Genomic DNA, 109,164 nt, shown 5'->3' on the forward strand with positions numbered 1-109,164 from the left:
TCAATTTTCTTTACCCAAGAACCCCAGTCATTTAATCCGTTGTCTTGGGTATTACCCATGTCTTGGACTGGTTTTAAGTTAGCATCGTTCATCTGTTTCGATAAAGTATTCATTAACTTTTCGAACTTACCAACGTCACCGTCATCTAATGCGGTATTTGCTAACCATTGAGTACGTGCCATATTCTTATAGATGTTCTCTTGGATTGGGGTGTCGCATCCATAGGCGATTGCGAGTCTATCGAACTCTTCTTGCAGGAACATATAATCGTCCTTTTGCAAGTTTCTTCCCCATCTCTTGACAATAGTTTCGGTTACCTCGAAATCTTCATATTCGATTTCGGTCAGTTCGGCTCTATTTGTTCTTCCTGTTAAATCATCACTATCTTTGAATCTCTTCTCTTGATTCTGCTTGAGTGAATTGATATTTTTGAAGTAAGTGCCGACTGTCTCTGTACTAGCGTCATTTGCTACTTTCCATTGCGATTTGAAATACGGAATATCCATTGTCCGTAAAAAATCAACCATTGTGTCCATGTCGTCTAAATCGACATTCTCTTTCACACATTTTTTACAGAATCCAAATCTTTCATTGATTAACGGATTCCTGTGTGAATAAAAAGAAGAAACCGCATATTCTTTACCGCATTTCAAACAAGTCTTTTTTTCCGATGGCTGTCGCGCCATACACATCACCGCCTTGTGAAACACGAATAAAAGGAAAGGAGATTACTCCCCTTCCCTAAATGTTTTCTGCAATTTTTATTACATCTGTTAATGCGTCATAAACAGATTCTAGTTTTAATTCAATTCTAAATTTACTACCACTACCAAAGTGTTCTTTAACCTCTTGCGGTAAGTAATGCGGTAGAATCATAATGTCTGACTCATGGTCAATGTATTTCTTATTAACGCCCTTGATATCATCTGCGTAAAAGGCATTGCCTTCATCCCCAATATCAGAGGTAACAAGAAAGTATTCTTCAGCACCCAAGTCAATAGCCCTTTCATCATACAATGATAGGTCAATTACTTTTAAAAGTTCAAACGTATCATTCTTATCTAGGACAATTGCAATATTGCGCTTTGTTTCTCCATATGGATGTCCGCCAATGAAGTAAGCGATATGTTCCATCGCTATTTTATGTGAGTCTACTGGCATTTCATATTTAACTTGGTTCACCGTTAAGTAACCTCCCTGCTTCTAAATGATAAGAAGATTCTGCAATGTTTTTCTGCATTTCAACATATCGTTGCATATCAGAGATTTGTTTAATATCAATACTTTCATGACTCTTAATGTCATTAATTTTCTCTTGAACGAATTCCCAGTTTGAATTTAGGGACTCTTGTTTTGTTTTAATGTCTTTCATGTCTATGTTCCCTCTCTCTCAATAAGACATTTCTACAGTGCGTTAGGCTGTGAAGCACGAAACTTCACAAGGTAAACACAAAGGAGTGTGCGAGAATAACGAGTGCAACTAAAGATAAATAACTTTAATACACAAAGGATTGGTGTACTACACACCCTAACGCACTGCAGAATGCTTTGGTCTAATACGATTTAAAAGACCCAAATAATAAGACCTCTCTTGGAGGAATTCAACGCACCGCATATAGCAGTGCAACACAATATTTAATTTTAAAAGAACTTACAACAGGGGCTGTAGGAATCGAACCCACACTGGAGGTTTTGGAGACCTCTGTTCTACCGTTAAACTAAGCCCCTAAGATGGCATCCCATACAGGATTCGAACCTGCAAATCCTCGATAGAAAGTCGAGTGTGTTAGCCAATTTCACCAATGGGACATGATTCGGAACGATGGATTTGAACCACCCCTTCTGTTGACAATATGTACACTTATTCAACAGATGTTCTTCTTTAAACTATTCCGCAAAAAAAAATGCCGACTGTAGGAATCGAACCCACGACCTGTTGCTTACAAGGCAACCGCTCTAACCTGCTGAGCTAAGTCGGCAATAACTGAGATATTTGCCGATATCTCAGAACGACCAATTAAATATAAAAATAGGAGGACTACAAATGAATAAAAAGGGACATGAGGGAATCGAACCCTCGTCATCTGGTTGGAAGCCAGAGATAATAGCCTCTATACGAATGCCCCATGGAGGAGAGAGTGAGATTCAAACTCACGAATAATAGGGTTGCAACCTATCGCGTTAAGCCACTTCGCCATCTCTCCATGTGGTGGGAAAGGTAGGATTCGAACCTACGAAACATAAAGTAACTGATTTACAGTCAGCCTGCTTTAACCTCTTGCATACTCGCCCATATAGCGCCTATATTTCAAGGCGCATGTAATTAGTTAATTTCAATAAAGTTATTAATCTTAGCTCTAAATTGAGCATTCATTTCTTTGCCTTCGTTCGCTCTATCTACAGAGCTTTGCAAAGCATCGATTTCATTTCGCTTCTTAGCGATTTCAGATTGGGCTTCTAAGATAACTGCATCAAGCTCAGCATCAGATTTATCAACCGTTGCGATTGCATCTGAAAATACTGTCTGTGCGTTCTTAAAAATACCTTCTGCCTTTGTAATCTTTGAATCATAATTAGTTGTTCTCTTTAGCATAACTCTCTCATTCTCCCTTGTTTGCTAATTTAATGGTACAGGTGGCAGGATTTGAACCTGCGTGACCTCCGCCCCAAACGGAGTGACTGACCTCTAGCCTACACCCATATAATAAAAGCTACCGTTATTTTAAGCCCCTATAGTCCTCTTAATAAGAGTCCAGAAGTATGCTTTCATGAGAACCGTAGCGAAACTCTGTGTGTGAAAATATAAGTAAAGAAAAGGAAAAGACAGGACTCGAACCTGCGCCACTAATAATAGTGCTAACTGTTTAGCAAACAGTCCTCTTAACCAACTTGAGTACCTTTCCGTTAAGCTTCGGTGGAAGGGGTCGAACCTCCAAATTCTAGGGTCAAAGCCTAGTGACTTTACCAATTTGTCTACACCGAAATAATGTGGCGGAGAGTGAGGGACTTGAACCCCCATCGGCTTTTACACCTACGCTAGTTTTCAAGACTAGTCTCTTACCAATTAGAGTAACTCTCCACATTTGGCGAGGATAACGAGATTCGAACTCGTGCTACATGGTAGACAGCCATGTGTGTTAACCGCTACACTATATCCCCAAGGTTGTTCTAGCCACCACAGCTAGAACAGGAGGTAGGAGGTTTTAAAATGAACCAAGATTAAGGTGATTATCAATTGGCTTAAACCAATGTCAAATCATATGGAGTTCTGTAGGTGGGAATCGAACCCACATGACAATCATAGGTACTCGCTTTTAATTAAGCTCTTACTGGATATTGTCGCTGACCTTCACAGAACATAATGGCGTGTCTAGATGGACTCGAACCATCGACCCTCCGCTTAACAGGCGGATGCTCTAACCAACTGAGCTACAGACACGTAATGCGGATAGTACCGTTCCTATCCGCAAGACATATAACATATATAGTAGGAGGAAAATACATGTCGAGAAAAAACAAGCAGGTTGCAACTGGATTTGAACCAGTTATTATCCAACGAGGACAACCATGAAAAGAAGCCACGCCAATCAGCATGACTCCTTGGGTATGTTTTGGAGAACAATGTCTCCAGTTATGTTTGTTTTAAATTAGAATTTACGTAATGATTTTGCTAATTTAGCAGATGCTTTACGGTGTGCAGGAACAACGATTTCTTCACCAGTTTGAGGATTACGAGCAGTTCCTTGTGCAACTTCTTTTGATACAAATGAAGCTAAACCTTTAAGTTCTACATCTTCTCCGCGAGTTACAGCGCCAACAATTACTTCTTTAAAAGCATCGAAATGTGCCTTTGCGTCTTTCTTAGTTCCACCTGTAATTTCTGCCATTGCGTTTACTACTTCTGTTGTTTTCATCATAATTTGATATCTCCCTTTCTCTCTCATTCCATTATGAGATTTAATAAAATATTTGTTTTATTAGTTTTGTAATAATTTTGTTTGAGCCGAAGGTGGGAGTCGAACCCACTCTACCATCTTACGACGATAAGCATATCCCTTACTTCTCTTCGGCATAATAAAAAGCCCAAGCTAGGAGACTTGGGCAAATTTGAGATACAACGATTTAGGAGGCAATCATTAATTGCTAAGTTTTTAAATCAATTTAACCACTTCTGCAAATCTTTTGCTTAGTGGCTTACACTATATATAGCAGTAGCCTCCGAAATAGTTCGTATCATTTCTCATATTTTTTTTATTTATTTTTGATGGCAATTTTATAAAGCTCTTTAACATAGAATTCTGCTGACTTTTTAGCGATTCGTGTAATCGTTTCGGAAACAGTATTCTTCTTGATTCCTAGCAACTCTTCCAGTTCTTCTTGTGCATATCCCTGTCTGAATGAGTCAACAATACTTTGCTCACGAACAGTCAGAACCATTCTATCTAGCATTCTATTGTAGTCGTAGATGATAAGACCTAGTCCATCCTCATCCATCATATCTTCTCTATTAAGCATTCTCAGAAGCTCTTTGTTATTTACAATATCAGAGAAATCAATGGCATCTAACTTGTTTGCCACGCCCTCATCCTTAAGCAGATTCTTAAATTCTATAGGACGCTTGATAGCCTTTTTAATAGCAATCTGGTTATCTTTCGCCTCGCGAATCCAACGAGTTACATAGCCTTTTACGTTTTTGCGAATTTTTAGGAGTCTCGCACGAGCTTCTTCATCCATTATAATAGGAAGAGATGTGTCAATTCGATTTTCAATCATCTTTACAAACGAGTCGTCTCCTGCCTTTTCGACTAGGTCTTGTAATCTACCAATCTCTACTATCTCCCTAATATCCTTAGAAAGAATGCTCATACCCTTAACTATCTTCTGATTCTTATCTTCATTAGAATAGAACATGTCGAATACTTCTACTTCTGAATTGCCCTCTCCAGTTTCGAATGCTGAAGCTACAACGTTCTCAGACTCTTTATATTGTTTGAATTCTCTCTCACTCTTCCAGAATCGGTACTCTACCTTTCTGTTAGTATCAATATCTTTTGCATTAAGAAGATATGTACCTAGCATCTCTAACGTTCGACATACAGCATCCTGCTCAGCCATCCAACCTTGTTGTGTTGGGCTTACATCGTAATATTCACCAAAGTATGTAGAGAAGAATTCATGCACATTTCCTTCCCCATCACCAATTACTTCATTTATTACTTCTAATCTATCACCGAATTTTTCAACAGAATAATCCTGCTGTTGGAAATCCACCAATTTTTTACCTGCAATTGAACTACTGAAGTACTTCACGTTTCATCTCTCCTTGTGCTTTTCTGTATGTTTTCATCTTTGTAATAAATCTTGCTGTTGCTCTCATTTCTCTTTCTCGCTCAACATCGTCATACATCTTATCTAGCTCGCCACTTAGATATAATGCATTCACTTCATCTGTTGATAGTGTCGCTAGATAATTCTCTAACGGACGGTATGAACAGAATCCTCTTATCATTTCCATACTTTTGTTTAGCTCCTTTGTTTAAATTCACCTTTGTTTTATTCGCCTTTGTGTGTATATCATATAACATTTATTCATTTTCTGCAATACTTTTGTTTAATGTAGAACTAGCCAGAAGCTCAAGGCTTCTATAGGCTTATTACATCTTTGGTTCTTTAAGAGTTCCCATTTTTTCAAGCTCACCAATTGCTTTTAGATATGTCTCTCTATCCATTCTAAGCTCTTTATGGAATACTTCTTTCCCATACTCATCTCTTTTAACAGACTTATTTGTATTTCTATCTGTAGAACGGTATGCAAAAATCATTTCGTACATTCTCTCAGTTGGTGTCTGTATATATTCAATCAACTTTTGTACTAGCACTCCGCTTGGTGCGCTTCTATTGCCAATACAGTTCATATAGTAGTTATAATTAACCTCGAAAACATCCGTAAATTCTCTCTTAGATACGTTTTCTGCAGTACGTTTAATTTCTCCTAATCGAAGAATTTCTCTTCCATCCATTGTTTCTAATAAATTCATTTGCAATTCCTCCGTTAACCTTATGTGTTATAGTGTTAGTGTAACACAATCACACTAGATTAACAACCGCTTTTTTGAATTACTTTTCTTAATTCCTCAATTTCCTTCTCGCGGTTCTTTATCTCCTTCTCAGCCTTAACTTTAATTCCTTTTAATATAATGAATCTGAGATTCTCCATTATATATAGAAATTTCTCATCATCAAGGAAACTGGCGTATATCTCATTTGCGATGATATGACTAATCTTATGCATGATGAAATCGTCTTTACTACTATGATAAGGAAGCTCATCATAGTCTTCTCTGGACATTGGATATACAGAATCTACGAATTTATAGAATCCGTCTTCCATATCATATACGCCTGCAAGGTCGATAATTTCAAATACACGTTTAACTCGCGTATCTTTTAAGTCTCGATATTCATCCATGAAAGTTGCCCATAGTTCCAATATCTCATCTTTCTTCTGTTTGTATTGCTCTGTCGTGCCATTTTTAATTACTGCCAACTATTCCACCTCATTAATAGGATTGTTATTTCTATCTAATACTTGGATATAATGAGTTTCATTGCTATAGCCTAGCTTATCCATAGCATCCTTTATATAGACAAAAATCGATTTCGCGCTATCCCCTACTCTCCAGTAGAAGTTATGTGTCTTAGAAATGCTTTTATTCTTAACCTGCTTTTTGGCTGTGAATCTCATTTTTCTAAAATCGATAACATTGAGTTCATCTTTTAATATATAGATGTACTTTGATACGGTCTTGTCGCTAATACCTGTTTCTAACTGAATTGTTCCTTGAGAAATCCAAGACACCTTGCAACTTGATTCGCTCTCAAATATAGGAGATACGATACTAGCGTACACTGAGAATACTCCGAACTTCTTCTTCTTATCCAGTGTCATAAATTTCTTGATAATATCCACATCAAACATTGTGAAGTATCCACCCTTGTTAGGCTCTACCATTCTAATAAAGTATAGTGTAGAAGGCTTCATCTTAGATGCCTCTATCCTGCACATTTCCGCTTGGTCTTCGTATACTTCAATAAATTGATGAACTTCTAGATTGGTAACGAATCCTTTCATCTTAGATTTATTCCTACTATCTGAGTGATTCATTCCCATCTGTTTGAGAAGGTTTACGATACTAACTGTAGCAGAGCCAGTTGGATTATTGGCTCGAATGACAGCGTATGTAAATTTCTCTTCTGATGTAATTTCTTCGTGCTTGATTAGGGAGTCGCTAATTTTAATAAAGTTATTATGTTTCAAATTCTATCGAATTCTCCTTTCCTGCAATATTTTTGCTTAAAGTGTAAAGTCGAAAGCGCTACTGCGCGTGACTATGCACTTATCTCTCTCTTCTTAATATGGTTCTCCTCTGCTTAAATGGTTCTCTTTTATTAGACCCCCAGATTTACACCAATAGGGGGTGTATATTTCCGCCCACCTATCGGAGATTTACACCCCCTATTGGTGTAAAATTCCGTATACCCTCGGAGATATACACTAGTAAGGGGTGTAAATCTCCGTATAGGTTAACTTATGAATAAATTCTAACAGAGAATATGATATTCTGCAATACTTTTGTTTAATAGGATGCGTTTCAGTAGTGGGAAAAGAGCGCCACCGCGCGACCCCACTACTATCTCTATCTGCTTCGTCTGGTTCTCTTATTATTAGACCCCCACATTTACACCCTCTAGTGGTGTAAATCTCCGTATGGTATACGGAAATACGCACCCCTAGAGGGTGTAAATCTCCGTATCAGTGAGATGTATAGAAATTTGGGTGAGTGATTTTTGCAGTATAATAGAAGAAACTCGATTTGAATCGAATGAACCAGAAATTTATTGTCAGATTGAAGGGGATTCTGCTACAATGAATACAACAAACAAATCTTGAAAAAGCAAAAACGCCCTATCCTTTGTAAGTTTGCCGACCTGCAAGGATAAAGCGTCCGAGATGAATCACAAAATAGCAATTCAGATTTCATTAATTTGTTACCTCAATAATATCACATGTGTTAGATTGAGGTAAAGTAATTTTGTGATTTTTCTCTCCTGCTTTTTCTATAAAGTGGAGGAATTAAATATGGCTAGACCAGATGGTTATGATGTCGAGGGCTACATCCATTTTATCGAAAAGAGAGTAGATGAAAACTACCCTATTGATGAGAAAGATGGAGCTAGAAAAATGCCGAATAAGGAGGCATACGAAGTCCCATTCAGCTATCTAGAAAACTTGAATTTGAACAAGGTTGGGAACGAAATCCCTTCTAGAATTCATAGTATGTGGAATGTAGATAGGTACATGGCTTACTATTGGAAGCAAATAATGGATGCTGATTGCATATTCGTATGGCAACACCTTTGGGAATATTGCGATAAAGATAGTGCTATTGATATATGCTATCCGAAGATGACAGAGTTGGCACAAAGATGCGGACTGTCAAAGGGAACTTTGATTTCTAAGATTAAAAAGTTGGAAGAGAACAATTTTCTTATCCAAGTACATAGATTAAATAAGAGAAATGGTAACAGAGAAGATAGTCCTGTATTTAAACTTAGAACTACTATACCTCTTCTTTCGCAGGAACAGTATAAGCAGTTGAAACCATTTATGCAAAAGAAACACGATGAGTTTATGAAGAAGTTTGCTTCTGATTCTCAGATGGATAGATTCAATCATCATAATGGCGAAGATACAATCAATAGCCTTATCGAAACTGTTGGAGACAAGATTATCTCTAAGAAAGATAGAAGAGAGATTGATATATTGCTTGAAAATCAGAAAGAAGAGAATTATATACTTACCAATCTACCTGACAATATGCAGGATACATTGATTTCATCTGATGAATTTAAAGATAGATTAATTGAACATGGATGTACTAAGCCTACAGCAGATGTATTCTTTACTGATGTAATATCCGTATATAACAAAGAAATACATACAGTACATATCATTGCTCGCGATGATTCTAAAAAGGAATTTCTTGAGAATCTAGATGGAAGCATGAAAGATATACTATTTAAAACATTGGACGGGATATACGATTCAATTGGAGACGTTAAGTATTTCACCGCTAAACAATATATAGTTTCAATCTTGAAGAGCAAATAATGCTCTTCTTTTTTTGTCTTTTCGCGTTCACAATTTGGACACATTTAAGATTGTTTTATAGTGTTCAATTTTTGAACTCTATGTTTTTTTTATAGTGTTCAATTTTTAAACTCTAGGAGTTCAATTTTTGAACACTATAGAGTTCAATTTTTAAACTCTATAAAACGTCTCACTTATCCACATTTTCTGTGGATAAAATAGTGTTCAATTTTTAAACTCTATAAAACTATAGTGTTCAATTTTTAAACACACCCAGTTCAATTTTTGAACACCCTAAGTATTTATGATTCTATATATCTTTTACTTATTAATTAATATAAGATTCCATAAGAATCATAAGTATAGAATTTTCAGAAAATAGAAGCCTTCTATAATACGAATCTCGAATCGATAGGTACATAGACCCTCCAGAATACCTCTCTCATCTCCATACTGACTCACTGATGCGTTCTACGAACGAAGTAGTCCAATTACATCTGTAAAAAATGCCCCTCCCCTATGAAGCGCTACGTATCTTAAAATTTATTATTTTTTTATTAAACAAAAGTATTGCAAAATTATAAGGTTATAGTGTAGTATGAAAGCAGTAATAAAACAAAGAAGGTTTTATATTAGTGAGTTACAGAAATCTATTAAACAAAAGTATTGCACGAAATGTTATGATGTGTTAGCATAACATTAACGATAACTAGGAGGAATCATTATGAAATTAACAACAGAACAACAATTAGCAGTAGATACTATTGATGGGAACGTTTGTACAATCGCAAGTGCAGGCTCTGGAAAGACTAGCGCCTTCACCACTCGTATTGCAAACATGGTAAACAATCACTATATTAATCCTACATGCATTCTAGGAATCACGTTTACGAAGAAGGCGTCCGAGGAAATGCAGAAGCGACTTAGCAAACTTATTGGCAAAGACACAGCGAAGAAGGTTGTGCTTGGCACATTTCATAGTATCGCTTACCGATTATTGAAGGTTTTAGATTCTGAGTTTGATAAATTGCAGATTGTCCCAGATTGGTGGAAAATGTCGCGTCTCAACGATTTATGCAAGCCTCGCGATGAGCGAAACCATTTAGGTATGAATCTAGGAATCAAGGCAGGAGAACTTGCTCAGTTTATTTCTTATCAAAAAGCGAATATGGTGAAGCCAACTGACAATCTCATTATTAATGAGCAAGTTGAATTTGTAGACGGAGTGTCAGAACCCCTTCTCAGAGAGGCGTATGCCACGTATGAGCGACTTAAATCAGAATCTAGACAAGTAGACTTCGATGACATGTTACTGCGATTCTACGAGAAACTGAGAGACGACAGCGCATTCCGTTCTCGTATTGCAAAACAATATCAGTACATCATGATTGATGAGTATCAAGATACATCGACTATCGTGCTTGAAATTATTAAGCTTATCAACTCTCGCAATGTATTCGTAGTTGGGGATTTCCGCCAATCCATCTATGCATTCATCAATGCGAATGTTGAGAATATCCTTAACTTCAAAGATGAATTTGAGAATGTAAAACTAATTGAATTAAACAAGAACTTCCGCTCAACTCAGAATATCGTTCACCTATCAAACAAAATTATCGAAAATAGTTCGATTGAAAAATATAAACAATTCAAGCCATCCGAGAGTGTTGGCGAAGTTGGAGATAAAGTTAAGTTTTCTCTATACCAAGACGAAGGAAAGCAGATTGTTGGAATCGCTAATCAGATTCAAGATTTAGTGGATGGTGGTATGCCATATAAGGAAGTTGCTATTCTAGTTCGTGCAAATGCGGATACAGCAATCATTGAGGAAGTACTGGCAGATAAGGATATTCCTTACGATGTTTCCAAATCTCTATCCTTCTTCGACAGAAAGGAAATCCTAGATTTACTGAGCTACGGAAGACTTGTAGTAGATAGCGAAGATGACAGCAGTTTCCGCAGAATCATCAATTCACCGAATCGATATTTAGGGAAGCAGTTTGTCGAGGAACTGGAGCGATTTGCAGGTTCGCACGATATGAATTTAATGCAGGCGTTACGCGTAACTCCTCAAAATGCTGAATGGAAATTCAAGCGAGGAATCGATAACTTCACTAAGATTATTGGTGATTTACACTACCAGTCTAACTCTAGCACGAATGCAGGGCGATTCCTTCGTAATGTAATCAAGGCAACTCGCTACATTGAGTTCGTTAATGAAACGACTCCTAACGCATCTGCTATTGAAGAGAAATTGGAATCTATTGAAAAGCTTTGCTCTATGGCTTCTAAATTCCCTAATATTAAGGCATTCTTGGCACATGTATCTACTATTAAGGATAAGCAAGCGAAGTCTAAAGGTAAAGATGCGGTGCAGGTTATGACTAGCCATGCCTCAAAAGGATTGGAATTTGACGCGGTATTTGTTCCGAATGCTAACGAAGGTCTTATTCCTCACAAGATGAATCCAGACGAGGAAGAAGAGCGAAGACTTTTCTATGTATCATGTTCTCGCCCTCGTAAGAAGCTTTATATCAGTTGGTTCTTCTACGATTCTGAAGCCATGCTTCAAAATGAGAGTGTCTTTGTACAGGAATTGCTTGGAGAAGATACAGTACTAGAAATGAAGAAAGACCTCTTCCGAGGAAAATCGGAGACCCATGTGTGGTATCCTTCAAAAATAAATTAAAACAAAAGTATTGCACAGAAAAGGAGAATTACTATGAAAATTATTCCAGTGTTAGCGCCAAGCTACCAAGAGTTCAGATATTTTGTTAAAGAAAATCAATTACGGTTAAATCAGTTCGCCTACATTAGTAGGTACGAACAGATTAGAGGATATGCAGGGGTTGTTATCACTCTTCCTACTTGGCAAAGAAACCCCAATTTCGACACAGAGTTCAGAAGAACGCTTATAGAAATGGAGTCTATGAAGTATATCTTTTTAGCGAGGCATGTAGAAATCTAGGGGAGTTTCTATCCCCTGCTTCGCAATACTTTCTATCTAAAATCTCTATTTTTTTGAACAAAAGTATCGCGAAGCTCTTTATATAATTAAACTAAACTATTGCGAGGATTGATAGAATGTTAAAAAAATCAAAGTTTGATAATAATGAAAATATGCCTTCATGGCATAACATGATGATGACCGCTACATTAGTAGATGGTAGAAATGTAGTAATACGCCCCTCTCCTACTAGCGATGAAGAAATGCTATGGAGATTCGCGAATGGATTTGATGATGAAAAGAATGCAGGGATTACATTTGTATATCAATGGAACAGAGCTAAAATTATGGGCAAAGCTAAGGTATTTAAGAATACTACGACCTGCTATATTGAAATTGAAGGCAATAATATTGTACTCAATTTGCTAGAGGACTAAATTTTTAGTCCTTTTTCTTATTGTCCAAAACTTTGGTCAAGTATTGGTGCGCAGGGGGTGAAATTGGTGTTTTTTAAGATATTTTATAGAATTATAATGTAATAGTTTACCCATTGGTTGCCCAAAACTTTGAACTTTCTGTTGCAATTACTATTTTGCGAGTATATAATTCGTTGTAGAGATATAAATTGAAGGAGGCGCTTATAAATGGCAGGTAAAAAGAGCAAGAAAAAGTATGATAGAATCATTGGGATTGATTTAGGGAACGGACTAGTAAAAATTAGAAGTATCACAAGAGAGGGTAGACCTTATTTCAAAACACTTCCTAGTGCATTTGCTTTCAAGAAGGACGCAGGAGAAAGTATGAACAATAAATCTCTAGATGTAGATGTTTTTGAAATAGATGATGTTGAATACGTATGGGGATTAGAGATTAGCAAAGTTGATGATATTCAAAACGTGTACGGGCATGAAGGGAGATATAAAACTGAAGCCTTCAAAATCATGGCTAAGATTGTAATGGCAAAAGTGGTTCATGACCTAGAGATTGCTCCTACAGAGAAGATTTTAATCGTAACAGGTGTACCATCTGGTGAAACTGGAACATCATGTGAAGAAGAGATTGCTGATGCTTTCTACGGTGAGGATGAAAGAGGCATCCATGAAGTTGCTGTTAATGAGGATGAACATATTTTTAAGGTTGAGCATGTAGAAGTTCAAGCGCAGGCTCTATCTACTGTAATGGGAAGATATTTAGATGAAGAAGCTTCTGTAGAAGAGGAAGGTTACGAGACTTGGAAGGTTGCTGTTATCGATGTTGGTAGTGGAACGACTGACCTAGATATAGTATCTGAGCTTAGAAGACAGAAGACGTATCATAGTGTTAAAAAGGGGTTTAGAGACGTATACAACTCAATTAGAGAGTGTATTAGAAAGGAATTCCCTTCACATACTGTAACAGACTATGACCTTCTACATATATTAGAGGAAGTTGAGGAAGAGGCGACCAAGAAGGGGATTACATACAAAGATAGAGAATACATATACAAGCCTTCTAAACGTGCGAAAGCAGTTAACTTTAAGAAGGCAATGGAAGATGGAATTAAAGAGGTTGTCATTGGCATTCAAGGAGCTATCATGGACAAGTGGAAAGACCAAACAGACATCGATGAGATACTACTAGTAGGTGGTGGCGCTCACTTATTTGAAGATAAGATAAGTAACATTGTTTATGGAATTACGATTCCTGCAAATAACGGAGATAGCAATGTAGAAGGTTATTATAGATATGGTGTATATCTGAATAATCTGGAGGCTGAATAATAATGGAAGAGAACAATGAGAATACCAAGTTCTACAAATTGCCTTGGGACGAGGTAGCTGACAAAGATATAGGTGAGTGGTTGAAGTCTATCCCAAGAAATAAGAAGGCTGAAGTTGTTAGATATGCTATCAGATTCTATAAGGCTCATTTAAAAAAGGGAGAGTTTTTTGCTATACCTAATATGGCTAACATTAATACTCCTTCAGAACCAGAAGCTAAGCCAGAGTCTAAGAAAAAGGTAGGAATCAAAAAACAGCCTAGCGCTTTAATACAGACTATGAAAACTCCAAAGGAGGACTAGCATGAGAAGAGTTTTTTACGAGATGAATGTTATGACCAAGGGCGAGACGTTCATCAAGAAATTCTCTATAGAATACGATAGAGAAGAGTATGACGGGAATTCTGAGAATTTAGATGCTGAAATTATCTCATATAAATGGAGCGAACTAGTTAAAGAATATGGCATAGATGCATTTCTAGTTAGCTATTCAATAGAAAGAGAGCTTTAAGTCGAGTAGAGATACTCGGCTTTTGTTTATATTTGGATAAATTGTAATGAAGTAATGTGTAAAATATGGAAAACCGAGACGATTTTGTGGTAAAATTGTAGCAAATAATACTGTCAGAAGCCCAAATTCGTCTTATTTTTGATAATATGAGTCGAAACAGGGGTAAAAAGGTATAAAAGCGTGACAAAAGTGCTAAATAACGCTTAAAAAGGCTGATTTATGGCTTGTTATAGGCGTATTGATGAATAAATGATGAAATAGTGTTAAAATGGCTTTCGAATGACCCTTAACGTACAGATACAGGTAATAGAAGGGGTTAGTTGTATTTAAGTACCTATTTTATGTCGTAAATAACCCCCTCTGTATGGTTAAATAGGGTAGGGGAAGTAAGGATGTTGACGAGACGCTTTACGAGAGGGATAAAATAGAAAAATAGTCAATGGTTGGTAAGGTTAAAGAAAGATTCGTATCGCAATCGGTAAAATATTTGTGGTGTGTGGATGAGGGTACATAGGTCGGTTGGCTAGGAAACGCCCCACCAAAATGTGGAAAATAGCCCCCCACGCCTGTCACACTATTTCCTATTAGTGCGACACGTACACGCCACACATGCAGGTAGGCGCACACATACGCGCACACGTACACGCGCGAACGCATGGGAAGAAATGGAAAATACAGAAAGGTTCAACGAATGGCAATCGTTTCCTATACGTTGTTTATGCATTGCGTAACGCGCGCGAGGGAAACCGAAAATTTTCCACCGACCCAATAGGGACAAGGCTTCTCGGTAAGGAATGCATGCGGTGTGGAACATGGAGCTACTATACATAAATATACAAAATCACCACGCATCACCACGCCATACAACCTCAAATATTTCCAGCAATACTACCACCATGAACACAGTAATACCAACGAATCATCCACCATGACACCAACCATACAACTAACAATAACCACCACTGCATAAATACTGTATATACAACGATATTAATTCCAACAATTACCAAACAACATGTATCGCCTATACAACCTACTTGTATACATGACACCATCACATACCACACGAGGGTATCACCAGACCAGTCATGCCAAGGGTTTAAGCATCCAAGTAACATCAACACATCATCATCACTCATCATCACTCATGCTCACTTGTCTGTCACCTTACATCACTACTACTCATCATCACTCATCACTATCACATCAACGTTCATGCATACATACATCATCACTATCACATACACATAACATGTATAGAAGTATGCAACTATACAACCATATACCATAGCTAACACCATATGAGGGTATCCCCAGTATACGCCTCTCATATGCCCATATATGGAGACAACGCCTATATACGCCACCTTCCTAACAGTCCTAGTAATACCATAGCATTACATGACCCCTAACACGCTTAGAGAGGACGCCAGACACCTTAAACGCTATATCGTATATGCTCAATATAGTTGAGGTTTATATGTAAATAAATACCAACGAACTATTTTGAATCACCCTATTGACAAACCCTATACATATATGGTATGTAACGCCATCTCATAGGGATAACCGCATATCGTACCATGTATACCACCACCTGTCAACACCCTTTCTTCAATGTTACAGTAGTGTTACACAAACCCACCTTATTGTTACAATCATGTTACAACAACCACTTATTACTAATCCTTTCCAGTTATCTAACTGTTACCACTTATTACCAGTCAATCCCATCTATGTAAGCGCTATCACCTTACTCTCCCAACGGTTCAGCCCTTGTTTATCCACATATCGCTCATTTACACCTTCTAATATTCAGAATACTTTTTCTTTTTCTTTTTCAAAAAACCTCCAATCCCTTGGCGCTGTAAGTATCCCTCCACTTATCCACAAGTAAAATAGAATCTTTTCTGCAAATCTTTTTTATAAAGTCTTGAATTCCACTTGGCTCTAAGGCTCGTCCCTATTTTAAGCGAATTTAAAAAGTATTTTTTTCAATTTGTGAATCATTTTTTTGAAAAACGCTATAAATGTTGATATAACGCGGATTGTAGCTGTTTTGAGTTTGTGAATTAAAGAAGCGAAATTATTAAGATTTTTTACCATTGTGGATAACTCGATTCGTCCTTACAGCCACAAGGTATTAGCTACCCTTGATTCGTCAAAATCCGAGCGAGTTTCTCCTATTAAATATACGTGCGCGCATACACAAAGGGAATCGTCAAAAATCAATTTGAAATTTATTTAAACAAAAGTATTGCAAAATGTATTTACCCTATGTTACATTATTGATGTGCCAGTGAGACACTAACTCACAAAACACAAACAAGTTATCTAGAATGCCCACTGGGGCGGATAACACACGAGCGACTACAATGCCCAACTGGGGCGGTTGCTCATTGCTACATAAATAAGAAATTGAAGGGAAGTGAAGGCGCAACGCCAACATATCACCGAATACGTAACATGCAAGGTGGCTAAACAAATAGCATGAATCTTTGACAACTAAATGACAGGCTTTAAAGTTTTGGGCTAAATAGACTGGAATGCTCAAGGCGACTAAAGGGAACATGTCGAGAAGCTTTGCTTTAAATTGATGGGCTGAAAATTTCAGAATATGAATTTAAATCAAAATTAAACTATAAAACAATGAATTGGAGAGATTAAAATGAAAGAACTAAAAGTAGCAGAATTAAAACAAGAGGTAAAAGCATTTCGTAACATCATTAACATGAACTTATCAGCAAAGGAAGAACTTGCAACGGAATTAACAGGCGCTGAAATTTCAGCTCTAAAATGTGGTTATAGCGCTATGAAAAAGGCTGAATTAGTAGAATTGTATCAAGCGCTTATCGCTTTACGTGACAGACTTGATAAAGTAGTTGCTGAAATTGCTGATGCTGAATTTAAGGCGGAGGAGCAAAGCGCTCCTTCTTGTCCTGCTGTTGAGAATATGCTTGCAATGGCATTAGGAAAGAAACCAAAAGTGAAAAAAGAGCCAAAATATGGCACTGTTGAAAAACGTACAAAATTAGTAAATGATAAATTAGAGCTTGCAAAGCAAAATACGAAGGATGGGGAAATGAGATTATTCTTCGGAAATGGTAACAAGAAATTAAATGGAATTTTAACTTTCTCATTACCACCAGTTGCAACATGTCCATACGCAACGGAAAATTGCATCATGAAATGTTATGCGCTAAAAGATTACTACAGAAATTGGGATAACGTTTCAAAATCTCAAAATATCAATTTCGAGATGACAAAGCGCGCTGATTTCGTAGACATGGCAACAAAAATGCTAAAAATCGAAGCTTTAAAACATGAAGTAGAAAATACTGTAAACGGCACTGATGAGCCTTTAACGGTTCGAATTCACGTTTCTGGTGACTTCTACTCTCAAGAATATTTCGATGCATGGGTTCAAATTGCCGAGAATCTAAAAGGATTACCAATCCAATTCGGATGCTATACAAAATCAATTCCATTCATCAAAACGCACTTAAAACGCGAGGGAAAAAAATTATCTGACATCAACATCAATTTCATGTTCTCTTTATGGGACGACACAAAAGAAAAATTCGTTGCAATGGCTGAAGAAATGGGAATGAACATCTTCACTGCATACAACAAAAAAACTTCTGATGTACCTGCTGATTATGTAGCGTGTCCAGATGATGTGAAAAAAGGAGCATGCGGAACAACTTGTAACATGTGCTACGAAAAATCACCACGAAGAAAAAAGATTGCAATTGCGATTCATTAAGCATACAATTAAACAAAAGATTTGCAGAGCGCTTGTAAAAGCAGGCGCTCAAAAAAATAATTCAACTATAGAGGAGAAATTAAAAATGAAAAAATTTATCAAAATGTTATTAGTGGTTATGGTTACAGCTATCAGTGTAGGGATGTTTACAAAAGAAACGGAGCAAAAAAATATTTCAGTACAAGCGGAGCAAATGAGCGCTCAAGAAAAAGAATTGCAAGACGTAAAGAAAGAGTTAGCAGACGCGAAGGAAAAAAATTCTCAAGCAGAAAAAATTACTACAATCAATCACTTCATTATTGACAAGGTGGACGAAAAATTTGCTTATGCACTCGCAATTGATGATTATGGAACGTTTGAAGAAAATTATGTAGTAATCGAAAAAGAAGATTATCACGGTGTAACGTACAAACAAGGCGATATAGTAACAATTTCATTCGATGGGTTTGGAGAGTTAGGAGACCACGAGCGAACGACACAAGGACAACTAGAGATGTTAAACGATGGATTTGGTGGAATCATAGAGAGTTATAAGAAAGGTTTTGAGGCTGAAAAGCCTCAAGCCTAGTAACAGGCGAGAAAAAATTTTTAAAGGAGAGAAATAAAATGTTAAATTACTTCAAAAATAGAATGGTCGAAGAAAGTCAAAGGGTTAATTGTTTCTGGAATTTACATCTTAATGTATTTAGCTTAGAAGGTAGAACGATGGAAAACGGAGCGAAAAAAAATCTTGTGTTAGCTCATGGAAACAACATCATCTTATTAAATGTAAAATTTACGGTTCGCGAGTCAGGAAGACAAAAAGTTTTAAGAGAGCAAAAAAAGAATGTACATGCATTTGTAAAAGGGAATTTTATGGGAATTGCAGGATACAATGAGAAATTGATTTTAGGCGCAGGGATGAGAGAGGCGTATTATAACCCATACAAACAAGATAGCTTTACAGATAAAGAGACAGGAAAGAAATTAGAAGGCGCTGAGATTGTAATTTTAGCTGATAAGAAAATCTATTACAAATAAGGGTAGGTGTTTATATATGAAATGGATTAAAAGCCTATTTAAAAAGAAATTGACTATAGATGAACAGGTTAACGCGTGGGAAGAATTCAATAATAAATATGGAGGCGTGGAAAATGAAATTAAATAAATATGTTGGGCTTGTTATAGATAGCATGGTTATTACTGGAGTTGAAAAGTATTTTGACTTATCAACAGGCAGAGAAGAGAAATGTTTTATTGTAAATGATAAATACGGTGTCAATTGCGAATTATTTATAAATCAATACATGTAATTTAAATTAAATTATAAAGGGGAAATTAAATATGAAAATTGTAAAATCTATTTTAAATGCATTAACTAAGAGAGCGGAAAAAGCAGGCGAAAAGAATTTGAAAAAGGTTTCTGCTACGATTCGTTACGATGTTGTTAAACGTGCTATTGAGCGTGGGGAATTTAAGAGCCTAGAGTGCGCGTACAGCTATACAGATGATTATCTATATGATAATGCCACAAACTTCGGGAAACGCCTTGTAAGCGCTGAGGGACTGCTTAGAGAGTTTAGAATTTTAACGCCTTCATGTTGGGTTCGAATCAAAGAGAAAGACGGAAAAGAATATTATGAAATTAGTATCAGCTTTCATAGTAATTTAGCATATGACATGATAGTCCCTATGAATTAAGATAGATATATATACATACCAAACTAAAAAGAAATTTAACTATAGAGGAGAAATTTAAAATGACTGCAACGGAAATTAAAAAACAAATTAAAAAGGCTATGCATGGAGTTTCTAAAATAAATGTAACAATTGCGGAGCATGAAGGGAAATATGATTTAAATGTAAATGTATGGGGCTACGATAGATGGTATAACGAAGAATTTGAATGTTATACAGAAACAATGGAAGATGAAAAGAAAGCTATTACAAAGGCGAAAAGAATGGCAACAACGCTTGTGAATAATGGTTATAAAGCTAAGTATACAGGATTCGAAAATTGCTAATTAAAATATGAATGGAGTGATTTAAATGTTAAATATTCAATGTACTGCATGCGATGGTTTTGGGAATCAAAAATTTATTGATGGCAAATTGGTTCATGAATGTACAGAATGCACTGGAGGAGCTATACAAGCCCCAGAGGACATGAAAGTATATGTAAGTGTATACAAGGTTACTAGAGAGTTTGGAGGACATGAGGAAGGTGGATGGTGGTTTAACTGGTATCAATTACTTGAGACAGTCCCATGTAAAAATAAATTTTCAAATGAAATTAAAAGCGATTTATTGGAAGAATATAAGAATGTTAAACATGGAAATATTTACTCTGTATTAGGTGGCGCGGATGTAGAAGTATTTATTGAGCGGAGAGCAGGAGAAAACAAAACAACTGAAAAGCCTATATATGAATAAGGAGAAAATAAGATGAACTTAATAGAGAAACTTAGAAGGTTTAAGGATGACCAAAATGAATTAGAACTTTCTGGTCAAATAACTGCAAGAAGAAAATCTTGGTTCAAATTTGTCAAATATGAAAACAACGTCCATATACATGCATATGTGGGAGGGAATAACGTGAAGATATTCGATACATGGGAAGAAGCGGAAAAGAAATTGAAAATGTGGATTAATATGTTATTTGGTCATTGAGGCGAAACGCGTGGGAAATCACGCGTATATGGTAGAGTGGTAATCTTCATACTGATGAGCCAAACCATAAATGAAAATAGGGGAGTTGTATACAGATGAAAAATAATTTAAAAGAATATAAAAACAACGCTGATTTTATCGCGGAGATAGTTGAAACAAAAGAATTAAATAATGAAATTAGAATGACTGACGACAAACAATATCTTGTAACGCTCCAGAACGCCCACGAGGACGTAAAGGCAGGTAGAGATATATTATGCGCTGAGGGAGATTTAGAACGTTGTGTACAGGCGTTAAAAGGCAGTAAAAATAATTGGGTCGAAAAGATGGAGTGGAAAAAGTTACACAAGGGCGACTATAAATATTTTTACGCGGAGAAAAAAATTGATGATGTGGATTTAGCCAAGGTTCAAAGGGTTAAAGAAAAATTCTTTAACACTGGCAAAAATGTTGTATTCATAGTTAGAGATAATGGAAGAGTAATAATAGCATTTCAAAATAAGGTGGTTTATGAAGATTTTTTACTTGTATCGATGCGTGGGAAGTATCAAGGTGAAAATTGGACTCAATATGGCGCGGAAAAAATTTTCTCGTGGTCTGATGAAATTGATAATTATAATGTGGCGGTTGCTGAATTCTGGACAGATGAGAAACTTGATGATGAATTGAGCGGAGACGCGGATGCAGTGTATCGAGCGCATTGGGGAATACAAGAACCTACTGATAGACCACGTTCACCGTTTGATGTATATAGTCATAGTGAATTGTTATAGGTTAATAGGCGAAAAAATTTTTTTAAGCACAGGAGAGATTTGAAATGAATGAGAATCAACGTCAACGATTAGAAAAGATTGTAACACTGTACAAGGATAGCTATAAACGTTTTGACTATGTAACTGGTCAATATGAGAATATGGAATGGTTAGCATGCTTTGAGCAGGGTAAAAAATTAATCATGAAAATAATTGGTGAGATGGATAAACAAAAAATGGTAGCTGTAAATATATTCTACATGCTTGTAGAAAAAGAAAGTTGGATTCCTCATCCAGACAAGGAAATTAGAGGAGAGGACTTTGGAGAGTTATTTCATAGCGCTCTAAATAAGTTAGGCTTGGAATATGATGTTGTGGAATATGACTCTGGTGGAAAGAATTACACGTTAAAAGGCTGAAAAAATTTTTTTGGCACTTGACTGTTATGGTGTGACGGTGTAACATTGTATTATAAATTAATTAATGGACTGGAGAGATAAATATGAAACTTAGAAGATGGGTAAAGGTAGCGTTAGTATTAATGGCATTTGGAGCAATTGCAGGAATATTCAAAAGCATGGTATTTGCACAGACAATGGATGATAAGCCAGAATACAAGGTATATCATGGAGTAATTGAAATGAATTTAAATGGGAAATCAAAGCTTGTAATGTTAGATGGTAAAATAGGCGAGGATGTCGAAGTAAAGGTAAAAGAAGAATATAATAAAGGACAGATTATTACAGTAGTGTTTGAAGGTAATAGAGTAGTTGAGGATTATATTACAGAGGGTAAAGAGTTAGATAAGATTCTATATGAGAATCAAGTTTCGATTGAAGAGGTTAAAAGTAACAAAGTATACTTGATGCGATAGCTTTTTTTATTTGAATCTAAAGTGTGAAGGTGTCACACGTTAACATAAAAGGCGAAAAAAATTTTTTAACACATAAATAAATAAATAAATAAATGGAGGAATTTAAAATGGAAAAATTATTAGCATGGTTAGAACAGGGAGTATCATTAGGAAAGATTACAGGTTATGCATTAGCATTCCAAGAAGTTCGCGAACTAGGATTGAGAAGATATATGGTAGGCGTACAACATGCAAGCATGGGAGAAATTGAGCTTAATGTAGCGATTCAAGGAACAACAGTATTAATCAGTCATGAGAATCGTACAATCGAAACTATTACTTGGTAATTAAATAATAAAATACGGGTTTTATTACGAGGAGAAGAAAATATGTTAGGCAAGATTAGATTTCATAAACCAAGTATTTGTATGACTCTGGAAGTCGAGACAGGAAAGCAATTATCTTTCAAGAGCAATTGTATTAAAGAAGCGTCAGAGCGCTGTACCAAGCATTTACAGCGCTTAGGATTAAAACAGGGAGTTTTACGCGAGACAGTTACAAAAGAAATTTTACAAACGTTCGATTAAACAAAAGATTTGCAATGAGATTAATTTAATGATATGATGTATCATAGACACACAAAATATAATACTGGAGGATGATTTTAAATGGCAAAAACAAAAAAGCAGTTAGTAGATGAAATTAAGGTTTTAGATGAGTGTATTACAAGTATGTCATTGCAATTGGCTCATGCGTCTGATATGGAAATTAAAAAAGAGGCTCGTAAAGCAACTGATAGTATTTTAGATTGGAATGGCGTTGTAAAAAGAGTTTGTTCTACCAAGACTGGGGTTAATTCAGTTTACAAAGAAACATTAAAGAGAATCCAAGAGGACTTTAGAAGAGTCTATATGGAGCTTCTGGAGCTTAAAAAGAAAGTTCATACATATATCTCTCATGGCATTGAATTTGTTGAACACGCGGAACATGTGGGGGTATCTATAGTAGATAACAATCCAGACTGGAAAATGTTTCTTGCAAATGTAATTGTTAAATTCAAGAAAGATATTGTGTTTATGGTTCGGAAGGGTAATCTAGTGGAAGAAAAAATTATGCGCGACAACAATCTATTCATTGAGAAAGAGCTTAAAAACTATCATCAATGCTTTATTGAATATAAGGAATCGGAAATGCTAGAGCATTGGCAGGTTCTCATGGGCTGATTCTATGAGAACCAATTTAATCTTAATCATAATTAATCTCATTCTATTATTGTTACTGCTGAAGAAAATTCTATTTGCCTAGAAGGGGATTAATTTGAATATTGCAGAACTAACAGAAAAAATTGTAAAACATATTAAGGAATCAGAATTTAAGCTCCTTAATATCAACGATGTGAGCGGATTATTAAAAGAGGTACTAGGAGATTCATATGACAGTCAGATAGCGTACAGCGTAAAACAAGCGCTCATAGAACACGATGAAATAGATTTCTTTAAAGAAGATACATATATTCATCACCAGAAGTTTTATTATTGCATTGGTACGTGGCTATGCTACAAAGGTATATATGAGAACCCAGTACAGGCAAAGCAAACTGCAAGAATAGTTGACTACGAAATATTTGAAGATTAATAACATCAGAGAAATAAATTATGAAGGAGTTGTTTTAAATGTTAACAAGAGCAGAGTGGAGCGATATTAAATTTAAGTTGGAGATGACTGCTATTAAATTCTTGAAAGAGAATTATGATATGAAGCTAGGAATTCCAATCATTCTAAATGGCAAATTAAAAAGAACTTTTGGGAGATTTAGACATGCCCCTCATAATCAAGAGAGATTTTCTCATAGCATCGAACTTTCAAAGACTTTCATAGAGTATCAGCCTTGGGAGAACGTCTTGTCAACTCTTAAACATGAATTAATACATTATGCACTATATGAGCTAGGTGAGCCATATAGGGACGGAGAAAAGCTATTTGAGAGTGAATTAGCTAAACATGGCTCTCACAGTTCTGGAACAGTCAGATTTAGAGGCGAGGTTAATGTATATAAGTGTATAGGTGGATGTGGAACAGAATACAGAAGGGTTAAAAAGTACCCTAATAATGCTGAAGGCTATGAGTGTGGCGTATGTGGTAGTCCTATTTATTACGATGGTAAAATATCTATTTAAATTTTCATTTGACTTCTTAGTGTGATGGTGTTACACTTATACACAAGATAACGAATGAATAAAGGGGAGATTTTAAAATGTCTAAAATTGCTAACCTAGAAGACAAGATTGAGAAAGCGGAATTAAAAGTTGAAAAGTGCAACGGTACTATTGAAAGACACAAGAAGCAATTAGAAAAGAAAATTCAAGCTGTAATTAAAGCTATAGGCATTGACCTAACTGGTAAGAGCAAGGAAGAAATTGAAGTAATTAGAGAACCATATAGAACTACTGATGACTCTTGGACAATTTACGAAGTTGTAAGTAAGCTTGATGATATTAAAGGCGCTAAAAAGAAATTGAGTGAAGCTGAGATAGTATTATCAAACTGGCGTACAAAACTAGATGCGGAAATTAATAAAGAGAATTTCATTCGCGACAATGCTCCACAGGTAATTAAAGATTTTCTGGAGGAATGGAAGAGACTGGCTTTTGAATGGCATATCAAGCGATATCAAGATTATCAAGATTTTAAAAAGAAGCTGAAACAAAAAGTATTTGAAGCTCAAATGGAATGCATTAAAACTATACCAGTGTATGCCGAATACTTAGATGATAATGGAGAAGTTCAAGAAGAATATAAAGATGAATATAATCTAATGAATATCCGTCCAAGAAATCCTATGAAGGAATACCTTGAAGAGCGCGACCTTGATTACAGTGGCGTTCAAGCTAGAAAGGCTTCATATGCAGGAGCTATAGTGATGAATATGGATACGATGAGAAGCGAGCCTAAACGCATAGAGTATCTAGAGAAAACATTAGAGCATGATAAGCAAATGAAAATGTTCGATTTAATCCAACGTATAACTAAAGCTGTAGGAGAGATTACAGACGCTTCTAGCTTAAAGGTTAACCAAAAAGGGAATTTAGATGGTATTATCATTGGCGACAAAGGGAAAGCGAAACTAGAAACAATTGGAGCAGGTGGATGGAATATTGTTTGCTTCCATTACAGAACATTAATCAAGCCAATTAAAGAATAGGAGCGGATTAGAATGTATAAGAGAGCAGAGCCTGTTTTAATCAACGGAAATACTTGGGTGGAGGTTAACGAGGGTCACCTCGTTCTCTTCCAGAGAAGTAGTGTAGATGGACAAATTAAATATATTTTGATAGATGATGAAGGCAAAGAAAAGTTACGTGAGATTATAAAATAAAACTTTATACAAAAGATTTGCAGAGGGTGTTGACTTCTGGAGAAACATCCTTTATACTTTTAATCAACAAGTGATACGGTAACACAGTGACACATTAAAACATGAAGGAGAGATTTTAAAATGAAATCAGATATCAAATTAATTCAAGAAGATAGCTTAAGAGTCGTGGCAGAATTTAGAGAAGGATATATAAACTTCATTAAAGAAGATAACGGTAAGACGAGCATTGTAACAATGAGTTATGACGATTTAGAACATGCATTAAAAGGAATTAAAGAAGGTAAAGAGGGTACAGATGAAGCTCGCAAAGGTTTGGAGATGGAATTCTTCAAAGATGGAGTAACTATCCATAGACCAACAGAATATGTAACATTATTTAGAAGAGAAGTAGAAATTGTCTATAATGAAATTAGAAAGAGCGAAGGATTGCAAGAGGAAGATAATAAGCAAGATGAACTTGAAATTACTAAGCTCCAAGCTCAGAAGGAAATATTGCAAGAACAAATTCAAATGATGCATGCAAAGGAAAGAGAGCTAGAGGAGAAGATTGTAAAGCATCAACAAAGCATCGAGCGCAGAAAATATAAAGGGAAAACGTTCCACGAGTATTTAGAAAGTGTTGCAGGACATTATGAAGAAGATGGTTTTAACATCCAAGTAGGTTCAGCGTGGGATAGAACAATCTATGTATCAGGTATGAACGGAGATTTTGATGTTAATATAGATTCTTCCTACGATGACAAAAGAGGTTATAGTTTGAAAGTATCTAAAGATACTGGTGTTAGAAGTTACTTCAAAGAATATTTTGAAGGTGAAATACCAAAAAATCACCAAAAGATATATGATGAAATGGTTGCTATTAAGAATAAATATGGAAAAATGATTATAGATGGTGTGCTTGAGCCGAAGGAGGCTTAAAATGAGTAAACCATGGGAAGTATTTCATAATGAAATAAGCCCTCGTATCAAAGAGGTGGAGGGCTTAGAATTTAAAATGACTTGCTATACGCCAAAAGACTGGGATGGCGTAGGGGTAAATACTAATAAAGGTATGATACATATCTTGAGTGACGGAACTGTAATTGACGAAAATAACTTATTAGGGGAGAGATAGGCATGGGAGAAATTACAATTGAAGAGGCTGTTGAGCTTCTAGAGGACGGTATGGAAGTAACGCTCGAATGTGACGGTTATGATTATGAAATCGCACCTGCTGATGGATTTGTAGGTGGAGATGGTATGGAAGGTTTTATCAGCGTAGCATTAGGAAACGTTGTACATGATGAAGCAGAACATGTATTAAATAAGTCAATTAAATTTCTAAAAGAAAGCGGAAAAGAAGTTACAATTAAAGCATAATAGTGGGGGGGAAGTTATGAAGAAGGCAATCACTTGGGTGGTAAATGAGTTTGGAGATGTTGAAGTATTTCTAGGTGAATTAGATTTAAATGAAACTGCAGAGGCAAGCTGTGATTATTATTTTCATAAGGAATCGAATAGAGATAAATTTTTTGAAATAATTGGCGTTCACGAATATGAAATTGGCGACTGGGATAGTGCAGTATTCGATGAAAGAATCCCAGAGCTTTATACAGGAGTATAGGAGGAGACAACATGCTTTTCGTAAAGAAAGAATTTGCATCAGAAATTAAAGAGGCAGAAACGTTTGAAGAATTCTGTAAGCTCTATAAGAAACTAGGGAAAAACAATAATGCAATTCATCTCAATGCTTTTGATATGATGCAACCATACGCACAGAATTATATTGGCAATCCAGATTATGTAGAGATGGATTTTGTAATGGAGTAATTAATAATATCGGACTTTTATTAGGAGGTGATGACTTTGTGGGTGCAAGAACAAGAGGAAAACGAAAAACGAAGAAAAATTGTCGTCTCCTGCAATGAAAATAATTGTGATGGAACATTCACTCATATAAGTTGGCTATGGGACTACTCACCGAGGGTAGATGGGGAATGCTCGAAATGTAAGAGGTTTATTTCGGTAAAGTTAGCGAACATAGATGAGTCAAGAATTATTAGTCGTAAAGTGATTGATTGAAAATTATTAAACAGAAAAGGAGGGTTAAAATGTTTACGAAATTCAAAGTGAAATCAGAGGCAGAAAAAGATTTGCCACACTTATCATTCTTGCCTCATATAAGCGAGGTAATTATAACAGATGGCGAAGGCAGAGATGTTGTGGATGTCGTAGATATTCATGATGGCATTGAATTTAGAATCCATAAGAAGTATTTAGAATTAGTGTAGGAGGAATTGTCATGCAAGTAAAAATAACTAAGCCACAGGTCAAGAAGCTTCTGGAGAAAAATGGAGAGGTGACACTAGACCTATTTGAAAGAGGTAAAGACCCAAATTATTTTATGACCGCTATATATCAAGTTACTATAAAAGATATAAATGAAATAGAGGGTAGAGTATCAGATGGTTTCAAGGACTTCTCTGGTCACAGAAACTTTAGCATGTCTATATGGAAAGATGAGGAGGAAGCAGAAAATGAGTAATATTCATGATTCAAAAAGAAGACCTGAGATTGGCGTTAAAGATATGGACAAGTACGAAAATGGAGGACTAGAGGTCGAAGAGCGTCTAACGAATGGATATTTAATGTACGTTCCCTATGGGATTCATTGTGATATTTTCGAGTCAATTGAAGTTGGCATTCGTTTGATGTCTAAAAGAATTGAAGAGTTAAACAAAACTCTTGATGAGATTGCAGATGATACAGGCGTTAACCCATCTGTAAAGAGATTGCTTAAAGAGCAGGTAGATGACATGAAGAGACATTTACATGTGCTAGAGAAGATAACTCCAATCAAACATGAGATTTAAACAAATTTATTGCAATGCATATTAAAAACTATTAAACTGTATGAATGGATTAATAAATTTAAAAACGCGGAGGAACAGAATGAAGAAGTGGACAATTTGGGGAATCATCTTTTACATCCATTCAGCAGTATTACTTTTCTTAGGGTTTGATAGACTCGGAGGATATCAAAATTCTGAAACATATACCGATACGAATAAATATGCCTATGTTGGTGGAGATGCGTATAACTACATAATCAATACGAATGTACTTACAGGTTATCTTGTGCTTAGTGCATCATTCTTTGTAGCAGGTACGATGTTAATCGCTACAGGTTCAATTCTAAGAGCTATTAAAGGTAATCAAGAGAACATTAAGCAGGTATCAAGTACTGTAAGCATAGAGAAGTAATAAAACATTGCAATGGGGCTAATAGAAGGCTCATTGCGGTTCTTATTCAAACAAAAGATTTGCATAAAAAGAAGTTAAATGCTACAATAATCTCTAATGAGAGGTGTTAGTGGCTATGCACATAAACGAAGATAAGGAAGATTTTCGTAATAGCAGAAGAAATATAGACACAGCAGACTACGTTCAATTTAAAGGGATGTATGATGTTGTGGCAGGGATAAGAGTAATCGTTGCTCTAGCATTAATACTAGGAGTCCCGTTCTTACTATTTGCATTTACAGAATCTATAAAAGGTATGCTTATCTTGGGAGTAATTTTTATTGTACTACATCTTATATGTAAGGTAATGAAGAGAAGCTTCTTCGGATAGTAGATAAGGCTTGAAATAAAATCAGGCTTTTCTATTGACTGTTTAGTGTTATGGTGATACACTAATACACGAAATAACTAAAGGAGATGATTTATATGATAGCACAAGTAATTGAATTGAACGATTCTGAAGCAGTAGATTTACATAATTTTAAAATCTATAATATTTTTCAATCTTTTATAAAAGCGCATGCGATGAACTCAGAGCGAACAGCAGGGGAATATCAGAGCAGAATTACAGAGTTCTTTCAAATTGTATTAAATAAGCCGATTCAACTAGTAAAGGAAGAGGATGTTATAAATATTGAAAGATTAGATATTCAGAACTATGTTAGCAAGTTACTGGAAAACGGAAATTCTAAAAAGACTATAAAGACTAAGCTCAATAGTGTATCTAGTTTTTATAGTGAAATGATGAAGAACAAGATATTGTTAAATCCATCGATTCTAAGAGTCAATATGAAGACGACAACAAAACATCATGATTCATTATCATTCCATGAGTTAGAAGAACTATATGAATTCATGGAAGGCGAAAAGGAATTGTCTTTGGAAAAGCGTCTCGTAACGAAGTTTTTTGCTACAACAGCAAATCGTAGGAGTGTTACATTCAATATGACTTGGGATAACATCACACAAAAGACAGACGTTATGACAGGTAGAAAAGTGTGGGTAGTAACAGTAATAGCAAAAGGTGTGAAAGAATCAGAGAAGCCAATCTCAGATGAATTCTATGAGGAATTGCAACAGTTGAATAATGGACAAGATAAAGTATTTAACCTATCCTCTAGAACGTATGAGAGAGCCTTAGAGAGATTTTCTAAGCAGTTGGGCAGGAAAGTTACTATCCATGGATTAAAGGCTACAGCAGTTACTATAGGATACCAGATGACGAAGGATATTAACCTTTGCAAGCAATTAGCCGACCATGAAGATATTTCAACAACAGGAATCTATCTAAAGGAAGAGAAGTCTTATACCAATCAGCTCAGCTATAATATGAGTAGGAAGCTAGATGACTCTATTTTGAAAGATATGAGCAAAGAAGACTTATTGAGTTTTCTAGAGAGTAATGAGGATATCAAGAATTCAATCTTAATGAGATTGGGTGTATAGCCTAATCTCAGGGTTGACACCATTAAACAAAAGTATTACAATATCCTTCGTTAAGCATTTTGTTAGAGGGGATGAGATGGTGTATCTATTAGAATTTCACTTTCCTTATACGAAAGAGACTGTCCCAAAGGCTCTTATTGATTCGCAGGAATTATTAAATCATCTTACTATGCTGTTACGATTAGAATTAAATAAAAGTGGACTAGACAGGCATATATGTCTTGTCACATCTGATTCTGACAGTTTGTATGATATATTTACAATCAAAAAAGAAGCTGATGTAATTATGTTCATTTTCCAATTCAAGAAACAATATTGTCTTCTCAGATGATATATTAGACAAATCATTTGAAAATGGTTGAATTAAAAGCTGTTTTCGTTTATAATTTAACTTAAGCAAAAGATTTGCAGGAAAGATGTGAAATCAGCATAAATTTTCTGGATTCACATATTCAATTAAACGAACTAACCAATCGTTTTAAAAAACTTAGGAGGTTTTACATTGAATCAATCTATTACTAAGCACATAATAAGGAAGGAAGTAATCAAAAATGAGAGATATTTTAAATTTACAGGCTTTAAAACATAGCAAAAATAGAAAGCACAATAAAATTTATGAAAAGGCGCATCGCATCATGTCAGAAGGCTATGAGACCCCAGAGCTTACAGACGATGAGGTTATGAATATTGCAAAAGGCTTTAAAATGCTTGATGTTACAGTGTTAATTAATGGAGACATAAGAGTGATTAGTAAGAAAGATACTTGGATGATTAGAGATGAAGGCAGGTTCTATACGCTATATCATAAGGGATTCACTTTTACAAAAGAGAGGATGAAGGAATCTTATCACGTTCAAGATGTGTTCTATGACATAAACTATATTTTTGCAAGCATCGTTAGCCACGATGATTACGCTCTTGGAATAAAATGTCGAAAGCCATCTGATTTGCTAAAAATTGTCGAATCATGTCGAAATTAACATGATTTGGACAGATTATCCTGTAAGTTACTTGCAAAACTTGTCGAAATTAACTGGGTAAATAATCCAAAATTCTTAAAAGAAATTATTGAAAACCCCTTGCAATCCTTAAGCTAATGTATTACAATCTACCTATAAGGTTAACTAAAACGTTATATAGGAAAATAATAATATATTTAATAAATAAGATATAATAATAAAGGGGCGTTCAAAATGACTAAAATTATAATCTCAGACAAACTACGACAAGAATTGGATGGTCTACTAGATGCTATTAATCATCCTATGTTAAGGGAATCAAGAAATCATTTCGAAAATAAATTATCTCAAAGTGTTGATTCTAATAAGGTTAAGTCTATTTTAGATAAAGAAGATACTATTGATATTCTAGATAAAGATGAGGCTATCGCTTTCTTTGAAAGTCTAAGAATACATTTTAAGAAAGATGCGTTCAGCTCAGATAATATTAAGTTCGTTGAAGATTCTTCAGATACTAAAAAGGGATTATATAATGAAGACTTTAAAGAGGCATACCTTGATAAATATAAAGATAACACTAGAAGAGTTAAACGTATTATTTTTGAGAAATCTAGAGCTTTAGAATTAACATATGGCAAAGATTTATATGATTTCAACTTTGAACAATTAGAAGAAGTTTTACGTAGTCTTAAAGCAAGCACTGTGAGAAGTTTACAAAATAGCGTTGCTACTATTGCTCAATACACTAAATTTGCTATTAAACATAAGAAGAAAAGTGACAAGATTAATTATATTGATGGTTTCACTAAAGATAGAATTGAACAATATCTAGACAAAGAGAAGGAAGAGAATATGATTTTTCCTAAAGAGGAGATTATGTCAATCGCAAATGATGCAGACAATCCTCAAGATGGAGTTATCCTTGCTTTAATTTTTGATGGAGTGAGTAATAAAAATGAGTTTGAGGAATTAATTAATTTAACTGAAAATGATGTTGATTTTGACGACAAAGTTATCCGACTTGAAGATAGGGAAGTTCCTATTAGTGAAGATACTTATACTTTAGTTAAAGGTGCTATTAATGAGCCTAAATATCAAAGTGTTACTGGAGGAAGAACTCGCGAATATAAATTAGCTGACAGCGAATATATCTTGCGTGGTCTAAGAGATAACAAGCAAATCAAATGGCAAAATATTAGTCAGCGCATTATCAGACTTGCTGAACAATTTGGTTGGGAGAAGACTCTGACAGCAACTAACGTTTCTTATAGTGGTCAATTGTATATGGCTGAGGAATTAATTAATGGACAGGGTATGGATATCGATACAGCAATCTCTGTAATAATAAAAAGATTCGGAATAAACGACAACCCATCAGCACACTTTTACTTAAAAGAAAGAATCGAAAAATATCTAGATTTAAAAAATAAGAGCGAATAAATACATCATATAGAAAATAATTGTATTCACATAAAAATAGTCGTATTAAATAAAAAAGTAGCATAAATAGTAGAAGATAATAATAATTATTAATAAATGTAATATATTTATATACAAAACACGCATGTAATATTTAACCATTTAGTTTTTTAAGAAAAGGTATTGCAAAGAATGTAATATTAATGTTATATTCTTTCTTGCAACCAATTTTATATTTAAACCTTTATAAAGAAAGTTTAGTCATATGAAACTTTTATTCATTTTAGTGATTCTTCAAAATCAGCTTGAGCGCCAAAATATAACACAAGGCGAGCATCAAGCTGATTATATAAGACCTCTAAAGAGAAAGTATTACAAAACTCCATATTAACTTCACATTTTCTTTATAAATTTCATGTTTTTATATTGCGTATCACATTGATGCGAGAAAAATTATAGTTCTAACATAGCCAACATTAGACATTATAGGAGGAATAGAAAGCATGCGACTATGCCATACATCAATAACAATGGAAAGTTTATCTACGATGAAAGGGTTCAATGAATTGACTCAAGGAGAAGAGCGTATTGAAAACATGTTGTTAGATAATTGCCTTAAGCTTCGTGGTCAAAACGTTGGATTCAAGAAGACGCGAACGGATGTTGTAACAAATGAATTTAGCAGAAATACGTTAGAAGACTTTATGAATATGGCAGTAACAGATTGCCACACTAACGAATTTCTGCTCATGGGTATGAGAACGCAGGCTGAAAGAATTATTCGATACGAAGTTCCAATTAACTGGGTCGAAGACTTCGCAGAGACGGTTAAAACTGCTGTTGCCCAGTTCGGATTTGAAGAAACATGCAATGGCATAGAAAGATATTTTACATGCGGAACGTTAGGAACGGTGAAAAGTACATATAAAGTAGCTCGAAAATACTTAGATGAGGGGGTGATTCCCGTTGAATCAAGACCAAATTAATAGTGATGACATGCAGAAGCTTGATGAGATTCAAGATTTAATTGAGGAAAGCGAATTAAAAATCCAAGAAGTAATTTCTTTAAAGATGTTAGAGGTCGGAAGACCTGACGAAATAGACACTCTGATGAAGAATATGGACAAAATGATTAGCATTGCCGAATCAATTGAAAGTCTCGACATCAAGACAATAGCGGAAGAAAATATTAAGTTTTATGACAACACGCTTCATGAAAAGATGAAGCAAATATAAAATACGGAGGGGAAAATATGTTAGAAGTAGTAAGCATTTTAAATGAAATCGGTTCTACCACAAAAAAGAAAGAAAAAGAAGAGATTCTCTCGCGAAACAGGGGGAATCAGCTTCTGCGAGATATACTGTATTTCATCTACAATCCCTATATTAAAACGAATATCGCCCAGAAAAAACTTTCTAAGAAGATAGCGGTGAAAGAAGATGCTATCATCATGTATTCTTCAAATATCAACGTGTATGAGTTTATGAAGCGACTTGAAGAGGGTAGCGGTAGAGATGAGGATATTTTATTTGCTCAACATGTAATAGAGAACAGTGCGGAGGAAGTTAAGTGGCTTTTGACAGCTATGGCGATTAAAAATCTGAAAATTGGAATAACTGGAGTTACCATTAACAAGGCATTTGAAGAAAACTTTATTCCACAATTCGATATCATGCTTGCTGATAAATGGGTAGATGAGAAGCGAACAACTGATAAGCAAACTGGTGAAAAAATTGTGAAGGTTATTGAAAACTGGAGACAGTATATTGGAAAACGGATTATCGCAACGAAGAAACTTGATGGAAATAGATGCACCGTTTTCACCAGAGAAGAGGGAATAAAAATTTATTCTCGTGAAGGTCATCCTATGATTGGATTTATCGAAATAGAACAAGCCTTTGAGCAGTTCCCAGTTGGACAAGTATATGATGGTGAATTATTGGCAACAAATGAAGAGGGACTCAATTCACAAGACTTGTTCAAGAAAACATCTAAGATTGTCAAGAAAAAGGGTAACAAGGTTGGTCTTGAGTTCCATGCATTCGATGTCCTGCCTATCGAAAAGTTTAATGAAGGTGGATTTAGTGTTGAATGTGAAAAGCGTAAAGCTGTTTTAAAAACTCTGGTTGAAAAAGAAAATCATCCTCTAGTTAAATACGTAGAGCCATTATACATTGGAGAGTTTGACAAGGAATTAATCGATAAGCTTGCAGATGAAGCAAAGAATAATGGTGAAGAAGGTATTATGGTTCAGCTTGCAGATGCTCCTTATCAATGTAAACGTACCAAGGACATCTTAAAAGTTAAAGCATTTCATTCAGCAGATATCAAATGTATTGGCATGTATGAAGGCAAGGAAGAAAGTACAAAAAACAAACTTGGTGGACTTGTACTTGAATTCAAGGGGTATCCAGTAAATGTTGGCGGTGGATATTCAGAGTCAGAACGAGAAAAGTATTGGAAAAATCCAGATTTGGTGTTAGACAAAATTATCGAAATTAAGTATTTTGAAGAGTTTGAAGACGAAGATGGAAGCCTAGATTTGCGATTTGCTACATTTAAAACAGTGCGTGAAGATAAGACAGAGCCTAGTTATTATTGAGATTTAAAGATGAAACAATCTAATCTCAATTGTAATAATTCTGTAATACAAAAGTATTGCAGTGTGTGATATACTTCAATGGTAGCAAAAAATCGAAGGGATTTGGTATTATGGTAAAAAATTCATCATCAAAGAGAGGTGTTAGTGGCAGGCGTATTGCGCTTGTGGGTACTTTATCAGCATTAATAGTAACAAATGGTGGACTATGGTATGAAAGTAAAATGGATTACGATAGGTTGGAAAGCACGTACAGTACTACGAAAGCTAATCTGTTAAAGCAAGAAGGTAAAGTGGCTCAACAGGAGAAGGAGATAGAGAATCTTAACTCAAACTTGAAAACAGTAAGCAAAGAAAAAGAAACTATCATTGACGAAAAAGAGTCTGTAACGCAGGAAAAAAATTCTCTAACTCAAGAAAGAGATGCTTTGATTCAAGAAAGACAAAATCTTGAAGCAGAACTTAAGGCAGAGCGAGAAAAAAATTCTGCAAAAAAGACTAAAGAGTATTCAGACGCTAAAGAGCCAGAAGTACAAAGCGCACCACAGACGAAAGCAGAAGGTGGTGGTGGAGGATATCAAGGTTGGAATAAGGTAAATGTAGAAGCGACTGGATACTCGAATGTAGCTGATGAACTTGGCGGTGGAGATTTAACTGCTATTGGGACAGGTGTAAGATGGGGAGTAATTGCGGTAGACCCAAACATTATTCCTTTAGGGTCTAAGGTTTACATACCTGCATTTGGACAGACGTTTATAGCTGAAGATACTGGTGGGATGATTAAGGGTAATAGAATTGATGTATTCTTTAATCATGGAGACCAAGCTAGAACGTGGGGAAGAAAGAACATTGAAGTATATGTACAGCCAAAATAAATTTTTATAACCTTCCATTAAACAAAAGTATTACTGAGAAAGGGGAGATGAGTCCATGGCTCTGTAAAGGGCGAAAAAATTTTTGGAGGAAATGTTATGAAACTTATGATTTGCAATTATATCGCAGGAGCAGGTAAGAGTACGGTTGCCGATTATCTGGAGCAGAAGCATGGATTTAAACAATATGCTCTTTCAGATGGAGTATATAAGGTTGCCGAAGAAGTATTTGGCATGAGTGTGAAGGATAGACCTTTATTACAGGATATCGGAGAACTAATGAAGCAAATTGACCCTGCAGTATGGATTAAAGAAACTCTTCGCAGAATCGAAAAGGATGGTCATAAGAAAGTTCTTATCACAGACGTTAGATTCCTATTAGAGTACTCATATTTGAAGTATAAGGGCTTTGACGAGTTCATGTTGTATTGTGAGCCAGAGGTTGCTATAAAACGTCTTGAGGAGCGAGATGGAGAGGCTCATGCCGATAACGTTGTGAACAACATGATTGAAAATCAACTGCGTCCATTAAAGGATAGTATGAAGCTTATTGATGGCACACAGGACTTTGAAGATGTGAAAAAAGAACTGGATGCATATGTACGTGTATTAGGAAGGAAGTAATCATGAAAAAGATAGCTAAAATTTTTATGGCAGGATGTATAAGCATCCTCATGGTTAACTTAGTATTCTGGGGAGTAATTATCTGGATAATTAGTATTATGGTAGGTGCGCTCTGATGACAGTATTAATTTTCTTGAAAAATATAGCACTGGCATTTGGTTTAAAAGGCATATTCAAATTAGCTATAAAAATGAATAAGAAGCGAGGAGGCTTCTTATGAAAGAATTTATAATGGGAGCAATTGCATGCGCTATAGGGTTTTCCCTTTATGACTTATTCGAATATAGCGTGAAAAAAATTTTTAAAAAATATTAAGCAAAGGTATTGCAAAAGAACAAACGTTCTGGTAAGATGGAAACATCAACCAACGAACAAGCGTTCGCAAAAAGGAGAACATACCAATGCTAATTAAAAAACACTTAAATAGACAAGCAACTTACTTTACTAAATCATTACTATTCTACCGCGAGAAAAAGTTGTCTCTAGCAATCGGATTTTCTTGGTCGGTGAACGGTGCGAAATGGCACGATGAAAATAAAGTGGCTCATACTTTTGGATTATTCAAACAAGTAGCTCCATCAACAATTATGAGAGCATTAGTGCTTGGTAGATTACGATTAAATTTTGTAACAGCAAATAAAAAATAAAAACCTTGGAGGAAACAACTATGACACAAACATTACAAGCACTTTTCGGAAGATTAAAAGCAATGGATGTCGAGGCGATTATTCGAAACTATGAGATTGGAACTGAAAATAAGGTAGAGGTTAAATTACTACTATCTCAAATTGTTCCACTCATGAAAGATATTGAGACATTAAGAGACACTCAAGAAAAATTGATTACAGAGCTTCAGAAAGCAGATGAAAATATTAAGAAATTAGAATGGACTCTTGTGATGAGCAACCTAGCTAAAATTATCGAAGAGGTTAAGAAATCGCGAAGAATTTATCCAGAGGAGAACGTGTTCGTAAGCGAGGACAAAGAACTTATTGCGGATGCTAAAAGGGTAGCTAAATTATCTGAACTTGAAGATTCTCCACGCATGGATTACGTTAGAAAGCAGTTTCATAATGCAATTCGAAGAAGCTTTGGAATCAACAATGTAATAGCTGTAGCGACTAATGAAGAGGGAACTGAAGCGCAAGTTATTTTATTTGATGTAGAAGCTACCGAGAACAATCAATTTACTACTGGATGGGACACAGAAAAGAAACTACCATACATTGAATTAAACTAATAAAAGATGAGTTTTATTATGAAAGGGGAGATGATAAGAATGAGTAAAATAATATGTTTTATAATAGGACATTCAGATTCTATCTATTTTAAAAATACTGGCATGGCGAGAATAATAAAAGGCGAATGTAAATGTATGAGATGCGGTACTAAATATTGGATTTGATAATGTTTATGAGAAAGATTGAAATTTAAACAAACGTTTGATTAACTGGGAGGAAATTAAAATGTTAGCAAAGCAAACTACTGAATATATGGAGCAAATGAATAAGAATATAGATGATAAATTACGCATCATGGACTGGATTACTGGAGACCGAGTCTTGGATGCAGGATGTGGAGGAGGAGAGTTCTTACTTCGCCTACACCAAAGTGGATACGATGCATATGGATTAGATTTCTCATTACTATCGTATAAGGAATTGTACAAGAAAGGCTTGAATAGATGGTTTATTCATGGAGATATCTTGAACATGAAAACATATCTAGAAGGAATGAATATCGATACAATCGTGTTCTCATCAGTATTGCATGAAGTATATTCATACAATGGATTTGATATCCAGAAGGTAATTGAAACTTTAAAGAACGCTTACGATGCATTACCAGTAGGTGGCAGAATCATCATTCGTGACGGAATTAAAACAAAAGATGGACATAAGAAAGTTCTTGTTAGATTCAAAGATGTGAATGATATACTATTCCTTACAGAGTATTGCAAGAGATTTAAAGGTAGAAAGGTAACCTTTGAGCCAGTAGATAAACTTACTTACAAGATGGAATTAAATGATGCAATGGAATTCTTATACACTTACACATGGGGATGGGAATCATTTGATAGAGAAGTTCAAGAGCAATTTGGTATTGCAACGCCTAATGACTACGTAAACTTAGTCAAATTTAACCTACCTAAAGCAAAAGTATTGCATAAAGAAAACTATCTTCAGCATGGGTATGTAGATTACTTAACAAATAAAGCATGGGTTTTACATGAGGATAAAAGTCTTGCAAAATATCCAGATTCAACATTCTTAATGGTCATTGAAAAAGGGGAGTAACACTCTCTTAAATATAAAAAACAAAGCAGAGGAGATTTTCAATCATGACAACAGAAATCGTAATGGCGTTACTTTCAATCATTCTAATCGACATCGTATTAAGTGGTGACAACGCGGTGGTTATCGCACTAGCCTGTCGTAACCTACCAGAGAAATTGCGTAAGAAGGCAGTAATTATCGGATGTGCAGGGGCAATTGGATTACGAATCGCGCTTACATTCCTAGCAGTTTACTTACTAGAAATTCCGTATGTTCAATTTGTTGGCGGTCTAATGTTATTGTGGATTGCGGTTAAGCTTTTAAAAGGCGAAGAGGATAGTCAAATTGAGGGTGGTAATACAATTTGGTCAGCAATTAAAACAATCATCGTAGCAGACTTTGTAATGAGCTTAGATAACGTTGTAGCGGTAGCAGGAGTAGCGAATGGTCACACAGGATTATTAGTAATTGGCTTATTAGTAAGTATTCCATTAATTGTCTGGGGTAGCCAAATCTTAATCAAACTTATGGAACGATTCCCAATCATTGTAGCGTTCGGTTCGGCTTTACTTGGATATACAGCAGGAACAATGATGATGCACGATAAGGTTATTGGTGGATGGATTACAGAAAACTTTGCTAATACTCAATTCTTACCAATCTTAATGGCAGTAGCGGTAGTTGTAATTGGGAAGTTAGAAAACAAGCGCTCTTCTAAATAAGAGCCTTGCGAACACTTAGGAGGGTTAATTATGGCGCAGATAAAAATCGATATCCAAAACTGTGAGCAATGCCCACATTCACAAACGTCTAGAGTATGGACTCCAGATTCATGGGAAACAGTGAGGAAGGTTCATTGCAAACTATTAAACAAGGATGTTCATTCTTATCTAGATTGGTATGACAAGTCACCAGTCCCAGATGAATGTCCTGCGAAAGCATAGGAGGAGTTAACAATGTCGTTAGTTGCAGGGTTCTTTCAAGCGCATAGCGTGACGAAAAGAGAGATGAATAAACAGTTTAAAAGCAAAGGATATAACAGCCTTAAGGTAAAGAGATTTATATTTGGAAGAGTCTTAGGATACGCTCCAAACATCAAGGACATGACTATTAGCGAGATGGAGCAGGTTATTTATTATCTAAAAAATACACAATTAGGAGATTCTTAATATGATGAAATGCACAGATGGAACTAGATTCAACGGAGTACTAAAAGAAGGTCAAGTTTGGGTGAAAGGAAGAACTGTCCGAGTTATAGTTCGATTCGATGAAGATGTTATGGTTTATAAGTCAAATAAGGATTTTAAAGATGGTACGGTCACCACAGTTCGTAGAAGTGTATTTCGAAGATGGTTAAAGAGTGGAGAAAGAGCGATGTTACAAGTGGGAGGCAATATATATGGACTTTGTTGATTTAAGGAAGCTAGATTACGTTGCGAAGAGATTAGAGAATGAAAAGGAAAATCTTATATCTCTCCTGCCTTCAAGGTTCTCTAGTCGATTAAGAGAAGAATTGTTTGTCAGTGGAGGATGTATATATAGCCTGTACAACAATCAAGAGCCAAAAGATATTGACACATTTATTAAAAGCAGAAAGCTAGTCAATGAAATTGTAGACTTCTTTTCTAAGCAGAGATTATTTATGGGGAGAAGTATTGGAGTCAAAAAAGGCTTCTATCATGGTTTAAATCTTATAATGACTGATAATGCAGTGTCACTTGGTAAATATCAAATTATTACTAGATTCACAGGGACACCAGAAGAAGTTATTTCTCAGTTTGATTTTAAGCACAATATGTTTTATGTCAAAGATGGTTCAATTAGCACATTAAGCAATTTCTCTTATCTATGCGACAACAAGCTTGTCTACAACGATGAAAGAGCAAGGGACATTTGTGGGACTATAATTCGTGTTGCGAAATTTGTAAAACGTGGAATGGATATTACCAATGAAGAAATGTCTAAGATGCTATTGAAACTTAATGAAGTAGGATTTAATGAGAGAGAGTTAGAGATATTAAGCAATCATCAATCCAATAAAAGCTTTGGTTCATAACATTTCATAATATGGAGGTAAACAAATTGATTAAATCAATAGTAGTAGGCGACAAAATCAAGCCAAAATACAGCTTAAGTTACATGGAGATTTACAACATCTTTAAGTACAAAGGAATTAAGTATGTTGCTTATATATGGCACAACGAAGATGGCAGTCGTTCAGTATCTATTCCAGGCTCTATGCATTTCTCAAGTCATGTTTCTGAACTTGAGAACTACTTAGAAATCGTTGGTAGTGGAAGTCATTACAAAATTTAGAATGAAAATTAATAGAGTCCTTTTACTAAACAGAAAAGAGGGGAAATAGCATGCCAGAATCAGATACGGTAAAAATTTTAACTGGAATCGTATGCTTTATAGCAGGGGTTATTGTTAGCAAAATTACGAAAAAATAGGAGGAGTTTCATGAAAGCATATCAAGTAAGCGATGGCGAATATTCACGCATAGCATTTGCAGAAACAGCAGGTCAAGCTAGACAATATGGAGCGAGTGAATTTGGCATTGACTTCATTGCAGTAGAAGTTAGAAGAGCAAAGTGGGCAGATGAGTATGGAAGTGAACATCTAGTCCCAAAATGGGCTTATCTTGCAAATGGTTGGTGGTGGGAGTGCCAATGTGGATTTCCACAGTATGAAGAAACAGCAGTTGTAATTAGAGATATAGTTTATTGCGAAGCATGTAAACCAGATTAGGAGGAATAACCATGGCGAGAAAGATTAAGAAAGAAGTATTTTTGACAACGGATGGTGTACCAGTATATGTAGATGAGTTTAGCGTCAAGAGATTGATGCAGATGGTTACAAGAGCGGATATTGTCAATATGTCCACCAATGTAACTAAAGAGGGAGTATGGTTTACGTATTCAACTAGCTACAGCCATGGCTCTATGTTTTTAAATAATTTAGTAAAGTAGGAGGAAATGTAGATGTACTACGATGGCTACGAACCCAACAGGGCGACATTAGAACGATGTAAATTGGTAGAAGGTGTGAGAAGAGCGTTTGTTCTTGAGAATGGAACAGTGGTTCAGATTGGTAATTTATTATTAGAATTTGAAGACAATGTCTTTCACGAAGTTGAACCAGAGTCACCAGATAATATCTTTAATCCAGTCTACAATCGCACAGGAAGACGCTTTACACCAGAACAAATTAATGAAATGACATTTGAATAGGAGGAGCAATAGCATGAATAAAAAAGAAAAGGTTGAAGCATTTCTTGAAGAGTTAAATACTCTATCTGAAAAGTATGGATTTGAAATTACATCAGAAGGTAATTCTCCTTTGTTATACGATGTTAATAAGCAGGAATATGTAGGTGAATTCTGGATGTCGATATTTACAGGTAAATATAAAATAGGTGGAAATGAAATATCTTGTGATTAAATCATTTGAATAGGAGGAAGATACAATGTTAAATTTTATCGGTTGTGGAAGTGCGTTTAATACTAAATTAGGAAATAATGGGGCGTTTATAAAGAGTGACGACATGTTGTTTTTAATAGATTGTGGAAGCAGTACTTTTGAGAGAATTCAAAGAGCAGGGCTATTAGAAGGAGTTAATCATATAGAGGTTCTATTAACACACACTCATCCAGACCACGTAGGTTCATTAGGAGATTTAATTTTCTATGGGTTCTATTCGATGGGAGAATTGATGAAGCCAAGCGTCACTGTATTTGCTCCTTATAACTTAAAGATTCGTCACTTGCTAAAAATGATGGGGGTAGATGAGGGAACTTATAAGCTGTGTCAATTTGATAAGACAGCAGGCATTCATTACGGAGATTTTCATATGAATTTTGAAGCAATCCCTGTAACGCACGTTGCAGAATTAGACTGTTTTGGTTATCTAATTAGCTACCAAAATAAGTTAGCCTACTATAGCGGAGATTCTAATGATATACCACAGAACATCCTACATGATTTTGATAAAGGTAAAATCGATTTGTTTTATCAAGATACTTGTAAAGCTGATTACGAAGGCAACGTACATTTATCGCTAAGAAAACTAAATGATTTAATTTGGGTTAATCGAGATAGAGTTTATTGCATGCACCTAGATAATGGATTTGATGAAAAAGAGGCAGAAGAGTTAGGGTTCAATATTGTAAGACCGATTATCTAAAAGGGGAGGAATCGTAGTGATTTATTGTAATCTTTATAATACTAAGTGTGATGTTGAGAAATCAAATGCAGATGAATATATGACACCATGTTACTGGTGCAATAGTGGGAAAGGAGAATCTCATAAAGAGTATTTCGTAAAAGTGAATAAACAGGAGTTTTACAAATCAGAGCATCAAGATTTAATCAATGAATAAAAACTACATTTTATGAAGGGTGATAATATGTCAATGTTAATGGAAAAGAGATTTTCTTGTAAATGTGATGGAGATGAAAAAGATTTCTTTATGGCTGAACAACAAGAGTTTCCAAATCATGGTTTAATTTGGCTCACTGGGAGACAGAGAGATGAAGATACAGGCAATGTTAGCTTCACTTGCGTAGCAATAACAAGAAAAGAGTTTAAGGAAATATATGAATCTATTAATTGGGATGGCATTGAACACGATTGATACAAATTACTTTAATAGGAGGCAAGTAAGGATATGGGCGTACAAACTACTTACGATGAAATGAGAGATAGATTAAGAGATGAACTTAATGATTGTTTAAGACTAGCAAAAGAGTTGATGGTAGGCGAAGACATTTGGGGTTACGAGGATATGAGAGAAGATTATGCAGTTGATGTCTATCAAGCAATTAAAAAAGCGAGGGATACAGTTTGAAATCTTTAAATATGGAATGTAAAAAAGAATGTTGGAATTGCAATGGGAAGGGTAAGATTTCACAGGTAAGAGTTATTGGAGCGCTAGTAACAACTATCAATGTAAGTTGTCATTATTGTAATGGAACAGGATATAAAAATAGATAAGACTACATTTACAAAGGAGATATATTAATGAGCAAATTAATCGACTTAAATAAGAAGGCACAGATTGTATTAGAAAAGAAAGCTATTTTTGGTGAGAAGGCACAGGTTGTATTTATTACCGACATTTCAGTTTCTATGGGAAGCCTTTATAGAAATGGAACAATGCAAGAACTAACCGATAGAACACTTGGAATTGGTATGAATTTAGATATTGATAAAAGTATTGATATGTTCGCATTCGGAAGACATGCGCACGAGATTGGCTCTGTAACAGAAGGTAATCACCAAGGATTCGTAGACAATGTATTGTTACAAAAAACATCATTAGAAAGCTCAACTTATTACGCAGAAGTAATGGATATGGTTGTAAGGAGATATGGACAACCTGTTAAAAAGGGATTACTATCACGAATAATGGGGAGTAAAAATACTGAAAAGCCTACTATACCTACGTTAGTTTTCTTCATCACAGATGGTGATAACTTCGATAAAAAAGAGGCAGAAGATATCATTCGTAAATCATCTATCCAACCAATCTTCTGGCAATTTGTCGGTATCGGTGGGGCGAATTTTGAGTTTTTAAGAAAGCTTGATGATATGTCTGGTAGATTCCTAGACAATGCCGACTTCTTTAATATTAATGACCTGCGAAGAATCAGTGATGAAGAGTTTATGGACAGGGTTTTAAATGAGTTCCCACAGTGGATTAAGAAAGCAAGAGCGAAAGGGGTATTAGCATGAGCGAACAACAAAGAGAGTTAAAACCAGTTAGAGTTAACTATAATTGCGATGAATGCAAGGATACAGAGCTGAAATTTACAGGGATGATAAAGCCAATAAGCCCTCCTCTATACGTCCATAAATGCACTAAATGTAAGAAGATATTTAATTTAAACAAGCAATATCCATCAGTAGAATATAAGGAGATTAATACTGTTGGAAAAGCACTATTTAAAGTTCCTATAGGAGATTGGTCAAACGATGGACATAATCAGTCAGAAGATTATTATGTATACTGCAATTACCCTGTAGAAGCGATGAGGCAAGCATACAAGGATACGTGTAAAAAGATTGGGTTGCAAATGAATCACAATGAAAATTATACAGGGATTGAAGGCTTAGGATATCGTACATGGAGATACTTATTAACGGAATATGAAGAATCAAACATTAGTGTAGATGCGGTCGAAATCTTACTAAACCATGGGTTCAAGTTTAGCGAAGATGAATTGCCTAGTGATGAATTTGAACATCATGATGGAAGATTTATAGCTGTTAGTTCAGTTAGCGCATCGACAGAAACGGTATTTAAACTATTTATGTGGTTCATTTCTTACAGTATGCCGAAGGATTTTGAGTGGGAAGAACTAAACCTTGAAGCAGAACCAATTGTTGGGTATTGGAACAAGGGGTTAAATCAACAAATTGGATATGGAGTATTTTCTTAATACAAAATAAACAATTAATTTGGAGGGCTTTTATGGTCAAAGTTATTGTAGCAGGTAGCAGGAAGTTCAATGATTACAAGAAATTAGCTACGAATCTTGTAGCCTACTTTATGAGAAAAGGATATTATCCTAAAGATGTTGAGATTGTTAGCGGTACAGCAGGTGGTGCAGATAAACTTGGCGAGAAATTTGCGAAAAAGGCAGGTTGTAAGCTTACTAGAATGCCAGCAGATTGGGATGGGCTAGGCAAGAAGGCAGGGTTTATTAGAAACTGGGATATGGCAAAATACGCAGGCTCAGATGGTGTTTGCTTCTGCTTCTGGGATGGGAACAGTAAAGGGACTAAACATATGATTGACCTTGCACGTAAAGAAGGATTAGAGACACATGTTATAGTTTTTTCTTAAAAACATTAAGCAAAAGTATTGCGGAGAAATAAAAAGAGATATATAATTAGGAGGAATCTTAAAGCAAACTAAGGGGTGTTGCTAATGCAATATGCACTGGAAGTATTGCAAGAAAGAAGAGATATCATTGAAAAAATGGTTAAATTATCTAAGGCAGAAGATAACTGGTACGAATTCGATGGTATTGAAGAAAAGCTTCGAGACCTCGATGAAGCAGTCTACTGCATTAAAATGGGAGGATGTAAGTATGGGAAGCATGATTAGTATTGGTGGAGTAACTTATACTGGAAGAAATATTATTGTCAACAACGGTCAAGTCATTGTCGATGGGGTTATCCAAGGGCATAAATTAGAAGAGAAAAATATTATTATTAATGCCGATAATTTTCAAGGAACTTTGAAATGTGGTTATAGCACAGTTGTTAATGGTAACATCAATGGTGATGTTGAGTCTAATGGCTCAGTAACATGTGATGGGGTTGGTGGTTCGGTGAGCGCAGGAGGCTCTGTTAGATGTGATGATGTTAAAGGAAGTGTATCAGCAGGAGGAAGCGTTAATTGTGGTAATATTGGTGGTTCTGTAATGGCAGGCGGTTCAATTAAACATCGATAAAATATTAAACAAAAGTATTGCACAAAAACAAAAAGTAATGTAAACTAAGGGGTAAGTGAGGTAATGAAAGTGTTTAGCGAATATCAGGAAAAATTAAAGCAATTACAATTACAAAAGCAAAGTATGCAAAATATCGTTGATGTTGTATGTGATGGTGATAGAGACCATGTTAGCTCTCAACTATCCATCGATATCAGAGGAGTATATACAATCGAAGACATGCAGAATATGCATGAGAAAGGCGGTTTTTAATGAAAGGTGTAGTAAGATTAACAGTAGTAATTGATTACGAAAAAATGTTAAGAGCAGAAAATCTTAAAGCAATTCAAGACTTTACTGGCGCAGAAACAGAAGAGGAAATGATGAAGCTACATATGAGTCAGCTAAGCGAAAGCATTGTAAGCATAGTTCAGAAGCCTCTTATGGAATATGAATTAGATGGCAAGTTTATAGACGACAATCATGCTCAACAACAAGCCCCTACAGAATGGACTCCTTCAGAGGAGGATTATAAATCTGTAGAACATGAGGTTGAAAATGTTCAAGAGATAGCTGAGCCAGATGTGGAATTTCTTGAAAAGAATTTATCTCTTGTGAAAGAATTTGAGGATGATATCGAGCGTGTATCTACCGAGCTAGGCATCCCTAAATCGATTCGTATCAATGGGGATATGCTACAGGCGATTCAATCTGGTATAGACTATCTAACAAAGTCTCAAACAGAGAATGGTGTGCTGACAAGATATAATGGCTTCCCTGTTGAGGTTCAAGGCATGGAGGAAAAGTACCAAATATTATATCAAGAGTATAATAGCCAAACAAATGGAGTCTACACTCATAATAAATAACATTTTAAATCGGCTATCTTAAACAAAAGTATTACAGATAGCCGATAATAAAGAAGGGAAGTTAAGATGGGAATTGGAATGATTTTGCAAGTAGCAGGAACAGCATTGCTACTAGGTGGTTATATGCCACAAATTATTAAACTTCGTAAGACAAAGAATCCAACTGGAATTAGTACTTTATTCTGGGTGTTAATCGCAGTAGGAGCAACAAGTATTTTAGTTAATATGCAACTTGGAGGGACTCCTATAGAAGTTCGCATAACTCAAGTATTCAATGCAGGATTCGCTTGGTATACTCTGTTTCTAGTAATAGCATGTAAGAAAAACTGGAAAGGGGATAGCAAGTGATGACAGCACAAGAAATTGGTTATATCTTTCAAACTATCGGAACGATTTGCTTGTTAGGAGCTTACGTACCGCAAATTATTCATCTATTAAAGGTGAAAGAGGCTGAAGGCGTAAGTCGTGGGCTATGGGTCGTATTAGGAAGCGGACTATTCTTAATCTTAGTTAATATGATTATCGGTGAAACTCCAATTGATGTAGTAGTTACCGAAGCAATTAACGTACTATTAATCTTTTATCTATACTGCTTAACGGTTTATTATCAAAATAAAAAACTTAAAAATAAGCGTTGACATTATTAAACAAAAGTATTACAATTGAATATGTGACGAGAGATTTCATTCTCTCTCACATATAAAAGTGGCAAAGTAATTAAGCTAATATCTTAAACAAAAGATTTGCAGATGTTAGTTTAACGAGGGTGACCACTTCTGGGAAGAAGATAAAATAAATTAACGAAAGAGGTAATCAAGTATGACAGAATTAAAAAAGCGCATTTCAAGTATCACAGTGGTAGGGAAAGCTAAAATTAATGATAAAACATTTAGCGGTGAAACAGCTAGTCCGACTACTGGGTTCAAATACTGCAACATTAACCTAGGTATCGAAACTTCAGAAGGCAACATAGTTTACGGTAAAATGATGGGCGGATATTCTCCTAAAAAGCCAGTTATCTACGGAATGGACAAGGATAATAATCAAATGCTAATCAACTGGAATGACCGATTTAATGAAAAGATTATCGATTCAAGCGCAGATTTCAAAATACATAAGATTGGCGTAGAAAAAGATGATGACGATAATACGATTGTAAAACGATTCTTATCTCCATTAGACGTACACAATTATCTGAAAGAACATTTAAAAGATGGAATGATGATTTGTGTAAAAGGCGGATATGAATTCAGCGAATATAACGGGAATGATAAGCGCGAGTTCAACATCAAGGACATTTACTTGAGCAATCAAGAAGAAGGTTTTGCTAACTTCCGTCAAACAATCTTATTAGACGAGTATGCTGTCAGCAAGGAAGCATTGCAGGCTTCAAAGGAAAGCGGAGAAGTCGTTGTCCAAGCTAAAGTTGCTCAATATGTAAGCAAGCGTGATGGGAAAGAGTTCAAAAAGACAATTCCATTCTCACTGCCAGTAGTTGTTAAGGTAAATCAAGAAAAGCCAGAGATGACTAAGAAAATTCTTGATGCATTATTCAAGGTTAAGAAAGGCAAGATTCGCGAATTAACAATTGAAGGTCAAATCATTGAAGGATTCGAGAAACAAGAAATCTCTACTAAGGACATTAAGATTTCTCCAGAGGTTCAAGAGTTAATCGACATGGGATTGTATGATGAGGAAGAAGCTCTTAAAAAGATGACTGTTCAGGGGAATAAGACACGCAAACTAGTATTCGCTAAGCCATTCTTAAAGAAAGATGCTAATGATGAAACTAAGCTTGTAATTGACCTAGACGATACGAAGTATACTCCTGCAGACTTAGTCGTTCCAGAGCCAGAGGAGATAGAAGAGAAGAAGGATGAAATCGATTTAAACAAAATCGCTGAAGATGCAGGTAACGAAAAGCCTAACGATATCCAAAATGACGACATGTCATGGATGAGTGCTATGGGTCTAGGGAGCTAAGATAATTAAATATTGGGGGTAGTTTAATCTACTCCCTTAAACAAAAGATTTGCGCAAAAAATGAAAAACTATAAAACTATAAAATAAACGAAAGAGGTAACTATATTATGTCATTATTCCGTAAACCATCTACTAAGAAAATTGGATTAAAAGCTCTTGTCATGGGAGAGACAGGCTCTGGTAAATCTGTATTCGCGTTATCATTCCCAAAAGTATACGCATTAGATGCTGAAACTGGTATGTCTTGGTATGAAAACGATAAGAAGTGGGGTTCTAACTTACTAGGTGTAGCTAATACTCAAAGTCATGGAGAAATGTCAGAGGCTATTGATGAGATTTCAGAAATGGTATCGTTTGACGAAGGTTCGGTTGGTACATTAGCAATTGACTCTGAAACTAAATTCTATCAAAACTTAACTGACTCTGCTCTTACAGTAGAAGAGAAGAAGGCAATCGCCAAAGGTAAGGATGTTATGGATTCAGCAGTTTCTATGCGAGGCTATGGACGCATTAAGGCTGTAGCAACTAGATTACAAAACTTAAAGATTGACGTATCTGCTAAAGGTGTAAACGTAGTATCTATTGCACAGATTGATGATATTAAAACTAAAGTTGGCGAGCAGTTCGTTAAAATTGGTGAGAAGCCTGTAATGCAGAAGAATTCAGAATATGACTATGATTTAGTTGTTAAGCTATTTACTGAAGTAGATTCAAAAGGGAAGACAATTTACAAAGGTGAAATCAAGAAAGACCGTACTGGAGTTACTCAAGTTGGTCAAATCATTGAGAACCCAAGCTACAAAATTTGGCAGGCATATGTTGAAAGTCGTGACGGTGCGGATAAGATTGAATCTAAATTAGCTCAAGATGCAGGCAAATCTATGAAAGTTCTTGAAAAAGAAGATGCTGAAAAAGAGAAGAGTTTATCAGATATCTTTAAAGAGCTTATGAGTAAATCAGAAGCTCATCAAAAACGAGGAATTGAGCTAGTCAGAGAAAAGGGTATCAAGAACCCAATGAAACCAGAAGCTAACGAACATGATGCTTTAGAAGCAATTGTAAAAGAATTACAAGCTATCTAAATACAGAAAGTTTAAAGGGGAATCTTAATTGATTTCCCTTTAAACAAAAGTATTGCAGAAGGAGATGTTTTCATATATGATGAGAAGGCAGAGACAAAGGAAGCGAATTAAGAAGCGGTTCTTATTCTTGATTGGGAGCATATCTCTGGCAGTTATATTGCCATTATTGCTATGGCTAATTTTAAAATTACTTGAATTTGCATTTATGGCGGTAATCGTCTTAGTCGATATATTAATGTTTATCTACAGATTGTTTTAGGAGGAGATTTACAGTGGCAAAACCAAAAGCGAAGAAGCAGGAGAAGCCAATTAAATGCTATTACTGTGGGAAGATTATTGAACGAAGTAGTGAGCATGTTATTAAAAAAGTCCCATTGGCTACGAAAGCAGGTATCAGAAACTATAAGAGACAGCTTCATCTAAGCTGTGTCTCAAAATACAATGAGAAGCTTGAAGATACGGATTTAAGGGTGCAGGAGAACTCTGACTGGGATGCTGTATACCAATATTTTAGAGGCAATGTCTTAGGACTGGATTCAACAATCCCATTAGACGACCATACGATTCGTAGATTACAAGGTCTTCGCCTTGGTCAATTCTATCCCTCTGGGAACAATACCAGACTATTACCACGAGGGTATGATTTTAAAACGATTCTAGTTGCTATGAAAGTGGCTAACATAAAGATTCAACCCTATCTAAAGACAGCTAGTTTTAAGGACGGAAAACATCGCGTCAACACTATCATGAGATTTGTAACGGATGAAATCAATGATGTGGCAATGCGATTAGAATCACAACGTAAGGCTGTTGAGAAGCTTGAAAAAGATGAGGTTACAGAAACATTTGATTACATATCTAAGCTGAAAGAGAAAAAGGAAACAGAAGCAAAACAAGTTGAAGAGAAAACGGAAACGCAAAGTAATATTGAAGCATTATTTGGAGGTTTACTATGAGTACAACAGAACAGCGCAATGAATTTAGAGAGATGTTAAAGAAAACAAAGAATACAGCAGAGAGCTATATCGTACTTAGTATCTACAAGAAGCCAGATTTATATTTTGATAGCAATCTATCAGCAGATGATTTTCATGAGAATGAGTGGAAGATGTACTTTGCTGTTGCAGAGAAGCTTATCAAGCAAGAGAAGAAGGTTCTAGATGATATTGTAGTAGGATTATACGTATCAGAGAATGAGCTGTTACAGAAGATGTATGATGAATGTGGTGGATATCAGACAATCGCAAATGGGATTACATTCGTAAAAGAAGAAAACTTCCCAAGTTATCTAACCGATATTAAGAAGACAAATGCATTAATTAAGCTACATGATTTAGGATTCCCTATCATGGAGAAATTCGAACACTATAAGGTAATGAGTGTCGATAAGATTCAAGAGGCATTAGAAGGAGTATTGGCAACTATTTTCGCTGATGTTGACGTTGAGGAGAAATTAGAAGATTTAAGCGACAATCTATTACAGGTTGTTGAAGATGCTCATGCAGGTAAAATGCGTGGATTCCCATATGCATCACCGTTACTTACTGACGCTGTAAATGGACAAGTATTAGGGAATATTACAATGTTATCAGCAAACTCTGGTATTGGTAAAACATTCTTAACTCTAGCACAAATTCTACCAAATATGATTGAGTTCCAAGAGAAACTATTAATCTTAGCCAATGAGGAAGATTCAGTAAAATGGAAGCGCGAAATTATCGTATGGGCAGTCAATAATATGACGGATGGAGATTTCCAAAAATCCAGATTTAACCGAGGAGAATTCTCTAATGAAGAGATGGCTACTCTTAAGGCAGGAGTAGATTGGTTAGATGACAAGATGAAGAAGGGGCTTATTAACTTCGTCAACTTTAATTCATTCAATATGAACAAGGCTATTAAGACGATTAAGAAGCATTCTGCTATTCATGATGTTAAATACTATGTATTAGATACATTAAAGCTAGATAGCGATGCTACTAATGAAAATATGCAGGCATGGCTTCAATTACAACAGAACATGGTTAAACTACATGATGTTGTAAAGCCATCTGCTCTGAACAGACACGTATGGGTGACATATCAGTTGGGTAAATCTGCCATGCTAACACGTCATCTAAATCAGAATAGTTTAGGTGTTTCCAAGAACGTAGTAGACGTAGTAGCTACACTAATGCTTGTCCGTAAAGCTCTAGATTCTGAGAAAAAGGGCGGTAGTAACGAGGTAAAGGTAAAAACAATGAATGGTGCAATCGTTGAAATGAATCCAGATAAGGAGTATTTCATTATCTTCCTTGGGAAAAACCGTAATGGCGAGACTCATAGACAGCTTGTATTAGAGGTTGATATTGGTCGTAATATGTTCAAAGACTTAGGAACATGTAATATTCCACTAGATATTTAAAAATTATTAAACAAAAGTATTGCAGAGATGCTGTTAGTGTGATAGTATTACATTAACAGCAAAGCAGTACAAAAGGAGAGAATAATATGAACGTTAAGGTCTCAGCAAGCGTATTGGTTCAAGCTGAAGAGATTGGCTTAATCGGCAGAAAAGAATTAAGGATTAATGTAAGATATAAGGTATTAAACAAACGTATTGCAAAATTGTTGGGGAAGAGACATAAAATTATGGAAACACTATTAAGTTTTGATTCGATAAGCAATTTATCATTCTATAAAGAGTGTATAAAAACCCTAAATTCTATGAATAAGCAGGAGACTATTACTTATATGGTACAAAAAGATATCGATAGCAAAATCTCTAATCATAAAGACTCCATTCTTGCAGACGAGATGTTTAAGGAATTGTGTGAGGTTTCCAGTGATTTTTCTAATAATGGTAAGCCGATGAGTATCGACATCGAAATCAAAATGTAAGAGGAGAGATTCTAATGGACAGTTGGGAACTAGCAGTCAAGATTCTCGCAAAGATTGAGGATAAGCTCAAATGCGATGCGGATGAATTAACTGAAGAAGTTTATGAAACAATCAATAAGTACCGAGAAGAATACTAGGAGGGAAATAAAATGATTAAAGTTGTTGAAGGGGATATCCTACAGGCTTCAGAAGATGTTGTTGGTCATCAAGTTAATTGTCAAGGAGTTATGGGTGCAGGGTTAGCAAAGCAAATTCGAGATAAATATCCAGATATTTATAATATCTATGCAAAAAACTGCTACAAGACGCATCCAATGAATTTAATGGGAGATATCCTAGTAATTCAAATTGAAGGAAAGCATGTAGCTAATATCTTTTCTCAATTGAATTATGGTAGAAAGAAGGGTGTAAGATATACAGATTATGTCGCGTTACATACTGGGTTAATGCATCTAAGGGAATATGCCGAAAGTCGAGGATTGACAGTCGCTCTACCATATAACATTGGTTGCGGTTTAGCAGGTGGAGATTGGGATAAGGTATACGCGATTATAGATAGAGCCTTTAAAGATTATGATGTGACTCTTTACAGATTTGGAGGGTAAACATATGTTCAACGATAAGAAAGAGCGAGAAGAATGGATATCAACTCTTAAGGTTGGCGATGAGGTAGCTATTGAAAATAGCAGGTTTGCTTATTGCAAGTGGCTTATTTATAAAATTGTCAAGGTGACACCTACAGGTCGTTTGAATCTTGAAAATGGGATAGTAATTAATAAAGATGGCAGTATACGCGGAAATGATTATTATAAAATTTATAAAGTAACAGATGTGATTAGAAAGCATGTCTGGAGATGTAAGGCTGAAATAATGATATCTAAGATAGATGTTAAAAAGCTATCCGATAAAGAGATTATGACGATGTTAGGTATATATAAAGAACAGAAGGGGCGAAAGAGTGATGATTAAGAGATTAAAAGCATTTAAGGTGAGCGATTTTAAACTAGCATTTGCAATTGGAATGGTTGGATATGTGTTTAACAACTTATTAATAAAGAGAAGCGTTGAAGCTGAATGGTATATGTGGCTAACTGCTAATACTATGAGCGCAGTTACTCATATCCTACTTATCTTTGTATTGGTTAAAGTAGCTAGAAAGATAGATAGCATCATCTAATAAAATCATCATTTTATGAAGTGTTGAAGTGTTTTCAAATTTGATTTTTATATTGCAAAAGAGGTGAAATAAATTGCCTAAAAAGAAAAGTGACCATAAACATGATTATGAATTAATTAAAATAAATAATGACGGTTGGTTTACGCATGAAAAGAAATGCAAGATATGTGAGCATGTCAATAATAAAATCAGAAAAATCGATTGAATAATATTGTTTTCGAACAAAGCGTTATTTTAATAGAAAAGGAGAATTAGAGATGACACTTGTTAAATTAATAGATTTAGATGGTTTAAAATCTCTACGAACTAGGCGTGGGGAAGAGTATTTCGAAATGTCTGTACCACAAATCGGTAGCTTTATAGAGTATCACAAGTACGATGATGGCGACATCTTTAAAGGAGAACCAGTCTTGTATGAGGTTGATACCGTAACACAAGAACTACAAGAACATTTTAATGGTAGTTACAAAGAAAGGTTTAAAGTAGAGTTGGTCAAGATATCTGAATAAAAGAAAGGTGAGAAAGTTATGAGAGCGAAACATGGCTTAAGTCAATATCGAATTAATCATGCAAGAGACTATGCTAGATATATGGCAGAAGGCGTTGCCAAAATAGAGATGCTATTTCAGTTATCTCAAGAAGGACATATTGATGAAGAGAAGGCTGAAAATGGCATTCAATATTGGATAAGAGAAGTTGAGAGTAGTACAAAAGAACTGTTGGGATACATAGAACAGCGAGACGATAAGAATGCGAAAAATTAGTTGGTACTGTATAATTTTTGGTCATTATTGGTCAGAAACATTTGCTAGACCAGAAACTCATTGTTTCGCATGCAAAAAGAGAAAACGTAAATAGGAGTAGTTAATATGAAAATTATCTGTGTGGATAATCTTAACAGAGAAACCTACGATGATAAATTGGTGTGCGAGAACATCGATAAGTTCTATGGGGAGATTGTTGTAAAGTCCCTTAATGATAAGCTGTCTGGTGAGTATAGCGGTTCTTACTTTAGGCTAGTTGAAGATGATTATAAGTTATATAAATATGAATGGTAACGAGGAGAGAAAGGCAATGACAATTTACTTCACAAGCGATACACATCTATTCCATAAGAACATATTAAAGTTTGAAGATAGACCGTATGATTCTTATGAAGAAATGACAGAGGACATGATTAACAAGTGGAACAAACAAGTGAATGATGACGACATAGTCTATCACATTGGAGACTTATCATTTGGTAATTGCGACCAAACGATTGAAGTGTTGAAGCGACTAAAGGGCAAGATTATTTTAATAAAAGGCAACCATGACCTTTCTAAACATTATCAAAAAATCAACGAACTTGGATTGCTTCATGAGTATCATGAAGTTGGAATCACATTGAAATATAAGAAGCAACAAATGTGGCTGACACACTATCCTCTTGAGATTGGTTTAAGACCTAGAAAGTGGTCGATTCATGGTCACATTCATAGCGAGGAATCAGCATGGGAAAATCAGATTAATGTGGGAGTAGATAGTCCTCATTTCAAACATAAACCATTCGGAGAATTAATCACAATCGATGAGTTGTTTGAAGTAATGGAGCAGAGACTTCCTTTAATAATAGAGAAGTACGAGGCTCAGAGACATGGCTAATTTATTTTTAGTAGATAGCCTATATAAGTCATATCTATTAGTTGCAGAAAGCATGGATGATGCTATAAGAAGAGCTAATGACAAAGGGAAGTATCATAGAATTACAATGGTTGAAGAAGTGGATAGCCATAAGATTCAGCTAAATGAAATAAAGCGCAAGGGTTGGGTATTTGCAGGAGATGAAGTTATAGAGTTAGGCAATATCCATATCAGACACGATTAGGAGGAATTGATTGTGTGGAATTTTGCAAAGGAATATCCGTTCTTTTTCACAATAATAGTGCTACTAGTTCTATTCACAGTTGACAATATGGTCACTAATATCTGTAAAGCTTTATCAAACTAATCGAGGAGGAATCGTAATGAAGAAACGTAATATTGAATTTTTAGCAAAGAAGAAGGCATTGGTTGGAGTAAAGAAGGGTTATGGCGTTATTGTTAATAATGTAAAACATATCCATGCTTTTGAAAAAGGTGACATAGTAAGAATTGTGCATGATGGCGTTGACTTCGGGAAGAATTGGGTGAACTGCGAACGCTTAAAAGGTGGTTTACATCAGACTGTTCCAGTTGAAGATGTCTTAATTAAGGAGTAAGCATATGAAAGAGTGGCTTTATAACTCATACTTTGGACACGAACTCAGTCAAATGAAGTGGTTTAGAAAATGGTACGGTGGAACATGGTGCAAAATTATACCAAGACCATTCCCATATCTACACTTTTGGTCAAGAGAGTACTATGTTGACAGAGATATAGAAATCATTACAGAAACAGAAAAATACTAAATCGGAGGAATTAATTATGAAAACTATTAAAAATGACATGATTCAAGCTATGAAAGACAAGGACAAGGTAAAGGTTGTAGCATTACGTATGTTGTTAGCTACATTTGAGAAGGAGCGTATTGCATTAAAAGTGCCAGAGTTAAATGAAGACCAAATTATCACTTGCATCAATCGTGAAATCAAAGCAATTGACCAAGAGATTGAAGGATTAGTGACTGCAGGTCGCTCAACAACAGACCAAGAATATCAAAAGACTGTATTACAAGCTTATTTACCAGAGCAATTAACTCAAGAAGAAGTTGTAACATTAGTTACAATAGTTGTTGGTCGTACAGCTAATATGGGTATGGCAATGAAGGAATTAACGCCTCAATTAAAAGGCAAGGCTGATATGAAGCAAGTGTCACAATTAGTTAAAGAGGCATTTTCAAAATAAACCATTAAACAAAAGATTTGCAGAATTGCTGATATTGTGTTAAGATTACAGTATCAGCAATTTTATTGTATAGGTGATGAAATTATGAATGCATATGAAGTGAAAGAGTATTTAAAAGAAGACCTACAGAGAGTAGAGAGGCTTCTTGAAGAGGTTGGATGCCATGGTATGTGGCGTACTGGTGATGAGATTCGTTGCGCTCCACCAGATTCTGCAAGTCATACAGCCATCGCAGTCAATATAGGCACTATGTATTGCTGTTGGTATAAGCAGGACGATACGTTTAGAGGTGATATTCTATCTCTTATTCAATTGTTACGAAAAGAACCATTTTCAGAAAGTTTTAGATTTGTAAGAAGTCTATTTGGATTAGGTGGTTCGTTTAAAAAGGAAGATAAGAAAGACTTATTGGCAATGTATAAAGAGATTAGAAAGCAACATAGGGTGATTGAAAATATTGATGAGATTGAGACTCCTAAGTTCGGCATGGAAACTTTAAGAGATTTCATTATGTTGCCTCACATGAGTTTATTCTATGAGGGGATTATGCCACAAACAGCAGAGCTGTTTAATGTTTGCTATGACCCAATGTTAGATAGAGTTCTATTCCCACATTCTAATTACGATGATAAGAACGCGATTGTAGGAATAACAGGGAGGACAACACTTGATACGAAGGTTCTAAAAGAGATGAAGATACCAAAATACTGGAACTATATAAAGGGGTACAAGAAGATGTATAACTTGTATGGATTCAGTCACTCGGTAGAATTCCTGTCAGAGCATAAGAAGCTTATTATATTTGAAGCAGAGAAGTCAGTGCTAAAGAACTTCACTCAAACCAGAAATAAAGGATATAGTTGCGCTGTTGGCGGTCATGAGATTAGTGACGTACAGGTTCAAATTATCCTACAGAACGTTCCTATGGATGTTGAAATCATTATAGCGTTCGATAAAGATGTTATGACAATGGTTAACAAGGAAACAGGAGAGCATATTGGGGAGAAGTACCTTATTGATACAGCCAAACGCTTCTCTAAATTTAGAAAGACTAGTTACATTTATGACGATAACGATGTATTAGGCGAGAAGGATTCGCCAATTGATTTAGGATACAAGATATTTCACGAACTATTGGAGAGTAGGAGAGTTGTATGATGGAGAAATTGTACATTATTAAGTATACGCATATTATGACAGGTACAGGCAAGGATGAGACCAGAACGCATTATTTTGAAGAGTCTCAAAAGGCTCAGTTCCTAGCAAAATATGTGGCATTAAAAGAAGCTTGGTATTGTTATAACCTAGAAGCTTATAGAGCAGATAAGGTCACAAAATTAGATGTAGATTCATTATTAGACTTTTAAACGAAAGTATTGCAGAAAGAAGGAATAGAATGGCAAAGGTTTACTTTAGATATGGGACGATGGATTCGTCTAAAACAGCAAGATTAATTATGGATGCATATGATTATACGTCCAGAGGCGAGTTTGTACTGCCTATTAAACCAGTAGCAGATTCTCGCTCTAAGAAAGGGAAGATTGAGAGTAGAACAGGATTGTCAGTTGACTGTCTTGATGTAGAGAAGGACTATCATATTTATGGTCACATTGGGATGTTATTAAAGAACGATATCAACATTTCTTGTGTATTAGTTGATGAAGCGCAGTTCTTAACATCCGCACAAGTATTACAGCTTCGTCTTGTAGCAAACCATTTTGATATTCCAGTGATGTGTTATGGATTAAAGACGGATTTTAGAGGAAATATGTTTGAAGGTTCACAATCATTATTTATCCATGCGAATCGATTAGAGGAAGTTAAGACGATTTGTCGTGAAGTAGGATGCAAACATAAAGCAATGTTCAATGTTCGATACTTTGATGGTCAACCAACGTTTAAGGGCGACCAAATCCAAGTAGGGGATACAAAAGCAGAAGAGAAGGCTTATTATTATGTACCTAAATGTTCGGCTCATTTCCTTGAGAACTTTGAAGCACATTTAAAAGAGGAAGGTGTCGTACAGTGAGATTAACTTATGAACAATTAAATATGATTAAAGAGAAAATGGGAGTAGACATGCTATGGTCATTCTCAAAAATGAGTACTTATCTACAATGTTCTTGGCTATATAAGCTTAAGTATATTGATAAGATTAGATTAAAAGGTGATAACTGTTACACACATTTTGGTACAGTATCGCATGATATTATCCAAGGATTATACGATGAAGTTCATACATATGAGCAGATGATTCACAAGTTTAACGATGAGGTAATCAAATGGCAAATTAACGATGACCCTGCGCTAAAATTCAATTCTGATAAAGAGCGTGATGGGTATATCGAAAACCTTCGACATTACTTTACTCATACAGAGCAAATCCCTCACAAGGTAGTTAATGAGAAAGCTGTCTTAGCTGTATTCGAAGGCGCTAAGAAGTACGTATTCCAAGGTTATATCGACTCCCAGTATACAGATGAAGATGGAATCTTTTATATTCTCGACTACAAAACTTCTAGTAAGAGTGGATTCACTGGCAAAGACTTGTTGAAAAAGGCTCAGCAGTTAATGATTTATGCAGTGGGTATCAATCAGTTCCATAAGATTCCTATTGATAAAATTCGACTTCGTTACGATATGATGAAGTACTGTAACGTATCGTTCATGCAGAAGAATGGTAAGATGAAGACGACTAAAGCAGAGCGTAGCTTATGGGTTGCTCACATATCCAATCAGTTACGCAAAGACTTTGAGGATGTCGAGAAGAGTATCGAGAAGCATCAAAAGGAAATTACAAAGATTGAGAAGAAAATCAAGCAGAAGAAGACTACTCCAGAAATGGCAGAGGAGTATCTGGCTATGATTAAGATTGAGGAAGAGTCTATTAAAGAACTAGAGAAGTTCGTATTTAATCCTCTTGAGATTAATGAAATGATGGACACAGCTATGAATAACAATACTCTAGAAAACCTACCTCAGTTTATTCAAGACAAGTATACAGTTGAGAACTGTTATATTGATGTTGAGCTGACAGAGGAAATTGTAGAGGAATTTAAGGCTGAATTAGTTTCAGTATTAGACAAAATTATTGCAAAGACAGAAGAAGGCAATGCTGATGAAGCATTTGACCGTAGCAGAATCGACAACTCTAATTCCTTCTATTGCAATACTCTATGCGATATGAAGAGTAAATGTAAGTTCTATGAGGAATATAAAGAGAATAGCTCTATGTTTATAGAGAAGAAGGTTGACCAACCTAGCGATGAAGAGATAATGGCTATGTTTGGATTAAGTTAAGACGCGGAGAAATCTGCGTTTTTCTTTTTTAAAATTATTAAACAAAAGTATTGCAAAGGATTTAAGGCTATGCTAATATTAACTTATCGAAAAGAGGGGGAGTAAAAATGAAACAAGTTATCGATGCAACTAATTGTGTATTATTTATGAAGCCATCAGATGTTATTGGAAGTAATGTTACTTATATTGGGAGCGCGACTGTAAGTATTGAACCTGTACGTGAAAGCAGGCTACCAGATATCGATGAAGATTTCATTAACTTGTCAGTTAGTGAAGTTATTTTAAAATATATAAAACAAAAGTATTGCAAGAGATGTACTTGGGAAGATGTTGTCTTAGCCACTTATGGAGAAGCGGTTCTAATCGCACCTTTATATTGGACAGCAATGGAATACTTAAAGAAGCATAAATAGGAGGAATACAATGTACGATACACTGACAGCAGTAGAAAAGACATATACACCAATACACTTGCACGACCATCATAGTAATATCAATATGGTTGAGGTCGTAACGAAGTTTGAACAGTATGTAGAAAGAGCAATTGAGCTTGGGCTTCCTACGATTGTATGTACGAATCATGGAGTTCTTACAGGTTGGTATAACCGTAAAAAGCTTCTCGAATCGAAAAATATGAAGTATGTTCACGCTGTAGAAGCTTATGTCACTTGGGATTTAGAAAACAAGGCTCGTGATAATTTCCACTTATCATTATTTGCTAAGAACTTTGAAGGATTCAAGGAGCTGAATAAGCTAGTATCAAACTCATTTAATAGAAGCGACAATCACTTCTATTACAATCCTCGTATCGCATGGAAAGACATTAAGAATACGAGCGACAACATCTTAGTATCAACTGCATGTTTAGGGAGCTTTATTTGGAAGCTTAAGGATGATGATGAGAAGTATGCTGAAATCCTACAATGGATTGACAACAATAAGCATCGCGTATTCTTAGAAGTTCAGCCTCATCGACATTTAGAGCAGGCAAAACTAAATAGACATCTAATTAATTTGGCTAGAAACAACGGATGGAGAATCATTGCAGGCGGTGACGTTCACGCGTTAAACAAAGAGCATGATGAAGCTCGTAAGATTCTTCAGAAGTCAAAACGAGTTGAATTCGCGGATGAAGATAGCTTTGATTTAACATTAAAGAGCTATGATGAAATCTTTGAACAGTTCCAATCTCAAGGAGTATTAACAGGCGATGAAATTGCAGAGGCATTAAACAACACAAACGTATTATTAGATATGGTAGAGCCATTTAAGCTTGATTATTCTAAGAAGTACCCTAAGTTACATGCTAATCCAGATAGAGTACTTCAAGAGAAGATTGCAGAGGGCATTAAGTTTCGTGGCATTGATAAGATACCCCATCATGAGAAGCTCATCTACGCACAGAGAATTCAGCATGAATTAGATACTTATAGAGCGAATGAAGCTGAGAATTATCTGCTACTAGAGGATATGGTTAAGACATATGCTAGGAAAAATGATATAGCATATGGATATGGTCGTGGCTCTGTAAGCGGTAGTATTATCGCGTATCTAATGCAAATCACAGAGATGAATTCAATCGAGCGAGGTCTCAACTTCGAACGATTCATGAATAAAGAACGTATCAGTTTAGCCGATGTTGATTCGGATTATGACCCACAAAAACGTTACATGATTCAAGATTTCTTAATGAACCATCCAGAGCTGTACTGCGCTCCAATCATGACATCTAATACAATCGCTATGAAAGGCGCTATCCGAGATATTGGTCGAGGCTTAGGCATGCCACTTAACGAGGTAGATGATATTGCTAAAGGTGTAGAAGAGGCAGAGAATTACTATCGTGATAGATACCCAGAGCTGTTTAAATATGTTGATATCGTATTGGGAACAATCACATCAATTGGACAACATGCATGTGGTATCTGCGTATCTCCGATTCCACTAGATGAGAATATGGGGTTAATCACAACTAAAGATTCTCCTTATCCATTAACAATGCTTAATATGAAGGAAATCGATGACCAAAACTATGTAAAACTTGATATCTTAGGCTTAGATACTACGTCTGTAATCAGCGAGGTTTGTAGATTAGCAGGAATAGACTTTGTAACTCCTCAGAACCTAGATTCGGAAGATGAGAAGGTTTGGAATAGTATTCTAGATAGCAATGTTGGTATTTTCCAGTGGGAAAGTGACTTCTCGCATCAGATATACAAAGACCTATTCAGCAAAGAAACAATTGCTAAGATTAAAGCGCAAAACCCTAACTTCTCATACATAGACTTATTCTCATTAGGTAACGCGATTCTGAGACCATCTGGTGCATCGTATCGTGAAAGTGTATGCCGAGGTGAATTCTATGATAATGGACATCCTGCATTGAATGAATTCTTAGCATCAACGCTTGGAAGATTAGTATATCAAGAGCAATTAATGGAGTTTCTGGTGAAATTCTGTGGGTACACGATGGGACAGGCGGACTTAGTCAGACGCGGTATAGGTAAGAAGATTAAGACAATCATAGATACAGAAGTTCCTAAGATTGAAGCGAAATTCATTGAAACAATGACAAGAGATTATGGATTATCATATGAGGAGGCAGAGCGAATCGCCAAGCCATTCATGCAGGTATTCTTAGATAGTGCCGATTATGGCTTCTCTGTAAACCACTCAGATGCTTATTCTTGGATGGGATATGCTATGGCATGGCTAAGATATTACTATCCAATTGAATTCCTTACAGCATCGTTAAACGTAAACATAGGGAAGGAAGATAAAACTAATAAACTAGTTGAATATGCGAAAGAGAAAGGTATTAAGCTAGATAGTATTAAATTCCGCTATTCTCGTGACGGTTATATGTTTAATAAGGAGACAAACTCTATCTATCAAGGTATAGAACCTATTAAATTCCTTAACTCTCAAGTGGCAGAAGGATTGTATGAACTGCGTAATAAAGAGTATAAATGTTTTACAGATTTACTTGTTGACATCAAAGATGGTATGGTGTTACACTGTAACAGTAGCTCACAAGTGATGGATATTAAAGATTTACTTAAGATGTATGAGCCAAAAGAACTGCAGAAGATGGTTAAAGCAGAAGAAATTGTAACTGTCGGCTCTAATGAGGTTCAAATCAACTCTCGTCAAATGGCAATCTTAATATCTCTGAATTACTTCTCAGAGTTTGGGCAAAATAAGAAGTTATTACAACTATTTGAGTTCTTCGAGAAGACTTACAAAAAGACTCTCACACTCAAATCTAAAGCAGAGCGTTATGCAAAAGTATTGCAGAGAGAACAAGAATTAGAAGATGAGAAACTTTCATTAGTAGAGCAATATGAAAGAGAGCTAGAATTCTTAGGACATATTGAATCGAAAGATGAGTCAATGCCACCTAATATCATGTTTATCACTGAGGTTACTAAGACTAAGACCTATGTTCGTGCTAAAGCTCAACAGTTCCATACTGGAGAGTCTAGAGAGTTTAAGATTGGTACAAGAACATATGCTTATGTACCATTTGAAGAAAAAGATGTAATTCAAATCATTAATGCACAAGTTAAACCAAAAAAGAAAAAAATCAACGGAGTGTGGGCAGACAGCAACGAGAAAGAGCTATGGCTTAAAGACGTTAAGTTTGTTCGCAAGGGAGGAAATGAATAATGACTAAGACAACTATCAAAACAATCGAGAACAACGTAACATTTATCAAAAAAGGTGACAAGGTTAAGAAGAATGGAGATATGTTCGTAATCTCACCAATGGGTAAACAGAATCCAAGTAGCGCTTTTGAAGGAAGAAATATTGTGAGAAACGAGCCAATTAACAGTGCATTATTTGGAAAAGAATCAACGCCAGCGTATGTAACACCAGTGTATGCAAGTCAAGCAATTGAAGTATATGCATTAGTGAGTATCACTACTGGAGAAAGATATTACCCTAACCCTTGTTCTTTAGAAGAGCTTGTCCATAAGATTTCATATGATGGCTTTAAAAAAGTAAATGAAGTAGAGATTATTGAAAAATAATAAAACAAAAGTATTGCAGAGGTGAATGAAGGATGAGTCCAACAGTATTAGTAATATTATCATTTGGAATTACATGCATTTCACCGTTCGTAGGAATAGCAATTGGAGCAATGTTGGATACCGATGGTATGGGAATGGCATTGCTCGCGTTCCTCACAACGATATTAGGATTCTTTATAACAATAGCAATGATAGCAGTTAACTACTAAAACACAAAACAAGAGGAGAATGACAATTATGAAAAAGGTTTATATCGCAGGAGACATGTTAACAAAGGGTTCACAGATGCTACGAGCGCAGGAACGTGAGCAAATCAAGGATATCGGATTACCATTCTACAATCCAATGGACAATAAAGAAATCAATGATAAAGCTAATCTAGATAACAACGAAGGTCTTGCTGAGAAGATTGTTCGCCAAGATACAGATGCAATCAAAGAGAGTGATGTAATTATCATTGAGCCACAACCATTTGCTATGGGTACGATGACTGAACTTGGTCAAATAAAAGGCATGAAAGATATGGCTAAAATGATTCTCGGATTAGCAGAAGAGGGTAACAATCCGTTAGTTATGTTAGGAGAAATCCTTCAACTAGCAGAGAAAGTTAACAACCAAAAGGTTCTACCGCACTACGAAGATATCCGTAGGTTCGCAGGAGTAACGGAATCTGGAGACCGAAGAAGCCTTGGGATTAATCAATATGTATATGGTGTCTGCTTAGATTTAACAGATGGCAAAGGATTCTATGAATGGGATGAAATCCTAGAAGAACTACAAAAAATCAAGAGTGAAGAAGTTTAATAGAAGAGGAGACTGAATAATTATGACAACTACAACTAAAAAAGCAACAGCTACTAAGAAAGGGACAGCAGTTCAGACGGATGCTAAGACTAAAAAGGATATTGTTAAAACGATTAATGAAGCGCCAGAGGGTATTACGCAGACTGCAACAAAGGTTGATTTAGGCGGTAAGATTACAACTGATGACCTAAAAGTCAAGGCAGGATTAGAAATTGGCGGAGGTAGTATTACAACTGGCACAATCAAAGCTAAAGACATTAAGATTCGTGGATTTGAAGTGGCAAAAGGATTCGAAGACAAAGGTATTAATCTACCAGAACGCCAAACAGCTAATTCAGCAGGGTATGATTTTGAAGCATCTGAAGATGTTGTAATTGAGCCTCTATGGAAAAACCTGTGGAATCTATTCCGTAAGTATACGTATGGTCAAGATACAAATGAAAAGATTTTAAAGCCAACTCTTGTCCCAACTGGAGTCAAATCATACATGCTAGATAACGAAGCATTAGACCTGTATAATCGCTCAAGCAACCCATTAAAACGATTCTTATTATTGGGGAATGGCGTAGGGCTAATCGATTCGGATTATTACAACAATCCAGATAATGATGGGCATATTATGTTCCAATTCATTAACTTTGGATTCTTCCCTCAAACGATTAAGAAGGGCGAACGAATTGGGCAGGGCGTATTTCGTCAATTCCTTAAAGCTGATGGAGACAATGCGACTGGCGCGCGCGCAGGCGGTCATGGTTCTACTAAGAAGTAATTGAAAGAAAAGGGAGATTTTTTCTCCCTAAATCTTTCTTTTTTTATTGACCATTAGTGTGATGGTGTGTTACTATATAATTGTTAGAGGAGATGATTAGTAAATGAATAAGAAGAGAAGAATCCAAATGGGAGCATATATCGCAGTGCTTGGTGTATGCTGTGCAGGTCTTGTATGGGGATATAATTACAAGCTGAACGAAGCTAAAGCGGAAAGAGAAAGAATAAGAGCGATATCCGAATCAGTGAAAGAAATGGAAGAGAAAACTCTAGATGATAGAATAGAATATGAAATTTACAAAGTAGAAGGCAACACATACTTTGGGGTAAGTGACGAACTTGATAGACGTGGTATACATAAAGGGATAGAGTTCGGAAGGCAATTAGTAGTGAAAGAAGTGAATGTTGGAGACAAAGTTGTTGGGTATTGGCGAGGAAACAAGTTAAAAGGCGTTATTCTTAAAGAAGTCTAAATGTAAGAAGGAGTGTAAGTACTATGAACGAATTAAAGAAACTCGCAAAAGAATTGGTTTGGATGCAAGACGAATTAGAAAAAGATAGCCTTCGTGAATGGGAAAGAGATGAAGTGAAAAAGCAAGCTGACGATATCAGAATGAGGGTTATTAATGAAGGTCATAGCGTTGACTTATTCGTTCAGTATATGGAAGAGTACAGAAATGTTTCTGTTGTTGATTATAAAGACTGGATTAATAGCTAGTATTATTTATTCTAAAGAAAAGGAGAGTTAAAAAATGCATCGTAAATCATTTACTGACAGAGCTGGAAAGAAAGGTAAGATAGGGAGTATAGTACGTAGCAGTCCATACAAGGAAGATAAAACAGTAAAGGAGATAATTAGCAAAGGAGCAGGTGGAACAAGAGTCTATTTTGAAGAAGGTGGATACGATAAAGCGTCTTATTGCGAAGTTGTAAAGTATTAATAAAAGCGCTGTTTTATTAATAAGGAGGGCGAGCTAATATGGGAGCTTTAGAGATTACTATGACAATTAAATGCGGGGAATGTATTACGCATAGCGACTATTCATTAAAGCGTGACGATATGGACAATGTATTACAATTATCTGATTCAATTAATGAACATCATATGGGGCGTTTTGAAGCTAAGCAAACATATCCAGATGCAATTCATATTACATGTACGCAATGTGGTCATGAGGATGAATTGTATATTTAATTACAGAAGCAGGAGGATGAGTTAAATGGGAATGCGTAAATGCGATTCTTGTAGCGGTTGGTACAATCAACAGGATAAGGAGAAACACTGTTGGTCATGCCAAGAACAGGGGAAGGATAGACCAGAAACAGTACATTTAGTTTATGAAGAAGAAAATGTTGGACATGCAAAAGTAGTATTTGTTAGAAGGAATGAAGTTGACGCAAAGGCTGATGTTGATTTTCGCGTAAAACAAAATATTAAATCTTGGTATGAAACACATTTCTTGCGATAGGAGGAGGGGTTATATGCCAGTACCATTTAGTAATATGGAAGACATTATATACTGTCATAATGAAGAGTTAGCAAATGAAATATTCGAGTTTCTCAGACAAAGGGGTTATCCAGTTGGTCTATCTGTCTCTATGATAAATACAGGTACGCATGGAGAACAAGTCGTGAAACGATTAGATGTATATAAGAAGAAAGATAGTGAGTAAGGAGGAGAATGTCGTGGAAGAGCCAAAGCAAGAGAAGTTCTGGTGGGAAGAGCTGTACAATGCGGACGAAAACTGTGAACATGATATACAGCCTGCAAGTGGCGGTGGAGTAAAGTGTACAAAGTGTAGTGGTTGGTTCTGTTTTTAACATTTGACTAGGGGGATTTTCATATGGATGATAAAATGAAGAAGACAATCATAACAAAGCTTAGAAATGGCAAGCAGTTAGTCCCAGTCGAAAGAACCGCGCTTATTGATTTGTTGAAGGGCAAAACTAAACCAGAGAAAGAGGTTGTTAGAAAATGGAGCTAAAAATCAATCCATTAATCAAGGAATATATTGAATCAATGAATTTTGAGCAAGTAGAAGGTTCTTCGTTAACAGTTAAACAACTTGAGAATCTAGAGTCTAAAAGAGGGTTTGTATGCTCAACAGGTTCAGTAACAGACTTATGGATTCACCGTCAATTAGCAGTGATAGATGTCTTGGGGATTCCAACAGTAATGGAAAGTGCAAGAGGAGAGTATGTGATTATGGATTCATTTGGTCTTACACTATGGGTAGACAGAGCAGAGGGAACTCTAGAATATATCCAAGGATTTATGGGATAGGAGAGATGGTTAACGCTGTCTCTCTATAAACTAATTTTTAAATTACCTTAAGCAAAATTATTACTTGACGCGAATGAAAACAGATGATAATATTAAGAAGTCGTAAAGATAAAGATTTGCAACACATACACAATGGGGGAATATACATAATGAAAACATTTGAAATAAACAAAGCAGAAGCAATCATAATTACACAATCATTATTAAATACATTGAAACAAGTTGCACCACATAAAATCAAAGATTACATTAATGGAGAACAATTTCAAGAGTTCCAAGATGCGATGATTGAGCAGAAATTACAGCTCGGAAACGAAGAGGAGCAAGACGTAGTAATGAAGCGATTATTTAATAACATGTTTGATGCTATCGGTATTGCCAGATAGTTTTTCAACCACACTTAAACAAAAGTATTGCATAGGAGGAAATTTATGACAACAATTAAAGGTATTGCTACATTCAAGAGAGCTATATTCTCAAAAGGCGACTTCGTTATCGGAGCATTTGAGCCAGTGTCAATTGAAGAAGGCGAAGTAGAAGTTAACGAGTCGTTTGGCACTTTCTCGATGAAAGGTGAGATGCCTGCCATGCAGAAAGAAGCTCAATATCACTTTATAGCCGAAGAAGGTCAGAGACATCCTCAGTATGGGATTTCTTACGACTGTTGCTTTATTAGACAGGATATTAACCTTGAAAGTGGAGATAGCAAAGATATTAGAAGCTTTCTAGAGGTAATCTTAACGAAGAGACAAGTAGATTCGCTGTATGAGGTATTTGAGAATCCGTTAGAGGTAATTAAGGAGAATAATCCAGAGAAGCTCACACAAGCAAGCGGAATAGGTTTAAAGACAGCCAATCGCATTCTAAAGCATTACGACTCTCAAAAGGATTATACAGTTGCGTATGTGGAACTTGGTAAATTTGGAATCACGCCAAACACTATTCGCAAAATCGTTGGCTTCTATGGCAGTCCAGAATTAGCAGTTCAGAAGATTAATAACAATCCATATGAGCTTATGAAGATTGACGGCTACGGATTTAAGACATGCGATGAGATATTCTTTAAAATGGGCGGAGACCCTAATGATAAGATTCGCATTAAGTCATTCCTACTATTTGCATTACAAGAGGAAGCAGGAAGAGGGCATACATGGTCAGCTCCTTCAGACCTAATTCATACAGCGTTAGAGTTTATCCCAACTGCAGACCAATCATTAATAGGTCGAATCTTAATTGATAATGAAGATGATGAATTCTATCTAACACCAGATAAAAAACGTATCTCATTAAAGCCATTCCAAATGTTAGAAGAGCTTGTAGCAGGGCAGTTATATCGCGTTCTTACAGCTAATAACACATTCGAATACGATGGATGGGAAGATGAAGTTGCCAAAGCCGAAGAAGAGCAAGGTTGGAGTTTCACAGACCAACAGAAGGAAGCGATGCAGATGATGCTAGAGAATAACGTTTCTATCTTGCAAGGTTATGGTGGCACTGGTAAAACGACAAGCTTAAAAGCTGTTGCAGATATCTTAGAAATGGTTGGATACATTTATGCACAATGCGCTTTAAGTGGTAAGGCATCAAATAACTTGGCTCTGGTAACAGGTCGAGAAAGTAGTACGATTCATAGATTGCTAGGCTTTGATGTTGGTAGCGGTGGATTCCACTACAATCACAAAAATCCGTTACCATATGACATTGTTATTGTCGATGAGGTGTCTATGGTGGATGCTCGACTATTTGGTCATTTATTACTAGCAATTCGCTCTGGTGCAAAACTAATCATGCTAGGGGATAGTCAACAGTTAGAGTCTATTGGTATTCCAGTTATGATGCCGATGCTAGACAGTCATATGATTCCTACAATGACATTGACTCAAATTCATAGACAAGCACAAAAATCTGCTGTCGTAACGGATTCTATTGCGATTCGACAAGGTAAGCAGGTGGTGAAAGAGTCTATAGGGCGCGTAGTCCATGGAGAACTGCAGGATTTAGAATATGAGCTAGTAGAATCAGACGATGATATCTTCCTTAATGTTGTAAGAGAGTTTCATAAACATATTCAAGTAGAAGATATTAAGGACGTTCAAATCCTTTCTCAGACTCGTAATAAAGGCAAAAATTCATGCCTAGCAATCAATAAAGCATGTCAGAAGATTTATAATCCAGAGTCGGAAGATAAGGATGAAATTCAAGTTGGTAAGGAAGATACTGGATACGTATTACGACAGGGTGATAAGGTTATCAATATCAGAAACAACTATCAAGCTGTTGATGAGCATGATATGAGTTGCCCTGTATTCAATGGTAATATTGGTATTCTAGAAGGTTTCTATACGGATGATGATGGAGATAACTATATGCTTATCGACTTCGAGGGTATTGGACGATTAAAGATTTACGAAGATAAGTACAGCACAATCGAATTAGCGTATTGTATCACCGTACATAAGAGCCAAGGTTCTGCTTCTAAGATTATTATCGTAGCATTTCCATATCATTTCTTATTAAATAGTCGCCAATTAATTTATACAGCAATTACTCGTACACGAAAACACTGTGTAGTTATTGCTACTAAAAAGACTCTTGTGAAAGCAATTCAGAAAGATGATGTGTCAAATAAGCGCACATACCTTGCCGAATACCTTCATAAGCTTGACAATTCTAATTAAACAAAAATATTGCATAAAAATGTTTACAAGATGTATGTATGGATGGTATAATTGATTTTGTAGTGATGCGTAGGTATCTATTTCAATTATACCATTAAACAAAAGTATTGCAGAGGTGTAAAATGATAACAATAGCTTATGCGTCATTAACAAACAACGTAAAGAGTTTCGTAGAAAGACTGAAGGAAGAGCTACCAGAAGCAAAGGTAGTTAAGATTGACAAGGAAACAGTTATCAATGAGAAGTTTGTTCTTATTACATATACAACTGGATTTGGTCAAGTTCCTAAGGAAGTAGTATCTATGCTCAAAAAGAATAGAGAGAACATCGTTGCTGTAGCAGGTAGTGGTAATCGGAACTGGGGTTCAGACAACTTCTGCAGAGCAACTGATATTATATCACAGCAGTACAACGTTCCATTGCTTCATAAGTTTGAAGTAAGAGGACTTAAGAGCGATGTGGATATTGTAGCAACAAAGATTAAGAAAGGAATGAAGCAGTATTGGCAAAATATATCGAATTAAATAATGAGGTCAAAATTCCAGATGAAAATGGTAGACTTCAGTATCACAAAGACAAAGAGGCGGTTCACTCATACTTCCTAGACCATGTAAATGAAAAGATGCGTTACTTCCACGACAGAGAAGAACAGCTTGATTACATGTTCAAAAATGACTACTATGACAAGGCTATTTTCGACCAGTATTCATCAGCAGAGGTTAATGAAATCTTCAACATGATTTATGGAGAAAAATTCCGATTCCAGTCATTCATGAGTGCGTATAAATTCTACAACAACTACGCTTTAAAAGATAACAAAGGCATTAAGTATCTAGAACGATATGAAGACCGATTAGCTGTAGTAGCATTATTCTTGGCTCAAGGTGACTTTGAAAAGGCACAAGAGTTTGCTGAGGTACTTGTCAAACAGGGTTATCAACCTGCTACACCAACATTCTTAAATGCAGGACGCTCAAGAGCAGGGGAATTAGTATCATGTTTCCTAATCGAAGTTCCAGACAGTACAGAAGGTATTATGTATGCATCTGAAGCATCTGCTCAACTTAGTCGTATGGGTGGAGGAGTTGCACTTAACTTATCTAAACTGCGCGGTGCAGGAGACGCAATCAAGGACATCGAGGATGTATCAACTTCAATCGTAGGTATTGCTAAGATTCTAGAAGGTATATTTAACAAGTTTAATCAGCTTGGACAGCGACAAGGTAGCGGTGCTGTATATTTAAATGTATTCCATAGTGATGTCATGGACTTGCTAGATACAAAGAAAATCAATGTTGATGACAATATTCGTCTTAAAACATTGTCTGTAGGATTAATCATGCCAGATAAGTTCTATGAGTTAGCAGAGAAGAACGAGCCATTCTTCACATTTTACCCTTACAGCGTATTTAAGGAGTATGGCGTACACTTAGACGACATGGATATGAGTGTTATGTACGATGAGTTATTAAACAACCCTAACGTTCGTAAGAAGCAAATGATGAATCCTCGTAAGTTCTTAACAGAGATTGCTAAGACTCAAATTGAAAGTGGATATCCATATCTTATGAACCGAGACAACGTTAAGAAAGCTCACTTGCTAAATGATATTGGTGAAGTTAAAATGTCGAATTTGTGCGTGGAAATCCTTCAGCTTCAGCTTCCAAGTGACATTCAGAGCTATAAAGGTGTAGATACTTTTGGTAGAGATATCTCTTGTAACTTAGGCTCATTAAACATTGTAAGTGTTATGGAATCTGGTATCTTTGCAAAAACTGTAAGAGCATCAATGGACATGCTTAATGCAGTGGCAGACATGACTTCAATTAGCGAAGTTCCTACGGTTAAATTGGCTAATGACGACTTCCATTCTGTTGGATTAGGTGCAATGAATCTGCATGGCTACCTTGCTAAAAACTCTATCTCATATGAATCTGAAGAGGCAAAGGACTTTGCAAATACATTCTTTATGATGGTTCGATTCTATGCTTTACAGCGCTCTATGGAGATTGCTAGAGAGAAAGGAACTGAAAAGAAGAGTAAGCCATTCAAGGGATTCGAAAAGTCGGATTATGCAAAAGGTACTGCATTAACAAAGTATATCGAGAATAGTTATGCTCCTAAAACAGCAAAAGTAGCTCAGTTATTCGAAGGAATCTATATTCCAAATCAAACTGACTGGAGCAACCTAAATCATGAAATTATGACTCATGGTATTTATAATGCTTATATTATGGCAATCGCTCCAACTGGCTCAATCTCATACGTACATAACGCTACTCCATCTGTTATGCCGATTGTAGAGAAGATTGAGACAAGAACATATGGAGATTCAACAACGCATTATCCGATGCCATATCTATCTCCTAAGACATTCTGGTTCTATAAATCAGCTTATGACATGGACATGTTCAAAGTAATCGACCTTATTGCAACGATTCAAGAACACGTTGACCAAGGTATTTCATTTACATTGTTCGTAGATGGAGATGAGATTACTACTGGTAAACTCGCTAGAAATTACATTTACGCTCACAAAAAAGGTATTAAAACACTGTACTACACTCGTACTAAGAAGTCTTCAAATGAAGAATGCTTATCTTGCGTAGTCTGATAAAAGAGGGGGTTACTTTTAACCCTCTTAAACAAAAGTATTGCAGAGGGGTAATTAATAAACATGACAAAACGAATTCATAAGGCAGTAAATTGGAATAAGAAAACAGATGACTTTACATTGATGTTCTGGAAGCAGAATATTGCTCAAATGTGGACGGACGAAGAGTTCTCTCCTGCAAAGGATGAATCAGATTGGGCGAAGCTGTCTCCACAGCAACAAGATGTTTATAAGAAAGTATTGGCAGGATTGACTCTATTAGATACGAAGCAATCTGAAGTTGGTATGCCATGTATTAAGCGACATATTGAAGACTCGCAACGTAAAGGCGTTTTATCATTCATGGAGTTTATGGAAGCAATGCATGCAAAATCATATTCTACTATCTTCACAACATTGCTACCAGACCACGAGATTTCTGATATCTTAGAAGAGTTTGTAGAGAGCAATCAATATCTACAATACAAAGCAGAGCATATCTCCCATTACTATGAAAATATTACATCTAAAAAGTCTTTATATCTAGCTATGGTGGCATCAGTCTTCCTAGAAAGCTTCTTATTCTATAGTGGGTTCTTCTATCCATTGTATCTAGCAGGACAGGGACGTATGGTAGCTTCTGGAGAGATTATCAATCTTATTTTACGTGATGAGTCAATTCATGGGGTTTATATTTCAATGTTAGCGCAGGAGTTATATCAAGAATTAACTCCGCAAGAGCAAGAGGAAGTAGATTATGAGACTAAAGCGTTGCTTGAGGAGTTAATGGAGAACGAATTGAAGTATACGGAAGAGATTTATGCACCAATTAACCTTGACCATGATGTAAAGAACTTCCTTTACTATAATGCAAACAAAGCAATGATGAATTTAGGTAAAGAGCCTCATTATGAGGAGAAGAAAATCAATCCAATCGTAATGAATGGCTTAAGCACAGAAGGTAAGAACCACGACTTCTTCTCTGTAAAAGGTAACAGCTATGTTAAGGCTGTACACGAAGATTTAACAGACGCAGATTTCGTATTCACTATCTAGAGGCATGGAGGTATGAAATGAATAAACAATTATTAATTCAGATAAGAAATGAATTCTTTAAAGAAATGGGAAGTAGTCGTTTGAAGAGGGTGTTATTCTGCACCTTCTTCATCGCTAACATATGGTGCTTCGCTGATTTATTAAGTGGCAGTTTAAGCATCAATTTATGGCACGATTTAATATGCCTCGTACTTGGAATAGTATCTGAAAGACTGATTCCTTGGGGTAAATAACACACGCTTTAATATGTAATTTTTACATAACTAGCAAATAAACTAAAACAATCGAAAAGGGGATTATCCAACTATGAAATTAATCAAATTTGAACAAGACAACTGTACACCATGCAAAATGTTAGCAAAGGCTCTTAAAGAAGATTTTGGCAAAGTAATCGAAGTAGATGAAGTACATAACCTTACTACAGGTAATGATGAAACATTTATGTTAGCAGGAGAGTTTTGCATTGAGAAAACACCTGTATTGCTATTACTCGATGATAATGGCAGAGAAATTGACCGTCATAAAGGTGTAGGCATTACTGGAGTATCACGCGTATTATCTAAGCGAGGATTAATCTAATGAGAGAGCATATTAATATCAAATTCCAAACAGGAACAGTCCAAGAGCATGGAGTAAATGGCGCACAAATTGAAGATGTAATTGATGTATTAGTAGAACGATTAGAAGGATTCCAGAAGGGTGGATATCCTTGCAGAGAGAATGCATTAGCTATCACTAAGCTAGAAGAGGCTAGAATGTGGCTAAATGAGCGCACACGTAAGCGTCAAGAGCAAGGTGTAGAAGGTAAGTATACTAATCACAAGTAAATAGTAGGGAGATTAATTTCTCCCTATTTTTTATACCCAAAAAGAAGAGGAGAAACCGACATGAAAAAAGGATTAGAACTATTTGAAGAGGTATTTGGAGAAGACGTTACAATCGAAGAGGTTCGAGGCGAAGAGATTGAAGGTGCTGAAATATCATATGAGAATGAAGACCATAATGGATGGTGGATTTATCAAGATGTAATCGTAGACTATAAAGGTAAGAAATATTCATTCAGATATAGAGAGCATGCATCAGATAACTGCTGTGACAACGATTGCTATATTGATACATTTGTAGAAGTCGAGAAATCTTTTAAGCTAGAATTGAGCCAAGATGAATACGATTTAATTCGCGAGATGTGTGAAGGAGCATATTATTCAGCAAAAGACGATGGCAATGCAGAGAAGATGGGTAAGGTAAATAAGCTAGAGAATAGACTAATTGAGCTATATTTAAATTAAAACAAAAGATTTGCAAAAAGTATTGACCTATCTCACTAACATGTGTATAATCAAGTTATAAGTTAATTAAACAAAAGTATTGCAAAAAAGAGGAACTTACAGGAGGAAATATAATGTCTAAAACAGTAGATACATTAAAGGATTCGGAATCATTAGAAATGATGATGGCAAAGGAGTTAGCACAAGAGAAGGTCAAAGTGTTCTCTCATAATGATTTAGATGGAGTAGGTTGCGGTATTGTAGCTTTGATGGCACATCCAACAGCAGATGTTGAATATTGTGCCTACCACGATATTAATGACAAGGTTAAAGCGTTTATTATGACTAAGGGTTATGAGATGTATGACCGAATTTATATCACAGATATCTCAGTAAACGAAGAGGTTGCAGAGTTAATTGAAGAGCATTGCCCTACCAAAGTTAGACTTCTAGACCATCATGGTACTGCTACATGGTTAGATGACAAGTATTTCTGGGCTTTAGTTGAAGAGAAGCGAGAGGATGGCAGTATTAATAGCGGTACAAACTTACTGTTTGAAGAGCTTCAATTACAAGGATACTTCAAGGGTGAACGATATCAAGATGCATTAACTATCTTCGTAGAAATGGTTAGGCGCTATGATTCATGGGAATGGAAGAACATCTATGATGACCAGAACCCAATGCAGTTAAACAATCTATTCTTCTTAGTTGGTATTAATAAGTTTGTAAAACGATACGTTGACCGATTCAATACACTTGAATTATTCACTGTTAGAGAAGGTTACTGGATGGAGATGTTTGACGAGACAGATGTTGCTGTATTAACAATCGATAACAAGAAGAAGGAAGCCTACATTAAGCGCAAAGAGAAGCAAATGATTAAGGCTAATCTGATTGGATACGATGTTGGCGTAGTATTTGCAGAGCAATATATTAGTGAGTTAGGCAACGAATTATCTGAGAGAAACCAAGACTTAGAGTTTATTGTTATTATAGATATGGGAGCTAAGAAGGTGTCTTATCGCACAATTCATGCTCATATTAATCTAGGTAAAGACGTAGCAGGATTCTTTGGTGGCGGAGGTCATCCTAAAGCATCTGGTAGCATGTTTAACGAACGAGTATTAACATGGGCATACAAAGTTATATTCGGTTTAGGCTTTATCGGAAAATTCAAAAATATTGTTGACAGATTTAAAAAGTAGTAGTAAAATAGAAGGTGAGGTTAATAGGTTAGCCTTTTAGCTTCACCTTAAGCAAAAGATTTGCAAGAGGAGGTGGGAAAAACAATAAAAGAAGAGGAGATTCATTATGAAAGAAATGATTAAACAATGGGGGACAAGTGAGATTGTAGAGTTCCTAAATTCATATAATAGAGTTTTAGAAGTACATAAAGAGGTATCAGAGCCTTGGAAGGTATGGTACACAGTAGCAAAGCAAGAACTTGATAACAGAAATCCATTAATAGCTATGCTATATAAGTAGGAGGACGTTATGAAACTAGAAATCTTAAATAATATGCTACATCAAAATTTAACATTAAATACAGGCGACTTAATAATCGCTGAAAGACGCAATAAATACAGACACTATCAAATCATACAGGATGGAGAAAGTGGTGGGTATAAACTGCTTCACCTTGAGAGTATGACGGTGTTAGCAACGTTTAATTCACACGAACCTAGTGATGCAGTAAAGTTTGTAAAAGAAGGACTTGCAATGAATATAGTGTCGGTTATTCGCTCAAAGAATATTAAGATGGGGTTGGTATAGTGGGTAATCATAATGATATTATCGTAAACAAACCAAAATTAGATACGCATCAAATTCAGTCATTTGACGGAAGGGGCGTATGCGAATACGTTGCTCATAAGTTACGATGCGAGGCAGATGTTGTTGAAGATGTAATCATAGAGCATATGATGGTAGATAAGGAATATGGACTTGATGGCATGCTAGTAGAGTTGATAATCGAAGAAGAAGAATACTGTAACGATGAAGGCACTTATCATGCTATCAAAAGAGTTATTGCAGAAGACTTTGGTGGTCACATCAATATCAATTTCTTAAACAGTACAGCTTATATGTAGAAACATCTATAATTTCATTTACCGTAAGGTTAATAATAGAAAAACAGTAAATAAATAGGGGGATTAGCGATGGTGAAGGTTACGAGACAGATGTGTATGAAAAGTATGCGCCTTGATAGAAACGGTACTTTTATTGAAGGGAAGAAGTATTGGTGTAGACATTCAAGATTTGGAACTTCAATTTTGATGCTAAGTGAAGAGAAACAATGGATTAGAGTAATGGATTCCAAGATGACAACAGGCATTCAGCCCATATCTTACTTCACATCTACCGATACATTCTTTGTAAAAGACAAGAAAGAACTAAACGAATTAATTCAAAACTAATATAGCAGGAGGCATTTATTATGTATACGAATATTGACAAGGTGATTGCAGAACGCGTTATGGGATGGAATCACAATGGTGAGTATCATACTTACTATGTTGCAGGTAGTAATTTAGAATTTTCGCCATCAACTGATATGAACCATACTCTATTGGTAATGGAGAAGTTAAAGGAGCTTGGATTCAGCACATTACTTCGAGATTGCTCAAATGAAGATTGTGGGATAGTGAAAAGTAAAGAAGCTACTCGTGATGATTATTACTGTAGTATTAGCACTGGTAGTATATATAGTGAGAAATTTAGATTCAAGAGCATTGCTAAAACGCCTCAGATGGCTGTTTGCTTATCTGCATTAAAGGCAGTGGGAGTGATTGATAATGACTGAAAGAGTTGTAGTTGTTGTGTTTGTAGAAAACAGCAAGCAAATGGAAAGTTATTTTAAACTATTCAAGCTTATGGTAAAAGATAATATACAAAAAGCATATCTAAGTAAAAACACAGCGTTTATTGAAAGTGATATATTCCACATTGGGTTTCATATATTAGGTATTCATTCTCGTGGAATTAGAGCGCATTACGTTATTAACTTGGTTCAAAACAAGGATATGCATCATCAAATTGCGCTACCATCAACTGTTATCCACTATTACCTAAAAGATGACCCTAAGTGGGCAGAGTTATTCTAGTTAATAAAATCCATATTTTAATAATTATTAGGAGGGAATGCAGTGAGACCAATTATTGAAGAGTTGAGAGTAAATAGAATCACTAGAATGTTAGATGAAAAAGCAAAAAGTCTAGGTGTTGAATTCAGGGTTAAGTACAATCTCCCAGATGATGAAGCGCGTATCAGAATCAAAATGTGCGATAACGCATCACCATTCGCGAACTTTGCAAGTAATGAGATACTTGATAATGAACTTGCTAGAAGTGTTAGATTCACCTACCCAAAACATCGATTATAAAATTGAAGGAAAACAATATGACAGTTGAAGAGCTTATTGAGGAACTAAAGCAGTTAAATCCTAAGGAAACGCCTTTCTGGGTTGATGAGTACGGAAACAAACGTATTATCAGCTCTGTATATGAAATTGATGGCGAGACAATGTTTGACTTAGATTACGAAGAAGAATAAATCAAATTCCGTTAAACAAAAGTATTGCAAAAATAAACGAAAGAGGTATAATAACTATGACAACAAAAGCTGAACTTAAAAGAGAGCAAATTTTAAAACGATTACGTAACCGAGGAGAGGGTGGAGCTACTAATGCAGAGCTTTCACATATCTCATTACGATATGGAGCGCATCTTGGCACGTTATATCAATTAGGATACAAAATCGAGAAGGAATCTCTTGGAGAAGGTTTGTACCGCTACATCTTAAAAGAAGAGCCAGAAGAAGGATTTGCTAAGATGCCAAAAGCATTAGAAGCTCTAAAGCAAAAGTTATTAAATAACGGATATCCGTTCCTAGCTAAGAATATCGAGCTTATGCTAGATGATGCAGGAATTGCAGTAAAATACAAACCAAACACTTATAACAACTAATCTGGAGGATGATAGTATGAAACGCACTATGGATGATTTAACTAACTGTTTTAATGAAGCAAGTAAAGCAAATTCAAATTATGTATGTGTAGTAGTAAGCATGGCAGGATTCCCAAAAGAGGAACTTATCATTAATCAAAGAGAGAACTTTGAAGGCAAGCTAAAGTACTATCAAAACGTGTATGACAAAGGTTTAGACCATAAGCATGCCACAGGAGTTCGAATCATTGGATTCGCACATGGCAACACATTGAATCAGATTCACAAAGAGCTAGTTCTTAAAAACTTACTCTAAAACAAAAGTATTGCAGAAGAGGTGTAACATGTTTTCAGCATTCGTACTTCTAGTGTTATTCATACTCCTTTTGACAGGGGTATGGTACACGCTAGGCAAATTAAACGTATTTGAGAAAATCGGAAACTTTATTTTAAATCTAAAAAATCTATTTAACGAAAAGGAGTAATTATTATGTCAATCAAAGCAAAAGTTGGAGCAGTAGTAGTAGCAGGAGGATTATTAGCAGGTGGAATTTTAACAGCAATGTCAGTAACGGTTATCGACCAAGGTCATGCAGGTGTTATCTATTCACGTTCAACAGGTGTGCAGGATGAAATCTTAGGTCAAGGATGGCACATGGTTAGCCCATTTGAGCGTGTAACAGAATATCCAGTGGCAACTGAAACTGTAGATGTTGATACATTCAAGGCTCAAACAAGAGATGGTAAGGCTCTGGATGTTAGCTTGTCATATGACTATGCAAATGATTTAGAGAAACTTCCTTACCTTTATAATAAATTCAAAGGTCAAGACCCAGAGACTACTGAGAATGGATGGTTACAGAAACGTATTAAGAAGGCTACATTAAACGTATTCTCTCAATACTCAGTTCTAGACGTATTCCAAAAACAGGGTGAAATCAACGAAAAGATTGAGAAAGAGTTTAAGTCAATGGTAAATAAGCATGGATTCGATGTTGATTCCGTAACAGTTAATGCTCCAGACCCAGATAAGAAGACTCGCGGTGCAATTCAAGGAGTTGTAGATGCTCAACAAGAACTTGAGAAGTCTGAAATTAAGAAGAAACAAGCTATCGTAGATGCAGAGCGAAAAGTTGAAGAAGCTCGTGGTGAAGCTGAATCTGAGCGAGTTAAAGCTGAAGGTACTGCGAAAGCAAACGAATTACTTCGTCAATCATTGACTCCAGAAGTAATTCAGAACAAGACTATCGAGAAGTGGGACGGTAAATTACCACAGGTAACTGGTGGTTCAACGCCAATGATTACAGTTCCACAATCTAAGTAATGAAGAAGAGAAATAAGAGCAAGGGGAGCGCCATTGGGGCGTTCTTCGAGCTTCTTGGAGCATTTTTAGAAGCTATATTCGAAGGATTATTCAAGATATTCGATTGAGGTGATTAAATTGGAAGAAAAGACAGTGACAATGAGTCTTAATAAGCAGGAGATACTTATTATCTCTAAAGCTTTGACTAAAGAGCAGTTATCGAAGATGCAGTTTGACACAGAGTTAGATGAGATTACAACTAAGATGGCTGTATCATATATGGAATTAACAAAAGAATAAAGAAGGGAGAGGAAGGCTCTGAAGCAGTTTTTAATACGCTATGATGAACTTCCTCCTTCTGTAAACAGCTACATTAAACCGAGTGCAAAGGTGATAGGTGGCAAGGCAATTGTACATATGTACGAAACGTCTCAAGCAAAGGATTTTAAAAAGAGATTTCAAGCTTATTTAAAGCGAGAGGTGGCTAAACAGGGATGGGATAAATCATCCACTGCAGAAGGACACTTTTACTTGGATTGTGTATTTTATCAGTCTAGAACAAATCAAGATAATAATAACTACTATAAAATACTGTGTGACGCACTTACTGGAATCGTAATTGAGGATGATAAGAACATTCTAATCCGCACTCAATGGGTTATGTATGATGCTAAAAACCCGCGATTTATGGCTGTATTGCGACCAGTTGAATACAAAGGAATATTTAGAAATCATGAGTCCTATGGCAGATTCTTTGAGGACAACTGCTTCAATTGTAAGAAAGATAGCGAAAAATGCGCTATTCTTCGTAGGGCAAAGGAAGGTAGGATTCAAGAAGATATCGAACAGGATGGTAAAGGTTTTGTTTGTAAAAAGAGGAAGAGATAATCTTTCTCTTTTTTTTATCGACTATAGTTGATTCTTGTGTGTTAGTGTGATACTATGTAATTAGAACATGAGGTTAGGAGAGGGTGATAAATGGTAACAGAAATTGAGAAGATGCTTCTAATCGATAATAGAACCAAGAAGCGAATCGGTAGCAATATCTTCTCTCGTGCATCCACAAGAAAAGGTGGGACTAACCAAGCGTTAAGAACACCATATTTATATATGTCTACAAAAGAACGTAAGGCACTAAATGGGGAGGTCAAGAGATACAATATGAATGATATTATTTCTTACAAAGAGTTTAAAACAAAAGATTTACAAGAGAAAAGAAGGTTAATGAACCATTGGAGAGACAATTATAAAGTTGTTGAAATCAAGAAGCAAATGGGTGGAATCACTGATTATATTTTCTACAAGATATTAGATGAGCTTGATATGAATAGAAATGCTTCTGGAGGAGGAGACACTAGAGAACTATTAGAGATATCACCAGAAGAGATTGAGCAATATAAGAAGGAATTTATAGATTATGAAATGTTTAAGCATCTTCCTAGAGAGATTCAGTATGAGCTATTTAATGCTTATTACGCGAAGACACCTGTTGTTAGCGAACTTGCTAGGCAGTGGGATGGCGCAGAGGCAGGTTATTTATATAACGTTAAAAGCAAGTATATGAAATTTATGAAGGAGCAGAAAGCTGAAAAGGATGCCAAGGAAGCTCCTAAATCAGAAGAGACTCTAGAAATCAAGAAAGAAAAACCTGTTGCTAAAGCAGATAGTTCTATCGAAGAGAAATCCCCAGAGTTATTCAAATTTGACCTTAAGCCAGAACCAGAGAAAGTAGAGACAAAAGTAGTTGAAGAAACCGCTGAAGAGGCAGTGTTACTAGAGAAAGGCGCGGAAGAATCGTCCGAACTAGTAGAAGAAGCTCCAGTAGAGAAGGTTGAAGAGAAAGAAATCAAAGAAGACAAGGAAGATAAGGAAGATAAGGAAGATAAGTCTTCTTCAAATAAGAATAAATTATCATTTGAGCTAAAAGGGAACTACAGTACAAAAGCTATTATGAAGTGTCTTCAATTTACTTTGGAAACTCTAGAAGAAGAAGAATCATTGACAGATATAGAAATCAAGGTTAAGAAGAAATAGGGGCTAATAGATATGGTTGAAATGCTGAAAATTAACTATGAAGAAAGTGTCAGAGTACACAAAGAGAATTTAAGAAGGATAGAGAAGAAGATGTGCTATAACAACGTCTTTAATGTGATGTCTTATGTTGATGACAAATTCCATAGTGGAGAATGGCGTGTAGCCTACGGTTATTGGACTGCAATAGATGGCATTATGGCTCGACACTGCTATATAGTTGATAAGGACAATAGAGTAATTGACCCTACAGCACCATTTTCTACTACTAAAGATATTAAGAATGTAGAGTATCTTACGTTTAAGATATTTGAAGATGCTGACGAATATCTTGACCTATTATGGGAGCATGACAGAGAGCCTGCTTTATACAAAGCTTTTCTAGAAGAAGAGAAGAAAGCTCATGAACATGCTATGAAGAACAACTTAATTCTAATCACATAGCAATATATCTGTAGCTATAAATGTCATGAAGCCTATTGTATAGCAATTTGCTTTGTGACATAATATGGTTACAGATATACTATTAAGTATATACTGTTACCATTAGAGACACTAAGGAGGATACGAGTATGAGTAGAAAAAAGAGAGTACTCAATCCAGTAGAAACTAAAAAAGATGTAGACTACACTCCACTAGGGAAAGCATTCGATTTCTGGAACAATGAGGGAGACGATATTTATGACGAAATCTATGGAGAAGACAGTGAATCAGGGAGAGGTATGGATAGCAAGCGTTAAGTTCGTTCAAGACAATCAAACTAAGGTCAGACCAGTCTTAGCAGTTAGCTTAGAAATTGATGGGGATGACGATGTTGTCGTCCTCCCTGTCACTTCCCAAAATCCAAGAAATGACTATGATGTAGAAGTTTCGGATTATGATGGGACTGGATTGCTAAAACAGCCTTCATACATAAGAACATCAAAGCCATTGACGATTGAGAAAAAGGCGCTTAAGAAAAAGATAGGCGAAATCAATGATATAGACTTGGCTAATGCATTGGAAAAATTACGTTCATTATTCTGATTCGAAAAGATAGAAGATTCATATTCTTCTATCTTTTTTATATGGTATAATTTTCATAGATTAGCAAACTATGAAAAGAAGGGATGAATTTGGTTCAAATAAAAGTTACACCAGAACGTCTAGAGCAATCAGCAAAGATGGTTATTAATTCTAGGACTTTACTAGAACAGATGCATAAAGACCTATATCAGCAAACAGAATATATAGCTTCACAATGGAGTGGAGCAACTAGCGATAGGTTTTATGCAATGTTTAATGATGCAAAGCCATTGATGTTCAATATCCTTAAAGAGTTAGATAAGATTGCAGAAGAGCTACATCATTCTGCCGAAAAGTTTCGTGAAGCTGATACATTATATGGAGAGAATTTGGTTAGTGGAGATATTGAAGAAGGTGCAATGTGTGGCAAACCAAAATCTGATTTAGAGAAGGCTTGGGATGGTCTTTATGATGGGTCAGGGAAAGGTGTCGGTGATGCATGGGAAGGCTTTAAGGCATTGGGAGACGGTGAAACATGGTCAAATATGTGGGATGCAGTTGTTAATTATGACGAAACTCTACCTGCTATGTGGAATGCTTTCTCTGATTCTTTTATGGATGATGTTTGGTACGGAGATGTTGAAAGTGGTTTTCGTTGGGGTTCTTATCTTGTGACATCGGTTGGCTTAGGACTTCTTGGAGGAAAGGGTCTGGATAAAGCTTCAACACTTGCTAGAGGGGCTAGGTTCTCTAAAATAACCCAGATTACTCCGCCACGTTTACAACCTGCCTTTGCTGGTGTCGGTTTAACTGGTGAAGCTATGCTCAGTGCGCTACCATCATCGGGACACTGGGGAAATTATTTGAGTAGCTATCTCATGTTTGCTAGACCACATTGGCGAGAATCCGAAAAACATGCATATGAAAAATATCCTAATTACAAAGACCAAGTATCATTTAAAGATAGAGAAGAAGTACCGTATGCAAGTAAAGGCAGTACTAGACCAGACGGTTTTGACCATGACCTAAATAGTAGTTTGGAAGTTAAAAATTATAACCTTACTACCGAAAGAGGAAAACGCTCGTTAATTAATGTTTTACTAAAACAATTTGAATATAGATTAAAAAATTTACCAGAAGGTGCAGAACAGATAGCTTTTATTGATGCAAGAGGTCAAAATGTATCACTTCAAACTTTAAAAGAAATTAAAGAGGAGCTATCACAAAGAACATTTGGTAAATTGAAGGTAACTATCGAAAGAGATTAGATAGAAGGGAGATGTATTTATGGCAACAGGATTTAAAGCAGACTTTCTATGGTATAGATTAGGTACATCTGATTTTGTACACTCATTTTTCTCAACCATTAGTTTTCATTTAGAAAAAGAGGGTTGGGGAACAAAATACCCACATTTGATGAAAGAGCTATATAACGGAAGGTTAACGCTTCAAAATATCCCAAAAGCAATCGAAGAAGCAAAGGAAGCTCGTGAAAAATTGAAATTATTTTCACCATCAGAGGTAGTATGGGATATTGAAGACTTATCCAAGCAACCACCATGGGGAGATAATATTTCAACAGATATTACAGACTTATCTAACTATTTTTACACAAGTGGCGGTAAAGACATGTTTGAAATGCTGTTTAAAGCATGTAACGAAGCTTTAGAATTAGAAGTAGATTTGGAAATAGAGAATTTATAAAGACATGAAATTTTTATCATGTCTTTTTTTGTCCTGTTCCCACATTTCAAAATCTTCATTTCATTTAAATTTCTTTTTTTATCTCAAAAACCAAGAATACTTATCTCTAAGAGATACGAGACGTAATCCAACCTAATTTATAAAAATACTTAATATCTCATAAATATAAGTAATCTCAACTTTCTGAGATGTCTTACAACCTCAAAAAATGACTTCCTATAATAAAGGTTATGTAAACTAACTAAAAGTAAGTAGGTAAATAAAGCAAAACCCTCCTGCATGAACAGGAAGGTTGTTTTAGGATTCTGTATATTTTGTTGTATATTTGTTATGTAGATTTTATATAGCTATATGCTACCAGAGCGTCCTCTGGTGTATCGATACTCCCCTATTGTACTAAATGAGAGAGCTAATATCAATATCTAATTTTTAGTTGCTTTCTTAGCAATATTATTAAATTTCTTAACTTCCTCAATATTCAAATCTTTTAGTTCTACATCTCTAACAGAACCATCAGTATATATTCCTACAGGTATAAGATGACCGTTCTCGTCTTTTCTTGCTCCAATAGTTACTCTAATCATTTATACTTCACCTCTCCTCATTTTATATAATAGCAAAAAATAGCCTCGCTCACTAACTTAACTTTTCTTGACCGATTGGTTAAGTTTTGTTAAGATATCCTTACTATATTTTACAAAGGAGAATCTACATGTCCGATATTGCTCATGTCACCGCTAAAAGAGTTAAAATGTTAAGATTAAAGAAAGGTTTAACTCAAAAGAGTCTTGGGGAATTAGTTGGGGTATCCGAAGCATTTATATCTATGATAGAATCTAGGTCATCTACTAACAAGAGACCATCTGGGAAAACTATATCTCTTATAGCAGAAGCCTTAAACGTATCAACTGATTACTTATTAGGATTATCTAATACAGAAGATTTATTACCTTACTCTGATACAAGGAGAGAATTTGAAGCAATTATTGAAAAGGTCGAGCAATTGGATGAGGATAAGCGTGTAATGGTTATAAAGATGATTCAGTCTATGGTCAAAACATTATAATTGCTGTTAACGCATAATATTACGATGCAATGGATACACTCTTATTGGAGGTGTATGATGCTATTCAGACGGGGTAAATCCAATAAAAAAGAAAAAGAGTTTAAGGCAATTGAAAATATGTTAATTGATGCCAAGATGAAAATCGACTCCTATAATCTCGATTTAAAAAACGTAGAATATACTGAGACAAAAGAGTTGTTAAATAGAGAAATCCGCCATCTAAGAGAGTTTATAGATACACTAAAGATTACATATACTGAGTACGAAAAGAACATGCAACGAAAAGAAAGATAGTATGGTATAATATGTATGAGTCGCGTCATTTTTCATTGCCTTGGCTAACCCCCAAGGTTTCTTTTTATTTTTCTTAATATTCTGAATAATATTGAAAAATAAGGCTATTTCACTTCCACTTCATTCCCCTACTATATAATAGGAAGAAACATGACATATATATATGGATGAAGGAGGATACTATGAACGTCCCAGTCAAAGGAAACGAAAAGATTACGCAGTTATTAAACGAATGGTACATTGAAATTCGTGCCAGACGAATTGGTCAAGCTCATAGATTGAAAGAAGAGATTGATAAAAAGATTGATAGTATAGAAAAAGACCAAACTCTACTATTGTATTACTCTCTCTTAGACTTTCGATTCCAGTACATTTTAGACAATCTAGGAGTCTCTGTTAACAGCTTTGATAAGGTTGAAGAGTTTGAGATTCCAACGAACAACTTTTTAACTTATTACTATCACTTCTTTAAGGCTATTCATGCTTCTGGTATTGGTAACTACATGATAGCAAAAGAACACTTTGACAAAGCTGAATCTCTTCTTGAATTAGTTCCAGATGAGATTGAAAAAGCTGAGTTCTACTACAAATTAGGCGCTTTCCACTATGACATCTACGAATCACTCCAATCAATTAAGTATGTTAACAAAGCAAAAGAAATCTTTGAACAGCATGAAAGCTATGAACGAAACGTTGGATTCTGTGAGAACCTTCTTGGAACTGCTTGTACAAAGCTAAGAGAATGGGCTTTATCAGAGGAACATCTTATTAAAGCTATGGATATTTTCAGCAAGCATGGTGAGGAAAAGTACACTCTAATGGTGAGACATAACTTAGGGTATATGTACTCTAGCCAAAACTTATCTTCACTGGCAATTAGATACTTGTTAGAAGTGACTACTCATAATCCTAGACATCATAAAGCTTTATTCCTGCAGGCTAGAGAGCATTACAAATTAGATGAACTTGATGTTGCAAAGGACTTAGCTGATAAAGGATATAGTATTTGTGTTGAATTAGGTAATGCAGAATATAAGCACTTGTTCGCAATCTTAAGATGTCTTATCTCGAATATGTCTGGTGATGAGTTAGAGAAGGTTGCAATTGAAGGAATATCTTACTTTGAAAGCGAATCACTATATGAGTATATAGAAGAGAGCCAAGAGTATATGGCTGTTAAATTCTATGAAGAAGGCAACCATACTAAATCTAGTGAATACTTCTATCTAGCTTCAAAAACGAGACAAAAAATTAAGGAAAGGGAGTCTTTAAAATGAAAAAAGTAGCATTGGGCTTAATGGGAATTTTAACAGCTTTAACTATGATTGTGGGCGTTCAGTCTAATAATGATAGTAAGCCTGCATCTCCTACTATTATGATGATGGAACATGGAGACCATGGTGGTTGATAAGAATATAAAATGAAATAGCCAACCCACATTAAGAGTGGGATTGGCTATTATTTTCTTTAAATTTCTTTACGTATTTTATAAAATCGTATAGTTGGTTTGGGGTCATATCTATTCCACGAGTTCCGCCTCTAAGAGAAAGCTCTTTTAAAGTGCCTGCCTCTTCCAATACGACAAATACTAGTTCGGAACATATGTAATTATTAGGATTATTGAATTTATTCTTACCCTTTAATCTTAATAACTTGCTAATCATATACCAGATAATTTGCATATAATCGTATTTTTTACCAACCATTTTCGTGCCTATATCTACTACCCTACTTCTCTCTTCTTTATTAAGCTCTAAATCAATTACTTCTATTATATTATATTGTTCCTTATCGAATGGGACTATAGAAACTCTTGTATCAAAATCCGCCTCTAATATATGAGTATCAGACATGGCGATTGCTACATGACTAAATGTTCCCTTATCGAAGAATCGTACAGCTTTTGATATAAAGCTTTTGCCTTGTAGAAATACTACGTCACCTTGTTTCAAAGGAATCTTCCTTTCTATTTGCGCTTACGATATTTTAATAGCAATGAAAATTCAATCGAACATAAAGTTAATGCAATCGTATTTGTAATCATAAATGCTCCTGCTGTATGAAGAACGAACCACATATAAATGGCATAAGCCTCCATAAATGCTACACCTAAACAGATTCCGCCTAGATAGGTTACACTAAAGTCGTCTACCGATTTTGTACGAATGAATTTAATGATTTGAGGAATATATCCGAAACTTAATATTAATCCTCCTATTAGCTGTAAAGTGTTAAAAAATTCTGTCATTGTTTATATATCTCCTTATCTTTTCTTTCATTTAAAAGGTTCGAACATAGCGTTAGCTACATCCGAACCAATAGATTAATAAAATCTAAGTTTTATTACTTAACGTGAACGTAAGCAGGACTTGCAGTAATGTAGAAATACTTACATCTGTACATCTTAGAACCGTTAACTGTTAATTCTTCAAGGATTGTAAATGCTTCACCCTTCGGAACAGTTTTTTCTTTTGCATTCCAATCTGGAGCTGAGTAAACCCATAACTCTGGAGCGTCTACTACAACTAATTTCCCTACATTGCTAGTTTGTCTACGTGCAAAACGAGTGTAGCTAGGGTCTCCATACACCCATGAATTACCAACATTTAACCAACCGTCTTGTTCAGCCCATACAACATAGCTTTCTGGAGCGTTTAATTTACGAATTACTTCACCGCTTGTACTTGGAGTCTTACGTAGATTTACGTTTGTTCCAGTGATATAAACGATACCTAGACCTTCTGTTCCTGCATCTCCATTATTAGTTGGAGGAGCGATTGTATTACCGCCACCAGAACCATTACTACCTTGAACCATGTTTTTAAATCCTTCGAATCCACCTGCACGATTTAAGATTGGTCGTGGGCAATATTTACCAGACCAACGTTGGTGAGGTACTACATTTCCAATTCCGATACCAGTTTGTCCCATTAAGAACTTAACTAATTTAGCAACGTTTGCTAATGTTTTCTCAAAGTTCCCATCTGAATTTTCAGCAGTTTCGATACCAATTGATTGACGGTTACCTGTTCCACTATTACCGTCTCCTGCATGCCAACCATTTTCATTAATCGGTAAATGTTGAACGATACGATTACTATCTACTGTGAAATGCCAAGACTTTCCGTCTCCACCGTTAACTAAGTAGTTCGCATGCGCTCTAGCATCTGCACCTTTTTCTGTATTTTCAGTTGTGTGAACCGTAATATACTTAGGACTCATAGGATACTGAGGTCTATTGTTATTACTTGCAGGAATAATCTTCGTTTCAAAAGGTACTCCACCGATGTTGCTTACATTAAATACTGTCATAAATACTCTCCTTTTCTTGCCTTTTGGCAAGCTCTTATTTTTTTGTTTTATATATAATAGGAAGAAACTCGTTTTAAATTAGCTCTCCCTACCGATATTTCCGCAATACTTTTGTTTAATAATCTATTTTGTATAAGTGATTTTTAACTGAGGCGCACCCCAATCGCCATACCCATTGAAAATACCGTAGTATTCTCCTGCTCCAGTATTAGCAAATATACTAACACCCTTGTAATAGCCATCTCGAATTCCATAACCCAGAGCTACTGGAAGGTTAACCCATCCTGCAGTTCCTCTATCATAAAATTTCTGATAAGCTTTACCGTATTCTGAATGGCTGAATGTATTTGGCTTACTAGAGTGATTGTGAAATCCTGCAACTACAGTACCACCTGCGTAATAGTACCAATGCTCATTCTGCAAATATAGCTCTACCTTATCAATGCGCGCCCCTTGTAATTCATTCCGAATTCTAGCTCCATCATCAAATCCAATTAAAGAACGCATAATCCCCCAAGGTTCATAAACATATCGACCTTGACAAATCTTTTCACTACGATAGTCGGTACGCTTTGTCCCTGCTTCACGATAAGTTTGAGTAAATGTACAGCCCCACGTTTTTGTATACGTCTGAGAAGTCATATTAGACCATCCAGAGCCATCCCATTTATAAACTTTAGCATCCTGCCAACTAGAACCATTCCATGATTTCACGCTTGCATCGTACCATTCAGAACCGCTCCATCTCTTGATATTACTCACGCTAACACTCCCTCTCTACACTTGAATCCAAATATCACCATAGGTAGCATAAGTTGGAGCATCCCCTCGAATGTGAAGTCTTTTGCCTTGTATTTTAATCTGGTTATTGAATTCGATAGAGCTTTCATTTCTATTTGCTGTGAAGAAGTATCTATCATGTTGCCAATCATACAATCCCATTTGCTTTGAATTGTTATTCATGTAGAATCCCATACCAACATCACTATCATTCGCTTTGAAATGAACTCTTGTCTCCTTGTTCTTACTATTAAATTCAATTCCATAATCAGATGTAATAACCCCATCCCCTCGAACCCTCATATCTCCATAGAATTGAGAGCGAAGAACTAGAGTACCAGTATTATCAACGAATACACGACCAATCTCACCGTTTCCACCTTCTGCAAATATAAGGTCTCCCGAATTCATAGAGCCTGCAGGCGCACGAAGTATAATGTCTTTGCCATCTGTCATAACAAGATTCTTTTGGAAGTTAGGCTCTGCATCAACCCTAGCAAATTGACTAGCGTGAATACCATCTAGCTTATCAGCATCTAAGCCACTCATATGACCAACATTCCCTGTGTGCCAAACAGAATGCTCATCTGTACCATCATAGAACTTTAGAGTCTTCTTAGTGCTAGTATGAATAACCGTTTGAGCATTTGTATCACCAATAATAACCGCATTTGCTGTGCTAATTCTACCAATGTTTATCTCTGCGCCACCTGTATTCTTGCCAGAGAAAGATTTATTATTAGCCATAGAAATATTGCCAGTTACTGTGCCACCAGTTAGCTTAACGTAAGTGCCATCATGATTATGATTAGTAATATCTTTATTTAACTGAGAGATGGCTGAAGCATTGTCTGATGCTTTCTTTAGAGCCATATCGACTTCTGTTTGAACCTCATTAACTGCGTTTACAACGCTATTCTTATCAGAAGTTTTTAAGTTTGCTATTGAGCCGATATTTGCATTAATTGTAGCGATTGCATCGTTTGTTTTCTTACCGCCTGCACTCCATGGACTAACTGTAGAGCCTACAATTGCTCTTTGATGAGTATCATTCCCTGCATGGTCGTAAAATGTTTGTAAAACAACTGTATCTACAGCGTCTACTCTCATAAGATAAACAGTTGTGGCTACCATTCCAGATGGAGCATTTGTACAGCCTTTAACTCGGTACAATCCATTTTCTTTAACTGTATTTAGGTTTACTCCTTGAATGAGCTTCCCTGTAAGGAACATTTCATTAAAATCCGATGTAATGCCACTAGCACCCATGATTTTAACTTGTTCCGCTTGCGTTTCATAATGGAGCGTATCATAGCTTGTCCCATTATGAATATTAGCTTTAGACTTTTTAATCACCAAGCCTATCATTCTCCTTTCTTACTCAATTTCTAATATTACGTTGATTGGCTTTTGCAATTCTTCGTCCCATAATTGCTCTATAGAACTTACGATTCTATCCTCAATAGGGTCATAGATATGAAACATATCTTTATGAAGAGATGAGATTACTCCTTGCACAATCTTCTGAGCGTTATTATTCCCAATGTCCTGTACGATTACGATATCATCTACATCGATAAATGAAACTAGATTGTAAGGTATGATACATTCAGATTCACTGCCAAGAACTTCAACAATACATCGAAGACCTTTTACATCTCTTACAATGCCAGTATATGACTTTGTAAAGTTTACATTTTTAAGTCTTTCACCTGCTAGAATTTGAACCGTTTCTAACAGGCTTTGTTGAATATCCTTTATCATTGCTTCGCACCAATCTTACTCTGTACGAATTTTTGAACGCTATTATTGTACAGGTCTTGTACGATTACAATATCTCCTACACCAATTTGTGTATGGAGATGTTCTGGAACTTTACACGTTGTATCATTTCCATATAGCTCAACAATGCAATCAAATCCCATTAACTTCTTAACAAGACCAACATGAGAAGATGTGTAAGATGTACTCTTAACCGCCTCATCTACCATGATTTGAATAGCATCTATCAGGCTAGTCTGCAGGTTTTTATCCACCTCACATCACCTCTTTAGTCAATAATTTCAATCCACATCAAACCCTCTTGCTTAACAGTAGGAGCAGTCTTACTTGCAATAAATCTATCAAATAAGAACCAATATGCCGAATCAGTAGGCGCTTTACCTGCTGTTGTATCCGTAGAGCAATAGAATAAGTTTCCTTGATAAGATACTGCATCCCCTACTTTATAAGTAGCAGTTGCACTGTATTGTCCTCGGTAATAGGTATTTAATCCCACATCCCCCTTATCACCTTTCGTAGAAATCTTCTGCCAGTAGCCAGTGTTTGTTGGAACTGTACCTGCAGGTGTATTCTTCGTACATAGGTATAGGTCGCCATTATACGTAACCATATTTTGGAACTTATATGCTACAGATGCACTGTACACACCTTTGTGAACAAAATCATTTACGTATGTAGCCCATTCTGCCTGTTTCGTATTGATGTATCCATCTACCTTATCTTTAAAGAACGTTTCTACGTTGACGATACAATCAGCCATCTTATTCCATGTTTCTGGAGTAATGATATAGCTATTTAATTGAGTTGTTAAACCATTTAATTCATTTTGCTCCGTCTGATTTAACGTAGGCTTAAGCTTTAATTCTTGATATCGCTTAGCTTGATTAAACTTACTAGGAGGCATGTCATAAAGCTCGACAAATGAATCTACTTTACTTGGAAATTGACTTCTATTAGCCAAGATATCTCATCCTTTCTGCAAATCTTTTGTTTAATAACCTCCATACGACACCGTTCAAATGTCTATTACAATGATATCATATTTTGGAGGTTATTGCAATACTTTTGTTTTAAATTTATGGACGGTCAAATTCGATAGAGAATCCATAAGATATGATACCATTTGCTTCACTATTTTTGAAAATATCTTCAGCATTTAATGGAACTGTTCCGCGATGGTCTGAGCCACCGATTGAACCAGTATCTAATTCATCACCTGTTAGATTTAACGATACGCCTGTCTTCACATAGTTAACTGCATTAGCAGAGAAGTTATTTACAAAGTCTGTAAATGTACCAAATGGTGTATGAGCCACAATAGCATCTTTAATTAATTCGTTTGCCTTATAACCCTTCTTATCAGAGTCCTTTATGTGCTTCATAATATCCTTCATAGTTTTACCGCTAGAAAGATTCTTATCTAAATACTTCATGATAATGTATCCTGCTCCATAATCATCTGATAAGCTCTCCCATTGTCCGCCATTCAACAGCCTTGTAGCTCTTGCAATTAAGGCATTCAGTCTCGTGTCGGAAATTTTACCGCCCTCAACGATAATAGTCTTTAATCGTTCATCAGCACCATGGATAAACTCACCAGAACCCTCTTTAAACCATTCTTGCATATACATCGTTTTATCCATGCCAAATGCATTATTCATAACAGCATGAACCATTTCGTGACCGAGAATACGGTCATTATGGTCGCCTTTACCCAATTCATTATCCCCACTCTCTCCTACTCCTGTGCCGAAATCTGCTAGGTCAATAGTCAAGGTTTGGATATCAAATCCTAAGTATCCAGTTACATATGCTGTCGTGCCACCTACTGATTGATGTTCAAATCTTATAACTATTTTAGATTTATTTCCTTCTAATCCATAGAAGTCTTTAATTCTTTTTTCTCCTAATGAGAGCCAACCTTTGTTTTCAATACCGTCGATAACTAGTTCGATAGCTTCCTTGTACTTCTCAGAAGCATCTTCCCCATCAAAAGCGATATCATAATACATCTTATGACAGCCTATCTGCATCGTATCGCTAACTCCTAGACCAATAGAAATTGATTCTACTAGATATTCTTCAAGTTCTTTCGTGGCATGATTAGTTACAAGAATAACATTATTTGCATCTAAGTAATAGATAGGCAACGAATCAATATTCAACTTTTCTTGCATATTACTATTCTTAAATAATTCAAATCTAGCGCGAGATTGACATTGTTCTGGTAGGCTATAGTTTCCATCAGATACAACCATCTTTCTTAGACCTATTTCATCTTCATGGAAAGGAGATTCTTTGTTGGTAATAGACGAGTCTGCTTTGGGCGTAATACCAGTTTCACTATTTACTTGACCAACTACAATGACTTTGTTTTTTACACTTTTATATGAAAATGTCTCAGAGAAACTTGTAATCAAATCCCCTTCATCTGAGAAGTTCCACATGATAGGCTCTCCGCCCTTTTTCTGGATTTTCATCTTTCTAAAAATGAACTTTCCGCTCACATCGTAGAATGCTTCCCAGTCCATATACAAGTCTCTTATTTTTGTAATAATATCTACAACATTTTGACCTTCATTAAATTCTAGCGCATAGGGAACTGTAAGGTCTGTCCATTCTATAGATGTATTAAACTCTCCATTCTGATTCAATACCATACTCATTGCAATATGAATAGGAGTTCCTGCAGGAATGACAACCTTATTCTCTAAAGGAGAGTCTTCCCATTTCATCATATAATCCTGTAAGTCTATTGTTATTGAACGACTGTCGTTCCCAATGCTAATGCTAGGCTCTGTAATAAAGAATGTTCCCAAGCAGAAGTGTGTAACCGTATTGTCTTGTGTTGCCAAATTTTCGATACCTGCATAAACACGAATTTTATTCGTCATCCATAAGAGACTTTGTTTTCTTGGCAACAGAGAGTCAAAGAGGACGAAGGACAGAGAGCCTGTCCGTCTAATTAGGCTACCGCCCTCAATATTAATATTTCCACCTGTCGACAAGCCTTGAATAGTCTCAATAACCCTATCGTTTTTATCAATCACCTCTACTGTGATATGAAGCCTTCTAATGGATTGTAAATGCAAGTTCGCATATTCGACTATCTTACTATGAACATCTTGATTATTCATAACGATATTACCTTGAATATAATTGCTAGATTGCACTAATGATTTCCCCCTCATCATCAAATGTAAACTTTCCTAATTCAGCAGTTGAAATCAAATCATTCTTAAGCATATTACTAAAGTTTAATTCGCCAATTTCTGTGTAGTCAAAGGTTACTGATGCCAAATCTCTTAAAGCGCCTTCCTTATGCTGAGATGAAACATTTTGTGTAGCCACCAGAATAAGAACTCCGCTATCCATCCGCAATACTTTTGCTTTATGGTTATTTAAGAAATCAAGCCAGTCTTGACGATTGATTTGCTCTGCTAACTTATCAATCCCTCCACCTGCCATAGCAATTGTTTCTCTAGACAATGGTAGTGTTGATAAGTTACCGCTTCTGTAATTACTATTGCCAAATGTTACAATTGGATATGCACCATTAATAGGCTGATTTACACTAGATGCTTGGTTATATGTTACATCCCCTAATGAGATATCATATTCAAGTCTCTTATTTTCTTTTCTATCCGTTAGGAAAATACCTTCGTACTCCGACTTAATCTGGTCTGATTTAAGCATATCTCCAATAACTTCATTTGCTACTGGGACAATTGCGTACTGGTATGTAGCCCCATTCTGGACGTATCTATCAACGTAATTGTACACATTGTACTCTTTGTTATAATCAAATTGTGCGACTAAATCCCACTTATTACTTCCATACACAGAGCGATACAACTGAATGTGAGTTACTTTAAATCCTTCTGCACCAATAGAGCCTGCATCTAAGTCTCCTGTAAACTTGGAATCCATGATAGTAGTCAGTGTCCACATGAATGGCTTCGCTGTATCATTCGCGATTTGCGTGTTTAAGTCGATATAGATTTCATCGTATGTACCTTCATTAATATTTAACTCATCCATCATATCTGTACACACTGGAGTATCAAATATAGTCCCACCATGTTCATAATTGAAGAAGTTGTATCCAATAATCACATTATCACCTCTCTTATAAAATCTTTAATTCTAAATCGATTCTATGTTCTATTACTTTTACATAAAGCATAAAAGCAGTTCCCTTAGGGATTGTCACGATATTTGAACAATATCTTGCTTTGACCCCCTTATATTCTTTGATAGCAAGAACTCTATCCTTATACTTCCATAGTTGTATAGGGAGGTCATTTTTAGTGCCTTTTTGACTCATCTCCATAAACATAGTGTCGTTTGGAATATCTTTGCACCAAACCTTCATAACGAAGTCTGAGGCGCGATTCATTCCTAATCCTTTAAACATGATTGGTCTTTCTTTTGGAACGACAATCCAATCATTGTCGATATACTCATAGTTATTACTATCCATACCATCATCATCTACTTGTGGAGTACCTTCTACTTGCGTACCAAGAATCTGTTTTAAGTTGGATGCAATTCTAATAAATCCTTCTTCAGAATCGTTTCTGGTAGATATGACACCGTTAATAGACGGAACGATGTATAAAGGGATAAACCTCTCTCTGTGTGAGTGGACAAATCCATTCGTAGTCTCTACGATACATTCTATAAAGTATCCTTTACTTTTCTCTAATCCAGTTACTGTTTCCGTTAATCGATTTGGAGAATCTATGGGTATTCTTAAAGGGAATTTCTCAATTACATCTTCATGCTCATCATACAGGATGAATCTATAATTCTTTACAGCTTCACCATTCGCCTGTGAATACTTGGCTATGAAAGTTACATTAGCATTATATACATGCCCTAGACCATCGATATTATCAATGTCAAGAATAGGAGTCTTGACTGTCGCAAACACTACTTCTTGTGAATAAGGAGAGTATGTTGAATCGGAGAATTTTACTCTGATTTTCGCTACATATTTCTTACCGTTTTGTAATGCTCCGTCTGGTATATGATGAACTCGCTCAAAGCTACTCCACTCATGGTCGTATACAGCCATACCTGTATTCTTGTCGTAAATATGAAGATTGTTAACCATCGACTGTTGACTACCAGTATATGTGAAGTAAACACTTGTACCTTTGGTTGCATCAAACGGTTCTATTCTTTGTAAAAATGGTTGAATCTCTTGAACCTCTGCCATTTAAACACCCTTTCTCTGCAATACTTTTGCTTAAAGGGAGTGATTAAGCTCCCTTAAGCATCAATTATAGTTTATTCTTGCTCTTTTGTAAAGCGATTTGTGGAAGAGATAGAATCGCATCCTTAATTCCATCAGCAGTCTTAATGTTAGGGAATTCAATATTATCGATAGTGATTTGAGTTGGCGAACTCGCAACACTTCTAGATACTGCCTGTGCATTAAACGTATTTGGTAATCGAGACAGCAATGCATCCGCGAACACCTTTCCTAGCTCACTGCTGATTTCAGTGAATGTCTTTTTCAATTCCTTGTTAAAGTCATTAGAAATAGGCTTCATAATGTCTTCTACTGGCAATTTAGATAACACATCTTCGTTACCTTTGATGTATTTAGAATACGCATCAACTAACTCTTTTACGTAATCTGATTGGATTTGTGGGAAGTCTCCCAAGATAGATTCGAATGCATCGCCAAGTTCTTTAATTGCATTTTCAAACTCTTTAACAGTTTCGTAATCTCCGTCTTTAGCATTAGAAAGAATCTTATCTAATTGGCTCAAGTAATCCTCTCTCGCCTTTTCTTCCATTTTCTGAAGTTCTAGTTTGGCTTTTTCAAGGTCTTCTTTCGCTTTATCAAGTTCCTTTTGGTCGGCTTCATAAACCCAATCCCATTGACCAAATTCGTTCTGCTTTAATGTCTGAACTTTCTTCTCTTGGTTAAGATTATTAATCTTATTCTGAAGCTCGACGATATCAAGCTGTTTATTTAGATAGTCCATTTCGAACTTGCTTAGTTTCTCTTGTTTATCAAGAAGAGCTAGTTTATCCTCGTTAATAGAAGTTCCAAGGTCAGCCATTCTCTTATACATTTTCTCTAATGCAATTTCTCGTTCTAATCCTTCTATCCACAGCTCTTGATGTTGTTTCCAAGCTTTCTGGGTCTTCCCTCCGAACAACTCTTTCTCCATCTTGTTAGTGATATTATTGAATGAGTTATCCATAATATTCTTGTTAATCTGAAGCAGTTCTTTATTACTATCGTTAAGTTGCTTATTGTATTGCTCAACTTGTGCATTGATTAGATTCCACTCGAAACTTCCTTTCTCATACAGACCAAGCTGTTGATTTAAGTAGTTTAGGGACTTCTTAATTTCAGCATTCTTATTTCGCTCCACGTTAAGCTGTTCACCTAGAATAGTACCCTTTGTTGTTGTATTATTCTTATCTAGTAAGTTAACAATGCTTGTGAGGTAATCCAGACTAGCAGATGCCTTATCGTACTCTTTAACAGCTTTACTAAGTAGGCTAAATTCAAATTCGAATCGCTTCTTAATAGAATCTTTAATGCTATTTTGAGCGCCTACATTATCCTTTTCATAAGTAGAAATTTGCTGTTTAATTTTTTCAACTTGGTCATCTGTTAAGCTTGTATCCTGTAACTGACGATTCAATTCTTCAATTGCCTCATTGTTACCTTGGATGTTCGCTCTCAGATACTTCTCTTGTAGCTTCATGCTGTCGATAATATATTTATTAGTTAGAGAGTCTTTTTCATCTGGATTTAGAGCTGAAGCGAGATTGTGTTCATATTCTTTTAGAAGTGCCGACTGCTCTTTCTGAACTTCTTTAATATACTTTGTAAGTTGTCCTGCTACAAAAGTACCATATCCTGCATCAATCTTATTGATATCACCCATATCTCCCAACACTGAAGATGACACTCTTGACATCGATAAGTCTTGACCGTTCTTGTAAGCATATTCTAAGCCTAAAAGCTGATTGTACATTTGTTTATTGATATCTAATATAGAATTAGCAACCCACTCTGTTCTCTCAACGTTTTTCTTAGCATATCCTTCTAACGCCTCTTGAACTTCTTTTTCAAGATTAATACGTTCTATAGCCATTTGCTGGAGTCTATTATCTCTAGATAGGTCAAGCTCAGTAATATTGGAACTGTATAAGTCTCCAACTCCAGTTCTGCTTAAAAGACCATCTTGTAAGTTCTTTACAACATTATCAATCTTAGTATTATTTTCATCGATTGCAGAATTGAATTTGTTCATATCTTCGGTGATACGACTAATTTCAATATCGTTCATCGCTTGACGATACTTTATAACAGCATCTGCCTGAGCCAGAATTGCAGAACTAACTTTCTGTAGCTGAGATTGAATTTGAGAGCCATTCTCCTTGAATTGTACTGACATAGTAGATAGGCGATTAAACTCATTAATCAATTCAGACATGTTCTGCTTAGATTCATTTAAAGCTCTTGCATTAAGATGTAAGGCAAGTTCCTTATCCTGCGAGCCAACGAAACCAAGTTTTCTAGAAGTTATAGCATCTGAATTCGTTACTTTCGTAAGAATTGCATCTACCCTCTTCATTGTAGGCTCAAGTTTTTTTAGCTCTTCTGTAATTTTAGCTTTCTCGATAGTATCATCAAGACCTTTGACGTTAGAATTTAAGTTAGCAATGGTATCCTGTAACCCACCTATTTCGGTATAAAGGGATTTCCATCTATTTAGCAATTCCTCTGCTTTTTGGGCAGATTCTCCTTTAAGGTCTTTAGCATGATACAGATTGTTAATGTTATTGGTATCTGTATCTACCCAAAATCCATAATCACTAAGTTTGTTAAGGACTTCATCCAACTCTTTATCTTTGTAGTAAGACAAAATTTCATTATGAGACACTTGTTTTTTCAAAAGAGCTTGCTGTTGTTTGTAGAGCGGGATAAGCTTCGACTGGTCGTCCTTCGCTTCATTGATGGCGATAGTAAGGTTTTTTAGCTCTTTTTCAATGCTCGCACCTCTATACATTTCTTGCCCCCAATAACGCCAAACAGACTCACTCACCGTAGCATTTTCATTTGAAGAGTTATAATCTCTATCCGAATTATACTTAGAAACACCAGATACACTTCTGCCAACGCCTTTTACTGGAACTCCATTGGCACTTATAGAAGAGCTTCGGCTAGAAGAAACATTCGCTACGCTTGAAGACTTACCTTGCTCTGGAGTAGCCGATACAGACGAGTCAACTTTTGCACCAGTTCCACTTCCTGCAACTTTGTCCAACCAACTCTTAGCCGATTTAGCCTTTTCAATCACCCAGTCCAGACCTTCAGCAACAACACTAGTTACAACCTTTGCAGGAATATCTTTGTATGCTCCATTCAAGTCTTTAACTTTACCTTCTGTATCTTTCGATGCTCGACCAGTTCCTTCAACTACACCTGTAACGTTTTCTTCTGCGCCTACACGTTCACCAATAGCATTGATAGCTTCTTTGGCAGTGTCGATTGTTGTACCTTTTTCTTTTAGCTTAGCATCAATATTATTTCCAATTTCTTTTTGCAATGCTTTGTCAGCCGCAATTTTCTCTGGTGCTACACCTGCATACTGTTGAAGCTCTCCACTAAGAAGGTTCATTTCTTCAGCAGACAGTTTGTGACCCTCAGCAACTTTCTTCTGAACGCCTGCCAATTTATCAGAAGAATCTCTCATCTCTCTATATTTGGCAATCATAGCAGGGTAGATAACCTTAACTTCATCTGCAGTTAAGTTTGAGGCTTTCATATTTTTACCCTGTTTTAATAGAGCCTCTGCAGACGCATTGATAGAATGCTGTGCAGTATCATGCTCTTTACCTGCACTGTTGATTTTTTTACCCAATCCATCATATTCAGATTGTAGAGTTTTAAGAGTCGCTTGTAAACGAGTACGTTGAGCCTCATCTTCTGGTGTGTTACCAAGCTTCCGCATAGCGCCTTGGATTTCATCCATCTTGCCCTTTACTACGTCTTGCTCGCCTTTTAACTCTGCAATTGTTTGCTTAGACTTTTCAAGTTTATCCCAATCACCTGTTAATTGAGATGCAATTTCAACAGTAGATTTTTGAGCTAATTCATCTTTCTTTTTCTTTAACTCGTCTAACTTAGCTTGTATTTCTTCATAGCTATTTACTGTAAGCTTGATATCTATTCCAAGGTCTTGACCTTGCTTCTCTATCTCATCTTTAATCTTGACGAACTCATCCTGTTCTAGCCATGCTTGAGTACCTTCTTGATTAGGGTCTTTATCAACTTTCTTAGATTCGTCTATTTTCGCTTGCAACTTATCAAGGTTAGCTTGAGTCTTCTCAATCATTCCATTTATGATGAAGTTTGTTGATTCGAACTTCTTAACAGACTGTTCGTACTCTAAAGCCTGTTTTTCAGAACTCTTAAACAGATTGTCATAAGCCTTGCCCATATTATCAAACACAGGGACTCCAACGAAATCTAGTAATAGTAAAGCATCACCAACTAACGGAATCATACCGAGCAACTTGCCGATACCCTTACCTACAGCAGAAATCTTATTACTTGTTCCTTCTAGGACTGCGCCTGTATTGCTTAAACTTTGTGTAGCATTTCTCGCGCTATTATTTCTTTCAGCATTACCGTTGTTAGCGTTATTAGCATTATTATTTCCACTATTATTATTCCTGCCACCAGTAGTAGCATTTCTTGTCCCACCGTTATTGATGTCGATTGTAGAAATCCTTGCCTCTTGATTAAATCTCCGCTGTGCATTTGTTGCTTCGCCAATTTTTCCTGTAAGAGTTCCAAAGTAGTTACCTACTTGAGATAAATCTCTCATAATACCACTTGCACCAGTTTTCATAGCATCAGTTAACTGTCTCATTCCATTGCTCATAGCATGGATACCAACAGCAAATGCAGTGAATTTTAATGCTTCCATGAATTTTTCATTCGTTGCCACATCTGCAAGTTTTTGAAGTGCTACAGTTACTGCATCGACTAATCCTGTTAAGCCTGTAGAGTTTCCGATATTATTCATTAACTCCATCCAAGCGTTCTTAAGTTCTACCATTTTAAATTTAAGAGATGATGCTTGTTTCGCATGCTCTAAGTACGCAGAACCATTCGTACCTTTCCCAAACTGTTCGTTTGTTTCTCTTGAAACCTCTTCAACTCGCTCCCACTGGTCAATGATACCGCCAAGAATTTCGGCATGCTCTTTACCTGCTAGGTAGAATTTAGCAGTACCCTTCTGTTCTTGAGAAAGAGAACCCCACTTCTTAACTAGGTCTCCTAAGATTTCGTTACCTTCACGCATCTGACCATTAGAATCTTTAAAGTCTACCCCTATTTGTTTGAACCAAGCAAATTTCTTTTGGGTATCTGGAGTCAACTGAGAAGTGATATTTGTCATATTCATAGCAATCGTTTTAATACCTGTACCAATACGTTCTCCACCCTTACGAGTAGCTTCCTGCGCTCCTGTAATCATACCTGTTAAGTATCCGAAATCGATACCAGTATCTTTTGCAGTATTCGCAGAACGAACGTAAGCTTTACCGAGGTCATCCATTTCAATGGCGTGGTTATTGGCAGTTTCGTTCATTACGTTAATTACGTCATTCGTTTCAAGACCTTGCTTTCTAAATGCAAGCAAAGGAACTTCCATGTACTTAACCATGTCATCTGGTTTTAAGTTACCTACGAAAGAACCGATTAGTGATACCTTCGCCTTTTCTTGTGCTTTTATAAATGTTTCACCAGATGTTACCCAAGTTTCTACAGCCTTCATATAATCAGAAGCAGTTACACCGAGAGTAGAACCAACGTCAAACGCTGTATCTTTAAAGTTTTTTAAATCTTCTTCTGAAGCCTGTGCAACCTTAGATACACCGATAAATGCTTCATCAAGCTCTCTCATAGGTTCTAAGACAGCTCGGATACCTTGTTCAAAGTTCGCGTATGTAGAATAGAAATCGACAACGCCATGAGCATCGTTGCTCATTCTATCTTTCTCTCTAGCTTCTGAACGAAGACGATTTAATCTTTGCTGAGCAGTTTGAGCCTGTTCAATGGCGTGAATTTCTCTCATTCGTTCTTGAACTAGAGAGTTCTGGGCTGACAATGATGTCTTAATCGCGTCTGCCTTTGCTCTTTCGCCTGATAACGCTCTCTCAATTTCAGCTCTTTCTCTTGTTCCTGCAAAAGCTAAATCTCTACTTAGCTGATTAATATTTCTTACCACAGCTTCATATTCTTTAAGTTTAGAGGTGACCGCATCTTGTTCAGCTTTATGTTTGGCTGTAATTTGGCTACGTTCCATCTCCTGCTGATTAATCTTGCCTGCTTCAGTTAATTGCTTCTGCATTTCACGAGTAACAAGCTGAACACTTTCAAACATTTGTCTGTTTGCCTGTTGGTTTCGTTCGGCAAGTACAAGCTGTTCGCGCAATGCTCTTAATTGAGAATTTTCCGCAACACCTAGACCACCCATATTCTTTCTAGTGTCTAGTTCTGCAATCTTCATCTTTAAGCGATGCACATCTTGAAGGTCTGCTTTCATAACAGCTAGTGCTTCTTTTTGCTCTTGCTTAGTTTTTCTCTCTTCTTCAGTAAGTCTCTTAGCATCAGCTAATGCTTGCTTCTTAGCTTCCGCTTGTTGAACCTGTAGCATACCAATTGTTCTAAGATTGTCCATCTCATCTTTTTGAGAAGAGTTCATTTTCTCTTGAAGACTATGTTTTTCTTTAATCTTATTTTGAGCCTTTTCATAATGACCATACAGTTCTTGAAGAGAAGCTTTTTCTTTCTCTGTCGCATTAACCATTTGTACAGCAAGAGAGTTTTTCTTAGCCTCTAATTGAGCGACTTTTGATACAGCCTGCGCAATTTCATTATTAGCTTGTTTTTCTTGTTGCTTTAAAGCTAATATAGTTTTTGCCTCTAAAGCCAATTCTTGCTGACGCTTAAGCTCTTTTAGCGAGTTGTTATCAGTAGCATTCTGAGCATATCTCAATCTATACTCGTATTGAAGCATCTCCAATTGCTCTTTCTGAATTCCTCTTTCTCTTTCAAGGAGTTGGAAGTGCTTCCCTTGAGCATTTACTTGTTCCATTTCAATCTGATGGATTCTTCTAGTAACGCCCTCGATTTCTTTCATCGCTCGCATTTTATCTTCGACAACTTTAACGTCTTGCGTACCATCTGGCTTGTTAGTCGTTGTTTTAGATACACCAGAGCCAACATTCTCTGTTACAACCTTTGTTTTTAATGTTGTAACACTACCATCTTGATTTCTAACCTGTCGAGACAAGTTACTAATCTTCGTCCATTCCCCTGCTTGCTCTTTTAACGCCTGTGTTTCTCCCTTAGTCTTAGACTTGAGGCTATCCATGGCATCATTCATTCGTTTGGCATCGCTAAGAACTTCTTTTAGAGGAGCGTCTAAATCAATGCCTTTAACATCAATTTTTAATTCACGCTTCTTGGTTAACTCTTGGTCAAGTTGTTTTAATTCTCTGTGGAAAGTATTTATAGCCTTTAAAGCATCGCTAACATCTGCCTTTAATTTAATTTCAAAGGCATCCTCTTTTAACGCTGATTTAATTTTAGCTCTTGCACTTTTTAGGCTATTACCATCAATATCGATGTTAATCTTGCCTTCGAAACCATTTTTAACTTTTGCCCATTTCTGAGCTAATTGAGCCTGTAGTTCTCCAACCGTAGGGAATTCGACACCGACTTCAATTCCTATTTTATTCGCCACTAAGCTAACACCTTCCCTTCTTCGCAATACTTTTGTTTAAGGGAGGGTGTTATTCCTCCCTATTTTGTTTTCTAACCTGCTTTAGCTTATCACGAATCTCAGCCTTAGATTTAGGCTTAACGTAATGTTTTTGGGTCGTGGATACATCAGAGTGATTAAGGAATTCTTGAGCCAGTGTTAAATCGCCTGTCTCATCAACAATTCTATTTCCTGCTGTTTTACGAAGACAGTGAGGATGTAAGTCTGGCAATCCTAAGATTGTACCAATCTTTCTAACTCTCATATAGATTGAAGTCTGAGACATCTTTCTATATTCTCCATCTTTCTTGACAAGGAAAATTCCATCACATTCTAGATTGTCCATTGATTTACGTTTCTCTTTCCACTCTTCTAGCAACTTAGCAGAGCCTTCTTCAAAAGCAACCTCTACCCTCTTCCCACGCTTCTCTCTGATATCTAAGAACATCATATTCTCAGAATCTAGGCTAGACCACGTAAGCTTAGAGATAGCTCCGTTTCGATTTCCACTTTCAATCATAATGTGCCAGATTAATAGGTCTTGAATATCAAACTTTCTTCCCTTTTCTTTCTGGTAATCTTCATGAAGATGCTTTGTCACAATATCAATCTGCTCTTGAGTTAAGAAGTAGTGATTAATAAGTTTCTCATCGTTAGCACCTTTCATTCTATCTAGCTTTCTATCAAATGGGTGAGCCTCGATAATACCGCGCTTCATAGCCCATAAGTAGTAGCTAGATACAGCAGAAAGCTTTGTATTAATTACTTTCTTATTGTTCCCAAGCGTATCTTGACAGAAGCCAATGTACCCTTCCATAATATCTACAGCGTTTTCCATATATTCTTCATCATGAATGAAAATATTCTCCCATTCTTCTTCCAAATAAACAAGAAATTGATTGAAATAATTCTGGTAAACCTTGTATGTTGTTTCCTTTACATCTTTATTTTTGATAATGTTAGAACGAAGATATTTTTCATAAGCTTTAACACTCTTCTTATTAACCTTATCCAACTTATCTTTTGTAAAATAACGTTTATAAACTCTTTTCTGAGCCATCAATACACCTCTATTCTTGAGTAGTATGATAGCCTCCTAAATTCCTAAAATACCTTTACGTCCCATCCTTCTCTACGAAGAGCCATTGCTAACTCTTTAGGGATGTCAGCATCTAATTTATGATAAGATTTCTCCATATAATGAGCGCCATCTCTATCCCATAAAGAACCACTTGTACCTTCTTCAATCCACATTGGAATGTATTCACTAGTATCTTCTGTATACGAAACGTCAGCATGGGCGTTCCATCCAACTCCACCGAAAGCTCCATTTCTGTTGTAGGCATTGATTTTATCAGTATCCATGATAATTTCAAATGTAGCGAATTTAGTTCCAATCTTTAGATTGTCAATGGTTACACTGTTTAGTAGCTCGAATGTTCTATCATAAGCGTATTCACCTTTAGGCATATACGTATCATAAACATTCTTCTTTACATTCTCCTGCACAACCTTAATGCAGATGTTTGTAATCTGATTCTGTATAGTATCGATAATAGAACGTTTTAAATGAGCATGGAGAGCAGAGACGCTATCAAACTTCCGCACCGTCTGCTACCTCATGCTCTGTTTTCCCAGTTTTTAATTGAATTGTATCTGCTGTTTGAGTAATAGTTGATTCTGCATTTTTTAATTTTTCTTCTCTGCTCAATAATTCTGTTTTAGCGAGATTCTCAATGTCTTTTGTAGCCTGTTCAATCTTGTCTAAGTTTTCTTTTACCTTTGGATTATAATTAGCATGATTTAATAATGCTGAAGGGATAGAATTGATTAATTCTGATTGAGCCAAGATGCTATCCGCGCTTATGATTTCAGACTTCATATTTTCAGCATAAAGCTTATTAATCTCTGAGATAATTTGAGCTACTACATTTTGTGCAATCAACAGATGGACTGAAGGATTATCAATAGTCTTATTAATTTCCTCATCTGACATTCCACTAACATCAATATTCGTTAGTAATGGGAATACATCTTTCATCATTGTCATTCCATCGAAGATAATTTTGTCATTTTCTAAGCCCATTCCCTTTGCGTTCTGCAAATCGATGATTGCATTTGCGTCAACTAGAGTTGGTTCGTAAATTTCAATATTCCCTTGTGGAGCATTAACGTATTCACGAATTTTTCGAACACCCTCTTGAGCTACTTGAAGTGAATCTAATTTAATTTTTGTCATAATTGTGTATCCTCCTTGTTTGCAAATCTTTTGCTTAATTAAATAATATCAAAAAAGATGGCATGCGTCAACACATACCATCAAACTTTTCGATATTATGCAAATCTTTTGTTCAACCTAACAGCTTACAACGCTCACTGTAGTTTGCGCTTGGGTTTTCCCATATGTAATGAGGCAGGGTTACTGGTTTGTCGAACTACTACTACTAACCCTTATTCGTAATAAAACCGCTCTTTTATTAGTTCTTCTTTTCCGTCTCATCTATCGAATCAAATTTTCCATCTTTAAAAGTAGCGCGGTCTCCGCCTCTACCCTTAACCTGTGACAGTCTATCAACGAATCCTTGAGGGATTGGAACTCCTAAAGAAGCTAAGTTTTCGAGTACAGATACTCCCTCTACGAAGATATAGAACCATACAGCACCTGTTCTAAGTACTGGCGCAGTCTCTGGCATTAACCCATCAAAGAGTGTAGCTAACATAATTACAATGAAGTATCCAACTTTTGTTGAAAATCCTTCTCTCATTCTTTGGCTAGAGAAGTTTTTATCTCTC

At 35.9% G+C, this 109,164-nt stretch carries 167 protein-coding genes and 12 tRNA genes (1 of these 179 only partly in view); 139 read left to right on the forward strand and 40 right to left on the reverse strand.

Going from position 1 to position 109,164, the window contains the following annotated elements; all coding sequences use genetic code 11:
• The 22 genes from MHH42_RS30745 to MHH42_RS30850 form a co-directional block, all read right to left on the reverse strand.
• Positions 1-686 (reverse strand): hypothetical protein (locus MHH42_RS30745; protein WP_340895434.1); only part of this gene is annotated, 686 nt, incomplete at its 3' end.
• Between the two features lie 55 nt (positions 687-741).
• A complete protein-coding gene (locus MHH42_RS30750; RefSeq protein WP_340895435.1) occupies positions 742-1,182 on the reverse strand; it encodes a hypothetical protein in 441 nt (146 codons plus the stop codon).
• Complete coding sequence (locus tag MHH42_RS30755) at positions 1,169-1,372, reverse strand: hypothetical protein (protein ID WP_340895437.1); 204 nt, start codon at positions 1,370-1,372, stop codon at positions 1,169-1,171. The genes MHH42_RS30750 and MHH42_RS30755 overlap by 14 nt, the downstream gene beginning before the upstream one ends.
• A gap of 285 nt (positions 1,373-1,657) precedes the next feature.
• Positions 1,658-1,728, reverse strand: a tRNA-Trp gene (locus tag MHH42_RS30760).
• Between the two features lie 4 nt (positions 1,729-1,732).
• A tRNA-Glu gene (locus MHH42_RS30765) sits at positions 1,733-1,809 on the reverse strand.
• 96 nt (positions 1,810-1,905) lie between these two features.
• Positions 1,906-1,979, reverse strand: a tRNA-Thr gene (locus MHH42_RS30770).
• 75 nt (positions 1,980-2,054) lie between these two features.
• Positions 2,055-2,126: transfer RNA gene (locus MHH42_RS30775), tRNA-Gly, on the reverse strand.
• Position 2,127: 1 nt separating this feature from the next.
• Positions 2,128-2,204 (reverse strand) — tRNA-Cys (locus MHH42_RS30780).
• 3 nt (positions 2,205-2,207) lie between these two features.
• Positions 2,208-2,292: transfer RNA gene (locus MHH42_RS30785), tRNA-Tyr, on the reverse strand.
• A 31-nt stretch (positions 2,293-2,323) separates the two neighbouring features.
• Entirely contained in the window at positions 2,324-2,593 is a 270-nt protein-coding gene (locus MHH42_RS30790; RefSeq protein WP_340895441.1) for a hypothetical protein, read from the reverse strand.
• Between the two features lie 33 nt (positions 2,594-2,626).
• Positions 2,627-2,701, reverse strand: a tRNA-Pro gene (locus tag MHH42_RS30795).
• Between the two features lie 114 nt (positions 2,702-2,815).
• A tRNA-Ser gene (locus MHH42_RS30800) sits at positions 2,816-2,903 on the reverse strand.
• 6 nt (positions 2,904-2,909) lie between these two features.
• Positions 2,910-2,983, reverse strand: a tRNA-Gln gene (locus MHH42_RS30805).
• A gap of 6 nt (positions 2,984-2,989) precedes the next feature.
• Positions 2,990-3,079 (reverse strand) — tRNA-Ser (locus tag MHH42_RS30810).
• A gap of 5 nt (positions 3,080-3,084) precedes the next feature.
• Positions 3,085-3,159 (reverse strand) — tRNA-Asp (locus tag MHH42_RS30815).
• A gap of 203 nt (positions 3,160-3,362) precedes the next feature.
• Positions 3,363-3,439, reverse strand: a tRNA-Asn gene (locus MHH42_RS30820).
• A 208-nt stretch (positions 3,440-3,647) separates the two neighbouring features.
• On the reverse strand, positions 3,648-3,917 hold the full coding sequence (locus MHH42_RS30825) for an HU family DNA-binding protein (RefSeq protein WP_016084871.1): 270 nt from the start codon (positions 3,915-3,917) through the stop codon (positions 3,648-3,650).
• Positions 3,918-4,251: 334 nt separating this feature from the next.
• Complete coding sequence (locus tag MHH42_RS30830; RefSeq protein WP_340895444.1) at positions 4,252-5,310, reverse strand: hypothetical protein; 1,059 nt, start codon at positions 5,308-5,310, stop codon at positions 4,252-4,254.
• Positions 5,294-5,515, reverse strand: coding sequence for a hypothetical protein (locus MHH42_RS30835; RefSeq protein WP_016084873.1), 222 nt, complete (start codon positions 5,513-5,515; stop codon positions 5,294-5,296). The genes MHH42_RS30830 and MHH42_RS30835 overlap by 17 nt, the downstream gene beginning before the upstream one ends.
• 139 nt (positions 5,516-5,654) lie before the next feature.
• On the reverse strand, positions 5,655-6,038 hold the full coding sequence (locus tag MHH42_RS30840; RefSeq protein WP_016084874.1) for a hypothetical protein: 384 nt from the start codon (positions 6,036-6,038) through the stop codon (positions 5,655-5,657).
• A 59-nt stretch (positions 6,039-6,097) separates the two neighbouring features.
• Positions 6,098-6,547: a hypothetical protein gene (locus MHH42_RS30845; RefSeq protein ID WP_340895448.1), complete on the reverse strand. Its 450-nt coding sequence runs from the start codon at positions 6,545-6,547 to the stop codon at positions 6,098-6,100.
• Positions 6,548-7,318: a hypothetical protein gene (locus MHH42_RS30850; protein WP_016084876.1), complete on the reverse strand. Its 771-nt coding sequence runs from the start codon at positions 7,316-7,318 to the stop codon at positions 6,548-6,550.
• 822 nt (positions 7,319-8,140) lie between these two features.
• On the opposite strand from MHH42_RS30850, the gene MHH42_RS30855 reads away from it, so the two are divergent.
• The 7 genes from MHH42_RS30855 to MHH42_RS30885 all read left to right on the forward strand — a co-directional run bounded on the left by MHH42_RS30855 (position 8,141) and on the right by MHH42_RS30885 (position 14,368).
• Complete coding sequence (locus MHH42_RS30855; RefSeq protein ID WP_340895450.1) at positions 8,141-9,172, forward strand: helix-turn-helix domain-containing protein; 1,032 nt, start codon at positions 8,141-8,143, stop codon at positions 9,170-9,172.
• Between the two features lie 703 nt (positions 9,173-9,875).
• A complete protein-coding gene (locus MHH42_RS30860; protein ID WP_340895452.1) occupies positions 9,876-11,840 on the forward strand; it encodes an ATP-dependent helicase in 1,965 nt (654 codons plus the stop codon).
• Positions 11,841-11,873: 33 nt separating this feature from the next.
• The gene (locus MHH42_RS30865) at positions 11,874-12,119 is read left to right on the forward strand and encodes a hypothetical protein (protein ID WP_340895454.1); all 246 of its coding nucleotides are present in this window, start codon (positions 11,874-11,876) and stop codon (positions 12,117-12,119) included.
• Between the two features lie 116 nt (positions 12,120-12,235).
• On the forward strand, positions 12,236-12,535 hold the full coding sequence (locus MHH42_RS30870; RefSeq protein WP_016084880.1) for a hypothetical protein: 300 nt from the start codon (positions 12,236-12,238) through the stop codon (positions 12,533-12,535).
• Between the two features lie 207 nt (positions 12,536-12,742).
• Positions 12,743-13,858 carry a ParM/StbA family protein gene (locus MHH42_RS30875; protein WP_340895456.1) on the forward strand — a complete coding sequence of 372 codons (1,116 nt, stop codon included), beginning with the start codon at positions 12,743-12,745 and terminating at the stop codon, positions 13,856-13,858.
• A 2-nt stretch (positions 13,859-13,860) separates the two neighbouring features.
• Positions 13,861-14,160 (forward strand): hypothetical protein, encoded by a 300-nt coding sequence (locus tag MHH42_RS30880; RefSeq protein ID WP_340895459.1) that lies wholly within the window; start codon positions 13,861-13,863, stop codon positions 14,158-14,160.
• A gap of 1 nt (position 14,161) precedes the next feature.
• Entirely contained in the window at positions 14,162-14,368 is a 207-nt protein-coding gene (locus tag MHH42_RS30885; protein WP_340895462.1) for a hypothetical protein, read from the forward strand.
• Between the two features lie 869 nt (positions 14,369-15,237).
• On the opposite strand, the gene MHH42_RS30890 is transcribed toward MHH42_RS30885, so the two are convergent.
• Entirely contained in the window at positions 15,238-15,510 is a 273-nt protein-coding gene (locus MHH42_RS30890) for a hypothetical protein (RefSeq protein ID WP_340895463.1), read from the reverse strand.
• Positions 15,511-17,036: 1,526 nt separating this feature from the next.
• Here MHH42_RS30890 and MHH42_RS30895 point away from each other — a divergent pair.
• The 128 genes from MHH42_RS30895 to MHH42_RS31530 all read left to right on the forward strand — a co-directional run bounded on the left by MHH42_RS30895 (position 17,037) and on the right by MHH42_RS31530 (position 86,319).
• Positions 17,037-18,134, forward strand: coding sequence for a GP88 family protein (locus MHH42_RS30895; RefSeq protein ID WP_340895465.1), 1,098 nt, complete (start codon positions 17,037-17,039; stop codon positions 18,132-18,134).
• Positions 18,135-18,219: 85 nt separating this feature from the next.
• Positions 18,220-18,702: a hypothetical protein gene (locus MHH42_RS30900; protein ID WP_340895467.1), complete on the forward strand. Its 483-nt coding sequence runs from the start codon at positions 18,220-18,222 to the stop codon at positions 18,700-18,702.
• 38 nt (positions 18,703-18,740) lie between these two features.
• Positions 18,741-19,154 carry a hypothetical protein gene (locus MHH42_RS30905; RefSeq protein ID WP_340895469.1) on the forward strand — a complete coding sequence of 138 codons (414 nt, stop codon included), beginning with the start codon at positions 18,741-18,743 and terminating at the stop codon, positions 19,152-19,154.
• Positions 19,155-19,267: 113 nt separating this feature from the next.
• Positions 19,268-19,426 (forward strand): hypothetical protein, encoded by a 159-nt coding sequence (locus MHH42_RS30910; protein ID WP_340895471.1) that lies wholly within the window; start codon positions 19,268-19,270, stop codon positions 19,424-19,426.
• A gap of 31 nt (positions 19,427-19,457) precedes the next feature.
• Positions 19,458-19,814: a hypothetical protein gene (locus tag MHH42_RS30915; protein WP_340895473.1), complete on the forward strand. Its 357-nt coding sequence runs from the start codon at positions 19,458-19,460 to the stop codon at positions 19,812-19,814.
• A gap of 59 nt (positions 19,815-19,873) precedes the next feature.
• The gene (locus tag MHH42_RS30920) at positions 19,874-20,137 is read left to right on the forward strand and encodes a hypothetical protein (RefSeq protein WP_340895475.1); all 264 of its coding nucleotides are present in this window, start codon (positions 19,874-19,876) and stop codon (positions 20,135-20,137) included.
• 25 nt (positions 20,138-20,162) lie between these two features.
• A complete protein-coding gene (locus tag MHH42_RS30925; RefSeq protein WP_340895476.1) occupies positions 20,163-20,546 on the forward strand; it encodes a hypothetical protein in 384 nt (127 codons plus the stop codon).
• Between the two features lie 12 nt (positions 20,547-20,558).
• Positions 20,559-20,783 carry a hypothetical protein gene (locus tag MHH42_RS30930; protein ID WP_340895478.1) on the forward strand — a complete coding sequence of 75 codons (225 nt, stop codon included), beginning with the start codon at positions 20,559-20,561 and terminating at the stop codon, positions 20,781-20,783.
• A gap of 95 nt (positions 20,784-20,878) precedes the next feature.
• Complete coding sequence (locus MHH42_RS30935) at positions 20,879-21,556, forward strand: hypothetical protein (RefSeq protein ID WP_340895479.1); 678 nt, start codon at positions 20,879-20,881, stop codon at positions 21,554-21,556.
• A 44-nt stretch (positions 21,557-21,600) separates the two neighbouring features.
• The gene (locus tag MHH42_RS30940; RefSeq protein ID WP_340895480.1) at positions 21,601-21,954 is read left to right on the forward strand and encodes a hypothetical protein; all 354 of its coding nucleotides are present in this window, start codon (positions 21,601-21,603) and stop codon (positions 21,952-21,954) included.
• Between the two features lie 83 nt (positions 21,955-22,037).
• Positions 22,038-22,409, forward strand: coding sequence for a hypothetical protein (locus MHH42_RS30945; protein ID WP_340895482.1), 372 nt, complete (start codon positions 22,038-22,040; stop codon positions 22,407-22,409).
• A 107-nt stretch (positions 22,410-22,516) separates the two neighbouring features.
• Positions 22,517-22,735 (forward strand): hypothetical protein, encoded by a 219-nt coding sequence (locus MHH42_RS30950; RefSeq protein WP_340895483.1) that lies wholly within the window; start codon positions 22,517-22,519, stop codon positions 22,733-22,735.
• 42 nt (positions 22,736-22,777) lie between these two features.
• Positions 22,778-22,975, forward strand: coding sequence for a hypothetical protein (locus MHH42_RS30955; RefSeq protein ID WP_098126405.1), 198 nt, complete (start codon positions 22,778-22,780; stop codon positions 22,973-22,975).
• A gap of 81 nt (positions 22,976-23,056) precedes the next feature.
• Positions 23,057-23,611: a hypothetical protein gene (locus tag MHH42_RS30960; RefSeq protein WP_340895487.1), complete on the forward strand. Its 555-nt coding sequence runs from the start codon at positions 23,057-23,059 to the stop codon at positions 23,609-23,611.
• A gap of 94 nt (positions 23,612-23,705) precedes the next feature.
• Positions 23,706-24,023 carry a hypothetical protein gene (locus MHH42_RS30965; RefSeq protein ID WP_340895488.1) on the forward strand — a complete coding sequence of 106 codons (318 nt, stop codon included), beginning with the start codon at positions 23,706-23,708 and terminating at the stop codon, positions 24,021-24,023.
• 38 nt (positions 24,024-24,061) lie between these two features.
• The gene (locus tag MHH42_RS30970) at positions 24,062-24,565 is read left to right on the forward strand and encodes a SprT-like domain-containing protein (RefSeq protein ID WP_340895490.1); all 504 of its coding nucleotides are present in this window, start codon (positions 24,062-24,064) and stop codon (positions 24,563-24,565) included.
• Positions 24,566-24,642: 77 nt separating this feature from the next.
• Positions 24,643-25,590, forward strand: a complete 948-nt coding sequence (locus MHH42_RS30975; protein WP_340895492.1) for a hypothetical protein — start codon at positions 24,643-24,645, stop codon at positions 25,588-25,590.
• Between the two features lie 12 nt (positions 25,591-25,602).
• Entirely contained in the window at positions 25,603-25,764 is a 162-nt protein-coding gene (locus tag MHH42_RS30980; protein WP_340895493.1) for a hypothetical protein, read from the forward strand.
• Positions 25,765-25,884: 120 nt separating this feature from the next.
• Positions 25,885-26,682, forward strand: coding sequence for a hypothetical protein (locus MHH42_RS30985; RefSeq protein WP_340895494.1), 798 nt, complete (start codon positions 25,885-25,887; stop codon positions 26,680-26,682).
• Position 26,683: 1 nt separating this feature from the next.
• The gene (locus MHH42_RS30990) at positions 26,684-26,878 is read left to right on the forward strand and encodes a hypothetical protein (RefSeq protein WP_340895496.1); all 195 of its coding nucleotides are present in this window, start codon (positions 26,684-26,686) and stop codon (positions 26,876-26,878) included.
• A 2-nt stretch (positions 26,879-26,880) separates the two neighbouring features.
• On the forward strand, positions 26,881-27,123 hold the full coding sequence (locus MHH42_RS30995; protein WP_340895499.1) for a hypothetical protein: 243 nt from the start codon (positions 26,881-26,883) through the stop codon (positions 27,121-27,123).
• A gap of 16 nt (positions 27,124-27,139) precedes the next feature.
• The gene (locus MHH42_RS31000; RefSeq protein WP_098126397.1) at positions 27,140-27,367 is read left to right on the forward strand and encodes a hypothetical protein; all 228 of its coding nucleotides are present in this window, start codon (positions 27,140-27,142) and stop codon (positions 27,365-27,367) included.
• A gap of 11 nt (positions 27,368-27,378) precedes the next feature.
• Complete coding sequence (locus MHH42_RS31005; RefSeq protein ID WP_340895502.1) at positions 27,379-27,573, forward strand: hypothetical protein; 195 nt, start codon at positions 27,379-27,381, stop codon at positions 27,571-27,573.
• A 36-nt stretch (positions 27,574-27,609) separates the two neighbouring features.
• Entirely contained in the window at positions 27,610-27,825 is a 216-nt protein-coding gene (locus MHH42_RS31010) for a hypothetical protein (protein WP_340895503.1), read from the forward strand.
• A gap of 29 nt (positions 27,826-27,854) precedes the next feature.
• Positions 27,855-28,034, forward strand: coding sequence for a hypothetical protein (locus MHH42_RS31015; RefSeq protein WP_340895505.1), 180 nt, complete (start codon positions 27,855-27,857; stop codon positions 28,032-28,034).
• An 11-nt stretch (positions 28,035-28,045) separates the two neighbouring features.
• A complete protein-coding gene (locus MHH42_RS31020; RefSeq protein WP_340895506.1) occupies positions 28,046-28,288 on the forward strand; it encodes a hypothetical protein in 243 nt (80 codons plus the stop codon).
• The gene (locus MHH42_RS31025; RefSeq protein WP_340895507.1) at positions 28,281-28,616 is read left to right on the forward strand and encodes a hypothetical protein; all 336 of its coding nucleotides are present in this window, start codon (positions 28,281-28,283) and stop codon (positions 28,614-28,616) included. The genes MHH42_RS31020 and MHH42_RS31025 overlap by 8 nt, the downstream gene beginning before the upstream one ends.
• A 79-nt stretch (positions 28,617-28,695) precedes the next feature.
• Positions 28,696-29,007, forward strand: coding sequence for a hypothetical protein (locus tag MHH42_RS31030; protein WP_340895509.1), 312 nt, complete (start codon positions 28,696-28,698; stop codon positions 29,005-29,007).
• Positions 29,008-29,122: 115 nt separating this feature from the next.
• Positions 29,123-29,377 carry a hypothetical protein gene (locus tag MHH42_RS31035; protein ID WP_340895511.1) on the forward strand — a complete coding sequence of 85 codons (255 nt, stop codon included), beginning with the start codon at positions 29,123-29,125 and terminating at the stop codon, positions 29,375-29,377.
• A gap of 95 nt (positions 29,378-29,472) precedes the next feature.
• Positions 29,473-30,492, forward strand: a complete 1,020-nt coding sequence (locus MHH42_RS31040; protein WP_340895514.1) for a tyrosine-type recombinase/integrase — start codon at positions 29,473-29,475, stop codon at positions 30,490-30,492.
• Positions 30,493-30,568: 76 nt separating this feature from the next.
• Positions 30,569-30,823: a hypothetical protein gene (locus MHH42_RS31045; RefSeq protein ID WP_016084913.1), complete on the forward strand. Its 255-nt coding sequence runs from the start codon at positions 30,569-30,571 to the stop codon at positions 30,821-30,823.
• Positions 30,824-31,043: 220 nt separating this feature from the next.
• Positions 31,044-31,472 carry a hypothetical protein gene (locus tag MHH42_RS31050; RefSeq protein WP_016084914.1) on the forward strand — a complete coding sequence of 143 codons (429 nt, stop codon included), beginning with the start codon at positions 31,044-31,046 and terminating at the stop codon, positions 31,470-31,472.
• Positions 31,473-31,685: 213 nt separating this feature from the next.
• The gene (locus MHH42_RS31055) at positions 31,686-32,891 is read left to right on the forward strand and encodes a site-specific integrase (protein ID WP_340895517.1); all 1,206 of its coding nucleotides are present in this window, start codon (positions 31,686-31,688) and stop codon (positions 32,889-32,891) included.
• Positions 32,892-33,373: 482 nt separating this feature from the next.
• Positions 33,374-33,856 carry a hypothetical protein gene (locus MHH42_RS31060; protein WP_340895519.1) on the forward strand — a complete coding sequence of 161 codons (483 nt, stop codon included), beginning with the start codon at positions 33,374-33,376 and terminating at the stop codon, positions 33,854-33,856.
• Positions 33,837-34,106 carry a hypothetical protein gene (locus tag MHH42_RS31065; protein ID WP_340895521.1) on the forward strand — a complete coding sequence of 90 codons (270 nt, stop codon included), beginning with the start codon at positions 33,837-33,839 and terminating at the stop codon, positions 34,104-34,106. Before MHH42_RS31060 ends, MHH42_RS31065 begins: the two co-directional genes overlap by 20 nt.
• A gap of 17 nt (positions 34,107-34,123) precedes the next feature.
• A complete protein-coding gene (locus MHH42_RS31070) occupies positions 34,124-35,473 on the forward strand; it encodes an ATP-dependent DNA ligase (protein ID WP_340895524.1) in 1,350 nt (449 codons plus the stop codon).
• 110 nt (positions 35,474-35,583) lie between these two features.
• Complete coding sequence (locus MHH42_RS31075) at positions 35,584-36,345, forward strand: 3D domain-containing protein (RefSeq protein ID WP_340895525.1); 762 nt, start codon at positions 35,584-35,586, stop codon at positions 36,343-36,345.
• Between the two features lie 96 nt (positions 36,346-36,441).
• Positions 36,442-36,966, forward strand: a complete 525-nt coding sequence (locus MHH42_RS31080) for a dephospho-CoA kinase (protein ID WP_016084920.1) — start codon at positions 36,442-36,444, stop codon at positions 36,964-36,966.
• 401 nt (positions 36,967-37,367) lie between these two features.
• A complete protein-coding gene (locus MHH42_RS31085; RefSeq protein WP_098126384.1) occupies positions 37,368-37,613 on the forward strand; it encodes a hypothetical protein in 246 nt (81 codons plus the stop codon).
• A gap of 20 nt (positions 37,614-37,633) precedes the next feature.
• A complete protein-coding gene (locus tag MHH42_RS31090; protein WP_340895529.1) occupies positions 37,634-38,206 on the forward strand; it encodes a hypothetical protein in 573 nt (190 codons plus the stop codon).
• Positions 38,207-38,432: 226 nt separating this feature from the next.
• The gene (locus tag MHH42_RS31095) at positions 38,433-39,263 is read left to right on the forward strand and encodes a methyltransferase domain-containing protein (RefSeq protein ID WP_340895530.1); all 831 of its coding nucleotides are present in this window, start codon (positions 38,433-38,435) and stop codon (positions 39,261-39,263) included.
• A 44-nt stretch (positions 39,264-39,307) separates the two neighbouring features.
• The gene (locus MHH42_RS31100) at positions 39,308-39,964 is read left to right on the forward strand and encodes a TerC family protein (protein WP_016084926.1); all 657 of its coding nucleotides are present in this window, start codon (positions 39,308-39,310) and stop codon (positions 39,962-39,964) included.
• 30 nt (positions 39,965-39,994) lie between these two features.
• Positions 39,995-40,186: a hypothetical protein gene (locus tag MHH42_RS31105; RefSeq protein ID WP_016084927.1), complete on the forward strand. Its 192-nt coding sequence runs from the start codon at positions 39,995-39,997 to the stop codon at positions 40,184-40,186.
• A 12-nt stretch (positions 40,187-40,198) separates the two neighbouring features.
• Positions 40,199-40,411 carry a hypothetical protein gene (locus tag MHH42_RS31110; protein ID WP_340895535.1) on the forward strand — a complete coding sequence of 71 codons (213 nt, stop codon included), beginning with the start codon at positions 40,199-40,201 and terminating at the stop codon, positions 40,409-40,411.
• Between the two features lies 1 nt (position 40,412).
• Positions 40,413-40,655: a hypothetical protein gene (locus MHH42_RS31115; protein WP_016084929.1), complete on the forward strand. Its 243-nt coding sequence runs from the start codon at positions 40,413-40,415 to the stop codon at positions 40,653-40,655.
• A complete protein-coding gene (locus MHH42_RS31120; protein ID WP_340895539.1) occupies positions 40,642-41,298 on the forward strand; it encodes a hypothetical protein in 657 nt (218 codons plus the stop codon). Before MHH42_RS31115 ends, MHH42_RS31120 begins: the two co-directional genes overlap by 14 nt.
• Before the next feature lie 26 nt (positions 41,299-41,324).
• A complete protein-coding gene (locus tag MHH42_RS31125; protein WP_340895541.1) occupies positions 41,325-41,558 on the forward strand; it encodes a hypothetical protein in 234 nt (77 codons plus the stop codon).
• Positions 41,559-41,705: 147 nt separating this feature from the next.
• On the forward strand, positions 41,706-41,993 hold the full coding sequence (locus MHH42_RS31130) for a hypothetical protein (RefSeq protein WP_340895542.1): 288 nt from the start codon (positions 41,706-41,708) through the stop codon (positions 41,991-41,993).
• Positions 41,994-42,004: 11 nt separating this feature from the next.
• Complete coding sequence (locus MHH42_RS31135) at positions 42,005-42,214, forward strand: hypothetical protein (RefSeq protein ID WP_340895544.1); 210 nt, start codon at positions 42,005-42,007, stop codon at positions 42,212-42,214.
• A gap of 12 nt (positions 42,215-42,226) precedes the next feature.
• Positions 42,227-42,475, forward strand: a complete 249-nt coding sequence (locus tag MHH42_RS31140) for a hypothetical protein (protein WP_340895546.1) — start codon at positions 42,227-42,229, stop codon at positions 42,473-42,475.
• A 13-nt stretch (positions 42,476-42,488) separates the two neighbouring features.
• Positions 42,489-42,686, forward strand: a complete 198-nt coding sequence (locus tag MHH42_RS31145; RefSeq protein ID WP_340895548.1) for a hypothetical protein — start codon at positions 42,489-42,491, stop codon at positions 42,684-42,686.
• 25 nt (positions 42,687-42,711) lie between these two features.
• Positions 42,712-43,428 (forward strand): MBL fold metallo-hydrolase, encoded by a 717-nt coding sequence (locus MHH42_RS31150; protein WP_340895550.1) that lies wholly within the window; start codon positions 42,712-42,714, stop codon positions 43,426-43,428.
• Between the two features lie 16 nt (positions 43,429-43,444).
• Positions 43,445-43,624, forward strand: a complete 180-nt coding sequence (locus MHH42_RS31155; RefSeq protein WP_340895553.1) for a hypothetical protein — start codon at positions 43,445-43,447, stop codon at positions 43,622-43,624.
• A 27-nt stretch (positions 43,625-43,651) separates the two neighbouring features.
• Positions 43,652-43,879 (forward strand): hypothetical protein, encoded by a 228-nt coding sequence (locus MHH42_RS31160; RefSeq protein ID WP_257143181.1) that lies wholly within the window; start codon positions 43,652-43,654, stop codon positions 43,877-43,879.
• 33 nt (positions 43,880-43,912) lie between these two features.
• Entirely contained in the window at positions 43,913-44,092 is a 180-nt protein-coding gene (locus tag MHH42_RS31165; RefSeq protein ID WP_098126372.1) for a hypothetical protein, read from the forward strand.
• 173 nt (positions 44,093-44,265) lie between these two features.
• On the forward strand, positions 44,266-44,979 hold the full coding sequence (locus MHH42_RS31170; RefSeq protein ID WP_098126371.1) for a VWA domain-containing protein: 714 nt from the start codon (positions 44,266-44,268) through the stop codon (positions 44,977-44,979).
• Positions 44,976-45,686, forward strand: coding sequence for a hypothetical protein (locus MHH42_RS31175; RefSeq protein WP_098126370.1), 711 nt, complete (start codon positions 44,976-44,978; stop codon positions 45,684-45,686). The genes MHH42_RS31170 and MHH42_RS31175 overlap by 4 nt, the downstream gene beginning before the upstream one ends.
• 32 nt (positions 45,687-45,718) lie before the next feature.
• Positions 45,719-46,093: an SLOG family protein gene (locus tag MHH42_RS31180; protein WP_098126369.1), complete on the forward strand. Its 375-nt coding sequence runs from the start codon at positions 45,719-45,721 to the stop codon at positions 46,091-46,093.
• Between the two features lie 84 nt (positions 46,094-46,177).
• Positions 46,178-46,357, forward strand: coding sequence for a hypothetical protein (locus MHH42_RS31185; RefSeq protein ID WP_098126368.1), 180 nt, complete (start codon positions 46,178-46,180; stop codon positions 46,355-46,357).
• Positions 46,341-46,706 (forward strand): hypothetical protein, encoded by a 366-nt coding sequence (locus MHH42_RS31190; protein ID WP_340895556.1) that lies wholly within the window; start codon positions 46,341-46,343, stop codon positions 46,704-46,706. The genes MHH42_RS31185 and MHH42_RS31190 overlap by 17 nt, the downstream gene beginning before the upstream one ends.
• 63 nt (positions 46,707-46,769) lie before the next feature.
• Entirely contained in the window at positions 46,770-46,958 is a 189-nt protein-coding gene (locus MHH42_RS31195; protein WP_257143178.1) for a hypothetical protein, read from the forward strand.
• Positions 46,958-47,554, forward strand: a complete 597-nt coding sequence (locus MHH42_RS31200; protein WP_098126366.1) for a hypothetical protein — start codon at positions 46,958-46,960, stop codon at positions 47,552-47,554. The genes MHH42_RS31195 and MHH42_RS31200 overlap by 1 nt, the downstream gene beginning before the upstream one ends.
• Before the next feature lie 66 nt (positions 47,555-47,620).
• Entirely contained in the window at positions 47,621-47,902 is a 282-nt protein-coding gene (locus tag MHH42_RS31205; protein WP_098126365.1) for a PQ-loop repeat-containing protein, read from the forward strand.
• A complete protein-coding gene (locus MHH42_RS31210) occupies positions 47,902-48,192 on the forward strand; it encodes a PQ-loop domain-containing transporter (RefSeq protein WP_340895559.1) in 291 nt (96 codons plus the stop codon). The genes MHH42_RS31205 and MHH42_RS31210 overlap by 1 nt, the downstream gene beginning before the upstream one ends.
• 181 nt (positions 48,193-48,373) lie before the next feature.
• A complete protein-coding gene (locus MHH42_RS31215) occupies positions 48,374-49,537 on the forward strand; it encodes a hypothetical protein (RefSeq protein WP_340895561.1) in 1,164 nt (387 codons plus the stop codon).
• 107 nt (positions 49,538-49,644) lie between these two features.
• Entirely contained in the window at positions 49,645-50,619 is a 975-nt protein-coding gene (locus MHH42_RS31220) for an AAA family ATPase (protein ID WP_340895562.1), read from the forward strand.
• Between the two features lie 272 nt (positions 50,620-50,891).
• Positions 50,892-51,575 carry a hypothetical protein gene (locus MHH42_RS31225; protein WP_016084952.1) on the forward strand — a complete coding sequence of 228 codons (684 nt, stop codon included), beginning with the start codon at positions 50,892-50,894 and terminating at the stop codon, positions 51,573-51,575.
• The gene (locus MHH42_RS31230) at positions 51,572-53,023 is read left to right on the forward strand and encodes a hypothetical protein (RefSeq protein WP_340895564.1); all 1,452 of its coding nucleotides are present in this window, start codon (positions 51,572-51,574) and stop codon (positions 53,021-53,023) included. Before MHH42_RS31225 ends, MHH42_RS31230 begins: the two co-directional genes overlap by 4 nt.
• 86 nt (positions 53,024-53,109) lie before the next feature.
• Positions 53,110-53,499: a hypothetical protein gene (locus MHH42_RS31235; protein WP_340895565.1), complete on the forward strand. Its 390-nt coding sequence runs from the start codon at positions 53,110-53,112 to the stop codon at positions 53,497-53,499.
• Positions 53,500-53,513: 14 nt separating this feature from the next.
• Positions 53,514-53,636 carry a hypothetical protein gene (locus tag MHH42_RS31240; protein WP_340895566.1) on the forward strand — a complete coding sequence of 41 codons (123 nt, stop codon included), beginning with the start codon at positions 53,514-53,516 and terminating at the stop codon, positions 53,634-53,636.
• Positions 53,637-53,648: 12 nt separating this feature from the next.
• On the forward strand, positions 53,649-54,104 hold the full coding sequence (locus tag MHH42_RS31245; protein ID WP_340895568.1) for a macro domain-containing protein: 456 nt from the start codon (positions 53,649-53,651) through the stop codon (positions 54,102-54,104).
• Positions 54,105-54,108: 4 nt separating this feature from the next.
• On the forward strand, positions 54,109-54,468 hold the full coding sequence (locus tag MHH42_RS31250) for a hypothetical protein (protein WP_340895571.1): 360 nt from the start codon (positions 54,109-54,111) through the stop codon (positions 54,466-54,468).
• Positions 54,461-54,676, forward strand: coding sequence for a hypothetical protein (locus MHH42_RS31255; protein WP_340895575.1), 216 nt, complete (start codon positions 54,461-54,463; stop codon positions 54,674-54,676). Before MHH42_RS31250 ends, MHH42_RS31255 begins: the two co-directional genes overlap by 8 nt.
• Before the next feature lie 257 nt (positions 54,677-54,933).
• Entirely contained in the window at positions 54,934-55,185 is a 252-nt protein-coding gene (locus MHH42_RS31260; protein ID WP_340895577.1) for a hypothetical protein, read from the forward strand.
• A gap of 18 nt (positions 55,186-55,203) precedes the next feature.
• On the forward strand, positions 55,204-55,440 hold the full coding sequence (locus MHH42_RS31265) for a hypothetical protein (RefSeq protein ID WP_340895579.1): 237 nt from the start codon (positions 55,204-55,206) through the stop codon (positions 55,438-55,440).
• A 310-nt stretch (positions 55,441-55,750) separates the two neighbouring features.
• Positions 55,751-56,320 (forward strand): metallophosphoesterase, encoded by a 570-nt coding sequence (locus tag MHH42_RS31270; protein ID WP_340895580.1) that lies wholly within the window; start codon positions 55,751-55,753, stop codon positions 56,318-56,320.
• Positions 56,313-56,543 carry a hypothetical protein gene (locus MHH42_RS31275; protein WP_340895583.1) on the forward strand — a complete coding sequence of 77 codons (231 nt, stop codon included), beginning with the start codon at positions 56,313-56,315 and terminating at the stop codon, positions 56,541-56,543. The genes MHH42_RS31270 and MHH42_RS31275 overlap by 8 nt, the downstream gene beginning before the upstream one ends.
• 139 nt (positions 56,544-56,682) lie before the next feature.
• Complete coding sequence (locus MHH42_RS31280; RefSeq protein WP_098126355.1) at positions 56,683-56,916, forward strand: hypothetical protein; 234 nt, start codon at positions 56,683-56,685, stop codon at positions 56,914-56,916.
• Positions 56,917-56,920: 4 nt separating this feature from the next.
• Positions 56,921-57,106 (forward strand): hypothetical protein, encoded by a 186-nt coding sequence (locus tag MHH42_RS31285; protein WP_340895586.1) that lies wholly within the window; start codon positions 56,921-56,923, stop codon positions 57,104-57,106.
• Between the two features lie 16 nt (positions 57,107-57,122).
• Positions 57,123-57,542, forward strand: a complete 420-nt coding sequence (locus MHH42_RS31290) for a GatB/YqeY domain-containing protein (protein WP_340895587.1) — start codon at positions 57,123-57,125, stop codon at positions 57,540-57,542.
• Positions 57,543-57,626: 84 nt separating this feature from the next.
• Entirely contained in the window at positions 57,627-58,700 is a 1,074-nt protein-coding gene (locus MHH42_RS31295; RefSeq protein ID WP_340895588.1) for a hypothetical protein, read from the forward strand.
• Entirely contained in the window at positions 58,700-58,909 is a 210-nt protein-coding gene (locus tag MHH42_RS31300) for a transcriptional regulator (protein WP_257143197.1), read from the forward strand. The genes MHH42_RS31295 and MHH42_RS31300 overlap by 1 nt, the downstream gene beginning before the upstream one ends.
• 29 nt (positions 58,910-58,938) lie before the next feature.
• On the forward strand, positions 58,939-59,571 hold the full coding sequence (locus MHH42_RS31305) for a thymidine kinase (protein ID WP_016084970.1): 633 nt from the start codon (positions 58,939-58,941) through the stop codon (positions 59,569-59,571).
• Positions 59,568-60,842 carry a PD-(D/E)XK nuclease family protein gene (locus tag MHH42_RS31310; RefSeq protein ID WP_340895592.1) on the forward strand — a complete coding sequence of 425 codons (1,275 nt, stop codon included), beginning with the start codon at positions 59,568-59,570 and terminating at the stop codon, positions 60,840-60,842. The genes MHH42_RS31305 and MHH42_RS31310 overlap by 4 nt, the downstream gene beginning before the upstream one ends.
• A 107-nt stretch (positions 60,843-60,949) precedes the next feature.
• Complete coding sequence (locus tag MHH42_RS31315; RefSeq protein ID WP_340895593.1) at positions 60,950-61,255, forward strand: hypothetical protein; 306 nt, start codon at positions 60,950-60,952, stop codon at positions 61,253-61,255.
• Positions 61,256-61,265: 10 nt separating this feature from the next.
• Positions 61,266-64,511, forward strand: coding sequence for a PHP domain-containing protein (locus MHH42_RS31320; protein ID WP_340895595.1), 3,246 nt, complete (start codon positions 61,266-61,268; stop codon positions 64,509-64,511).
• The gene (locus MHH42_RS31325) at positions 64,511-64,876 is read left to right on the forward strand and encodes a hypothetical protein (protein ID WP_340895597.1); all 366 of its coding nucleotides are present in this window, start codon (positions 64,511-64,513) and stop codon (positions 64,874-64,876) included. The genes MHH42_RS31320 and MHH42_RS31325 overlap by 1 nt, the downstream gene beginning before the upstream one ends.
• A 32-nt stretch (positions 64,877-64,908) precedes the next feature.
• A complete protein-coding gene (locus MHH42_RS31330; protein ID WP_016084975.1) occupies positions 64,909-65,085 on the forward strand; it encodes a hypothetical protein in 177 nt (58 codons plus the stop codon).
• Positions 65,086-65,113: 28 nt separating this feature from the next.
• Positions 65,114-65,680, forward strand: coding sequence for a nucleoside 2-deoxyribosyltransferase (locus MHH42_RS31335; protein WP_016084976.1), 567 nt, complete (start codon positions 65,114-65,116; stop codon positions 65,678-65,680).
• Positions 65,681-65,702: 22 nt separating this feature from the next.
• Positions 65,703-66,449 carry a hypothetical protein gene (locus MHH42_RS31340; protein WP_340895600.1) on the forward strand — a complete coding sequence of 249 codons (747 nt, stop codon included), beginning with the start codon at positions 65,703-65,705 and terminating at the stop codon, positions 66,447-66,449.
• 103 nt (positions 66,450-66,552) lie between these two features.
• Positions 66,553-66,921 carry a hypothetical protein gene (locus MHH42_RS31345; RefSeq protein ID WP_340895603.1) on the forward strand — a complete coding sequence of 123 codons (369 nt, stop codon included), beginning with the start codon at positions 66,553-66,555 and terminating at the stop codon, positions 66,919-66,921.
• A gap of 23 nt (positions 66,922-66,944) precedes the next feature.
• Entirely contained in the window at positions 66,945-67,166 is a 222-nt protein-coding gene (locus tag MHH42_RS31350) for a hypothetical protein (protein WP_340895605.1), read from the forward strand.
• Between the two features lie 34 nt (positions 67,167-67,200).
• Entirely contained in the window at positions 67,201-67,389 is a 189-nt protein-coding gene (locus MHH42_RS31355; protein WP_340895607.1) for a hypothetical protein, read from the forward strand.
• 38 nt (positions 67,390-67,427) lie between these two features.
• Complete coding sequence (locus MHH42_RS31360) at positions 67,428-67,643, forward strand: hypothetical protein (RefSeq protein ID WP_340895609.1); 216 nt, start codon at positions 67,428-67,430, stop codon at positions 67,641-67,643.
• 25 nt (positions 67,644-67,668) lie between these two features.
• Positions 67,669-67,917 carry a hypothetical protein gene (locus MHH42_RS31365; RefSeq protein WP_340895610.1) on the forward strand — a complete coding sequence of 83 codons (249 nt, stop codon included), beginning with the start codon at positions 67,669-67,671 and terminating at the stop codon, positions 67,915-67,917.
• Between the two features lie 13 nt (positions 67,918-67,930).
• On the forward strand, positions 67,931-68,122 hold the full coding sequence (locus tag MHH42_RS31370; protein WP_340895611.1) for a hypothetical protein: 192 nt from the start codon (positions 67,931-67,933) through the stop codon (positions 68,120-68,122).
• Between the two features lie 13 nt (positions 68,123-68,135).
• Entirely contained in the window at positions 68,136-68,270 is a 135-nt protein-coding gene (locus tag MHH42_RS31375; RefSeq protein WP_016084987.1) for a hypothetical protein, read from the forward strand.
• Between the two features lie 23 nt (positions 68,271-68,293).
• Positions 68,294-68,434, forward strand: coding sequence for a hypothetical protein (locus MHH42_RS31380; RefSeq protein ID WP_340895612.1), 141 nt, complete (start codon positions 68,294-68,296; stop codon positions 68,432-68,434).
• Complete coding sequence (locus MHH42_RS31385) at positions 68,425-68,733, forward strand: hypothetical protein (protein ID WP_340895614.1); 309 nt, start codon at positions 68,425-68,427, stop codon at positions 68,731-68,733. The genes MHH42_RS31380 and MHH42_RS31385 overlap by 10 nt, the downstream gene beginning before the upstream one ends.
• A 149-nt stretch (positions 68,734-68,882) precedes the next feature.
• A complete protein-coding gene (locus MHH42_RS31390) occupies positions 68,883-69,119 on the forward strand; it encodes a hypothetical protein (RefSeq protein ID WP_340895615.1) in 237 nt (78 codons plus the stop codon).
• Between the two features lie 45 nt (positions 69,120-69,164).
• Positions 69,165-71,411: an AAA family ATPase gene (locus MHH42_RS31395; protein ID WP_340895617.1), complete on the forward strand. Its 2,247-nt coding sequence runs from the start codon at positions 69,165-69,167 to the stop codon at positions 71,409-71,411.
• Positions 71,412-71,533: 122 nt separating this feature from the next.
• Positions 71,534-71,935: a class Ib ribonucleoside-diphosphate reductase assembly flavoprotein NrdI gene (nrdI, locus tag MHH42_RS31400; protein ID WP_016084990.1), complete on the forward strand. Its 402-nt coding sequence runs from the start codon at positions 71,534-71,536 to the stop codon at positions 71,933-71,935.
• Complete coding sequence (nrdE, locus tag MHH42_RS31405; protein WP_016084991.1) at positions 71,914-74,025, forward strand: class 1b ribonucleoside-diphosphate reductase subunit alpha; 2,112 nt, start codon at positions 71,914-71,916, stop codon at positions 74,023-74,025. The genes nrdI and nrdE overlap by 22 nt, the downstream gene beginning before the upstream one ends.
• 63 nt (positions 74,026-74,088) lie before the next feature.
• Positions 74,089-75,060 carry a class 1b ribonucleoside-diphosphate reductase subunit beta gene (gene nrdF / locus MHH42_RS31410; RefSeq protein ID WP_340895619.1) on the forward strand — a complete coding sequence of 324 codons (972 nt, stop codon included), beginning with the start codon at positions 74,089-74,091 and terminating at the stop codon, positions 75,058-75,060.
• A 17-nt stretch (positions 75,061-75,077) separates the two neighbouring features.
• Positions 75,078-75,293 carry a hypothetical protein gene (locus MHH42_RS31415; RefSeq protein ID WP_016084993.1) on the forward strand — a complete coding sequence of 72 codons (216 nt, stop codon included), beginning with the start codon at positions 75,078-75,080 and terminating at the stop codon, positions 75,291-75,293.
• A 73-nt stretch (positions 75,294-75,366) separates the two neighbouring features.
• Positions 75,367-75,639, forward strand: coding sequence for a thioredoxin family protein (locus tag MHH42_RS31420; protein WP_340895622.1), 273 nt, complete (start codon positions 75,367-75,369; stop codon positions 75,637-75,639).
• On the forward strand, positions 75,639-75,887 hold the full coding sequence (locus MHH42_RS31425; protein ID WP_016084995.1) for an Acb2/Tad1 domain-containing protein: 249 nt from the start codon (positions 75,639-75,641) through the stop codon (positions 75,885-75,887). The genes MHH42_RS31420 and MHH42_RS31425 overlap by 1 nt, the downstream gene beginning before the upstream one ends.
• Before the next feature lie 60 nt (positions 75,888-75,947).
• Positions 75,948-76,349 (forward strand): hypothetical protein, encoded by a 402-nt coding sequence (locus MHH42_RS31430; protein WP_016084996.1) that lies wholly within the window; start codon positions 75,948-75,950, stop codon positions 76,347-76,349.
• Positions 76,350-76,462: 113 nt separating this feature from the next.
• Positions 76,463-77,536, forward strand: coding sequence for a DHH family phosphoesterase (locus MHH42_RS31435; protein WP_016084997.1), 1,074 nt, complete (start codon positions 76,463-76,465; stop codon positions 77,534-77,536).
• A gap of 106 nt (positions 77,537-77,642) precedes the next feature.
• Positions 77,643-77,816, forward strand: a complete 174-nt coding sequence (locus MHH42_RS31440; protein ID WP_218923382.1) for a hypothetical protein — start codon at positions 77,643-77,645, stop codon at positions 77,814-77,816.
• 9 nt (positions 77,817-77,825) lie between these two features.
• A complete protein-coding gene (locus tag MHH42_RS31445; protein ID WP_016084999.1) occupies positions 77,826-78,104 on the forward strand; it encodes a hypothetical protein in 279 nt (92 codons plus the stop codon).
• A complete protein-coding gene (locus MHH42_RS31450) occupies positions 78,104-78,421 on the forward strand; it encodes a hypothetical protein (RefSeq protein WP_016085000.1) in 318 nt (105 codons plus the stop codon). The genes MHH42_RS31445 and MHH42_RS31450 overlap by 1 nt, the downstream gene beginning before the upstream one ends.
• A gap of 69 nt (positions 78,422-78,490) precedes the next feature.
• The gene (locus MHH42_RS31455) at positions 78,491-78,748 is read left to right on the forward strand and encodes a hypothetical protein (protein WP_016085001.1); all 258 of its coding nucleotides are present in this window, start codon (positions 78,491-78,493) and stop codon (positions 78,746-78,748) included.
• 20 nt (positions 78,749-78,768) lie between these two features.
• Entirely contained in the window at positions 78,769-79,134 is a 366-nt protein-coding gene (locus MHH42_RS31460) for a BC1872 family protein (RefSeq protein ID WP_016085002.1), read from the forward strand.
• Entirely contained in the window at positions 79,127-79,435 is a 309-nt protein-coding gene (locus tag MHH42_RS31465) for a hypothetical protein (protein ID WP_340895626.1), read from the forward strand. The genes MHH42_RS31460 and MHH42_RS31465 overlap by 8 nt, the downstream gene beginning before the upstream one ends.
• A 42-nt stretch (positions 79,436-79,477) precedes the next feature.
• On the forward strand, positions 79,478-79,714 hold the full coding sequence (locus MHH42_RS31470; protein WP_340895627.1) for a hypothetical protein: 237 nt from the start codon (positions 79,478-79,480) through the stop codon (positions 79,712-79,714).
• A 17-nt stretch (positions 79,715-79,731) separates the two neighbouring features.
• Positions 79,732-79,884, forward strand: coding sequence for a hypothetical protein (locus tag MHH42_RS31475; RefSeq protein WP_016085005.1), 153 nt, complete (start codon positions 79,732-79,734; stop codon positions 79,882-79,884).
• 56 nt (positions 79,885-79,940) lie between these two features.
• A complete protein-coding gene (locus tag MHH42_RS31480; RefSeq protein ID WP_340895628.1) occupies positions 79,941-80,297 on the forward strand; it encodes a hypothetical protein in 357 nt (118 codons plus the stop codon).
• Positions 80,298-80,313: 16 nt separating this feature from the next.
• A complete protein-coding gene (locus tag MHH42_RS31485) occupies positions 80,314-80,592 on the forward strand; it encodes a hypothetical protein (protein WP_016085007.1) in 279 nt (92 codons plus the stop codon).
• 174 nt (positions 80,593-80,766) lie between these two features.
• Positions 80,767-81,600 (forward strand): prohibitin family protein, encoded by an 834-nt coding sequence (locus MHH42_RS31490; protein ID WP_340895630.1) that lies wholly within the window; start codon positions 80,767-80,769, stop codon positions 81,598-81,600.
• Positions 81,601-81,732: 132 nt separating this feature from the next.
• A complete protein-coding gene (locus MHH42_RS31495; RefSeq protein ID WP_340895686.1) occupies positions 81,733-81,879 on the forward strand; it encodes a hypothetical protein in 147 nt (48 codons plus the stop codon).
• Between the two features lie 90 nt (positions 81,880-81,969).
• Positions 81,970-82,467, forward strand: a complete 498-nt coding sequence (locus tag MHH42_RS31500) for a RusA family crossover junction endodeoxyribonuclease (RefSeq protein ID WP_340895632.1) — start codon at positions 81,970-81,972, stop codon at positions 82,465-82,467.
• A 90-nt stretch (positions 82,468-82,557) separates the two neighbouring features.
• A complete protein-coding gene (locus tag MHH42_RS31505; protein WP_340895633.1) occupies positions 82,558-83,613 on the forward strand; it encodes a hypothetical protein in 1,056 nt (351 codons plus the stop codon).
• 12 nt (positions 83,614-83,625) lie between these two features.
• Entirely contained in the window at positions 83,626-84,054 is a 429-nt protein-coding gene (locus tag MHH42_RS31510; RefSeq protein ID WP_340895635.1) for a hypothetical protein, read from the forward strand.
• Positions 84,055-84,182: 128 nt separating this feature from the next.
• Positions 84,183-84,350 (forward strand): hypothetical protein, encoded by a 168-nt coding sequence (locus tag MHH42_RS31515; RefSeq protein ID WP_340895637.1) that lies wholly within the window; start codon positions 84,183-84,185, stop codon positions 84,348-84,350.
• Entirely contained in the window at positions 84,292-84,636 is a 345-nt protein-coding gene (locus MHH42_RS31520) for a type II toxin-antitoxin system PemK/MazF family toxin (RefSeq protein ID WP_340895639.1), read from the forward strand. Before MHH42_RS31515 ends, MHH42_RS31520 begins: the two co-directional genes overlap by 59 nt.
• A gap of 83 nt (positions 84,637-84,719) precedes the next feature.
• Positions 84,720-85,883: a WXG100 family type VII secretion target gene (locus MHH42_RS31525; RefSeq protein ID WP_340895641.1), complete on the forward strand. Its 1,164-nt coding sequence runs from the start codon at positions 84,720-84,722 to the stop codon at positions 85,881-85,883.
• 19 nt (positions 85,884-85,902) lie between these two features.
• Positions 85,903-86,319: an immunity 70 family protein gene (locus MHH42_RS31530; protein WP_163097237.1), complete on the forward strand. Its 417-nt coding sequence runs from the start codon at positions 85,903-85,905 to the stop codon at positions 86,317-86,319.
• Between the two features lie 422 nt (positions 86,320-86,741).
• Here the strand turns inward: MHH42_RS31530 and MHH42_RS31535 are convergent, their stop codons facing one another.
• Positions 86,742-86,903 carry a hypothetical protein gene (locus MHH42_RS31535; RefSeq protein WP_168898375.1) on the reverse strand — a complete coding sequence of 54 codons (162 nt, stop codon included), beginning with the start codon at positions 86,901-86,903 and terminating at the stop codon, positions 86,742-86,744.
• Between the two features lie 128 nt (positions 86,904-87,031).
• On the opposite strand from MHH42_RS31535, the gene MHH42_RS31540 reads away from it, so the two are divergent.
• The 4 genes from MHH42_RS31540 (at position 87,032) to MHH42_RS31555 (ending at position 89,087) form a co-directional block, all read left to right on the forward strand.
• Positions 87,032-87,385 carry a helix-turn-helix domain-containing protein gene (locus tag MHH42_RS31540; protein WP_098126442.1) on the forward strand — a complete coding sequence of 118 codons (354 nt, stop codon included), beginning with the start codon at positions 87,032-87,034 and terminating at the stop codon, positions 87,383-87,385.
• Between the two features lie 57 nt (positions 87,386-87,442).
• Complete coding sequence (locus MHH42_RS31545; RefSeq protein WP_016085018.1) at positions 87,443-87,679, forward strand: hypothetical protein; 237 nt, start codon at positions 87,443-87,445, stop codon at positions 87,677-87,679.
• Between the two features lie 182 nt (positions 87,680-87,861).
• On the forward strand, positions 87,862-88,956 hold the full coding sequence (locus tag MHH42_RS31550; RefSeq protein ID WP_340895645.1) for a Rap family tetratricopeptide repeat protein: 1,095 nt from the start codon (positions 87,862-87,864) through the stop codon (positions 88,954-88,956).
• The gene (locus MHH42_RS31555; protein WP_340895647.1) at positions 88,953-89,087 is read left to right on the forward strand and encodes a hypothetical protein; all 135 of its coding nucleotides are present in this window, start codon (positions 88,953-88,955) and stop codon (positions 89,085-89,087) included. Before MHH42_RS31550 ends, MHH42_RS31555 begins: the two co-directional genes overlap by 4 nt.
• A 31-nt stretch (positions 89,088-89,118) precedes the next feature.
• On the opposite strand, the gene MHH42_RS31560 is transcribed toward MHH42_RS31555, so the two are convergent.
• The 16 genes from MHH42_RS31560 to MHH42_RS31635 all read right to left on the reverse strand — a co-directional run.
• Entirely contained in the window at positions 89,119-89,631 is a 513-nt protein-coding gene (locus tag MHH42_RS31560; protein WP_340895649.1) for a YiiX/YebB-like N1pC/P60 family cysteine hydrolase, read from the reverse strand.
• Positions 89,632-89,645: 14 nt separating this feature from the next.
• A complete protein-coding gene (locus MHH42_RS31565) occupies positions 89,646-89,927 on the reverse strand; it encodes a PQ-loop domain-containing transporter (RefSeq protein WP_016085022.1) in 282 nt (93 codons plus the stop codon).
• Between the two features lie 95 nt (positions 89,928-90,022).
• Complete coding sequence (locus MHH42_RS31570) at positions 90,023-90,991, reverse strand: N-acetylmuramoyl-L-alanine amidase (RefSeq protein ID WP_340895650.1); 969 nt, start codon at positions 90,989-90,991, stop codon at positions 90,023-90,025.
• A 123-nt stretch (positions 90,992-91,114) separates the two neighbouring features.
• A complete protein-coding gene (locus MHH42_RS31575; RefSeq protein ID WP_340895651.1) occupies positions 91,115-91,753 on the reverse strand; it encodes a hypothetical protein in 639 nt (212 codons plus the stop codon).
• 15 nt (positions 91,754-91,768) lie between these two features.
• A complete protein-coding gene (locus tag MHH42_RS31580) occupies positions 91,769-93,127 on the reverse strand; it encodes a pyocin knob domain-containing protein (RefSeq protein WP_340895685.1) in 1,359 nt (452 codons plus the stop codon).
• Positions 93,128-93,148: 21 nt separating this feature from the next.
• Entirely contained in the window at positions 93,149-93,535 is a 387-nt protein-coding gene (locus MHH42_RS31585; RefSeq protein WP_016085026.1) for a hypothetical protein, read from the reverse strand.
• Positions 93,532-93,807: a hypothetical protein gene (locus MHH42_RS31590; RefSeq protein ID WP_098126436.1), complete on the reverse strand. Its 276-nt coding sequence runs from the start codon at positions 93,805-93,807 to the stop codon at positions 93,532-93,534. The genes MHH42_RS31585 and MHH42_RS31590 overlap by 4 nt, the downstream gene beginning before the upstream one ends.
• 14 nt (positions 93,808-93,821) lie before the next feature.
• Positions 93,822-94,514 carry a hypothetical protein gene (locus tag MHH42_RS31595; protein ID WP_016085028.1) on the reverse strand — a complete coding sequence of 231 codons (693 nt, stop codon included), beginning with the start codon at positions 94,512-94,514 and terminating at the stop codon, positions 93,822-93,824.
• A gap of 115 nt (positions 94,515-94,629) precedes the next feature.
• Positions 94,630-96,726, reverse strand: coding sequence for a DUF5048 domain-containing protein (locus MHH42_RS31600; RefSeq protein ID WP_340895656.1), 2,097 nt, complete (start codon positions 96,724-96,726; stop codon positions 94,630-94,632).
• On the reverse strand, positions 96,716-97,669 hold the full coding sequence (locus MHH42_RS31605) for a hypothetical protein (RefSeq protein WP_340895658.1): 954 nt from the start codon (positions 97,667-97,669) through the stop codon (positions 96,716-96,718). The genes MHH42_RS31600 and MHH42_RS31605 overlap by 11 nt, the downstream gene beginning before the upstream one ends.
• Before the next feature lie 13 nt (positions 97,670-97,682).
• The gene (locus tag MHH42_RS31610) at positions 97,683-98,777 is read right to left on the reverse strand and encodes a hypothetical protein (RefSeq protein WP_340895660.1); all 1,095 of its coding nucleotides are present in this window, start codon (positions 98,775-98,777) and stop codon (positions 97,683-97,685) included.
• Positions 98,778-98,841: 64 nt separating this feature from the next.
• On the reverse strand, positions 98,842-106,353 hold the full coding sequence (locus MHH42_RS31615) for a phage tail tape measure protein (RefSeq protein ID WP_340895661.1): 7,512 nt from the start codon (positions 106,351-106,353) through the stop codon (positions 98,842-98,844).
• Positions 106,354-106,402: 49 nt separating this feature from the next.
• Entirely contained in the window at positions 106,403-107,431 is a 1,029-nt protein-coding gene (locus MHH42_RS31620; RefSeq protein ID WP_340895663.1) for a site-specific integrase, read from the reverse strand.
• 44 nt (positions 107,432-107,475) lie between these two features.
• Positions 107,476-107,979, reverse strand: coding sequence for a hypothetical protein (locus MHH42_RS31625; RefSeq protein WP_098126429.1), 504 nt, complete (start codon positions 107,977-107,979; stop codon positions 107,476-107,478).
• The gene (locus MHH42_RS31630) at positions 107,966-108,610 is read right to left on the reverse strand and encodes a hypothetical protein (protein ID WP_340895665.1); all 645 of its coding nucleotides are present in this window, start codon (positions 108,608-108,610) and stop codon (positions 107,966-107,968) included. The genes MHH42_RS31625 and MHH42_RS31630 overlap by 14 nt, the downstream gene beginning before the upstream one ends.
• Positions 108,611-108,848: 238 nt before the next feature.
• Positions 108,849-109,164, reverse strand: partial view of a phage holin family protein gene (locus MHH42_RS31635; protein ID WP_340895666.1) — the 3' portion only. 149 nt of this gene lie beyond the right edge of the window; only the last 316 of its 465 coding nucleotides appear in the window; its start codon lies off the right edge, out of view; the stop codon is at positions 108,849-108,851.

This window comes from Bacillus sp. FSL L8-0099, from assembly GCF_038006385.1.
Taxonomy (GTDB): domain Bacteria; phylum Bacillota; class Bacilli; order Bacillales; family Bacillaceae_G; genus Bacillus_A; species Bacillus_A toyonensis.

Bases quoted from the DNA above. Each gene is read 5' to 3' on its own strand.
- MHH42_RS31355 (WP_340895607.1), top strand. From the start codon at position 67,201: ATGCATCGTAAATCATTTACTGACAGAGCTGGAAAGAAAGGTAAGATA.
- MHH42_RS31290 (WP_340895587.1), top strand. From the start codon at position 57,123: ATGAAAACTATTAAAAATGACATGATTCAAGCTATGAAAGACAAGGAC.
- MHH42_RS30925 (WP_340895476.1), top strand. From the start codon at position 20,163: ATGTTAAATATTCAATGTACTGCATGCGATGGTTTTGGGAATCAAAAA.
- MHH42_RS30995 (WP_340895499.1), top strand. From the start codon at position 26,881: ATGGGAGAAATTACAATTGAAGAGGCTGTTGAGCTTCTAGAGGACGGT.
- MHH42_RS31015 (WP_340895505.1), top strand. From the start codon at position 27,855: ATGTTTACGAAATTCAAAGTGAAATCAGAGGCAGAAAAAGATTTGCCA.
- MHH42_RS30860 (WP_340895452.1), top strand. From the start codon at position 9,876: ATGAAATTAACAACAGAACAACAATTAGCAGTAGATACTATTGATGGG.
- MHH42_RS31425 (WP_016084995.1), top strand. From the start codon at position 75,639: ATGAGAGAGCATATTAATATCAAATTCCAAACAGGAACAGTCCAAGAG.
- MHH42_RS31530 (WP_163097237.1), top strand. From the start codon at position 85,903: ATGGCAACAGGATTTAAAGCAGACTTTCTATGGTATAGATTAGGTACA.
- MHH42_RS31365 (WP_340895610.1), top strand. From the start codon at position 67,669: ATGGGAATGCGTAAATGCGATTCTTGTAGCGGTTGGTACAATCAACAG.
- MHH42_RS31175 (WP_098126370.1), top strand. From the start codon at position 44,976: ATGAGCGAACAACAAAGAGAGTTAAAACCAGTTAGAGTTAACTATAAT.
- MHH42_RS31465 (WP_340895626.1), top strand. From the start codon at position 79,127: ATGACTGAAAGAGTTGTAGTTGTTGTGTTTGTAGAAAACAGCAAGCAA.
- MHH42_RS30930 (WP_340895478.1), top strand. From the start codon at position 20,559: ATGAACTTAATAGAGAAACTTAGAAGGTTTAAGGATGACCAAAATGAA.
- MHH42_RS30875 (WP_340895456.1), top strand. From the start codon at position 12,743: ATGGCAGGTAAAAAGAGCAAGAAAAAGTATGATAGAATCATTGGGATT.
- MHH42_RS31570 (WP_340895650.1), bottom strand. From the start codon at position 90,991: ATGACAGTATTTAATGTAAGCAACATCGGTGGAGTACCTTTTGAAACG.
- nrdI (WP_016084990.1), top strand. From the start codon at position 71,534: ATGATAACAATAGCTTATGCGTCATTAACAAACAACGTAAAGAGTTTC.
- MHH42_RS31540 (WP_098126442.1), top strand. From the start codon at position 87,032: ATGTCCGATATTGCTCATGTCACCGCTAAAAGAGTTAAAATGTTAAGA.
- MHH42_RS31490 (WP_340895630.1), top strand. From the start codon at position 80,767: ATGTCAATCAAAGCAAAAGTTGGAGCAGTAGTAGTAGCAGGAGGATTA.
- MHH42_RS31230 (WP_340895564.1), top strand. From the start codon at position 51,572: ATGAGTACAACAGAACAGCGCAATGAATTTAGAGAGATGTTAAAGAAA.
- MHH42_RS31060 (WP_340895519.1), top strand. From the start codon at position 33,374: ATGCGACTATGCCATACATCAATAACAATGGAAAGTTTATCTACGATG.
- MHH42_RS31340 (WP_340895600.1), top strand. From the start codon at position 65,703: ATGACAACTACAACTAAAAAAGCAACAGCTACTAAGAAAGGGACAGCA.
- MHH42_RS31095 (WP_340895530.1), top strand. From the start codon at position 38,433: ATGTTAGCAAAGCAAACTACTGAATATATGGAGCAAATGAATAAGAAT.
- MHH42_RS31430 (WP_016084996.1), top strand. From the start codon at position 75,948: ATGAAAAAAGGATTAGAACTATTTGAAGAGGTATTTGGAGAAGACGTT.
- MHH42_RS30915 (WP_340895473.1), top strand. From the start codon at position 19,458: ATGAAAATTGTAAAATCTATTTTAAATGCATTAACTAAGAGAGCGGAA.
- MHH42_RS31045 (WP_016084913.1), top strand. From the start codon at position 30,569: ATGGTGTATCTATTAGAATTTCACTTTCCTTATACGAAAGAGACTGTC.
- MHH42_RS31620 (WP_340895663.1), bottom strand. From the start codon at position 107,431: ATGGCTCAGAAAAGAGTTTATAAACGTTATTTTACAAAAGATAAGTTG.
- MHH42_RS30945 (WP_340895482.1), top strand. From the start codon at position 22,038: ATGAAACTTAGAAGATGGGTAAAGGTAGCGTTAGTATTAATGGCATTT.
- MHH42_RS31050 (WP_016084914.1), top strand. From the start codon at position 31,044: ATGAGAGATATTTTAAATTTACAGGCTTTAAAACATAGCAAAAATAGA.
- MHH42_RS30880 (WP_340895459.1), top strand. From the start codon at position 13,861: ATGGAAGAGAACAATGAGAATACCAAGTTCTACAAATTGCCTTGGGAC.
- MHH42_RS31100 (WP_016084926.1), top strand. From the start codon at position 39,308: ATGACAACAGAAATCGTAATGGCGTTACTTTCAATCATTCTAATCGAC.
- MHH42_RS31385 (WP_340895614.1), top strand. From the start codon at position 68,425: ATGGAGCTAAAAATCAATCCATTAATCAAGGAATATATTGAATCAATG.
- MHH42_RS30840 (WP_016084874.1), bottom strand. From the start codon at position 6,038: ATGAATTTATTAGAAACAATGGATGGAAGAGAAATTCTTCGATTAGGA.
- MHH42_RS31190 (WP_340895556.1), top strand. From the start codon at position 46,341: ATGGGAAGCATGATTAGTATTGGTGGAGTAACTTATACTGGAAGAAAT.
- MHH42_RS31040 (WP_340895514.1), top strand. From the start codon at position 29,473: ATGATAGCACAAGTAATTGAATTGAACGATTCTGAAGCAGTAGATTTA.
- MHH42_RS30950 (WP_340895483.1), top strand. From the start codon at position 22,517: ATGGAAAAATTATTAGCATGGTTAGAACAGGGAGTATCATTAGGAAAG.
- MHH42_RS31075 (WP_340895525.1), top strand. From the start codon at position 35,584: ATGGTAAAAAATTCATCATCAAAGAGAGGTGTTAGTGGCAGGCGTATT.
- MHH42_RS31435 (WP_016084997.1), top strand. From the start codon at position 76,463: ATGTCTAAAACAGTAGATACATTAAAGGATTCGGAATCATTAGAAATG.
- MHH42_RS31300 (WP_257143197.1), top strand. From the start codon at position 58,700: ATGGAGAAATTGTACATTATTAAGTATACGCATATTATGACAGGTACA.
- MHH42_RS30895 (WP_340895465.1), top strand. From the start codon at position 17,037: ATGAAAGAACTAAAAGTAGCAGAATTAAAACAAGAGGTAAAAGCATTT.
- MHH42_RS31585 (WP_016085026.1), bottom strand. From the start codon at position 93,535: ATGATAAAGGATATTCAACAAAGCCTGTTAGAAACGGTTCAAATTCTA.
- MHH42_RS31170 (WP_098126371.1), top strand. From the start codon at position 44,266: ATGAGCAAATTAATCGACTTAAATAAGAAGGCACAGATTGTATTAGAA.
- MHH42_RS30855 (WP_340895450.1), top strand. From the start codon at position 8,141: ATGGCTAGACCAGATGGTTATGATGTCGAGGGCTACATCCATTTTATC.
- MHH42_RS31545 (WP_016085018.1), top strand. From the start codon at position 87,443: ATGCTATTCAGACGGGGTAAATCCAATAAAAAAGAAAAAGAGTTTAAG.
- MHH42_RS30755 (WP_340895437.1), bottom strand. From the start codon at position 1,372: ATGAAAGACATTAAAACAAAACAAGAGTCCCTAAATTCAAACTGGGAA.
- MHH42_RS31140 (WP_340895546.1), top strand. From the start codon at position 42,227: ATGTACTACGATGGCTACGAACCCAACAGGGCGACATTAGAACGATGT.
- MHH42_RS31105 (WP_016084927.1), top strand. From the start codon at position 39,995: ATGGCGCAGATAAAAATCGATATCCAAAACTGTGAGCAATGCCCACAT.
- MHH42_RS31515 (WP_340895637.1), top strand. From the start codon at position 84,183: ATGAGTAGAAAAAAGAGAGTACTCAATCCAGTAGAAACTAAAAAAGAT.
- MHH42_RS31195 (WP_257143178.1), top strand. From the start codon at position 46,770: ATGAAAGTGTTTAGCGAATATCAGGAAAAATTAAAGCAATTACAATTA.
- MHH42_RS30870 (WP_016084880.1), top strand. From the start codon at position 12,236: ATGTTAAAAAAATCAAAGTTTGATAATAATGAAAATATGCCTTCATGG.
- MHH42_RS30910 (WP_340895471.1), top strand. From the start codon at position 19,268: ATGAAATTAAATAAATATGTTGGGCTTGTTATAGATAGCATGGTTATT.
- MHH42_RS31165 (WP_098126372.1), top strand. From the start codon at position 43,913: ATGGGCGTACAAACTACTTACGATGAAATGAGAGATAGATTAAGAGAT.
- MHH42_RS31520 (WP_340895639.1), top strand. From the start codon at position 84,292: ATGACGAAATCTATGGAGAAGACAGTGAATCAGGGAGAGGTATGGATA.
- MHH42_RS31215 (WP_340895561.1), top strand. From the start codon at position 48,374: ATGACAGAATTAAAAAAGCGCATTTCAAGTATCACAGTGGTAGGGAAA.
- MHH42_RS31180 (WP_098126369.1), top strand. From the start codon at position 45,719: ATGGTCAAAGTTATTGTAGCAGGTAGCAGGAAGTTCAATGATTACAAG.
- MHH42_RS30980 (WP_340895493.1), top strand. From the start codon at position 25,603: ATGTATAAGAGAGCAGAGCCTGTTTTAATCAACGGAAATACTTGGGTG.
- MHH42_RS31345 (WP_340895603.1), top strand. From the start codon at position 66,553: ATGAATAAGAAGAGAAGAATCCAAATGGGAGCATATATCGCAGTGCTT.
- MHH42_RS31135 (WP_340895544.1), top strand. From the start codon at position 42,005: ATGGCGAGAAAGATTAAGAAAGAAGTATTTTTGACAACGGATGGTGTA.
- MHH42_RS31480 (WP_340895628.1), top strand. From the start codon at position 79,941: ATGACAACAAAAGCTGAACTTAAAAGAGAGCAAATTTTAAAACGATTA.
- MHH42_RS31005 (WP_340895502.1), top strand. From the start codon at position 27,379: ATGCTTTTCGTAAAGAAAGAATTTGCATCAGAAATTAAAGAGGCAGAA.
- MHH42_RS31505 (WP_340895633.1), top strand. From the start codon at position 82,558: ATGGTAACAGAAATTGAGAAGATGCTTCTAATCGATAATAGAACCAAG.
- MHH42_RS31200 (WP_098126366.1), top strand. From the start codon at position 46,958: ATGAAAGGTGTAGTAAGATTAACAGTAGTAATTGATTACGAAAAAATG.
- MHH42_RS31160 (WP_257143181.1), top strand. From the start codon at position 43,652: ATGTCAATGTTAATGGAAAAGAGATTTTCTTGTAAATGTGATGGAGAT.
- MHH42_RS31270 (WP_340895580.1), top strand. From the start codon at position 55,751: ATGACAATTTACTTCACAAGCGATACACATCTATTCCATAAGAACATA.
- MHH42_RS31510 (WP_340895635.1), top strand. From the start codon at position 83,626: ATGGTTGAAATGCTGAAAATTAACTATGAAGAAAGTGTCAGAGTACAC.
- MHH42_RS31420 (WP_340895622.1), top strand. From the start codon at position 75,367: ATGAAATTAATCAAATTTGAACAAGACAACTGTACACCATGCAAAATG.
- MHH42_RS31565 (WP_016085022.1), bottom strand. From the start codon at position 89,927: ATGACAGAATTTTTTAACACTTTACAGCTAATAGGAGGATTAATATTA.
- MHH42_RS31295 (WP_340895588.1), top strand. From the start codon at position 57,627: ATGAATGCATATGAAGTGAAAGAGTATTTAAAAGAAGACCTACAGAGA.
- MHH42_RS30985 (WP_340895494.1), top strand. From the start codon at position 25,885: ATGAAATCAGATATCAAATTAATTCAAGAAGATAGCTTAAGAGTCGTG.
- MHH42_RS31630 (WP_340895665.1), bottom strand. From the start codon at position 108,610: ATGACAAAAATTAAATTAGATTCACTTCAAGTAGCTCAAGAGGGTGTT.
- MHH42_RS31360 (WP_340895609.1), top strand. From the start codon at position 67,428: ATGGGAGCTTTAGAGATTACTATGACAATTAAATGCGGGGAATGTATT.
- MHH42_RS31610 (WP_340895660.1), bottom strand. From the start codon at position 98,777: ATGGCAGAGGTTCAAGAGATTCAACCATTTTTACAAAGAATAGAACCG.
- MHH42_RS31090 (WP_340895529.1), top strand. From the start codon at position 37,634: ATGACACAAACATTACAAGCACTTTTCGGAAGATTAAAAGCAATGGAT.
- MHH42_RS31035 (WP_340895511.1), top strand. From the start codon at position 29,123: ATGCACATAAACGAAGATAAGGAAGATTTTCGTAATAGCAGAAGAAAT.
- MHH42_RS31120 (WP_340895539.1), top strand. From the start codon at position 40,642: ATGGACTTTGTTGATTTAAGGAAGCTAGATTACGTTGCGAAGAGATTA.
- MHH42_RS31325 (WP_340895597.1), top strand. From the start codon at position 64,511: ATGACTAAGACAACTATCAAAACAATCGAGAACAACGTAACATTTATC.
- MHH42_RS31395 (WP_340895617.1), top strand. From the start codon at position 69,165: ATGACAACAATTAAAGGTATTGCTACATTCAAGAGAGCTATATTCTCA.
- MHH42_RS31265 (WP_340895579.1), top strand. From the start codon at position 55,204: ATGAGAGCGAAACATGGCTTAAGTCAATATCGAATTAATCATGCAAGA.
- MHH42_RS31255 (WP_340895575.1), top strand. From the start codon at position 54,461: ATGATTAAGAGATTAAAAGCATTTAAGGTGAGCGATTTTAAACTAGCA.
- MHH42_RS30885 (WP_340895462.1), top strand. From the start codon at position 14,162: ATGAGAAGAGTTTTTTACGAGATGAATGTTATGACCAAGGGCGAGACG.
- MHH42_RS30890 (WP_340895463.1), bottom strand. From the start codon at position 15,510: ATGATGAGTGATGATGATGTGTTGATGTTACTTGGATGCTTAAACCCT.
- MHH42_RS31525 (WP_340895641.1), top strand. From the start codon at position 84,720: ATGAATTTGGTTCAAATAAAAGTTACACCAGAACGTCTAGAGCAATCA.
- MHH42_RS31025 (WP_340895507.1), top strand. From the start codon at position 28,281: ATGAGTAATATTCATGATTCAAAAAGAAGACCTGAGATTGGCGTTAAA.
- MHH42_RS31440 (WP_218923382.1), top strand. From the start codon at position 77,643: ATGAAAGAAATGATTAAACAATGGGGGACAAGTGAGATTGTAGAGTTC.
- MHH42_RS31320 (WP_340895595.1), top strand. From the start codon at position 61,266: ATGTACGATACACTGACAGCAGTAGAAAAGACATATACACCAATACAC.
- MHH42_RS31475 (WP_016085005.1), top strand. From the start codon at position 79,732: ATGACAGTTGAAGAGCTTATTGAGGAACTAAAGCAGTTAAATCCTAAG.
- MHH42_RS30940 (WP_340895480.1), top strand. From the start codon at position 21,601: ATGAATGAGAATCAACGTCAACGATTAGAAAAGATTGTAACACTGTAC.
- MHH42_RS31455 (WP_016085001.1), top strand. From the start codon at position 78,491: ATGGTGAAGGTTACGAGACAGATGTGTATGAAAAGTATGCGCCTTGAT.
- MHH42_RS31245 (WP_340895568.1), top strand. From the start codon at position 53,649: ATGATTAAAGTTGTTGAAGGGGATATCCTACAGGCTTCAGAAGATGTT.
- MHH42_RS31240 (WP_340895566.1), top strand. From the start codon at position 53,514: ATGGACAGTTGGGAACTAGCAGTCAAGATTCTCGCAAAGATTGAGGAT.
- MHH42_RS31110 (WP_340895535.1), top strand. From the start codon at position 40,199: ATGTCGTTAGTTGCAGGGTTCTTTCAAGCGCATAGCGTGACGAAAAGA.
- MHH42_RS31055 (WP_340895517.1), top strand. From the start codon at position 31,686: ATGACTAAAATTATAATCTCAGACAAACTACGACAAGAATTGGATGGT.
- MHH42_RS31130 (WP_340895542.1), top strand. From the start codon at position 41,706: ATGAAAGCATATCAAGTAAGCGATGGCGAATATTCACGCATAGCATTT.
- MHH42_RS31390 (WP_340895615.1), top strand. From the start codon at position 68,883: ATGAAAACATTTGAAATAAACAAAGCAGAAGCAATCATAATTACACAA.
- MHH42_RS31150 (WP_340895550.1), top strand. From the start codon at position 42,712: ATGTTAAATTTTATCGGTTGTGGAAGTGCGTTTAATACTAAATTAGGA.
- nrdF (WP_340895619.1), top strand. From the start codon at position 74,089: ATGACAAAACGAATTCATAAGGCAGTAAATTGGAATAAGAAAACAGAT.
- MHH42_RS31205 (WP_098126365.1), top strand. From the start codon at position 47,621: ATGGGAATTGGAATGATTTTGCAAGTAGCAGGAACAGCATTGCTACTA.
- MHH42_RS31020 (WP_340895506.1), top strand. From the start codon at position 28,046: ATGCAAGTAAAAATAACTAAGCCACAGGTCAAGAAGCTTCTGGAGAAA.
- MHH42_RS31250 (WP_340895571.1), top strand. From the start codon at position 54,109: ATGTTCAACGATAAGAAAGAGCGAGAAGAATGGATATCAACTCTTAAG.
- MHH42_RS31330 (WP_016084975.1), top strand. From the start codon at position 64,909: ATGAGTCCAACAGTATTAGTAATATTATCATTTGGAATTACATGCATT.
- MHH42_RS31415 (WP_016084993.1), top strand. From the start codon at position 75,078: ATGAATAAACAATTATTAATTCAGATAAGAAATGAATTCTTTAAAGAA.
- MHH42_RS31210 (WP_340895559.1), top strand. From the start codon at position 47,902: ATGACAGCACAAGAAATTGGTTATATCTTTCAAACTATCGGAACGATT.
- MHH42_RS31080 (WP_016084920.1), top strand. From the start codon at position 36,442: ATGAAACTTATGATTTGCAATTATATCGCAGGAGCAGGTAAGAGTACG.
- MHH42_RS31555 (WP_340895647.1), top strand. From the start codon at position 88,953: ATGAAAAAAGTAGCATTGGGCTTAATGGGAATTTTAACAGCTTTAACT.
- MHH42_RS31315 (WP_340895593.1), top strand. From the start codon at position 60,950: ATGAAACAAGTTATCGATGCAACTAATTGTGTATTATTTATGAAGCCA.
- MHH42_RS31085 (WP_098126384.1), top strand. From the start codon at position 37,368: ATGCTAATTAAAAAACACTTAAATAGACAAGCAACTTACTTTACTAAA.
- MHH42_RS30920 (WP_340895475.1), top strand. From the start codon at position 19,874: ATGACTGCAACGGAAATTAAAAAACAAATTAAAAAGGCTATGCATGGA.
- MHH42_RS31220 (WP_340895562.1), top strand. From the start codon at position 49,645: ATGTCATTATTCCGTAAACCATCTACTAAGAAAATTGGATTAAAAGCT.
- MHH42_RS31350 (WP_340895605.1), top strand. From the start codon at position 66,945: ATGAACGAATTAAAGAAACTCGCAAAAGAATTGGTTTGGATGCAAGAC.
- MHH42_RS30990 (WP_340895496.1), top strand. From the start codon at position 26,684: ATGAGTAAACCATGGGAAGTATTTCATAATGAAATAAGCCCTCGTATC.
- MHH42_RS31000 (WP_098126397.1), top strand. From the start codon at position 27,140: ATGAAGAAGGCAATCACTTGGGTGGTAAATGAGTTTGGAGATGTTGAA.
- MHH42_RS30975 (WP_340895492.1), top strand. From the start codon at position 24,643: ATGTCTAAAATTGCTAACCTAGAAGACAAGATTGAGAAAGCGGAATTA.
- MHH42_RS31260 (WP_340895577.1), top strand. From the start codon at position 54,934: ATGACACTTGTTAAATTAATAGATTTAGATGGTTTAAAATCTCTACGA.
- MHH42_RS31070 (WP_340895524.1), top strand. From the start codon at position 34,124: ATGTTAGAAGTAGTAAGCATTTTAAATGAAATCGGTTCTACCACAAAA.
- MHH42_RS31535 (WP_168898375.1), bottom strand. From the start codon at position 86,903: ATGATTAGAGTAACTATTGGAGCAAGAAAAGACGAGAACGGTCATCTT.
- MHH42_RS31305 (WP_016084970.1), top strand. From the start codon at position 58,939: ATGGCAAAGGTTTACTTTAGATATGGGACGATGGATTCGTCTAAAACA.
- MHH42_RS30935 (WP_340895479.1), top strand. From the start codon at position 20,879: ATGAAAAATAATTTAAAAGAATATAAAAACAACGCTGATTTTATCGCG.
- MHH42_RS31235 (WP_340895565.1), top strand. From the start codon at position 53,110: ATGAACGTTAAGGTCTCAGCAAGCGTATTGGTTCAAGCTGAAGAGATT.
- MHH42_RS31460 (WP_016085002.1), top strand. From the start codon at position 78,769: ATGTATACGAATATTGACAAGGTGATTGCAGAACGCGTTATGGGATGG.
- MHH42_RS31380 (WP_340895612.1), top strand. From the start codon at position 68,294: ATGGATGATAAAATGAAGAAGACAATCATAACAAAGCTTAGAAATGGC.
- MHH42_RS30825 (WP_016084871.1), bottom strand. From the start codon at position 3,917: ATGATGAAAACAACAGAAGTAGTAAACGCAATGGCAGAAATTACAGGT.
- MHH42_RS31145 (WP_340895548.1), top strand. From the start codon at position 42,489: ATGAATAAAAAAGAAAAGGTTGAAGCATTTCTTGAAGAGTTAAATACT.
- MHH42_RS30955 (WP_098126405.1), top strand. From the start codon at position 22,778: ATGTTAGGCAAGATTAGATTTCATAAACCAAGTATTTGTATGACTCTG.
- MHH42_RS31370 (WP_340895611.1), top strand. From the start codon at position 67,931: ATGCCAGTACCATTTAGTAATATGGAAGACATTATATACTGTCATAAT.
- MHH42_RS30900 (WP_340895467.1), top strand. From the start codon at position 18,220: ATGAAAAAATTTATCAAAATGTTATTAGTGGTTATGGTTACAGCTATC.
- MHH42_RS30835 (WP_016084873.1), bottom strand. From the start codon at position 5,515: ATGGAAATGATAAGAGGATTCTGTTCATACCGTCCGTTAGAGAATTAT.
- MHH42_RS31335 (WP_016084976.1), top strand. From the start codon at position 65,114: ATGAAAAAGGTTTATATCGCAGGAGACATGTTAACAAAGGGTTCACAG.
- MHH42_RS31445 (WP_016084999.1), top strand. From the start codon at position 77,826: ATGAAACTAGAAATCTTAAATAATATGCTACATCAAAATTTAACATTA.
- MHH42_RS30905 (WP_340895469.1), top strand. From the start codon at position 18,741: ATGTTAAATTACTTCAAAAATAGAATGGTCGAAGAAAGTCAAAGGGTT.
- MHH42_RS31285 (WP_340895586.1), top strand. From the start codon at position 56,921: ATGAAAGAGTGGCTTTATAACTCATACTTTGGACACGAACTCAGTCAA.
- MHH42_RS30970 (WP_340895490.1), top strand. From the start codon at position 24,062: ATGTTAACAAGAGCAGAGTGGAGCGATATTAAATTTAAGTTGGAGATG.
- MHH42_RS30865 (WP_340895454.1), top strand. From the start codon at position 11,874: ATGAAAATTATTCCAGTGTTAGCGCCAAGCTACCAAGAGTTCAGATAT.
- MHH42_RS31030 (WP_340895509.1), top strand. From the start codon at position 28,696: ATGAAGAAGTGGACAATTTGGGGAATCATCTTTTACATCCATTCAGCA.
- MHH42_RS31280 (WP_098126355.1), top strand. From the start codon at position 56,683: ATGAAGAAACGTAATATTGAATTTTTAGCAAAGAAGAAGGCATTGGTT.
- MHH42_RS31275 (WP_340895583.1), top strand. From the start codon at position 56,313: ATGGCTAATTTATTTTTAGTAGATAGCCTATATAAGTCATATCTATTA.
- MHH42_RS30960 (WP_340895487.1), top strand. From the start codon at position 23,057: ATGGCAAAAACAAAAAAGCAGTTAGTAGATGAAATTAAGGTTTTAGAT.
- MHH42_RS31485 (WP_016085007.1), top strand. From the start codon at position 80,314: ATGAAACGCACTATGGATGATTTAACTAACTGTTTTAATGAAGCAAGT.
- MHH42_RS31550 (WP_340895645.1), top strand. From the start codon at position 87,862: ATGAACGTCCCAGTCAAAGGAAACGAAAAGATTACGCAGTTATTAAAC.
- MHH42_RS30790 (WP_340895441.1), bottom strand. From the start codon at position 2,593: ATGCTAAAGAGAACAACTAATTATGATTCAAAGATTACAAAGGCAGAA.
- MHH42_RS31115 (WP_016084929.1), top strand. From the start codon at position 40,413: ATGATGAAATGCACAGATGGAACTAGATTCAACGGAGTACTAAAAGAA.
- MHH42_RS31185 (WP_098126368.1), top strand. From the start codon at position 46,178: ATGCAATATGCACTGGAAGTATTGCAAGAAAGAAGAGATATCATTGAA.